Consider the following 115,343-nt stretch of genomic DNA (forward strand, 5'->3'; position numbering starts at 1 on the left):
TCGCGCTACACCTCTGAGTGGGATGGCGCCGACCAGGAGATGCTGCCGTTCCAGACCAATGCGATGGGCATCCTCAACGAGTGGCGGCCGATCCAGGACTCGGTGGGGTCGTGGGTTATTCACGGCGCGCTCTACCGCCACCCCAAGCTGAAGGTCGCGATCGTCGAGGCCGGTTCGAAGTGGATGACGCCGCTGCTGGACGGTCTGGCCGAGGTATTCCGGAAGGCCCCGGACGCTTTCCCGAGCGATCCCGTCGAGATGGTCAAGAACCGGATTCACGTCAGCCCGTTCTTCGAGGACGGCATCGACGACCTGGTCAACCTTGTCGGTGTGGACCAGGTGCTCTACGGCTCGGACTGGCCGCACCCGGAAGGGCTGGCTGAGCCGACCTTCTACGTCAACGCGTTGTCGCACCTCTCGGTCGACGACCAGGCGAAGATCATGGGCGGGAACCTGTCTCGGCTCGTCACGGTGTAGCGGCCAATCCGATGTGGCAGACCATCCCCGAGATGGTCGCCAGCGCGGCGGATCGCTTCGGCGACGCAGAAGCTGTTGTCGACGGTCCGCTGCGCTTGACTTTCGCTGAGCTTGTCGATCGGATTCGTTGCGCCGCCGGTGCTTTCGCGGACCTCGGCATCGAACAGGGCGAACGGGTGGCGGTCTGGGCGCCCAACTCCGCGGAGTGGATCGTCGCCGCGTTCGGGGTTCTCACCGCCGGCGGCGTGCTGGTGCCGGTGAACACCCGCTTCAAGCCGGACGAAGCCGGTGACATCATCACCCGAAGTCGCGCGAAAGCCGTACTGGTGCAGAAGGGCTTCCTCGACCAGGACTACATCGGCCCGGCGGGCATCCCGGTCATCGATCTGAAATCCGACTTCCTTTCCAGCGGTTCACCATTCGAGCGGCCGGTGAAAAGCGCCGACGTCTCCGACATCATCTTCACCTCAGGCACGACAGGGCGGCCCAAGGGCGCCATGATGAACCATCGCCAAACGCTGCGGATGTACGAGGAGTGGGCGACGCTGGCGGACCTGCGCCAAGGCGACCGGTATCTGATGATCAACCCGTACTTTCACACCTTCGGCCTGAAGGCGGGGCTGATCGCGTCCTTCCTGCGCGGCGCCACCATGCTGCCCCTAGCGGTGTTCGATGTTGATGCTGTCGTGAAAATCGTTGAGCGTGAACGTATCTCGATGCTGCCGGGGCCCCCGACGCTGTATCAGTCGTTGCTGGCGGTTCGGGACAAGGCCAAGCTGTCGTCGCTGCGGGCGGGTGTCACCGGGGCCGCCGACATCCCGGTCGAATTGGTTCGCCGCATCCACAGTGAGCTGCCGTTTCAGACGTTGATGACCGGTTACGGACTCACCGAAGCCGGCAACGTGACGCTGTCGCGGCCCGGCGACTCGTTCGAGGATGTGGCCAGCACCGCGGGTCTGCCCTGCGAGGACGTCGAGGTGCGGATCGCTGAGGACGGCGAGGTGCTGGTTCGCGGATATGGCGTCATGCAGGGGTACCTCGACGATGCGGAGGCCACCGCGCAGGCGATCGACCGCGACGCTTGGCTGCATACCGGAGATTTGGGCAATTTCGACAACTCCGGCCGGTTGAAGATCGTCGGGCGTAAAAAGGACATGTTCATCGTCGGCGGGTTCAACGCGTATCCGGCCGAGATCGAGGGCTTCATGCTGGAACACCCGGCGGTTGCTCAGGTCGCGGTGATCGGCGTGCCCGACGAGCGGCTCGGTCAGGTAGGAAAGGCCTTTGTGGTACTGAAAGATCCCGTGTCCGAGGCCGATCTGACAGCGTGGTGCCGCGATCGGATGGCCGGATTCAAGGCGCCACGGTCCGTCGAGTTTCTCGACCGGCTGCCGCTCAACGCCACCGGGAAGGTCATGAAGGACCAGCTTCGGTGAGCGCAATAGATGCGCATTCGCATTCGCTGGTGATCGCGTCCGACTATCGGGTGCCGGACCCAGAGCAGGTGTGGCCGTTGCTCACTCGCCGCCGGTCGGCACTTGCGGATATCGGTGCACACCACGTCCTGCTCTACACGTCGACGCATGACCCCGGCCGCGTGTTGGTGACCATCGGCGTGCGCAGCCGCGAACCGATCGTGGAACTGCTGCGCTCGCGGGTCTTCTTCGACTGGTTCGACGCCGTCGGTGTCAACGACATTCCCGCCGTCTTCGCCGGCGAGATCGTCGAACGATTCGGGTCCATCTCGCCGTCGGAGCGTACGGCACCCGGCGTTGTGGTAGCCGCGATGGCGGCGGTCGACGATGTACCCGTGCTGAAGCACGAGATCCGCAGTGCCTTACCGCGGTTCGAGGCTGCGGGCATCCGCGAGACCCGGCTGTTCCAGGCCTTCGACGACAACCACGAAGTGATGATCCTGCAGGAACTCGACGACGGGGACCGTGCGCAACAATGGATCGACCATCCCGACGCCGCCGCCCCGTGGATCGACGGAGCCGGTGTGGGTGCGTATCCGCCGGTGTTCGTCGGCACGTTCTTCGACATGATGCGGATCGACGAGTAGGCGGGCCGCGGGTGTTCGTCTGCTTGTGTAACGGGATTACCAGTCAGGTGGTGGCCGATGCCATCGCCGGCGGAGCGTCGACGACCAATCAGATCGCGGCGGCGTGTGGGGCGGGTGCGGACTGCGGCCGCTGCCGTCGCACCCTGCGCTCGTTGCTCGGCACACCGAACGACGACCGCAGCGGCGCACGCGCCTGAGCCGCGTTCAGCCGAGGTCGGCGACCAGATTGGTCAACAGATCCGGAATGTCCAGCCGCGGCACCACCGCCTCGATCAGCACCATCTGGTCCTGGTGTTCGGCCGCGGCGACGAACGCATCGTCGAGTTCGCCGTAGGTCTCGGCGCGGAAGAACAGATGCTCGGTCACGCCAAGCGCGGTGGGGATGTCGGCCCAGCTCCATCGCACGATGTCGTTGTAGGGCGCGGCCTTTCCGTGAATCATCCGCTCGATGGTGTAGCCATCGTTGTTGACCACCACCACGACCGGTGCCAGGCCTTCGCGCGAGAAGGCGCCCAGCTCCTGCACCGTCAGCTGGGCCGCGCCGTCGCCAATCAGCAGGACAGGCCGGCGGTGGCGCTCCGCCAGTCCCGCGCCGAGGGTGGCCGGCAGCGTGTATCCGATTGAGCCCCACAGTGGTTGACCGATGAACGTGACACCCTGCGGAAGCCGGTGCGTGGCCATGCCGTAGAACGAGGTCCCCTGATCCGCCAAGACGATGTTGCCGAGAGTGAGTGCCTCGCAGAATCGGTCCCACAACACGTTCTGGTTCAACAGCTCATCGCGGCCGGGCCGGTCGGGGGACACCGTGTCGGAGTCCGACACGACAGTGGCCGAGCGGATGCCACGCTCGGTGAGGATTGCGGTGAGCGCATCGAGCGCTGCTCCCATCTCCAACGGTGCGAACACCGCGGTCCCGACGGTGCTCTGCTGGACGCCGACGTCGATGGTCTTTCCCGGGTCGATGCGCTGGCTGAAAAAGCCACTGACCATGTCGGTGAAGACCACGCCCGCTGTCACGAGCACCGGGGAATCCTCGATCGCCCGGCGCACCGGTTCCGCGCTGGCGGAGCCGGCATAGATACCCAGGAATTCCGGGGCGCTCTCGTCGACCAGACTCTTGCCCCACATCAGCGTCGCATGCGGCACGACGTCGGCCGCCAACAGTGCCTCGAGCTTGTCGACGGCATTGAGCCGGTGGACCAGCAGGTCGGCCAGCACGGTCAACTGCTGGTCGCCGATGAGTTCGGCTGCGGCGGCGGTGAATAACGCGAGCGCCCGCGGGCTGGTCCCGCCGGTGTAGTGCGGCAGCGGCGCGCTCGGCGGCTCGGTCTCGAAGCGCGCCACGTCGGTGGACAACAACAGGTATCCGGGTCGGCGTTGCTCGCGTACCTCGGAAAGCACCCGGTCGATCTCCCTGGTGGCGGTGGCCGGCATGAGATTGGCTTGCGCACAGGTGATTTCCCGGCTCACCCGCAGAAAGTGCTCGAAGTCGCCGTCGCCCAGCGAGTGGTGCAGCGCCCGCCGAGTGCCCTGGGCGTCCTTCGACGGCCCGCCGACGATGTGCACCACCGGTACGTGCTCGGCGTAACTGCCCGCGATCGCGTTGGCTGCTGACAGCTCGCCGACTCCGAACGTGGTTACCACAGCTGACATTCCGCGAAGTCGGCCATATCCGTCGGCGGCGTACCCGGCGTTGAGCTCGTTGGCGTTGCCGACCCAGCGCAGCTGCGAATGGGCGACGATGTGATCCAGGAATTCCAGGTTGTAGTCGCCGGGCACACCGAACACTTCGGTGACGCCGAGCTCAGCCAGGCGGTCCAGTAGGTAGTCGCCGACAGTGTATGGCGGCTCTGAAACGGCAGCATTCACGGCGTCGAGGCTACGCGTCTGCCGTCGAAACCGCCGTCCAGTTGGGGATGCCTCGCTATCGTCCGGTCATGGCAATCAACGAAACCCGCGAAATAGTGATCGAAGCGACGCCGGAAGAAATCCTCGACGTGATCGGCGATTTTGACTCGGTCACCGAGTGGTCGCCGCCGCATCAAAGCGCCGAGGTTCTCGAAACAGACGCCGACGGTCGGCCCCTCAAAGTGAAGATGAAGGTGAAGGTCGCGGGCATCACCGACGAGCAGGTGGTGGCCTACACCTGGAGCACGAACAAGGTCAGCTGGACGCTGGTCAGCTCCGGGCAGCAGCGCGCGCAGGACGCGTCCTACACGCTGACGCCGAACGGCGACAAGACCAAGGTCGTCTTCGAACTCAGCGTCGACCCGGTGGTGCCGCTGCCCGGCTTCGTCATCAAGCGCGCTGTCAAGGGAACCATCGACACCGGGACAAAGGGTCTGCGCGATCGGGTGCTGGAACTGAAGGAAGAGAAGTAGAAAACTCAACCTCCCGCACACCGTCCGCGCCGGTCGGGCCGATGCCGCAGGCAACACCGCCGGACGAAATCGGCTGGTAATCAACCTCGTACGGTGTCGGCTTGCTAGCTTGGTCGTAGTGGCCGTACGTGCATCGCGTGAGATTGTCATCGACGCGCCGCCGGGGGTGATCCTGGAGGCGTTGGCTGACGTCGGCTCGCTGTCGTCCTGGTCGCCGGTGCACAAGCGGATCCAGGTGCTGGACTGGTATTCCGACGGTCGGCCGCATCATGTGAAGGCCACCATCAAAATCTTCGGGCTCGTCGACAACGAGCTCCTGGAATATCGCTGGGGTCCCGACTGGGTGATCTGGGATGCCGGCGACACCTTCCAGCAGCGCGGGCAGCACGTCGAATACAACCTGCAGCCGGTCGGCGTCGACCGCACACGGGTGCGCTTCGACATCACCGTCGAGCCCACCGGACCGGTGCCGGCTTTCGTCGTCCGGCGGGCGAGCGAGATCGTGCTCGACGCCGCGACCAAAGGGCTCCGCGACCAGGTGATGACCGCTTTCGGCTCAGAACAACCGCAGTAACGATCGCGTCGATCGAAACGGTGGCCCGCCGGCGGCCGATGCGCAATGGTGGATCCTCGTGCGGGTGTGGCTGAGCGGCTAGGCAGCGGCCTGCAAAGCCGTATACACGGGTTCGAGTCCCGTCACTCGCTCTACAGAAGTACCGCTCAGCTTGCTATCGAGAGCAATTCCTTGAACGCCTGCTCCATGCAGTCGGCGTAGTTCCCGGGGTCGGGCAAGGCATCGCGGTCCGCGGTGGCGCTGATCGACAAAATGCCGTTGTAGCTGGCGACGACGTGGATCAGGTTCATCCCGCCGATCAACGGTCCGAGACCGGCGGCGCGCAGCAGTTGAGCCCCGCGGAAATAGATCGGCACGGGCGGCCCCGGCACGTTGGTCACGGTCGTGTTGGCGACGTTGGGCCCGGAGAACGGCAGCACGCTCGCCGCCCTTGCCGCCACCCCGAGCAGCGAGGTCGGCACCGTCCCGATCAGCTCGATCAGCTGCGTGCGCGTTTCATGATTCGATTCCGACCGGCTGCCCGCCGTCGACTCGGCGATCGTGGCGAGCCGGACCAGCGGGTCGGTGATGTCGGTGCCCAGCGATTGCAACCGGCCGAACAACGCGTTGCCTTGGGCGGTGGTGTCGTCGGCCCCCCGCAGTGACATCGGGCATGCCGCGACCAGCGACTCATCGGGAAGTTCACCGTGGCCGTCCAGGTAGTGGCGCAGGGCGCCGCCGACATAGGCGAGCGCCACGTCGTTGACCGTCGCGCCGGGCACGCGCGCCTTGATCCGCTTGAAGTCGTCGAGGTCGTGGAACCGGGCCTCGAAAACCCGGTGCGGTGACACCGTTTGGTTGAAACGTGTCTTGGGTGGAAACGACGGCGTGCCGAGCTCGGGGATCCTGGACACTCTGTTGATCAGCTTGCCCGGCAGTCCGGCTAACCCAAGCAAAGCCTTCGGGGCGCTGGAGGCGAGCACCGTGCCGGCTCGCATCGGGTACAGCGCTGCCTTGATTGCCGTGCGCGACAGCAACTCTGCGGTCGACGGCAAAGGGGCGGCGCGCCACGGTGGGTCGGGCGCCGGGGGTCGCGGGCTGTCCGGGGCGAGGTCGTGCATCGCCGCGATCATCTGGACGCTGGCCATGCCGTCGACAGCGCAGTGGTGCAATTTCAGCGCCATCGCGAAGGAGCCCTTCGGCACTCCCGGAACGGCATTCAGTCCCTCGATGACGGTGATCTCCCACGGCGGGCGGCGCAGGTCGATCTGCCGGCCGTGCAGCCGCGCGACCTGGATGCACAGCTGCCGCCAGTCGCCAGGTTGCGGCAGGCCGATGTGGCGGACGTGGTACTCGAGGTCGAAGCTAGGATCGTCCACCCAGTATGGGCGATCGAGTCCGAACTGGGTCTCGGTCAGGCGTCGGCGAAAGACATCCGCCAGATGCAGCCGCGCGTCGAGCTCCTCGAGGATCCCCTTGAACGTGACCTTCCCGCCCGGTGCGGTCGACGGGCCGTAGATCAGCAGCAGCTGGATTTGTTGCGGTGTCGCCGGTGTCTCCGCACGCAGCAACATGTCGTCGGTCCAACTCAGTTGCTGCATTTCCCAACAGTAGGCTCCGCGATCGCGGTTGCGTTGCTAGTTTGCTTGTAGTGGCCGTACAAGCTTCGCGTGAGGTTGTCATCGATGCGCCGCCGGAGGTGATTCTGGAGGCGCTGGCCGACGTCGGCTCCGTGCCGACCTGGTCCTCGGTGCACAAGCGGGCCGAGGTCATCGATTGCTATCCCGATGGTCGGCCCCATCATGTGAAGGTCACCATCAGGGTCTCCGGCATCGTCGACACCGAGGTGCTCGAGTATCACTGGGGACCGGACTGGATGGTGTGGGATGCCCACAAAACTCTGCGGCAGCACGCGCAGCACGTCGAGTACACGATGCACCGCGAATCCGAAGACCGGACGCGGGTGCGATTCGAGATCACCCTGGAGCCGTCGGCGCCGATACCGGAGTTCCTGGTCAACCGGGCGCGCAGGAAGATCCTCTACGCCGCGACCGAGGGGTTGCGGCGCAAGGTCATAGCCGCAGTCTCCCAAGCCGGCTGATCGCCTCGTCGAGCGTGTCGTCGCGCTTGCAGAACGTGAACCGCACCAAGTGATTCCACGCGGCCCAGTCCTCGGCGGCGGGATCGCAGAATGCCGTCATCGGGATCGCGGCCACCCCGACCTGTTCGGGTAGTGCCGCGCAGAAAGCGGTGCTGTCGTCGTAGCCCAGCGGACGCGGATCGGCGCACAAAAAATAGGTGCCCGCACTGTCGAGGACGTCGAAGCCGATCTCGGTCAGCCCGCGACTGAGCCGATCGCGCCTGCCCTGCAGAGACTTTCGCAACGCCTCCACCCAGGCGTCTTCGGTGTTGAGGGCCTCGGCGACCGCCGGCTGAAACGGGGCGCCCCCGACGTAGCTCAGATACTGTTTGGCCGCCCGCACACCCTGAATGAGTTCCGCTGGCCCGCAGGCCCATCCGATCTTCCAGCCGGTGCAGTTGAACATCTTGGCCGCGCTCGAGATTGTGATGGTGCGCTCGGCCATCCCGTCGAATGCAGCAAGCGGGAGGTGCTCACGGCGGTCGAACACGAGGTGCTCGTAGACCTCGTCGGTGATGACCAGCAGGTCGGCCGCGACCGCGATCTCGGCGATCGCCGCCAGTTCGGTCGCACTCAACACGGTGCCGGTGGGGTTGTGCGGCGAGTTGAGCATCAGCGCCCGAGTGCGCGGCGTCACCGCGCGCCGCAGCGCGTCGATGTCGAGCGCGAAGCCGCGGCCGTCCGGCACCAGCGGGACCACAACCCGCCGGGCGCCCGCCATCGCCACCACCGGCGAATACGAGTCGTAGAACGGCTGGATCAAAATCACCTCGGAGCCGGGCTCGACCAGTCCGAACACCGCCGCGGCGATGGCCTCGGTGGCTCCGACGGTGACCAGTACTTCAGTTGCCGGGTCGTAGTCGACGCCGTACTTCCTCGTGCGTTGAGCGGCGACCGCCTCCCGCAGCGCGGGGATGCCGATCCCCGGTGGGTACTGGTTGACGCCGTCGGCGATGGCGTCCTGGGCGGCCTCGAGCATGGCCGCCGGCCCGTCCTCGTCGGGAAAGCCCTGGCCCAGGTTCACCGCGCCGACGCGTGCCGCCAGCGCTGACATTTCGGCAAACACCGTGCTTGCATACGGTTGCAGTCGCGACACCGTCATGGCCGTCGAGCTTATGCCGCCGCGCTGGCCGCGAGCGTGCGGCCAGCTTCACGCTGGGCGCCGAGTGTTCGTCTGGCTTCACGTTCGGCCGCGACCGGTCCTCCCAACCAACGAGTTGGCCGGGCACTTTGTTAGGGTGGCCGCTAGAGGACTAGCGTCGGCAACGACGGACCCCCAGACCCCACATTGTGAAGAGGAATCAGTCATGTCCGAAGAAGCTTTCATCTACGAGGCCATCCGCACGCCGCGCGGCAAACAGCGCAACGGCTCGCTCAACGAGGTCAAGCCCCTCGACCTGGTCGTCGGCTTGGTCGACGAGCTGCGCCGGCGCTTCCCCGACCTGGATGAGACCCTGATCAGCGACCTGATCCTCGGCGTGGTGTCGCCGGTCGGCGACCAAGGCGGCGACATCGCCCGCACCGCAGTGCTGGCCGCCGGGCTGCCCGAGACCACCGGTGGCGTGCAGCTCAACCGGTTCTGCGCGTCCGGCCTGGAGGCCGTCAACACCGCCGCGCAGAAGGTGCGCTCGGGCTGGGACGACCTGGTGCTGGCCGGTGGCGTCGAATCGATGAGCCGTGTCCCGATGGGTTCCGACGGCGGCGCCTGGGCGACCGACCCGGAGACCAACTACCGGATCGGCTTCGTGCCGCAGGGCATCGGCGCCGACCTGATCGCCACCATCGAGGGCTTCTCCCGCGAGGACGTCGACCGCTACGCGCTGCGCTCGCAAGAGAAGGCGGCCGCGGCATGGTCCGGCGGCTACTTCGCGAAGTCGGTTGTGCCGGTTCGCGACCAGAACGGTCTGCTCATCCTCGACCACGACGAGCACATGCGGCCCGACAGCGACCTGGAAGGTCTGGGCAAGCTGAAGACCGCATTCGACGGGATCGGCGAGATGGGCGGTTTCGACGACGTGGCGCTGACCAAGTACCACGCTGTCGAGAAGATCAACCACGTCCACACCGGCGGCAACAGCTCCGGGATCGTCGACGGCGCCGCCCTGGTGCTGGTCGGTAGCGAAAAGGTAGGGGTCCGCGGCCAATATGACCCCGCGGGCGCGCATTGTGGCCACCGCCACCAGCGGCTCCGACCCGGTCATCATGCTCACCGGGCCGACCCCGGCCACCAAGAAGGTGCTGGACCGCGCCGGCCTGACGGTCGACGACATCGACCTGTTCGAGCTGAACGAGGCCTTCGCCTCCGTCGTGCTGAAGTTCCAGAAGGACCTGAACATCCCGGACGAGAAGCTCAACGTCAACGGCGGCGCCATCGCGATGGGACACCCGCTGGGTGCCACCGGTGCGATGATCGCCGGAACCATGGTCGACGAGCTCGAGCGCCGCAACGCCCGTCGCGCGCTCGTCACGCTGTGCATCGGCGGCGGCATGGGTGTCGCCACCATCATTGAAAGGGTTTAAGACCATGGCAGAGAACACCATTCAGTGGGATAAGGATGCCGACGGCATCGTCACGCTGACGCTTGACGACCCCACCGGGTCGGCCAACGTGATGAACGAGCACTACGCGGAGTCGATGCACAACGCGGTGACACGTCTTGTGGCCGATAAGGATTCGGTCACCGGCGTGGTGATCACCAGCGCGAAGAAGACTTTCTTCGCCGGCGGTGACCTCAAAGGCATGATCAAGCTCGGCCCGGAGGACGCCGGGGAGGCGTTCGACATGGTCGAAGGCGTCAAGCGCGACCTGCGGGCGCTGGAAACCCTCGGCAAGCCGGTGGTGGCCGCCATCAACGGCGCCGCACTCGGCGGTGGCCTGGAGATCGCGCTGGCCTGTCACCATCGCATCGCGGCGGACATCAAGGGGCTCGTAGTCGGCTTTCCCGAGGTGACGCTGGGCCTGCTGCCCGGCGGCGGCGGGGTGACCCGCACCGTGCGGATGTTCGGCATCCAGAACGCGTTCATGAACATCCTGTCCCAGGGCACCCGGTTCAAGGCCGACAAGGCCAAGGAGACCGGCCTGGTCGACGAGCTGGTCGGCACGGTGGACGAGCTGGTGCCGAGGGCTAAGGCCTGGATCAACGAGGCCAAGGACAACCCCGACTTGTACACCCAGCCGTGGGACAAGAAGGGCTACAAGATGCCCGGCGGCACCCCGTCCAGCCCCGCGCTGGCCGGCATCCTGCCGTCGTTCCCGGCGCTGCTGAAGAAGCAGCTCAAGGGTGCGCCGATGCCCGCGCCGCGGGCCATCCTGGACGCGGCCGTCGAGGGTGCCCAGGTGGATTTCGACACCGCCAGCCGCATCGAGAGCCGCTACTTCACCCAGCTCGTCACGGGCCAGGTCGCCAAGAACATGATTCAGGCGTTCTTCCTCGACCTGCAGCACATCAACGGCGGTGGATCGCGTCCCGACGGCATCGAGCCGGTCAAGATCCACAAGATCGGCGTGCTGGGCGCGGGCATGATGGGCGCCGGCATCGCCTACGTCTCGGCCAAGGCCGGATACGAGGTGGTGCTCAAGGACGTCAGCATCGAGGCTGCCCAGAAGGGTAAGGGCTACGCGGAAAAGCTTGAGGCCAAAGCACTTCAGCGTGGCAAGACCACCCCGGAAAAATCCAGTGAAGTCCTGGACCGGATCACTCCGGCCGCGGATCCGGCCGACCTCAAGGGCGTCGACTTCGTGGTCGAGGCCGTCTTCGAGAACCAGGAGCTGAAGCACAAGGTGTTCGGCGAGATCGAGGACGTCGTCGAGCCGAACGCGCTGCTCGGGTCGAACACCTCGACGCTGCCGATCACCGGTCTGGCGACCGGTGTGAAGCGCCAGGAGGACTTCATCGGGATCCACTTCTTCTCGCCGGTCGACAAGATGCCGCTGGTCGAAATCATCAAGGGCGAGAAAACTTCTGACGAAGCGCTGGCCCGGGTGTTCGACTACACGCTGGCCATCGGAAAAACCCCGATCGTGGTCAACGACAGCCGCGGCTTCTTCACCAGTCGCGTCATCGGCACCTTCGTGAACGAGGCGCTGGCGATGCTGGGCGAGGGCGTCGAGCCCGCCAGTGTCGAGCACGCCGGTTCACAGGCCGGCTACCCGGCGCCGCCGCTGCAGCTGTCTGACGAGCTCAACCTGGAGCTGATGCACAAGATCGCTGCTGCTAGCCGTAAGGCGGTGGAAGATGTGGATGCCGTCTATGTTCCGCACCCGGCCGAGGCCGTCGTCGAGAAGATGATCGAGCTCGAGCGTCCGTCACGGTTGAAAGGTGCCGGTTTCTACGAGTACACCGACGGCAAGCGCACCCGGCTGTGGCCGGGCCTGCGCGAGACGTTCAAGTCCGGTTCGACCGAGCTGCCGCTGCAGGACATGGTCGACCGCATGCTGTTCGCCGAGGCGCTGGAAACTCAGAAGTGCCTGGACGAAGGCGTTCTCACGTCGACCGCCGACGCCAACATCGGCTCGATCATGGGCATCGGCTTCCCGCCGTACACCGGTGGCTCGGCGCAGTTCATCGTCGGCTACCAGGGTGCCCTGGGCACCGGCAAGGAAGCCTTCGTGGCGCGCGCCAAGGAGCTGGCCCAGCGTTACGGCGACCGGTTCCTGCCGCCGGCCTCGTTGACCTAAGCCAGACGACGTCGAAACCCCTGACGCTCAACAGCTTCAGGGGTTTTGGCGTTGATAGAGGTAGAACCTCGCCGGCGTCTGCGCTTCGTCGAGCTGCCGCTCGGCTCCGGTGGACAGCAGCGTCCATTCATTCGCGAATCGTCGTTGCATCTCGACGGGCTGGACCCCGCGCACGCCGAACCGTCCGCCGGGCAGGAACGCGACGATCAACAGCCGCGCGTCCGGCGCGGCCACGGCGCTGACCTCGCGGACGTAAGCGTCGCGATCGCCGTCGCTCATGTTGTGCAGGCAACCGTTGTCGACGACGAGATTGAAGTTTTTGCCCAGGCCCTCCCGGCTCAGCTTTGTGACGTCGGCGCGGACGAAGTCGACCTGCGCCTCGGTCGCGCCGACTTTGGCCCGGGCCTTCTCGAGAGCGGCTGGCACATAGTCGACACCGGTGACCGTCCAGCCGTGCTGCGCCAGGTAAATCGACGAGTCGCCGGTGCCGCAGCCGAGATCGAGAGCATTGCCTGCAGGCAAAGCTTCGACCAGGTCCTGTAGGTTTTGCGCGATCGGGTGGCCGTCCCACGGCGTGAAGCCGAATCGGTAGAACATCTTGAACAGGGTGTGCTTCGAAGACATCCCTTCACGGTATTCCTGATCCCACCCGCCACTATCTGCGGGGAAGTGGTACTCGAGATGCCCGGGGGCTCGCTATTTCAGGGCCGCGGCGATCCGTCGCCACTGCTCGCGGGGATAGCCCTGCGGGTCGCTCAGCAGCACCTGAATGCAGACGTGATTGGCCCCGGCCGAACGATGCTCGGAGACCCTGCGCAGGATGGCGTCCTCGTCGCCCCACGCGATGATCGCGTTGAACAGGCGCTCGCTCACCTGGCTCAGGTCATCCTCGGAGAAACCGGAGCGCAGCAGGTTGTTGGCGTAGTTCGGCAGCGCCAAATACGAACGCAGCCAATCGATCCCGATGGCGCGCGCCTCGTCGGCGCTGTTGGTGAGAATCACCGTCTGCTCGGGTAACAGCAGCGGCCCGTCGCCCAAAATCGCGCGGGCCGAAGCGGTGTGGTCGGGGGTGACCAGGTACGGGTGGGCCCCGGCACTGCGGCGCGCGGACAGCGACAGCATCTTCGGGCCGAGGGCGGCCAGCACCCGCCGCTGTACGGGAACCGGCTGCGGGGTCGCGTCCAACTCGTCCAGGAACGCTGCGGTCGCCGCCATCGGTTTGCGGTAGCGCCCCGGCTCGCCTGCGTCGATCAGCGGCGCGTGGCTGACGCCGATTCCCAGCAGGAAGCGGTCGCCGTGTTCAGCGGTCAGTGCGGCGAAGCTTTCCGCGACGTCACCCGCTGTATGCATCCACAGGTTCAGGATCCCGGTGGCAATAGTGGTCTGCTTGGTCGCCGCCAGCAGGTTGCCCACCGCGTCGAAGACCTGCCCGCCGACGTCGGGTATCCAGAGTGCCCGGAAGCCCAGCTCATCCAATTCCGCTGCTGCATCGGCGGATTCGGCGGCATTGCCATAGCGGAGTTGGCTACTCCAGATCCCGATACCGGTGAGGTCCATCCGGCCAGCTTACGGCGCACGCGCAGGCCGGTCTAAAGTCCGGGGTATGCGTTTTGGATTCTTCATCCCGCAGGGCTGGCGACTGGATCTGGTCGGCATCGACGTCGATAAGCAGTGGGGGGTGATGCGCGACCTGGCTGCCTACGCCGACAACAGTGCCTGGGATTCGGTGTGGGTGTACGACCACTTCCACACTGTGCCGATGCCCACAGGCGAAGCCACCCACGAGGCGTGGTCGCTGATGTCGGCCTACGCGGCGACCACATCGCGGATCAAGCTCGGCCAGATGTGCACCGCGATGAGCTATCGAAATCCTGCCTACCTCGCCAAAGTCGCTGCGACGACGGACATCATCTCCGGGGGTCGGGTGCAGATGGGCATCGGTGGCGGCTGGTACGAGCACGAGTGGCGGGCCTACGGATACGGCTTCCCGTCTGCGGGCGTGCGGTTGGGACGCCTCGACGAAGGCGTCCAGATCATGCGCCACGCCTGGCGGGAGGGAAAGGTCAGCTTCGACGGCAAGCACTATCAGGTCGACGGCGCGATCGTCGCACCCAAGCCGTTGCAGGACAACGGGATTCCGCTGTGGATTGCCGGCGGCGGCGAGCAGAAGACCCTGCGTATCGCCGCGAAGTACGCGCAGTACACCAATTTCACCGGCGAGCCGGACGGCTTCGCGCACAAGTCCGAAGTGCTCGCCGGCCACTGCCGCGACGTGGGCACCGACTTCGACGCGATTGTGCGGTCGGTCAACGTCAACGCCATCGTCGACGCGGACGACAAGGGCTTCAAAGACCGCCTACAGCGCGTCCGCGACCGCCTGGTTGGCTACGTCCCGGAGTCGGCTGCCGACGCGATGATCGGTGGCACCAGCGGACCCGACTCGGCCACCGGCACCCCGGAGCAGGTCTTCGAACGGCTGCAGAAGCTGCGCGACCTCGGCTGCGAGTACGTGATCTGCTACTTCCCCGAGGCCGCATACGACCGCTCGGGGATCGAATTGTTTGAGCGCCAAGTGATCCCGGCGCTGAGTTAGATGTCGCTGGTGACGTAGCGGATCTTCACCGGGGGAGCGGCCAGCAGGGGCGGCAGCTGCGTCACCTTGCCTTCACCGGCGCGAAACGCGCGGTAGGCGTCGTCGGCCTCGACGCTCTCCCAGATTTCGTAGATCAGCCAATGCGCCTCGTCGTCCGCGTCGACGAGCGTGTCGGTTCGCACATTGCCGTCGAAGGCCCGCGTGACTTGCAGCACGCGGCCCATCAGCTCACGCCCTGCGGCGACCTCCTCGGGCTTGAACCGGAGCTCAAGTGTCACCGTGACCGTCATCGTCATCTCCTTGTGGTCGTCACTTCGTGCTGCTGCCTCCAAGCACACCGTTGAACCTACGGTCGACCCATTTGACGAAGTCGGGCGCCTCCGGAATTTGGTCCGCGGACGCGAACAAGTCAGCGAGGCGTTGCTCGGATGCCACCACCTTGTCATCGAGCGGGACCGTCAGCCGCCGGAGTCTACTCTGGGCGAGCGCGGAGATCTTGAGGCTCAAACCCACGGCGGCGGAGTACTTCTCGGCCCACAGCTCGGGATTGTCGCGCGCCCACTGCGCAGCTCGCTGGTAGCGGACCAGCAAGTCGGACAGCGCGGCGTTACGCTGCGGATCCGTCAGCGCCTTCGCCGAAGCGCTGCCGAATTGGTAACCGTTTTCGGCCGATCCGATGCTGCGCACCTTCAGCGTCAGATTGGCCTGCGCCGTATAGGGATCCCAGATCACCCAGGCGTCACCTTGCCCGTTGGCAAAGGCCGACAGCGCGTCGGCGGGCTGCAGGAACACCAGTTTGACGTCTTTGGGCTCGAGGCCGGCGTCGGCGAGATGCTCGAGCACGTTGGCGTGCGCGGCGCTGCCCTTGGCCACCAGGATCGTCTTGCCGCGCAGATCGTGGACGGTAGCAATCGACGAGTTGGTGCGCACCAGGATCTGCTCACCGGTCTGTGCGCCATCCCAGACCGAGACGACCCGGGTCTTCGAATTGGCCGCCGCACCGAACACCGGCGGCGTGTTTCCGGTGATGGCGAAGTCGATCCGGCCCGCGTTCAACGCTTCGATCTGCGGCGGTCCGGAGGTGAAGGTCGAGAAGTCGATGCGATACGGCAGGTTGTCCAAGGCGTTGGCCGCCTGCAGCAGCGCTCGGGTGCCGCCCTTCTGGTCGCCGACCCGCAGCGTCACCCCGGACAGGCCTGATACCGGGACTTCCGCCGGCACCACGAGGCGTTGCGGTCCCAGCTCGCGCGACACACAGCCGGTGGCGGCGCCGAGCAGGACCAGCACCACGCCGACATGAAACACGAAGCGCCGCTTGGTGATCAATGTCGAACGCCGAGCTTGTCGAGCAGCTCGGAGCGGTATTCATCGTGCCGGGCAGTGCGCTCTGACGCAGTGGGACGCGGTGATTCGATGGAGAGGGAGTGTGCGACCCGGCCCTCCTCGAGCACCAGCACCCGGTCGGCCAGCTCGACCGCCTCATCCACGTCATGGGTGACCAGCAGGACGCCGAATCCGTGGTCGCGCCAGAGGTCGAGCAGCAACGCACGCATCGACAGCCGGGTGAGCGCGTCCAGCGCGCCGAACGGTTCGTCGAGCAGCAACAGCTGAGGTTCGGCCACCAGAGCCCGCGCCAGCGAAACCCGTTGCGCCTGACCGCCGGACAACGTCAGCGGCCATGCCTGGGCGTGTTCGCTGAGGCCGATCTCGGCCAGTGCCCGCTCGCCGCGTGCCCGGGCCGCATCGCGTGACAGGGCGGTGCGATTGAGTCCGTACAGCACATTGGTCAGCACGTCGCGCCAGGGAAACAGTCGCGGTTCCTGAAACGCGACCGCTGGCGCGCCGCTGACCTCACGCTGGCCAGCGTGATCGTCGGAAAGCCCTGCCAGCAGCCGTAATACGGTCGACTTGCCGCATCCGCTGCGCCCGACCAGCGCGACGATTTCGCCGGCCCGGATCTCCAGGGTGATGTCGTCGAGGATGCGCTTACCGCCGTAGAACTTATTGACGTTGCTAAGTCTGCCGACAACGGTGGTCTGCCGCTGCGACGTCACGGTCATGTGCGATACCTCAGGGCTCGATGTTCCAGGGTCCGGACAACTGCGTCGGTGATGATGCCCAGCAGCGCGTAGACGGCCAGGCAGAAGATGATGATGTCGATACGCAGGAAGTCGCGCGCGTTGTTGATCAAGTAGCCGATGCCCTTGTCGGCGTTGATCTGTTCGGCCACGATCAGCGTCAGCCAAGCGATCGCCAACGACTGCCGAAGCCCGACCAGCACCTGCGGGGCTGCGCTCGGCAGCAGGATGATACGGAGTCGTTGTAGGAGCGAAAAGCCAAGAATGTCAGCGGTTTCCAGAAGTTTGGGGTCGACCTGCCGGATGGCGGAGAAGGTATTGAGGTATAGCGGGAAGGCGACCCCGAGCGCGACGAGGTTGACCTTGGCCAACTCACCGATGCCGAACCAGAGGATGAACAGCGGAATCAACCCCAGATGCGGCAGCGCGCGCAGCATCTGAAGCGGTGGGTCGACGGTGGCCTCGATCCACGGCGAGAGCCCGACCGCGATGCCCAGGGCGACCCCGGTGACACCACCAAGCAGCAGGCCTTCGACGACACGCAGCCCGGACACCTTCAGGGCTTCGATCAGCTTCCCGTTCTGGGTCAGCTGCCAGCCGGCGTCGAAAATCAGCTGCGGCGCCGGCAGCACATCGCCGGGGATGAGCCCGGTGGCACTGAGCAATTGCCACAGCACCAGCAGCGCAACCGGTGACGACCACCGCAGAATGCTCCATCGATGGGTGTCCCAGACATTGGTGACAGCCGGCGCCATCGCGTCGGTGACGGTCATTGCGCCGACGGTGGCAGACCGGGTGACCGGACTGAAGGGTTTGACTCCAGGTGAAGGGAAAACGACGGCTGACTGACGATCGCGAGCAAATATGAGAATGCGGTTTCCGCTTTTGCGGAATGCTGTTGTACGGTTTGTTGAGCGCATTATCCCGCGGCGGCTGACGGAGGATCCCTCGATGCAGAAGGCAATCGACCCCACCATCTCTACCTGGCCCGATGAGAATCCTCAGCTGATCGGTAGCCAGTGCGGCGACTGCAGTGCCACTACATTCCCGGCACAGGATCTGTGTCCGCGGTGCAGCAAGTCGGCGATGTCGGAGACCAAGCTCCCGCGCAGCGGAACCCTGATCGCGTGGACCACCCAGGGTTTCCCACCCGGAGCTCCCTACGCCGGTCCGACCGGCGACGACTTCGTGCCGTTCGGGGTGGGCCTGGTGCAACTCGGCGACGTCATTCGTGTCGAAGGCCGGCTGACCGAGAACGATCCGGCCAAGCTGCAATTCGGCCAGTCGGTCGAGCTGACCATGATCCCGTTCACCACCGACGCTGACGGCGACGAGATCGTCACGTTCGCCTTCCAGCCGGTATAGAGGAGCCTGAAAATGACCAGTGATGTCGCCATCATCGGTGTCGGCCTGCACCCCTTCGGCCGTTTCGACAAGACCGCGATGCAGATGGGCGCCGAGGCCATCCAATCCGCATTGGCCGACGCCCGGGTGGACTGGAAAGACATCCAGTTCGGCTTCGGCGGCAGCCATGAGGTGTCCAACCCGGACGCGGTAACTCGCCTGGTCGGGCTGACCGGCATCACGTTCACCAACGTCTTCAACGCGTGCGCCACCGCGGCGAGCGCGATTCAGCAGACGGCAGACACCATCCGGCTGGGTAAGTACGACATCGGCATCGCGATCGGGCTGGACAAGCATCCGCGCGGTGCGTTCACCGACGACCCGGCGAAGTTAGCGCTGCCGCAGTGGTACGCCGAGAACGGCCAGTTCGTGACGACCAAGTTCTTCGGGATGAAGGCCAACAAGTACCTCCACGACCACAACATCTCCCAGGCCACCCTGGCCAAGGTGGCCGCGAAGAACTTCCGTAACGGCGCGATCAACCCGAATGCGTTCCGCCGCAAGCCGATGTCGGAGGAGCAAATCCTCAACTCGGCGGTGCTGAATTACCCGCTGACACAGTACATGTTTTGCGCGCCCGACGAAGGCGCCGCGGCCGTGATCATGTGTCGCGCCGACATCGCACACAAGTACACCGACAAGCCGGTCTACGTGCGCGCCACCGAGATCCGCACCCGCACCTACGGCGCCTACGAAGTGCATGCCACGTTCGCCCCGCTGGACCAGGACGTCTCGCCGACGGTCTACGCCGCCAAAGCCGCCTACGAGGCTGCGGGCATCGGGCCCGAGGACGTCGACGTCGCTCAACTTCAGGACACCGACGCCGGCAACGAAGTGATCCACATGGCTGAGACGGGCCTATGCGCCGACGGCGAGCAGGAGAAGCTGCTGGCCGACGGCGCCACCGAGATCCACGGCTCGATCCCGGTCAACACCGACGGCGGACTAATCGCCAACGGCGAACCGATCGGCGCGTCCGGCCTGCGTCAGGTGCACGAGCTGGTCCGCCAGCTGCGCGGCGAGGCGGGCGAGCGTCAGGTTCCCGGCAACCCGCGCGTCGGTCTGGCGCAGGTCTACGGGGCACCCGGTACCGCGTCGGCGACGATCCTGTCGCTCTGAGTTGGATGAAGGTCAGATCGCCGGCCCCAGCAGGTCGTCGGCGTCGCGGATGATGTAGCCGTAGCCCTGCTCGGCCAGAAAGCGCTGCCGATGCGCGGCGTAGTCCGCATCCAAGCTGTCGCGGGCCACCACGGAATAAAACACCGCGCCACCGCCGTCGGCCTTCGGCCGCAGCAGCCGGCCGAGTCGCTGCGCCTCTTCTTGTCGGGACCCGAAGGTACCTGAAACCTGAACTGCGACAGACGCTTCCGGCAGGTCGATGGAGAAGTTCGCCACCTTCGACACCACCAGGGTACTCACCTCACCGCGACGGAAAGCGTCGTACAAGGCCTCGCGCTCGGCATTCTTGGTCGATCCCTGGATCACCGGGGCGTCGAGCACCTCGCCGAGTTCCTCGAGCTGTTCCAGATAAGCGCCGATCACCAACGTCGGCTCGCCTGCGTGCCGAGCCAGAATCGATTGCACCACAGCGATTTTCGAATGGGCCGTCGAGCACAGCTTGTAGCGTTCTTCTGGCTCGGCGGTGGCGTAGATCATCCGCTCGTTGTCGGTCATCGTGACCCGCACCTCGATGCACTCCGCGGGGGCGATCCAACCCTGCGCCTCGATGTCTTTCCACGGCGCGTCGTAGCGCTTCGGGCCGATCAACGAGAACACGTCGCCCTCGCGGCCGTCCTCCCGGATCAGCGTCGCCGTGAGTCCGAGCCGCCGCCGAGACTGCAGGTCGGCAGTCATCCGGAACACCGGCGCCGGCAGCAGGTGCACCTCGTCGTAAACGATCAATCCCCAGTCCCGGCTGTCGAACAACTCGAGGTGGCGGTACTCGCCCTTGGTGCGACGGGTGATCACCTGGTAGGTCGCGATGGTGACCGGTCGAATCTCCTTGCGCTCCCCGGAGTATTCACCAATCTCCTCTTCGGTCAACGACGTTCGCGCGATCAGCTCGCGCTTCCACTGCCGGCCGGCGACGGTGTTGGTGACCAGGATCAACGTCGTCGCGCTGGCTTTCGCCATCGCGGCGGCGCCGACGAGCGTCTTGCCCGCACCACACGGCAGGACCACCACGCCCGACCCGCCCAACCAGAACGAGTCGGCCGCCATCTCCTGGTAGTCGCGCAGCTGCCAACCGTCCTGCAGCAGGCTGATCGGATGAGCCTCGCCGTCGACGTAGCCCGCGAGATCCTCGGCGGGCCAGCCGATCTTGAGCAGCATCTGCTTGACCCGCCCGCGCTCGCTGGCGTGCACGATCACGGTGTCGTCGTCGACGCGGGCGCCCAGCATCGGCGCGATCTTCTTGTGGCGCAACACTTCTTCGAGCACAGCGCGGTCGAAGCTGACCAGTGTCAGACCGTGCACCGGGCTCTTCACCAGCTGCAGCCGGCCATAGCGGGCCATCGTGTCGACGATGTCGACCAGCAACGGCTGCGGAACCGCGTACCGGGAAAAGCTGACCAGCGCGTCGACGACCTGCTCGGCGTCGTGGCCCGCGGCGCGGGCATTCCACAGCGCCAGCGGGGTGATGCGGTAGGTATGCACATGCTCGGGTGCGCGCTCGAGCTCCGCGAACGGCGCGATCGCCGCGCGCGCCGCACCGGCCAGCTCGTGGTCGACCTCCAGCAGCACAGTCTTGTCAGACTGCACAATCAACGGTCCGTCAGTCATAGAACTCCATTATCCGTACTGGGCCGACATCGCCGGCGCGCACTTACTCGGCGTCGGCGGGCATCACCGAGGTGATGCGGTGAATCGTGAAATCACGGGCGCGGCTCGAGGCCGAGTCGAACGCGATCAACTGCCCGCCGGTCACCGCGATCGGCGACACCACCCGCTGGGTGGCCACGCCCGCAACATCGACGTAACTGATCAGCACCGTGTCTTGTTCCCGGGCGGCCCGCTGCAGCAGTGACATCGCCACCGCCGGATCGATCCGCACATTGTCGAACGGCGCGGTGGTCACTTTCCGCAGCACCGCGACCACCGCGCTGAGCGTATCGCTGCTCGGGCGCGACACCGCTCGATGCGGACGATGGCGCGGCGGGGTGGGGATTCGCGCACCGCGGGTCCGGATGTCGACGATGGTGCCGGTGGCGTCCTCGGCGGCCGGGGCGAAGCCGGCGTCCTGCAAGGCCGCGAGCACTTCACCGATCGGTGCTTGCGAGATCGCCACGGTCGGTGCCAGCACGCGCAGGCCGAGGCGTTCGGCGCCGGCCGCGGCCTGGGCGAGCAGCGTCGGGTCCTCGCACCGCACGAACGACGCGGCCATGCCGATCCGCAGCTGGCCGTGCCGGCGTGCGACATCGTCGATCAGGTACGTCAATCCTTGCGGCACAGGCGTTTTGGAGTGCTTGCGAAACAGGGAGTGCAATTCTTCTGCGGTCTTGCCGATGTCGAGGGCACGTCGGATCGACGGCTCGCTGACCCGGTACACCATCGCGGTGCCCGCGGACTCGACGGTGGCTACCGTTGACATTTCCTCGGCGAGGTGACGCTCCAGCGGGCCGGGCACCACCACCGTCAGGTCGGCTTGCACTAAGAAGTGATTGATCGGCGTGGGCAGGACACGTGCCATCGCGGCGACGGCCTCCACATCCTCGGAGCCGCCGATGAACACGCGGCCGGGCGTACTGATCGCTCCGCGGCCGACCAGACCGAGGTGCTGCGCTTCGTCCAGGAGGTAGGAGATCGGCGCGGGTTGCAACCGATTGGACCAGCGGGGCCGCCGCCAGATCAGCGCCGCCGACGCGGTGCTCTTGTCGACTCCCGCGCCGGGTGGCAGCTCGGCCAGCATGCCCAGCAGTAGACGGCGATCCAGCGGCGCGGCCGTCGAGTAGAGCGAATCCGACAGCGCGGCATAAGGTTTGGCGTCCGGGCCGCGGCTCCCGATCAGCGCCGGCCTGGCCGCCAGGTCGAGCCAGGTGGTGGCCAGCAGATGCCAGCGTTCGGCGGTCGATGCGTCGCTGTACCGGTCGGCGGCCACCGTCGGCGCCCAGTACGGCGGGTCGCCGACCGCCGGCAGCGGGTCCGGGATGCCGCTGGCGATCAGTCCCGCCGCGGCGGCGAGTTCGAGGATCAGTCCCAGCCGGGTCTCGCCGACGCCGGTGATTTTGGTCAGCCGGCGAATCTCGCGCACGCCGAGGCCTCCGCTGCGCAGCTCGGAAATCGGTGCGTTGCTGAGTGTTTCGAGGAGGACGTCCAACTCGCGAAGCAGATCGATGATCGCGCCGGCGGCCGCGGCGTCGGCGTCGGCGGCAGTGGTGGTGGATACCGGCGGGTCCGGCGCTGCGAGCCGGACCGGTCCGGGTTTCTCGCCGCGCATCACCTGCCCGACGTTGCGCGGCAGGATCACGGTGTCCGCGTCGATGCGCCGGAGCAGCCCGATCGCAATCAGTTGTGGGACAGGGCGATCCGCGGGAGCACCGGGCGCCGCATCGCGAGTGCGCCCCAACGGCGAGCCCTCCAGCAGTCTGTCCAATAGCTCGCGCTGCGGGTCGTTGAGGCCGTCGATCAGTGTGGCGATGCGCTCCGGGCTCTGCGAGGCGTCTTCAAGCGTCACCTGCCCCACGTACCAGGGCAGGCCGCCGCCGGCGTCGGCGGTCACCCGCACGTCGAGGTCACCCCAGGCCAGCGCGCGTGCTTTCAGGTCGTCGAGCGCGTCGAGCACCTCGCGTTCGGGTGCCCGGTCACCGATCAGCGTGAGCAGTTTGGCGACCGGTACCGGTGCGGTGTCCGCCTGCAGCACCAGCAGTGCGTCGATCACCGCCAACCGCAGGAAGTCCAGCTCGTCGGTGGCAGCTTTCAACGACTGTCGAGCCTGGGCGCGGGCGGCCAGCGCGGCGATGCTGCCTGGCGGAGGCTGGGCAAGGTCGGGCCGAAGTTCCAGCAGACGGATCAGCCGGTCATCAGGTAACTCGGCCAGCCAGGACCCCAGCGGGATGTCCGGGGTGTGTTCTGTCATTGCTGACCAGCGTAAAGCAGTCCAGCCATCGGGCGTTGCCAGCCGACGGAGGGTAAGGCGGGCAGCACCGCGCCCGACCTGTCAGAATGGACCGCGTGGCTGACAAGAAGACGGAGAAGACCCGTTACGTCGATAACGGCTGGCCGACGACCAACCCCGACGACCATGCCGTGAGCGAACTGGCAACCGACCGGGCCGGCGCGTTGTCGCCGTTCGGCGACCTGATCTTTCCGCTGCCCGCTGACGAGCTGCCCTACGTCCATCCGGTCACCGACGTCAACCGCTAGGCGCAGGGCGGGTCACTCCGCCGTACCCCGACGCCCACCCGTCTAGGCGAGGGACTGCAGTGCCGGGTTACCGCTGACGCTCTGCGACTGAATCGCGTGGAGCAGATCCGTGAGGTAACTCGGGTCCTGCGGCATGGCGGTCCAGGACGACACAGCGTTCGCCTGGTGAATTTCCTGCGGCCCGTCGACGGGGCCATTCATGGCCACCGACTCGGCGTGCATTGGCTCAGCCGGCGGAGGGGGCTCGGGCGCGGGGTCGGCCGACGGCGGGGGTGCGTCGGGCGCAGGCGCCTCGGCGGCCGCTTCCTGGACCGGCTCGGCCGGCGGAGCGGGCTCGGGAGCAGGTTCAGCGGGCGGGGGCGCGTCGACCGCGGCCAGCTCGGCCGGCGGAGGCGGGGGTTCCGGCGCGGGCGGCGGAGGTGGGGGTTCGGCCGGCGGCGGCTCGAACGCGGCGGGTTCGGCCGGCGGCGGCTCGAACGCGGCGGGCTCGGCGGGCGGCGGGGCATCCGGGGCGGGTGCGTCGGCGAGCACGTTGCGCGGAGTGGCGCCCGAAAGGCCCCGTCCGCACACGGGCCAGGCGCCGCGGCCCTGGGTGGCCAGCACCCGCTCGGCGACGGCGATCTGCTGGTCGCGGGTGGCCCGGTTGGCCGACGTGGCGTACTCGCCGCCACCGTGGGCGGCCCAGGTGCCCTGCGAGAACTGCAGCCCGCCGTGGTAACCGTTGCCGGTGTTGATGCCCCAGTTGCCGCCCGACTCGCAGGACGCGACGCGGTCCCACTCGCTGTCGGGAGCGGCGGCTGCGTGACCGGCGAGGGCGATGCCGCCGCCGCCGATTACCGCACCGGTAAACGCTATTTTGGCGACGCCGATGGTGGACGTCGTGGGTTTACGGTGACGACCGCTCATACCCCGGTTATTCCTCTCGTAAAGCGCCTGCGAGGTCAGCTGTCGGGTTCGGGCGGAAGAGGTCGCCCGGCCTTCGTCGAGTCTGTGTAAGACCGCGTCGGCTTCACCCCAAGGAGCCGCGGGCGGCTCCTGGTCGCAATGTCGGCGGACCGTTGGGTCCCCCGCCTCCATCCATGGGTTGGCGTTGCTCGCCTATTGGATGGAGCTCGGCGCTATAGGCGAGAAGGCCTACCGCTCAGGGAGTCTCGGCGGGCCCGCGCACGACGCTAGCTGGTGTCAGCAACGGAGTCATTTCATGGCGCACGTCGCGTTTCGCGTGTCGCAACTTCGAGAAACGCCTGGAGCGGCCGTCGTTTGCGCAGGTCGAGGGCATCGCAACCGGGCCGTTGCCGCGCTGTGATCAAACCGTTATGTGACTCATTTCACAACGACCTACGGGATTAGTCCCTGGTCACGCGCCTGCGTCCGACACACCAATTTCAGGTCTACGCGGCGCGGGGACGAGCCCACGGCGCCTGGGGTGCGGAATCGATCGCCACTATTTCTTTGCCCAGCGGCAAAAGCGACACCGGGATCAGCTTGAGGTTCGCCAGAGCCAGCGGAATGCCGACGATCGTCGCCGCCATCGCCACCGCGGTCAGCAAATGTCCGATCGCGAGCCAGATTCCGCACAACAGGATCCAGATGATGTTGCCGATCAACGCACCGGTACGCACGCCGGGCTTGTCGACGATCGTCCGACCGAACGGCCACAGCGCGTACGAAGCGATCCGCAGTGACGCGAATCCGAATGGGATGGGGACGCATGGTCACGATCAGCAGGAAGCAGATCAGCGCGGCCACCACATATCCGAGGGCCAACCACAGACCACCGAAAACCAACCAGATGACATTCAGGATCAGGCGCATGGTCTCCTCCAACCGACACAGTCTAGCCAGCGTACCGAGAAACTGCCGTACTCAGGCGCCGGTGATCCCGAGTAGGATCGGTCGGCATCGCGTCCTGCGCAGGCGGGGCGCTTCGTTGTGTTCCCCCATTGAGTTGTTCGCGAGACAAGCAGGTGAGACCGGTGCCGACTGGCAAGGTGAAGTGGTACGACACGGAGAAGGGCTTCGGTTTTCTGTCTCAGGAGGACGGCGAGGACGTTTACGTCCGTTCTTCGGCGCTGCCGGCCGGCGTCGAAGGACTCAAAGCCGGACAGAAGGTCGAATTCGGCCTCGCGTCCGGACGGCGCGGACCCCAGGCGCTGAGCCTGAAACTCATCGACCCGCCGCCGACGCTCAGCAGCCGTCCCCGCCGCGAGGGTCCGGCGGAGCACAAGCACAGCCCGGACGAGTTGCACGGCATGGTCGAGGACATGATCACGCTGCTGGAGGGCACCGTGCAGCCCGAACTGCGCAAAGGCAAATACCCGGACCGCAAGATCGCCCGCAAGGTCTCCGACGTCGTCAAGGCCGTGGCCCGCGAATTGGACGCCTGAGCCTCGGGCGCTTGTACCGCGCCGTGTGACGGGGAACACTCGAACCGAAGCTCCTTGAGGAGTCGGTTTCGAGTGAGGGAAGTCCGATGGCACAGCAGGCGCAGGTCAGCGAAGAACAAGCGCGAGCCGTAGCGGAGGAATCGCGCGAAAGCGGCTGGGACAAACCATCCCTGGCCAAGGAGCTGTTTCTCGGCCGCTTTCCCCTGGACCTGATCCACCCGTTTCCCCAACCGGCCGCCGACGAGGCGGCTCGGACCGAAGAGTTTCTCGATCGGCTGCGGGAGTTCCTGGGCACCGTCGACGGCAGCGTGATCGAACGGGACGCGAAGATTCCCGACGAGTATGTGAAGGGCCTTGCCGACCTCGGATGTTTCGGCATGAAGATCCCGTCGGAATACGGCGGGCTGAACCTGTCACAGGTGGCCTACAACCGGGCGCTGATGCTGGTGTCGAGCGTGCATGCCAGCCTCGGGGCGCTGCTGTCGGCGCACCAGTCGATCGGGGTGCCCGAGCCGCTCAAGCTCGCCGGAAGCGAGGAGCAGAAGCGGAACTTCTTGCCGCGCTGCGCCGCCGGGGCGATCTCGGCCTTCCTGCTCACCGAGCCTGATGTCGGCTCCGACCCGGCCCGGCTGGCGTCGACGGCGACTCCGGTGGATGGCGGAGCGGCCTACGAATTGGACGGCGTGAAACTCTGGACGACCAACGGCGTCGTCGCAGAGCTTCTGGTGGTGATGGCCGCCGTGCCCAAGGGCGACGGGCATCGCGGCGGTATCAGCGCATTCGTCGTCGAAGCCGATTCGCCCGGCATCACGGTCGAGCGGCGCAACTCGTTCATGGGGTTACGCGGGATCGAGAACGGACTGACCAGGATGCACAAGGTCCGGGTGCCCGCCGAGAATTTGATCGGCAAGGAGGGCGACGGCCTGAAGATCGCGTTGACGACGCTGAACGCCGGCCGACTCTCCATTCCCGCGATCTGCGCGGGGTCGGCCAAATGGTCGCTGAAGATCGCCCGCGAGTGGGCCGGTGAGCGCGTCCAGTGGGGCAAGCCGGTCGGCGAGCACGGGGCCGTCGTGGAAAAGATTTCGTTCATGGCCGCGACGAGCTACGCGCTCGAATCAGTCTTGGAGTTGTCCGGGCAGATGGCCGACGAAGGCCGCAACGACATCCGGATCGAGGCGGCGCTGGCCAAACTGTGGTCGAGCGAGATGGCCTGCAAGATCGGCGACGAGCTGCTGCAGATCCGTGGCGGCCGCGGCTATGAGACCGCCGAGTCGCTGGCCGCGCGCGGCGAGCGGGCGGTGCCGGTGGAGCAGGTGGTTCGCGACTTGAGAATCAACCGCATCTTCGAGGGATCCAGCGAGATCATGCGATTGCTGATCGCCCGCGAAGCGGTCGACGCACACCTGAGTGCAGCGGGTGACCTCGCGAACGCCAAAGCCGACCTCCGCCAGAAGGCCAAGGCGGCCGTCGGCGCGAGTGGATTCTATGCGAAGTGGTTGCCGCAGTTGGTGTTCGGCGAAGGTCAACGACCCACCGCGTATCGCGAGTTCGGCGACCTCGCCACGCATCTGCGCTTCGTCGAGCGCTCGGCCCGCAAGCTGGCCCGCAACACCTTCTACGGGATGGCGCGCTGGCAGGCCGCGATGGAACAGAAGCAGGGCTTCCTCGGGCGGGTGGTCGACATCGCCGCGGAACTGTTCGCCATGGCGGCGACGTGCGTACGAGCCGAGTCCCAGCGAGTCGCCGACGCGCGTCGCGGCGAGCAGTCCTTCGAGTTGGCTGAGGCGTTCTGTCAGCAGGCCACCCTGCGGGTGGAGGCGCTGTTCGAGGCCTTGTGGACGAACACCGACGATGTCGACGCGCGAGTGGCCGCCAATGTGCTCGAGGGCCGATACACCTGGGCCGAAGAGGGGATAATCGACCAGTCCGAAGGCACCGGGCCGTGGATCGCGCACTGGGAAGCCGGTGCGTCGACCGAATCCGACCATGCCCGCCGATTCCTGACCGTGGCGCGAACCTGACGGAGGTCGACATAACTTCCTATATCGCCGAGGCCGGCGAATTCACCCGCGACACCGAGTACATCGAAACCCGGATCACCGCCGACGGCCGCGACGGCTATCCGGTGGAACCGGGCCGCTACCGGCTGATCGTCGCCCGTGCCTGCCCGTGGGCCAACCGCGCGATCATCGTCCGGCGTCTGCTCGGCCTGGAAGACGTTCTGTCGATTGGGTTTTGCGGCCCGACGCACGACAAGCGGAGCTGGACATTCGATCTCGACCCCGACGGCGTCGACCCGGTGCTGAAGATTCCCCGGCTACAGGACGCGTATTTCGCCCGCTTTCCGGACTATCCGAAAGGCATCACCGTCCCCGCCATCGTCGATGTGCCGAGCGGTGCCGTCGTCACCAACGACTTTTCCCAGATGACGTTGGACCTGTCGACCGAGTGGACGGCCTATCACCGCGACGGTGCTCCGCAGCTCTACCCCGAAGCGCTGCGCGCCGAGATCGACGAAGTCGACGAGCGGGTCTACTCCGAGATCAACAACGGCGTGTATCGCTGCGGCTTCTCCGGCTCACAGCAGGCGTACGACGCCGCCTACGACCGGTTGTTCTCCGCGCTCGACTGGGTCAGTAGCCGACTGGAGAAGCAGCGTTACCTGGTCGGCAAGACGATTACCGAAGCCGACGTGCGGCTGTTCACCACGTTGGCCCGCTTCGATCCCGTCTACCACGGCCACTTCAAGTGCAACCGAAGCAAGCTCTCCGAGATGCCGGTGTTATGGGCTTACGCACGAGACTTGTTCCAGACGCCGGGTTTTGGCGATACCACCGACTTCGTCCAGATCAAGCAGCACTACTACCTGGTTCACAAGGACATAAACCCGAGCGGCATCGTGCCGAAGGGTCCGGAGCTGGCCAACTGGCTGACACCGCACGGTAGAGAAGCGTTGGGCGGCAAGCCTTTCGGCGACGGTACACCGCCGGGGCCGACGCGCGGCGGCGAGCAGGTGCCGGCAGGTCACGGCGCGGTCTAGGCGCAGTGCGTTTCGAAGTGCGCGATCCCGGACATCCTGCTCAGACCCACTCGCAGCAGCCGACAGGAAGATCTCGCGTGAACCAGCAAGCCACTAGCAAGCCTGATCCAGAGCCCGAGGACGCCAGGAAGGTGACCGAAGATCAGCGCGAGGTCCAAGAAGAACTGGACCACCAAGGCGGCGACCCGAACGGGCCCGGTCAACAGCAGTCCCGGCACAACACCGCCGGCGAGAGCACGCGGTAGGTCAGTGCCTTCGGCGAACGTCGAGTTGTTGCGTCAAAACACGCGGCTTCACCCGTCAACTCGACGTTGGACCGGTCAGACCGGGCATCCAGCAGCGCACAGAGCGCGACGAACCCGTGCGACGACGACATCGGGCCGGTTGCGCAACAGATCGGCACTGACCCGGATGATGACCCAGCCCCGCGCCTCGAGCTCAGCCAGTCGATCGATGTCCCAGGTGCGTTGCGCTGGGTCGGTCCAATGATGCGCGCCGTCGAACTCGACGCCGACCTTGCATTCCTCCCAACCCATGTCGATCCGCGCCAGGACGCCGTTCCAGTCGCCACGCACTTCGATCTGAGTTTGCGGTCGCGGCAGCCCGCTGCCGATCAGCATCAGGCGCGTCTTGGTCTCGTAGGGCGATTCGGAGCCGCCGTCGACCATCGGTATCACCCGGCGCAATTGCGCCAAACCGCGCGCACCACGATGCCGGTCTGCCAACAGGTCGATGTCGGCGATCTTCAAGCCGGTCGCATGCATCAGCGCGTCGATCCGAATCACGGTGTTGGCAAAGTCTTTTCGACGCCCGAGGTCGAAGGCCGTCCGCGCCGGCGTTGTGATCGCAATGCCGTCTCGCACGCACACCTCGTCATCCCATAACGCGTCACTGTGCAAGAGGATGCCCGCGGTTTTATCGCGGCCACGGCGGTTGAGTTCGGCCGGCAACCACGGGTCGATCCACGCGGTCCGATGCAGGGCGGCGGCGGACAGTCCGGCCACGGTCGCGGCGCGCCCCGACCACAGCCACGCTGCGACCGCGCGCGTCACCGGAGTCAGCGGTTGTCCGCGAGGGACGTAGACGTTTCGATGGACGCTCTCAAACGTCGTCCGGAGTTCGTGAGGTGTGACAAGTCCCGCGGCCAGAGCTTCAGTGCCGCGAAATGGCCAGTCCCGGTTTTCCATGCGCACACGGTGCCTGTGGCCACCGACACGTGTGGTCCAGCGTCGACTTATTGTGCAAAACGTCGCTTTTCAGCCCAGCAAGTCGACGTTCGGCAATCGGCCGCTCAGCTCCACACCGTCCGGACCGACCACTCGGCGTGGGGAACACCCTGAACCTCGCCGGACGGGTCGACGAACACCGTCATCAACTGCACGGCGATTCCGGTCAGGCGCCCGTGTTGGGGATCGACGGTGGGGATGGTGACTGCCAGCCGGCTGCCCGGTCGGTAGAACGTCGTCGTGGGAATGGCGGAATCCTCGTACACCGTCAGCAGCCACCAGGGTGCCTGGCCGATCGACGTCGGCACCGAAAGCTGCACGGGCGCATGCGAATTGACCTTCAACTCGCCCTCGGTCTTCGCATTCTGGCAGTCGGTGAGGTCGAGCACGCTGCAGTACCGGTACGGACCCACCCGGGTCGAATGGCCGTCTGAATACGCACTGATCTGTGGACGCAGCGGCCCCTGCTCGCGCGCCAGCGCCCACGCGCCGACCCCGGCGCCCGCCGCGAGAACCGCAACGATCACGAGCAGCGCAAGTTTTCGAGCCGACATCACGGTCGCGGAACCGCCATGCTGCGACGCTCGCTGTGCTCGCCCTCCTGCTCGACCATCACCGGTCGGTTACCGCCGAGGCCAGGGATCAGCGAGTCGCCGTGGAAGCTGACCACCGTCTGGGCCAGGCCGAGAATCAGCACCGAGGCAACGACGCTGAAACCGATCCACAGGTCGGTGTAGAGCAGCACGCCCATCGCACCGCCGAGCACCCACGCGAGTTGCAGCGTCGACTCCGAACGCCCGAACGCTGACGCGCGGGACTCTTCGGGCAGGTCGTCCTGCAACGAAGCGTCCAGCGCCGCCTTCGCGATGGCGCTCGAACCCGACGTCACCAACGTCGCGATCACAGCCATCGTCTGGGTACCGGCCACCGCGGCCGCCAGCGCGATACCGGTGACCGCCAGCGCGCACCGCAGCACGAGCACCGCGGGTCGGCCCAGCCGCAGCCGGGCGCTGGCGAAGTTGCCGCCGAAGTTGCCGATCGCGGCGGCCGCGCCGATCATGCCGAGCATCGCCAGCTGCCGCCAGCCGTTGGCGTGGTGGGCCTTGGCGACGAATGCCGGATACAGGAACAGGAATCCCACCATCACCTTGATCGTGCAATTGCCACACAGCGCGGTGATGATGTTGCGGCCCAACGGTTGTCGTAGTGCTCCACTGGCCCGGCGGACCTCATCGGGCCAACTCCGCCGCCGCGTGCCCTGTCGGTAGCTCAGCGTGGCGGGAACTTCGCCAGTGGTCACCTCGACCCAGCGTGGGATGTGCATGGACAGCGCGGCGCCCGCGACGGTGACCGCGACAACGACGAACAGGGCGCCCGGCACTCCGAACAGACGGTCGCAGCCGTACTCGATTCCAGCGGCGATGCCGCCACCGACGATGGTGCCGCCCAGCAGTCCGAACATGGTCAGCCGGGAATTCACCCGGACCAGGTCGATGCTCGGCGGCATCACCCGCGGCGTGACCGCACTTCGCAGCACGCTGAACGATTTCGACAGCACCATCATCATCAGCGCACACGGATACAGCACCCAGGACTGATAGCCGCCGGTTGCGGCGTCGTAATTGCCGATCAGCACCACCGCCAGCGCGGTGCGCAGCGCGAACGAAGCCGCCAGTGCGACTCGGCGGCCGTGCTGCAGCCGGTCGAGCGCCGGACCGATCAGCGGCGCGATCACCGCGAACGGCGCGATGGTGATCAGCAGATACAGCGCAACGCGGTCCTTGCTCTCCCCGGTGGCCGCGGCGAAGAACAGTGTGTTGGCCAGCGCGACGGCCATTGCGGCGTCGGTGGCGAAGTTGGCCACCACCGGCCAGGTCAGCGCCGTGAGCCCGGATTTGTCCGCGCCGTCGGCGGTGGCCGCGCGCTGCACCAGGTCATACATCCGGGAACCCATTTCGCGGCTGCGCTGGGCGGCGGCCCGGGTGACCGTCACCCGCTCCCCGGCTGCGGCGGCGCGCGGCGCTTGAGTCCGGCGCTGGGGTTCGCCGTCGCGGTTCAGCGGGGGCAGGTACCGGTTGGAGCTGGGTATCGGGGGCCGTTGTGAGCGGCGGTGATCCGGCTCGTCGGTGGGGTAGTTGGCCATGCCCGGATGCTCGGCAGCCGGCCCGCTGCGACCACGCCGACCGGGTGCCGAGCCGCGGCTCGTATCCCGGTGATCACCGCGCCGTCCAGCCATACATCGATTCTCACCCATGCGGCCTGTGCTAGGGCGCAGGCGACCGGTGTGGCCATGCGTTGCATCTGTGCGGCAGAATCAGAGGCCCATGGAAACAACGGACGAAATGACCGGTTCGACGACCACGGAGTGGTCGCCTGAGTTGGCGACGGTTCTGACCGACGCGACCGGGCTCGCGCGCGGCGCCATCGTCGAGGGCAGCGGTGACGACACCGTGGGCGACTACCTCGGCGCTGCCTACGAAGACCCGGTCAGCGCCACCCATCGTTTCAAGGCCAACCTGCCCGGCTACCACGGCTGGCAGTGGGCGGTCGTGGTGGCCAGCTACCCAGGCGCCGACCATGCAACGGTCAGCGAGGTGGTGCTGGTTCCCGGGCCGGAGTCACTACTGGCACCGGAGTGGTTGCCCTGGGATCAGCGCGTCCAGCCCGGCGACCTGAGCCCCGGCGACCTGCTTGCGCCGTCGTCGGACGACCCGCGCCTGGTGCCCGGTTACCTGTCTTCCGGTGACCCGCAGGTCGACGAGACGGCTGCGGAGATCGGGCTGGGCCGCCGCCAGGTGATGAGCGCCTGGGGTCGCACCGAGGCGGCGCAACGCTGGCACGACGGCGAGCATGGCCCGCGCGCGCAGATGGCGCAGTCCACCAAACGGATCTGCCGCGATTGCGGTTTTTTCCTGCCATTGGCCGGTTCGCTCGGCGTGATGTTCGGGGTGTGCGGCAACGAGTTGTCGGCCGACGGTCATATCGTCGACATCGAATACGGCTGTGGCGCGCATTCCGACACGCCTGCTCCCGCGGGCAGCGGTTCGCCGATGTACGACCCCTTCGATGACGGTGTGCTCGACGTCAGCGAAAAATCCGCCGAGGTATTGGTCGACGTACCCGCCGCCGAGGAGCCCGCCACTGAGGTACCCCTCGAGGAGCCAGGCGAGGAACCCGCCGCCGAGGCGCCTACCGACGAGCCGGCGGTGCCCAGCTAACCGTTTTCGGCCGCGGCTTTGATCTTGGCCAGCGAGGCGTTCATTCCCTCGACGAGCTCGCGCTCGAAGCTGTCGGTTCCGCCCATGAGCGTGTTGACGGCCATATCGGAGATCGGCTTGACGCCGTTCTCGGCATGCCGGCTCTCGATCACCCGGGTGCCGCCGGGGATCGGCTGCAGCTCGTAGCTCCAGACGGTGTTGTTCAAGTTGACCCGGAACGCCAGCTTCTGGTCCGGCACCAACTCCAGGACGGTCGACGTCGTCGGCCAGACCAACAGGTTGCGACGGTTGAGGTTGAACGTCCGGCTGCCGGGACGGACTGCGCCCAGGGGTCGCATCCACCGGCACTGCGGACTCCACTGTGGCATCCGGCGGAAATCGCTGATCAACGCCCACACCGTCGTTGCGGGTGCGTCGATGTCGATCTGGGCTTGCAATAGCGGCGCTGCCATGGCCCGAACCTCCTAGCTCGTGGGCGTCGTGGTGAGCCCGGTTTGGGCACCGCGCGCGCCCCGGCGGGCAGCCGCGCGCTGCCACAGGAAAATGGACGTGCCCAGGACGCCGACCGCCAGCCCGGCCAGCGTCATCGGTCGCCAGGTAGTCAGGGCCGGCACGAGGAATGCGGCTACCGCGGCGATCAGCCAGGCCAGCGCGCCGATCGCGATGATCGGCCACGGATCCAGCAACACAGCAGGTAGCGGTGGCGGCTCGATGGTCTTGCCAGGCTCGTCAGACATCGAGATCAACTTATCCTGTGAAACCCCGTCTGGGTGATTCGATGTTGACGCTGGAGCGTTCTGTCGTAACGTTCGCGTGTGATCGATCGCGATAGCCGACTGGCCAGCGACCTGTCGTTGGCGGTGATGCGACTCTCCCGCCAGCTGCGGTTCCGCCGGCCGCAGTCCCCGGTGTCGCTGTCGCAACTCTCGGCCCTGGCGACGTTGGCGAACTTCGGCCCGATGACCCCGGGCGCCTTGGCGATCAGGGAGCGGGTTCGCCCGCCGTCGATGACCCGGGTGATCGCTTCATTGGCCGAGCTCGGATTCGTGGACCGCGTTGCGCACCCCGACGATGGCCGGCAGGTGCTGGTGTCGGTGTCCGCCGCCGGCTCCGAGTTGATGGAAGCCGAGCGCCGGGCGAGTCAGGAGTGGCTCACGCAACGACTGGAGACGCTGGGAGGTTCCGAGCGTGACACGCTGCGGGTGGCCGCCGACTTGATGCTTGCCTTGGTCGACGAAAGCCCTTGAGCACGAACGATTCTGTGGTCGTCTGCGACATCGACGATCCCGAAGACGCGCGGCTGGACAACTTCCGCGACCTCAACAGCATCGATCGGCGTCCCGATCTGCCCAGCGGCAAAGGCCTGGTGATCGCCGAAGGCGTGCTGGTCGTGCAGCGGATGCTGGCCTCGTCGTTCACGCCCCTGGCCTTTCTCGGCACCGACCGCAGACTCACCGAACTCAAAGCGGACTTGAACGGCAATTCAGCTCCGTACTACCGGGTTTCGGCCGAGGTCATGGCCGAAGCAATCGGCTTTCATCTCAACCGCGGCGTGCTCGCCGCGGCGCGTCGCGAACCCGAGCGGACCGTCGCCGACGTGGTCGAGGGCGCCACAACCGTTGCGGTGCTCGAGGGCGTCAACGATCACGAGAATCTAGGCGCCATCTTCCGTAACGCGGCCGGGCTGGACGTCGACGCCGTGGTGTTCGGCGGCGGCTGCGCCGACCCGTTGTACCGGCGCGCGGTGCGTGTCTCCATGGGCCATGCCCTGCTGGTGCCATTCGCCCGGGCCGGCGACTGGCCGGCTGAGCTCAACACGTTGCAGCAGAGCGGTTTTCGGTTGCTGGCGATGACCCCCGGCGCTAATGCGAAAACGTTGCCGCAGGCGATGGCCGACGTGCACGGCGAGCGGGTCGCCATTCTGGTCGGCGCAGAGGGGCCAGGCCTGAGCTATGCCGCGATGAAGGCGAGCGATCTACGAGTGCGGATCCCGATGTCACGCGGCACCGATTCGCTCAACGTCGCGACCGCCGCGGCGCTGGCGTTCTACGAGCGGGCTAGAGCTAGGCTCGACTGATGGCCGACGAATCCACGCCCTGGGCAACGGGTTTGACCGTTGCGGGATTCGTCGCCGCGGTGTCTGCGGTTGCCGTGGTCGTGCTGAGTTTGGGCCTGATCCGGGTGCATCCGCTGCTCGCCGTCGGGCTGAATGTCGTTGCGGCCGGGGGGCTGGCGCCCACGCTGTGGGGCTGGCGACGCACGCCGGTGCTGCGCTGGCTGGTGCTCGGCGGCGGAGTGGGTGTGGCGGGCGCTTGGTTGGCCCTGGTGGTGATGGCGCTCTAGCGCTGCCCGCTGGAGCGGACGCCCAGCAGCACGTCTTCCCATGCCGGCACCGCCGGCTTGCCGCGACGGGCGCGGGGCTGCTCGGCCTTGGGCTCGGGGCCTTCCGGGACGCCGGGCGCGACGACCGGGACGGCAGTGCGTGCTCCGGCAGGTGCCTCCGGTTCGTCGAAATCGAGCTGGGCCAACGGCGCGACCGGTCGCAGTAGCGGGCGGTCGAAGTTGGGATCGATCAGCTCACTGGCCGCGTCATCGACCGCGGTGACGGTTCCGCCGTGCGAACCGGGGCAGAACCGGAAGTGCGCGAGGTTGTCGGAGCGACCGGCCTTCCAGCCGAGCTGAACGGTCCAGCGGCCGTCTTCGTTGCGCCATGCGTCCCAGGTGACGCTGTCCGGGTTCAGGCCACGCGCTACCAGCGACGAGGTGACGCTCTCCAGCAGCGTCAGCACCGCCGGGCCGTCCCCGAGAACGGGATGGGCGGCGGTTGCCAGCTCGGCTGCGCGCGACCGCTCCAAGAGCACCGGGTGGGCGAACCGCTCGACCCGCTCGATGTCTACGCCGGCGGCCGTCGCGAGCTGCTCGACGGATGCTCCGGCGCGGATGCGGGCCTGAATCTCCCTGGGACTCAACATGTTGGTGACCTCGATGTCGATGTGGGTCTGATTCACCCGGGCTCCGTCGCCGCGCACGGCCGCGCGCAATCGGTCGTCGACGCGGATCTTGTACATGTCTGCGGGGTCGTCGCCCTCGCAGATGAGGTGTTTGCCGTCGAGATCGAGTCCGACGATCTTGAGTTCCCGCATGGTGTCTCCTCGCAGGTTCCTCGCAGACCAGCGCGCCAGGCCTGTCACGGCGCACTGTAACTCAGGCGGCGGCCGCGACCCCGGTGGACACGCGGTAACACCTGGGCTTTTTCCCGGGGGACGCTAAATTCGCGCGACGACCCAGTCGATGCAATCGGTCAGCGCGCTGACGTCGTCCGGCTCGACGGCCGGGAACATCGCGACCCGCAACTGATTGCGCCCGAGTTTGCGGTACGGCTCGACATCGACGATGCCGTTGGCGCGCAGCACCTTAGCGACCGCCGCGGCGTCGACATCGTCGTTGAAGTCGATGGTGCCGACCACCTGGGAACGTAGCTTGGGGTCTGCGACGAACGGCGTGGTGAACGCCCGGTCGGCCGCCCAGCTGTACAGCCGGCCCGAGGAGTCGGCGGTCCGCTTGACCGCCCAGTCCAGCCCGCCGTTGCGGTTGAGCCAGTCGATCTGCTCGGCCAGCAACACCAGCGTCGCGATGGCCGGGGTGTTGTACGTCTGGTTCTTGAGGCTGTTCTCCACGGCGATCGGCAGCGACAAGAAGTCGGGCACCCAGCGGTTCGACGCCGCGATCGCCTCGATCCGGCCGAGCGCAGCCGGGCTCAAAATCGCCAGCCACAGGCCACCGTCGGCAGCGAAGTTCTTCTGCGGCGCGAAGTAGTAGGCGTCGGTGTCGGCGATATCGACCGGGAGTCCGCCGGCGCCCGAGGTGGCGTCGATGACGACCAGCGCATCGCCGGCGTCGCGCGGCCGGACCACGGGCACCGCAACACCCGTCGAGGTCTCGTTGTGCGCCCAGGCGATGACGTCGACAGACGGGTCACCCTGCGGATCGGGCGCGCTGCCGGGATCGGCCTTGATGATGATCGGGTCCCCGATGAAGGGGTTCTTGGCCACCGAGGACGCGAACTTGGAGCTGAACTCGCCGTAGCTCAGGTGCAGCGACCGCTTGTCGATCAACCCGAACGCCGCGGCGTCCCAGAACGCCGTCGCGCCGCCGTTGCCTAGGATCACCTCGTAGCCGTCGGGCACCGAGAAGAATTCCTGCAGCCCGGTGCGTACGCGGCCGACCAGGTCCTTGACCGGCGCTTGACGGTGCGACGTACCGAAAAGCGCGGCGGCGCTGGTGGAAAGGGCCTGCAGCTGTTCGGGCCGGACCTTGGAGGGGCCGGATCCGAATCGTCCGTCGCCGGGTTTGATGTTGTCGGGGATCGTGAGCTGGTCAGCCATGTTCACCAGGTTAGTGACCTCGCCGAGACCTCCACTCAGCCGGTCGGACATCGGCCTGAGATGTGATTGGGGTCACAGTGCACACCTGTTCACGGATGAAGCACAGTGGTCATTCGGGGTCTAGTAAGTTCCCGATACCTTGGGTACTGTGTTGGACATTGCACGACCAAATGTAAACCTCGTTGGGGAGGCCCGGGCATGGCTCAGACTGACACCACTGAAAAGCGGGCACGGACCAAGATCATCCGCCGCTGGCGTCGCAACATGGACGTCCAGGACGACCTCGAGTACGTGGAGATGCTGAACACACTGTCCGAGGGGTCGGTGCGTCGCAACTTCAATCCCTACACCGACATCGACTGGAAGTCACCGGAGTTCGCGGTCGTCGACAACGACCCGCGCTGGATCCTTCCGAAGACCGACCCGCTGGGCCGGCACTCCTGGTATCAGTCGCAGCCCCGGGACCGTCAGATCGAGATCGGCATGTGGCGTCAGGCCAACGTGGCCAAGGTCGGTCTGCACTTCGAGTCGATCCTGATCCGTGGCCTGATGGAATACGCGTTCTGGGTGCCCAACGGGTCGCCGGAATACCGGTACTGCCTGCACGAGGCGGTCGAAGAGTGCAACCACACCATGATGTTCCAGGAGATGGTCAACCACATCGGTCGCGACGTTCCCGGAATGCCGCGACTGCTCAAGTGGATCCAGCCTTATATCCCACTGGTCGCCGGTCCGCTGCCGATCCCGTTCTGGTTCGGCATCCTTGCCGGCGAAGAGCCGATCGATCACACCCAGAAGAACGTGCTGCGTGAGGGTAAAGAATTGCACCCGATCATGGAGCGGGTGATGGCGATCCACGTGGCCGAGGAGGCCCGCCACATCTCGTTCGCCCACGAGTACCTGCGCAAGCGCGTACCGGACCTGCCGCGCCGCAAGCGTTTCTGGCTCTCGCTATACGTGCCGCTTACCATGCGTGTCTTGTGTTCGGCGATCGTGGTGCCGCCCAAGGCTTTCTGGAAAGAGTTCGACATCCCGCGCCAAGTGCGCAAAGAGGTGTTCTTCTCCTCACCGGAATCACGCCAGATGCTGCGCGACATGTTCGGTGACGTCCGGATGCTGTGCCGCGACACGGGTTTGATGAACCCGCTGGCCCGGCTGATCTGGAAGATCTGCAAGATCGACGGCAAGCCGTCGCGCTACCGCAGCGAGCCGCAGCGCGAGCACCTGACGGTTGCTGCGTAAATCAGATGCCGCACGTCATCACCCAGTCGTGCTGTAGCGACGGGTCCTGTGTTTACGCCTGCCCGGTGAACTGTATCCATCCATCGCCGGACGAGCCGGAATTCGCTTCCGCTGAAATGCTGTACATCGATCCGGTGGCGTGTGTGGACTGTGGTGCGTGCGTCAGCGCGTGCCCGGTGGGAGCGATTGCCCCTGACTCTCGGTTGACGACGGAGCAGTTGCCGTTCATCGCACTCAACGCTAGTTTCTATCCGGATCGCCCGGCCGGCGAGAAGCTGCCGCCGACCTCCAAACTGGCGCCGGTGATCCCCGCACCGGAAGTGCACGGCAAGCACAGCGGTCCGTTGACCGTGGCGATCGTAGGATCCGGCCCGGCCGCCATGTATGCCGCCGACGAACTACTGACCCAGCAGGGCGTGCGGGTCAACGTCTTTGAAAAGCTGCCCACCCCTTATGGATTGGTGCGCGCCGGGGTGGCACCTGACCATCAGACCACCAAGCGCGTCACCAAGCTCTTCGACCAGATCGCGCGCCGTCGCGAATTCCGGTTCTTCCTCAACGTCGAGGTCGGCGACCAGCTCAGCCACGACGACGTTCTGGCACATCATCACGCCGTCATCTACGCGGTCGGCGCGCCCAACGACCGCCGGCTGGACATCGAGGGAATGGATATGCCCGGCACCGGTACCGCCACCGAGTTTGTGGCGTGGATCAACGGGCATCCCGATTTCGTCGATCTGCCAGTCGATCTCAGCCACGAGCGGGTGATCGTTGTCGGGAACGGCAACGTTGCGCTGGACGTCGCCCGCGTAGTGACCTCCGATACGGACGAGCTGGCTCACACCGACATCTCCGACCATGCGCTGGCCGCTCTTCGTGAGTCGCGGGTGCGCGAGGTCGTCATCGCCGCCCGGCGCGGGCCCGAGCACTCGGCGTTCACGTTGCCCGAGCTGATCGGGCTGACCACCACGGCGGAAGTCGTTCTCGCCGAGGCTGATCGGGAAGCGGTGCTGCGCAACCTCGCCACCGTCACCGACACCGTGACGAGACAGAAGCTGGAAGTTCTGAGCCATCTCGGTGACGCATCCGTCCCCGTGGGCCCGGCGTCTTGGCCGCGGATCCGGCTGGCCTACAACCTGACGCCGCACCGGGTGCTGGGACGGCAGCACACCAGCGGGATGGAATTCGGGGTTACCGGCACCGACGACGTGCAGACCATCGATGCCGGCCTCGTGCTGACGTCAATCGGCTACCACGGCAAGGCAATCAAAGACCTGCCGTTCGATGATGAGGCGGGTGTGGTGCCCAACGACGGCGGCCGCGTCATGCACGCCGACGCCGACAGGCCAGTGGATGGCGCCTACGTCGCGGGGTGGATCAAGCGCGGGCCCACCGGGTTCATCGGCACCAACAAATCCTGCGCGGCACAGACCGTGCAGCGTCTGGTCGACGACTACAACGCCGGCCTGTTGCGCGACCCGATCGGCAAACCGGCGGCGCTGGACAAGCTAGTGCGGCAGCGTCAGCCCAAGGTTGTCGACGCCAACGGCTGGCGCGCCATCGACGCCGCCGAGATGGCGCGAGGCGAGCTCGCCGACCGGCCGCGCAACAAGTTCACCTCGATCGCCGAGATGCTCGATGCCGCGTCGTCGGCGCCGACGCCGTCGCTGCGGCACCGGGTGGTCGACCGGCTGCGGGAACTGGCCGACCTCGCTTAATACGGCGCTGAAACGTGCGGCACGCCGCCGGAGAAGCGCGAAAACTCGCGTCGCCGGTCACAGAATCGCCGCGTGCAGGGTGCTTGCGATCCAGGCCTCAAACCTCTGCAGTGTGTAGCCGGCGTCGGACACCATCAGGTCGTAGGCGGCTGGACTGGCAATTGCCCAGGCGGTGTCAACCGCGTCTTCTCGCCGAAGTCGCATCGCCTCGTCGGGAATCGTCGCCAGCAGGGCCGTCATCGTCGCTTTGCGCAGGGTCTGGAGTTGGTGCCATTCCTGGGCGATGGCGGGATCGACCGCCGCGCCATCGCGGTAGGCCCGCCACGCCAGTGCTGAACGCCGGGCAACGCCACAGAACAATGCCGCGATCTGACTAAGGGTTCCCGCCGGGGTGTCGGGGCGCAGCTGGGAGGCGAAGTGATCTCCCGAGGGCGATGCCCCCGGCGCCAGCGTGGCGTCCAGGTAGGCACGTAGCAGCGCACGTTTGCTACCCCAGGCCAGGTACAGCGTTTGCACGGTGACCCCGGCGCCCGCGGCGATCCGACTTACCGTCGCCGCGACGTACCCGACGGCTTCGAACTCATCGGCGGCTGCGGCCAGAAGCAACCGGCGAGTTTCCGCTCGAGAGGCCGCACCGGCCTCGCGCAACCGAGTGGTGTTGCGTGGCGGCGTGCTGTCCATACGCGAGAGTCTATCCCAGCACATTTGAGTGCTACTCTAACGTTATTGAGCGCCACTCAAATAACAACGTCTGGGAGGTTCGCAATGGACTCGTATCCGATCTACGACCGCCCGTGGCGGCGGCCCGGCGCGGCCCGCTATTCCGCAGCGCGGATCCGCGGGATCCGTCGGCCGCCGGTGCATGTGTCTCCGCCGCCCCCCGATGTGGTGACCGACCACGATGTCGCGGTGCCGGTCCGCGACGGGGTCGTGTTGCGCGCTAACGTCTACCGTCCGTCCGGTGAGGGACCGTTTCCCGTCATTCTCTCGGCCCATCCATATGGCAAGGACGACGTGCCCAAACGCAAGTGGGGACGGTGGAGCTTCAGCCCGCAGTACCGCATCATGCGGCAGCCCAGTCCCGTCGAGTTCTCCGCTCTGACCACCTGGGAAGCACCCGATCCGGTCTGGTGGTTGAGCCACGGCTACGCGGTGATCAATGCCGACGTACGTGGTGCTGGCACCTCAGAAGGTGTGGGCGCGTTGATGTCTGACCAAGAAGGCCAAGACGTCTACGACATCATCGAGTGGGCTGCCCGGCAGCCCTGGTCCAACGGCAACGTCGGCATGCTCGGGGTTTCCTATCTGGCGATGTCGCAGTTCAAGGCGGCCGCGCTGCACCCGCCGAGCCTCAAGGCGATCTGCCCATGGGAAGGAATGACCGACGCCTATCGGGATCTGTTCAACCCGGGAGGCATCGTCGAAAACGGCTTTTCCCGCATCTGGCAGACGGCGGTCAAGCGCGCGATGAGGACCAACGAGGACATCGGCGCGCAGCGCAAGACCCACCCCCTGCGGGATGACTGGTGGCAATCGTTGGTGCCGGATCTTTCCAAGATCGAGGTGCCGATGCTTGTCTGCGGGAGCTTCTCGGACAACAACTTGCACAGCCGTGGATCCTTCCGGGCATTCGAAAAGGTCGGTTCCACAGACAAATTCGTTTACACCCACCGCGGCGGCAAATGGGCGACCTTCTACGGCGACGACGCGTTGCAGGCCCAACTTCGCTTCTTCGACCGGTACGTCAAAGGCCGCGACGTGCCCAAGCCGCCAGTGGTCCGCCTCGAGATCCGCGAGCGGCGCGACGTGATCGCCGAGATCCGTTCCGAACATGAATGGCCCCTGCGGCGCACCGACTGGCGCGATCTCTACCTCTCCGACAACGGAGTCCTTGTGACTACGCCGGCGCCCGTCGATGCTTCCGTGACTTTCCGCACCCGGCGTCACGCCGCGGCGTTCTCCTTCCCGGTCGACGGTGATCTCGAGCTGACGGGCCCGATGAGCCTGAGTCTATGGCTGTCGGTCGACGGCGCCGACGACGTCGGATTGTTCGTCGGTGTCGAGAAATGGGTTGCCAAACAATGGATTTCGTTCGAGGGGTCATACGGTTACGGTCGAGACCGCGTCACGATGGGCTGGCAACGTGCATCCCTGCGGGAACTCGATCCAGAGCGGTCCACCATCAATGAGCCGGTGCACACCTTCGCTACGCCTCAACCGCTCGCGCCCGGAGAGATCGTCCCCGTCCACTTGGCGTTAGGCCCCTCTGCCACCGCGTTCCACAGCGGCGAGCACGTCCGCCTCACCGTCGCAGGCCGACCGCTCGCCCCACGCAACCCGCTTTATGGCGCCTTCCCGGCCTCATACGTCCCGACACCACGCGCGCGATGCACCTTGCACTGGGGACCCGACCGACCCGCACGACTCCGCGTCCCGGTAATCCCGCGCTAACCGCGACCAGCGCGGCACCGGCCGTCAGGTGAAGCCGATTGTGTGCCACCGACTCCGCGTGGTATCAGGCCGTATGAACGCCGTCCCAGCCCTCGACGGACTCGGGGCTCCGCGGCGCCGGGCCGACGTAGATGGCCGCCGGGCGGACCAGCTTGCCCAGCCGCTTCTGCTCGAGGATGTGCGCACACCATCCGGCGGTGCGGCCGCAGGTGAACATGGCCGGCATCATCCGGGCCGGCACCTGGGCGAAGTCCAGGATCACCGCCGCCCAGAACTCGACATTGGTTTCGATGGCCCGATCCGGCCGCCGCTCGCGCAGCTCCGCCAGGGCAGCCTGCTCGACGGCCGCCGCCACCTCATAGCGTGGTGCGCCGAGTCGCTCGGCGGTCGCTCGCAGGACGCGGGCCCGCGGGTCTTCGGCGCGGTACACCCGGTGCCCGAAGCCCATCAGCTTCTCGCGGCGGTCCAGGATTCCCTTGACCAGGCCGCGCGCGTCACCGGTGCGTTCGACCTCTTCGAGCATCGGCAGCACGCGAGCCGGCGCACCGCCGTGCAGCGGACCGCTCATCGCACCGACGGCCCCCGACAACGACGCGGCGACGTCGGCGCCGGTCGAGGCGATCACACGCGCGGTGAACGTCGACGCGTTCATGCCGTGCTCGGCGGCCGACACCCAGTAGGCGTCGACGGCCTCGACGTGCTTGGGGTCCGGCTCGCCCTGCCACCGCGTCATGAAACGCGCTGTGACGGTTGAGCATTCGTCGACAACGCGCTGCGGAACGGCGGGCTGGTAGATGCCGCGGGCCGACTGCGCGACGTAGGACAGCGCCATCACCGATGAGCGGGCCAACTGATCGCGGGCGGTGGCTTCGTCGATGTCGAGTAGCGGCTGGAAACCCCAGATCGGGGCCAGCATCGCCAGGCCGGCCTGCACGTCGACCCGCACATCGCCGCTGTGGATCGGCAGCGGAAACGGCTCGGCGGGCGGCAGTCCGTCGCCGAATTTTCCGTCCACCAGCAAAGCCCAGACATCGCCGAATGTGACGTGCTGCCTGACCAGGTCTTCGATGTCAACACCGCGGTAGCGCAGGGCGCCGCCGTCTTTGTCGGGCTCGGCGATCTCGGTGGTGAATGCCACCACGCCTTCGAGTCCGGCAACGAAATTCTCCGGGATCTTGTCCGAGATGACAGTCATGGCCAAATTCTCCCACGCGGTCGCGGGCCGGTTGCTACCGGTCGGTAACCTGCGTGGGGACGCTGCCTGGGGTTTAGGGGAATCGCTCTCAGCATCCGGTGCTGGCTCGTAACGTGCGACGCGCCTCATGAAGGCGCGTCGGCGACAATCGGGTGATCCTCCGACGAAAAGCGTTGCGCGGCAGGGTATGGATGTTGTCGAAGTCTACGACGCAATCGCTAGGAACATGATCCTGGTCGACTGTCAGCCCCAGTTCGGAGACCAGCCACCATCCCGGGTGAGGACCATAAACGGTCGGTCGCCGCCAGGGGTCGCGGCAAACCACAGTTCACCCCTTCGCATCGGCACAGTCGCGCCACTCTTTGGCCAGGCCCCAATCGGCGATGTTGGCCAGCGACGTTTCTTCTGGGCTCAGCGGCTGTTCGGCGTAGGCGGGGACGTCGTGGTCCGCAGCGAGCTCGGCCAGATGCCGCCGTAGCGCGTCCCGCAACACTTCCGACCGATCCACTCCCAGTCGTTGCGCCCAATGCGCGGCCGCGGCAACATCCGCATCGTCCGCCCGGAACTCAGCACTGTCATACACGCGCGGTACGTCGCCAGACGTCCCCGCCGCGTTCCCGACTTGGCTCACATTGGCCCGCACTGTCACGGGCGTGCTGTTGAGGAGTTGGCGTCGCGGGTGTGCGCCGGTGTCCACGACGCGGTATGCAGCGGGGCATAGTTAACGAGTTACTGAATGCCGCAACGTGTTTGGGCATCGATACATTGGCCGTGCTGACCGGCCCGGCCAACCACGCTAGTTGTTGGTCGGTGGTGGTTGGGGTTGGAAGGGGTCATACCACCACCAGTCGGCGCGCTCGCCGGTAGGTCCCGGGCAGGGCGCCACCTTGGGTGGGGGTTGGGTTGGTGGGCGCGCCAGCGATCCCGGGCTCAATGGTCGGTCGGCGTTGTCGGTGACGATGAGCGCGTCTGCGGGTCCGGTGATGGTGATGACCCCGCGATGGTGCAACCGGTGATGATAAGGGCATAGCAGCACCAGGTTGGCCAACTCGGTCGGGCCGCCGTCTTCCCAGTGCCGGAGATGATGGGCGTGCAGACCACGGGTGGCATCACAGCCAGGAACCGCGCACATACGGTCGCGATACTCCAGTGCGCGGCGCAGCCGCCGGTTGATCAGCCGGGTCGCCCGGCCGGCCCCGATGACCTGGCCGTGTCGTTCGAACCAGACTTCACACGTGGCATCACAGGTCAGGTAGCGGCGTTCGGCCTCGGGCAGCAGCGGACCCAGATGCAGTGCCGCAGAGCGCTGCTCAACGTCGAGGTGCACCACCACGGTGGTGCGCTGCCCGTGTGGGCGGCGGGTGGCCTCGGCGTCCCAGCCAGCCTCGACCAGGCGCATAAACGCCTCGGCGGCGCCCGGCAACGGCGGCCGCTGATCGGGGGCGCCCGCGCCATCGCCGTGATCGTGCTTCCACTCGGCGATCAGCGCATCACGATGAGAGGCCAAGGCGGCGTCGAACTTCGCGGCGTCATGGTGGCCAAGGGTGATCCGATAGCAGCTGCCCCGCTCGGTGCTGGTCGTGGTGATCGAGCGCTCGGGCTCTGGCCGAGGTTCGGGTTCGGGTCGCGGTTCTAGCTTGACCGCGGTGCGCAGCTGATTGACCGTGGCGCAGGCCGCCAGCTGCGCATAGTGCTCATCAGACCCCGCACCGGCCCGCGCCGCAATGACCCCGACCTGATCCAGCGACAACCGGCCCTCCCGCATCCCGGCCGTGCAGCGGGGAAACTCCGGCAGCCGGCCCGCGACAGTCGTGATCGTATGAGCGTTTCCCGAGGACCAGCCCAGCTTCCAGGCCACCAACGCCGCCACCGACCGCGCACCCGTAGCCCCGCACAGCTCGTCACGATCCAGCTCGGCGACGATCTCCACGATCCGCCCATCAATCGCGTTGCGCTGGCCCGCCAACTCCGCCAACTCCTCGAACAACACCTCAACACGCTGCGCAGGGCTCACCGCCAAAGCGTCAGTGGATGTGATCGAAGACATGACGCCATCATGGCAGCCACTACCGACAAATCCCGGCCACCCGATTTCAGCAGCTGAACGCGGGTAGCGTTGGCGCGATGGCGGGACCAGACAACGAGCACCTGGCGGCAATGCGTAAGGAGTACGGCTCCAAGGAGCGTGACGGCAGCCCGGACCTCGGCGTCGACTGGCTCGATGACGGGTGGCTTGCGTTGTTGCGCAGATGGATTGGCGAGGCACAAGACGGTGGCGTCGCCGAACCCAACGCGATGGTGTTGGCCACCGTAGAGTCGGGACGGCCGGTCAGCCGGTCGGTGCTGTGCAAGGGCGTCGACGACGACGGCATCGTCTTCTTCTCGAACTACGACTCGGCCAAGGGCGAACAACTGGCACAGACGCCGTACGCCTCGGCGACCTTTCCGTGGTACCTGCTGAACCGGCAGTTCCACATCCGCGGACCGGTCACCAAGGTCGATCCGCACGCCACCGAGAACTACTGGAACAACCGGCCACGCGGCTCGCAGTTGGGCGCGTGGGCGTCACATCAGTCCGCGCCCATTGCGTCGCGCGCCGCGCTGGTCGATCAGTTGGCTGAGGTGACGGACCGCTTCGCCGACCACGAGCAGGTGCCGGTACCGCCGAACTGGGGTGGCTACCGCATCGCACCCGACGAGGTGGAATTCTGGCAAGGTCGAGAAGACCGGCTGCACAACCGAATTCGGGTGGTGGGCGGACGTATCGAGCGTTTGCAACCCTGAATCCCGACCGAACAGTGCCGGTCGGTGTGGCACCGCTTGTGCTACCTCGGGGCGATGAACGCAATCGGAGTCCGAGAACTACGGCAGCACGCATCGCGATACCTCGCACGCGTTGAAGCCGGCGTCACCAATAATGGACGGCTCGTGGCTCCACTCGTCCCTTTGCACGCTGGGGAACGTTCTCGCCAGCTTGCGCTCTCTCGACGCGATCACCTTCCCGGCGGCAGCCCTGATCAAGCGCGAACTGACCGCGTTCTCACTTACGACCACCGCCTATTGGACGGCTGCCGCGACGTTGGTCTCGCCACAGCGTCACCCGGGGTCGTTCGCGGAAAGGACGGACGATTTCTTTTCACATACGTCACTTTGAGCAACGTCCGGTAGTTCGTCCGGCGACAGCGTAGACAGTGTCTGGAAGTCCTCAGACTCTTTAGGAAAGGAGTCCGCGTGCCGGACCATTCGATAGGTCGCCTTCACATCACCAGCGCTGTTGCCATCGCAGGTGCCGGCCTGATCACCGTGGCGCCCCTGCACCCACCCACCGATGTGCAGGTGCGCGCGATACAGCTCACCAGCGTTGACAACGCGGATTCTTCGCTCGGTGACGGCACCGCGTTGATCGTTGGCGGCAGCGGCTATCCGACACCGGGTCAAGGCTATGCGGACGCCTACGATGCGCTGTACCTGCACAATTTTCCCGGCACTTTGCAGTCCCTGACCACGCCTGAGTCGCTGTACCCGTTCACGCTCCCGTTCAGTGAGACACTCGACGCGTCGGCGGCTCAAGGGGCGCAGGACATCGTCAAGGCGGTCGACCATCTCATCGCCGCCGGCGGGGTCGACGCCGCCGATCCCGTCGTGGTCACCGGTTATTCTCAGGGTGCGCTGGACGACTCGCTGGCGATGTCGCTGCTCACTAAACAACTCGTGCCCAGCGACGACGTTCACTTCGTGTCGCTGGGTGATCCCAGCGCCCCCAACGGCGGCTTGCTGGAACGTTTCGATCTGCCGGCCGGTACGAATCCGGAGGCCCCGAGCCTGGGTCTGACGTTCAGCGGCGCAACGCCGTCCGATCTTTACCCGACTGACATCTACACCTACGAGTACGACGGCTTCGCCGACTTCCCGAAGTACCCGATCAACATCGTGTCCGACCTCAACGCCTACCTGGGCATTCTTTTCAACCACGTCGGGTATTTGGGCCTTACACCCGAGCAGGTCACACCGGTAGCCGACGGCGGCGACGCGATCCAACTGCCGACCTCAGCGGCCGACACCTTGACCGACTACTACCTGATCCCATCGGATAGCCTGCCGCTGCTGGACCCGCTGCGGTTGGTGCCCTTCGTCGGCAATCCGCTGGCCGACCTGCTGCAGCCGGACCTGAAGGTGCTGGTGAACCTCGGCTACGGCAGCATCGACAACGGTTTTTCGCCGGGCTACGCCGATGTGCCCACCACCTTGGGGTTCCTCCCGCCTCAAAGCGTCCTGGACCAGGTGCCCCAGGCCCTGATGAACGGCCTGCAGCAAGGACTACAAGACGCTTACAGAGACTTGACAACTTCCAGTAACTACCAGCTGGTCTCGCCAGAGACGACTGCAGCTGTCGGGCCGCTGCTGGGGACGATAACAGCCGGCGGGGATCTCAATGACCCGAGCGATCTCCCCAACTTGATCTCCGCGGAACTGAACGGTATCGAGAACTGGTTCACGCAGGGTGTCACCGAGTTGTCGTCGACCCACACTGGTATTCCGCTCATAGATATGGCCAGCACGGTCTTGTTCACCCTTCCTCAGATCGCCGAGAACATCTTCGAGACGGAGATGGCGGCCGGCGACCCCCTCGACGCGATCGGTGATCCCATCGCCCTCACCGTGGGGATCGCCCCGCTCGTACTGATCGGAGCGATCTTCTAGAGGTAAGGAGTTCGTGTGCAGGATCGTTGCGCGACGGGGACACTCGTTGAACGACCTATGCATCACCAGGTGAGCACGCCGACATCGGCATGCGCGCACTTTCCGCGGAGGTCGTGAATTCACCTCTCGACGGCGCCGCAGATTCAGGCCATGGCGTTGACAGCGATGCGCGCGTAGTCCCGGTCCGCATCAACCGAACTGCCTGATTTCCTCGAACCGGGCGAGCGCGACATCGAGGTCGCTCTCGTCGAAGAGCTCAGAACGGTTTACTCGATCGCCTTCGACAGTCAGAAGTTGAATCATCCGCCACTCGGCTTCGAAGCCTTCCCGCGAAGTCCCGCGCAGTTCACGGGTTACGACGGCTCCGACGCTGCTGAGTCGATGCACGGCTTCGATGTGGATGCTGAGGTCTGGGGTCATCTTCCACACTTCGCGGATTAATGCGGATTGATCACGCGCGTCGGCGGTTATCAGTCGGCGGTGATCGATGGTGACCCAATCCGTCGCGGGTATTTCGTGCCGGTTGAACGCGGCGTTGAACCGCGTGACAACCGACCACGTGTGCGAGTGCGCGGCCGTCTCCCCCGCGAGGTAGCGAGCGTCGAGTTCCTCGAAGGCCGCGTCTAGGTCGTCGAGTTCAAATGAGACATTTGCCAGGTACCGCTCATCGGTGTTGATCTCCGCGACGTCGAGTACGTCCGAGAGAAAAGCCTCGGACCCTTGATCGCGGCCCGAAAAAGTGGTGCGCGTAAGGACGAGGCGCTCGCCGCGGGTCGCAATGACGGTCATCTTGAGGTTCGTGATCCAGAGGTTGGCGATAGCGCGCAAATCCGTAATTTGCGCATCGCGACCGTGTCGGACGCCCGCGCCCACGACACGACGACGATCGTCACTGGAGTAGTCGTCGTCAAGTAGCTCCGCCATGCCCTCCCAGTCGCGTGCCGCGAAGCGAGTCAGGAAGCGCTCTCCCACTTGGCTCGCCGCGTTTTCCAAGCGCGGCGCCTCCGGCTGTAGTTCATCAAAGCGCGCGATCGCGGCGTCGAGATCCTGCTCGTCGAAAAGCTCGCCGTGCTTGACCAAGCCGCCTCCGATCGTCAAAAGTAGAATCATCCGCCACTCCGCGTCGAAACCCTCTCGCGACGACCCGTTAGCCGAGTGGATGATGACAGCTCCCGCCTCGCTCAACCGAGGCACGGCCTCGATGTACATCTTGATGTCCGGGGTGAGATCCCACCCTGCGCGCAAGTACGCGGTCAGACCATCGCCTGCAAACGTTGTGTGCGCCCTGTGGTCAACGGTCGCCCAATCCGATGTCTTCGGCGGTAGCTCGTGCCTGTTGAGAGTGGCGTAGGCATTCGTAATGAACGTCCACACGTCCGAGTACGCCGCCGCCTCGCCGGCGAGGTATCGCGCGTCAAGCTCAGCGAAGGCGGCATCGAAGTCCTCGGGGTCGAACAGGAACCGTGCCACGATCTGGTCGTCAGCGTCGATCTCGACGACACTGAAGAATTCGACCTGGAACGCATCAGGCCGATCCTGGCCCGAGACACACGTACGACAGAGGTCGAGACGATCGCCGCGGGTCGCAATGACGGTCGACGAAATATTCGAAAGTCCCACTTCGATAACGCCACCCATATCTGCGATGGCGGCATCACGACCGTGTACGACCCCAGAGTTCACGACCCGACGGCGATCGTCGATTGCGATGTCGTCGGCCAGAATCTCCGATAGCGCGTTCCAGTCATGGGCCGCAACGGATGCCGTGAGGCGCGCGTGCGCTCGGCTTGCCGCGTTTTCCAGTCGCGGCGCCTGGGTTTGTAGTTCGTCGAAGTGGGCGAGCGCGTGGTCAAGGTCTGCCTCGTCGAACAGCTCGAATCGGCAGACCAGGTCGCCGTCAAATGCGAAAAGGCCGATCTCGCGCCACTCTGCGTCGAATCCCTCCTGCGAGGTTCCGATCATTACCTCTGTAACGACCGCCCCACGGTTGCTCAGCCGATGCACAGCTTCGATGTGACCCTTGAGGCTCGGGGCGACGTCATAAGTAGCACGTAAGAACGGAATCACGTCGCCGGGCGTGAACGCTCTGCCTCGCCGATGATCGGTGGTGACCAAGTCCTTCGTCACCGGCGGTAATTCGTGGCGGTTCCACGCGGCTTGGACCTGCGTCATGGCCGACCACGTGGGTGCGTACGCAGCCGCCTCGCCGGCGAGGTATCGAGCGTCAAGCTCAGCGATGGCAGCGTCGATGTCGTTGGTGTCGAACGCTACAAAAGCTGTGATCCGATTGTCGGTGTCGATCTCGACGAGCTGTAGGAAGTCGACGTGAAACGGGTCGGGTTCCCCAGGGCCGCGCGAGTATCGGGCACGGGCGAGGACGAGCCGCCCTCCGCGGGTGGCTATGGCATCCGATGTCGCATGCGTGACCTCGACGTCGGCGACTGCCCGCAAGTCCTCGATCAATGCGTCCTGACCGGTTCTGATGCCGCCGCCCACGAAAGGACGACGATCGTCGCTGTAGAGGTCGGCGGTCAGCATGTCCGCGATCGCGTCCCAGTCACTGGTGGCGAAATGAGCTTGGAACCGTTCGTAGACTTGGCTTGCCGCGTTTTCGAGTCGCGGCGTCTGCGGCTGTAGTTCATCAAAGCGCGCGATCGCGGCGTCGAGGTCTGATTCGTCGAAGATTTCGAAGCGGCTGAGTAGGTCGCCGTCGACGGTGAAGACGTCGATCATTTGCCACTCGGCGTCGAAGCCCTCCCGCGAGGTTCCCTTCGCCGTGTGGGTGACGACCGCCCCGAGAGCGGTAAGCCGATGAACGGCCTCAACGTAGAGGACGTTGTCGACCATGTCCTCCAGTCCGGCACGGACGTACGCAAGTAGGTCGCCAGGCGAGATCGCTGCAAACTGCCGATGGTCGATATCGACAAAATTGCTTGCTGTACGCGGCATTTCGTGTCTGCTCAGCGCCGCACATGCCTGCGTGATGGCTGACCAACTTTCTGGGTGCGCAGCCGCTTCGCCGGCGAGGTAACGGGCATCGAGCTCTGCGACGGCGGCGGCGATGTCGTCCAGATCGAACGCGACGGCCGCTACGGCCCGGCCCTCCGCATTGATTTCGCCGACGACCAGTATCTCGACGACGGACGTCTCTAGCCCTTGATCGCAGATTGAGTATCGGTACCGGCTGAGGGCGAGGTGCTCGCCGCGGGTCGCGATGACCGTTGGCGTTATATCTACGACGCCGACGTCGGCGCTCGCTCGCGCGTTCGCGATCTCGCTATCGCGACCGTGAACGCCGCCGCCCACCACGGGACGACGATCGTCCGCCTGAAAGTCGTCGGCCAGCATTTCCGCCATCGCGCCCCAGTCGCGGGCCACCTGTTTTTCTAGATAGCGATCGGACATGCGGCTGGCCCGGTTTTCCAGTCGCGGCGCCTGCGGCTGTAATTCATCAAAGCGGGTCAGCGCGGCGTCGAGGTCCGTCTCGTCGAAGAGCTCGAATCGGGAGACCAGGTCGCCTTCAAATGCGAAAAGGGCGACCTCGCGCCACTCGAAAGCGAAGCCCTCCTGCGAGGTCCCAGCAACTACTTCTGTGACGACCACCCCACGGCTGCCCAGCCGGTGCACTGCTTCGAGGTGCCCCTTGACGTTCGGGGCGACGTCATACGTAGCACCTATGTATGCGGTTACGTCACCCGGCGCGAACGCTATTCCCGAACGGTGGTCGATGTTCACACAGTCCGCCGTCGTCGCGGGGACTTCGTGTCGGTTGTACACGGCTTGGACCTTCGTAATGGCCGTCCATATGTGCGCGTGGGAGGCCGCCTTGCCGGCGAGGTATCGAGCATCCAACTCTGTGAAGGCGGCGTCGACGTCGTCAGCATCGAACAGAACGCGTGCCACAATCTGGTTTTCGGCGTTGATTTCAAGGACGCACAGCGTCTCAGACGCTTCTGAATCGGACCAGCCGCCCCAGACAAGGAGACGACCGAGGAAGAGGCGCCCCCCTCGGACCGCGATCACGGTTGACGTCGCGCTCCTGACTCCGATGGCGGCGAGCGCCCGCACGTTCGCGATCTCGGCTTCTCGGCCGTGCCTGACCCCGGCGTTCACGACGTGACGACGATCCTCAATGCAAACGTCATCAGACAGAATTTCCGCGTAGGCGTCCCAGTCGCGCGCCGCGAAGTAGGTCAAGAAGCGTTGCTCCACTTGACTTGCCGCGTTTTCCAGTCGCGGCGCCTGCGGCTGTAATTCATCAAAGCGGGCGAGTGCGGCGTCGAGGTCCGCCTCGTCGAACAGCTCACACCGGCTGAGGAGGTCGCCGTCGAATGTGACAAGGCAGATCTCGCGCCACTCGGCGTCGAATCCCTGCGCGGAGGTTCCAGTCGCCACCACTGTGCTGACCACTCCGGCGATAGTCAGCCGATGCACAGTCTCGGTGTGCAGCTTGGCGTCGGGGATGAGGCTCCACGAGGCACGCAGGAAAGGCTTCAATCCGCCTTGCTCATACGCTCTGCCGCGCCGATGATCGATATTCACCCAGTCCTCTGTGTTTGGGAAAAACTTGTGGCGGTTCCACGCGGCCTGGGCCTGCATCACCAACGACCACGTGTGCGCGTGAGCCGCCGCCTCTCCGGCGAGGTACCGGGCATCGAGTTCCGCGAAGGCGGCGTCGAAGTCTTCTGGGTCGAACGCCACGCGTGCGACGATCTGGTTTTCGGCGTTGATCTCAGAGACGGATAGCACTGTGGAACCCCCCCAGCCGTCAAAGACCGAGTAGGAGCCAAGGGAGAGGCGCTCGCCGCGGATCGCAATAACGTTTGACGTAAAGCGCGTGACTCCAACGTCGGCGATCGAGCGCATGCTTGCGATCTCGGCGTCTCGGCCGCGCCTGATCCCGGCATTCACGACCTGACGACGATCATCCATGCAAACGTCATCAGACAGTATTTCCGCATAGGTGGCCCAGTCGCGAGCAGCGAAGTAGGTCAAGAAGCGTTGCTCCACTTGGCTTGCCGCGTTCTCCAACCGCCGCGTATGCGAGTGTAATTCGTCAAACCGAGCGAGCGCGGCGTCGAGGTCTGCCTCGTCGAATAGCTCGCACCGGTCGACCATGTCGCCGTCAGACGTAAAAAGGCTGACCTCTCGCCACTCAGCGTCGAAGCCCTCACGCGAGGTCCCGTACGCCGCGTGAGTGACGACCGCGCCGAGATCACTCAGCCGATGCACGGCCTCGACGTATGGATGGACGTCTTGGTCGAGATCCCACCCGGCATGAAGGTATTCGATCAGGTCACCGGGCGCGAACGATGCCCCGCGGCGATGGTCGATATTTTTGAAGTTCGGTGGCGTGGAGGGAATTTCACGTCGGTTGAGCGACGCATAGCCTGCGGTTATCACCGACCATGTACGCGCGTTGGCGGCCGCTTCGCCGGCGAGGTACCGGGCGTCGAGTTCCTTTAAGGCGGCGTCCATGTCGTCGGCGTCGAACACGAATGCCGCCGCGGCCCGCTCGTCGTCGTCGATTTCGACGATGCCGAGCATCTCGGCGCCAACCTCGCCGGGCAGCAGGCCGCGGTTGACGGAACGGATACGAGAGAGGGCAAGACGTTCACCGCGGGTCGCAATGACGCTCGAAGATACGGTTTCTGCGCCGACCTCGACGGCGGCTCGGTTGTCCGCGATGTGCGTATCTCGGCCGCGTCGAGTCCCTGCGTTCACGATTCGACGGCGATCGTCCACGACAATGTTTACTGCCAGTAGCTCCGCCATCGCGGGCCAGTCCCGGGCGGAGAAGCACGCGAAGTATCGCTCGGCTATTCGGCCAGCGGCGTTTTCAACCCGTGGCAGCTGCGGTCGCAGTTCGTCGAAGCGGGCGAGCGCGGCGTCGAGATCCGCCTCGTCGAAAAGTTCGCAGCGGTTGAGCAGATCGCCGTCGAACGTGAAAATCGCATTCTCCCGCCATTCGGCCTCGAAGCCGTGTTGCGAAGTCCCATGCGCCGCCTGGCTGATGACGGCCCCGCGGTGGGTCAGGCAATGCACCGCCTCGACGTAGACATTGATGTCCGGTGCGTCGTCCCACAAGTCGCGGATGTAGTTGGTCATGTCGCCAGTTGCGAACGCTGCTCCGCGTCGGTGGTCGATGTTGGCCCAGTCCGGGGTCAGCTCAGGGAATTCGTGTCGGTTGATCGCGGCGAACGCGCGCGCGATCAGGGACCAGGTGTTCGGGTGGGCAGATGCTTCGCCGGCGATGTATCGGGCATCGAGTTCTTTGATGGCGGCCTCGAAATCTTCGACGTCGAACGCGACGCGTGCCGCGATCCGCTCGTCGGCGTCGATCTCGATGATGTCTAGGACCTCGGTAGCGAACTCCTCGGGCCGCTGGTCGCGGCCCCACGAGCAGACGCGGCTGAGGGCGAGGTGCGATCCCCGGGTCGCAATAACCTCTGCCGTGAAGTTCTTGACGCCGAGCTCGGCGAGTGCCGAGATTTCGACGATGACGGCATCCCGACCGTCTCGTATCCCGCCGCCCACGACTCGCCGGCGATCGTCGGTAGAAACGTCTTCTGCCAATATCTCGGCAATCGCGTTCCAATTGCGAGCCGCAAAGCACGCCTGAATGCGCTCGTACACCCGCGTCGCTAGGTTTTCCAGCCGCGGCGCCCGCGGTTGCAGTTCTTCGAATCGAGCGAGCGCGGCGTCGAGGTCTGCCTCGTCGAATAGCTCACACCGGCTGATCAGGTCGCCGGTGAACGTTAGAAGTGCGATCAGCCGCCACTCGGCGTCAAAGCCCTCGCGTGACGTCCCGGCTGCGGTATGGGTGACGACCGCGCCGACGTTGTTCAACCGGTGCACGGCCTCGACTGAGCGGGTGATGTTTGGTGCGACCTCCCACGTAGCGCGGATACTCTCGGCCATGTCACCAGATGCAACCGTGGTAGCTCGGCGGTGGTCGACGTTCACCCAGTCAGGCGCGGCAAGGATTTCGTGTCGATTAAGCGCTGCGTAGAAGCCCGCGACTGCCGACCAAGTCTGCGCCTGAGCGGAAGCTTCACCGGCGAGGTATCGAGCGTCGAGCTCGGCGATGGCGGCCTCGAAGTCGTCGGGGTCGAAGGTGACGAGCGCGATGAACCGCTTGTGGGCGTCGATCTCGACGATATTGAGGACATCGGTGCGGAACGCATCGGGTCGCTCGTCGCGGCCCGAGGCGCGCGAACGACTCAGCATAAGGTCCCTGCCGCGGGTCGCAATGGGGTCGAAAGTAATGCGCTTGACACCGATCTCGGCGAGTGCCGCCATCTCGGCGATCACGGCATCGGGCCCCGCTCGGAGTCCCGCGCCCACCACCTGCCGGCGATCGTCGTGAAAAGCGTTGTTGCCCAGTGTTTCGGCCATGGCGTCCCAGTCGCGGTCCGCAAAGCACGCATGCAGGCGCTCGTAGATCTGGCTTGCCGCGTTGTGCAGCCGCCGCGCCTGTGGATGCAGTTCTTCGAATCGAGCGAGCGCGGCGTCGAGGTCTGCCTCGTCGAAAAGCTCGCCGCGGTTGATCGAGTCGCCTTCGAATGTGGCCAGGATGACTTCCCGCCATTCGGCGTCGAAGCCCTCTTTCGAGGTTCCTCTCACCACATGGGTGAAGACGGAACCGACGTTATTCAGCCGATGAACGGCCTCAACGTAGCCCCGGACATTCGGCGCGAGGTCCCACGTGGCGTGCATGTATGCGGTCAATTCACCGGGTGCGAACGCTCTCGCTCGTCGGTGATCGATGCTCACGCAGTCCGGTGTCAGTTGGAGTTGTTGCCTGTTCGTTGCAGCGTACGTCCGTGCCATGACCGACCACGTGCGCGCGTGGGCGGCAGCTTCACCGGCGAGGTATCGGGCATCAAGCTCGGCGATGGCGGCCTCGAAGTCGTCGCCGTCGAACAGAACGGAAGCCTTGATACGCTCGTCCGCGTCGATCTCGACCACGTTCAGTAAATCGGCGCCGAATTCCGCGTAACCCTCAGTCCGGTCACAGCTTAGGAGGAGGCGCTCGCCACGGATGGCGATGATTTCTGAGGTGATGGTCTTGATGAACTCGACGAGTCCGTAATTTTCGGCCATCACCGCGTCCCGACCTTGTCGGATGCCGGCATTCACTACCCGACGGTGATCGTCGGTGGAGACGTCGGCCGCCAGGATCTCTGTTATCGCGTCCCAGTTGCGCGCCGCGAGGCACGTTTGCCAGCGCTCGTAGACTTGGCTCGCCGCGTTTCCCAGTCGCCGCGCCGGCTGGCTGAGCTGTTCGAACTTTGCGAGCGCGGCGTCGAGGTCTGCCTCGTCGAAGACTTCGCAGCGGTTGATCCGGTCGCCGTCGATGGTCAAGACGTCGATCGCCCGCCACTCGGCTTCGAAGCCCTCCCGCGACGTCGCATGCCCCGCATGGGAGACGACCGCTCCGAAAGTCGTGAGCTGATGGACTATCTCGATGTGGACCTTGAGGTCTGGGGTGAGGTCCCACATCGCGCGGAGGGACTCGGTCATGGTGCTGGACGCGAACGGCGTAGCTCGCCGGTGGTCGATGGTTACCCAGTCCGCCGCCGGAAGTTCGTGCCGGTCGAACGCGGCGTAGGCCGCCACGACGAGCGACCAGGTTTGTGCATAGGCGGCTGCTTCGCCGGCGAGGTAGCGGACGTCGAGTTCGGTGATGGCAGCGTCGAGGTCGTCTGCGTCGAACACGACGACCGCCGCCATCCGCTCGTCGGCGTCGATCTCGACGACCACGAGCATCTCGATGCGGAACGCGTCGGTCTCTTGGTCACGTCCCGAGAATTCGTAATGGCTTAGGACGAGGCGCTGTTCGCGTGTCGCAATGACCTTTGACGTCACATTCTCGGATCCGACAGCGGCGTATGCATGCACGGTGAGTTCGGCATCTCGACCCTGCAGGTTCCCCGCGTTGACGACTCGACGCCGATCTTCAACGGAAAAGCCCTCGGACAGCATTCCAGCCATTACGTCCCAGTCGCGGGCGGCGAAGCACGCCTGAAAGCGCTTATCCACTTGGCTTGCCGTGTTTTCCAGGTGCGGTGCCGGTCGGCTGAGCTGTTCGAACTTTGCGAGTGCGGCGCCGAGGTCTGTCTCATCGAACAGCTCGCAACGGTTGATCAGGTCGCCATCGACCGTCATGATGTCGATCGTCCGCCACTCAGCCTCGAAGCCCTCCCGCGAGGTCAACTGCGCGGCATGGTTGATGACAGCTCCGAGGTTGGTCAGCCGGTGCACGACCTCGACATAGGGTCTGACGTCTTGGTTGACTTCCCAGCCCGCACGCAGGTATTGCATCAGCTCACCGGCCGCAAAAGCTGCCCCCTTGCGGTGATCGATGTCGACGAACTCCGTTGTGGTTGAGGGTAGCTCGCGCCGTTTCAGCGCAGCGAAGACACCGCTGATGGCAGACCAGGTGCGCGCGTGGGGTGCGGCTTCGCCTGCGAGGTATCGGGCTTCGAGCTCGGCGAACGCAGCGTCGAAATGGTCGAGATCCCACGCGACGACCACCGTGATCCGCTGGTCGGCGTCGACTTCGACTAGCTGCAGGAGATCGGCGTAGAAAGCTTCTGGTTCTTCACGGCCACGCGAGAATCGGGCGATGGTAAGGGCGAGGCGTTCGCCACGGATCGCAACAATGTCTGTCGTCGCGTGCGTGACCCCGAGGTCGGCGACGGCCCGCAAAGTTTCGATCGCGGCGTCTCCGCTGTGCAGGCCGGCATTCACCCCCCGACGACGGTCGTCGCTGCAAGAGTCGTCGGCCAACATGGCGGGCATGGCAGTCCAGTCGCGGGCTGCGAAGTACGCGAGGAAGCGCTCGTACACTTGGCTTGCCGCGTTTTCCAATCGCCGTGCTGGTCGGCTGAGCTGTTCGAAGCGCGCGAGCGCGGCGTCGACGTCGACCTCGTCGAACACCTCGCAGCGGCTGACCAAGTCGCCATCTAGCGCCAGAAGGCTGGTGACCCGCCACTCGGCGTGGAAACCCTCTCGCGAGGTCTCATTCGCCACATGGGTGATGACCGCTCCGAGGTTGTCGAGCCGATGTACCGCCTCGATAAAGTTGCTCAGGTCAGACGTGACGTTCCACGCGGCGTCGAGTAACGCAGGCATTTCGCCGGGTGCGATCGATGTCCCTCGCCGGTGGTCGATGTTCACCCAATCTGGTGTCCTCTCAGGCAGTTCGCACCGATTGAGCGTGGCAAAGCCCTGCGTGATCACCGACCATGTGTGCGCGTACGCGCCTGCTTCGCCGGCGATATAACGGGATTCGAGCTCCGCAATCGCGGCGTCGAAGTCTTCAAGGTCGAAGATGACGACTGCCCCGATCCGCCCGTCGGCGTTGATCTCGACAATGTTTAGGAGATCAACGTCGAACGGCTGAGGGTGGTTGTCGCTGTGCGAATATCGGGTACGAGCTAGGACGAGGCGTTCTCCGCGGGTTGCAATAGGGTCTGACGCGGCGTGCGTGACACCGAGGTCGGCGGCCCATCGGAAACTCTCGATCGACGCGTCCCGGCCCCGTAGCAGGCCTGCATTCACCACCCGACGGCGATCGTCGGTGGAGATGTCATCCGCGATTATTTCCGCTATTGCGTCCCAGTCGCGGGCCGCGAAATAAGCGTGGCTGCGCTCATTCGCCCGGCTTGCGGAGTTTTCCAGCCGGCGTGCCGGTTGGCTGAGCTCGTCGAACCTCGCGATCGCGGCGTCGAGGTCTGCCTCGTCGAATAGCTCGGAGCGGCTGAACGTTTCGCCTTCCACCGCCAGCACGTGGACATCCCGCCACTCGGCGTCGAAGCCCTCTTGTGAGATCCCATGCGCTACATGGCTGACGACCGCTCCGATCTTGCTGAGCCGATGCACCGCCCCGATGTAGATCTTGGTGTCAGGCGAGTCGTCCCATGCGGCTTGGATGTAGGCTGTCATGTCGCCGGGGGCGAAAGCTGCTCCGCGACGGTGGTCAATGCTCACCCAATCTGGCGTAGTCGCGAGAAGTTCGCGCCGGTTGAAACCGGCATAACCAGCTGCGACGACGGACCACGTGTGCGCGTAGGCGGCGGCTTCGCCGGCGAGGTATCGGGCGTCGAGTTCTGCGATGGCGGCATCGAAGTCGTCGAGGTCGAAAATGACGATCGCTGCGATTTGATTGTGAGAGTTGATTTCGAGGATGCCCAGCGCATCCGACAGGAATTCCTCGGACCCGCGATCGTGGCCCGCGGTGCGTGTGAGGATGAGGCGCTCCCCACGGGCCGCGATGATGACGGACGTTATGTACATGAATCCGGCGTCGGCGGTCGCCCGCAGGTTTGCGATCTCGGCATCTCGACCGTGTCGGGTCCCTGCGTTTACGACCGGCCGGCGATCGTCGACCGAGATATCGTCGGCCAATAGCTTCGCGAGCGCATCCCAGTCGCGTGCTGCAAAGTGCGCTGAGTAGCGCTCGATCGCTTGGCTTGCTGCGTTTTCCAGCCGCGGTGCCGGTCGGTTGAGTTCGTCGAACGTCGCGATCGCGGCGTCGAGGTCATCCTCGTCGAAGAGTTCGCAGCGGCTGAGTAGGTCGCCTTCGGTCGTGATGAGGAAGACTTCCCGCCACTCGGCGTCGAAGCCCTCTTGCGAGCTTCCATGCGTCACATGAGTGACGACCGCTCCGAGATCATTCAGTCGATGCACAGCTTCGACGTAGGTACTGCCGTCTTGTGCAAGATCCCAGGTGGCACGGATATATGCGATTAGGTCACCGGGCGCGAACCTTGTCCCCTGGCGGTGGTCGATGCTCGCGAAGCCCGGCGTCGTGGGCGCCATCTCGCGCCGGTTGAGCGCGGCGTAACTACCCGCCACGACCGACCACGTGCGTGCGTGGGCTGCCGCTTCGCCGGCGAGGTACCGCGCGTCGAGCTCGGCGATGGCGGCCGGGAAGTCCTCAAGGTCGAACGTGACCAGTGCAACCATCCGCTCGTCGGCGTCGATTTCGACGATCTGGAACGCCTCATCGTCGAACGCATCGCTCGTCCTGCCCCTAGTACGACACAACGTGAGGCGCGTCCCGCGGGTCCCAATGGCCACTGATGTGACGTCCATTGCTCCGATCTCGGCGATCGACCGCCATGAGGCCATCGTGGCATCCCGACCGCGACGGCCTCCGGCACCCAAGACCCGACGACGATCGTCCATCAAACTGTCATCGGCGAGCATCGCCGCCATCGCGTGCCAGTCGCACGCTGCGAGGTACGTGTGGAGGCGTCTGTACACGCGAATTGCCGCGTTCTCGAGTGGCGCTCGGGATGGTTCCTCAAGCCGGGCGTGCAGGGCGTCGAGTTCGGCGAGCGCGGCGTCGACGTCTTCGATGTCGTATGAAACTTCCAGCTCGATGCGACCCTCCTCGTCGAGGCCGACTAGCTGGACCATGTCGTCCTGCGGCGCTCCCGGGCTGGTATCAGCCGTGCCAACTTTGAGTCGCATGACGGCGAGACGCTCCCCGCGCACCGCGACGCCCTCGGGGTGGTATCGCACCATGCCCGAGCGCAGAAAACGTCGCATCCCATCTGGCCACTCGCCAGATGGGAGGGTGGTCCGCGGAAAACCGACGATCTTTCGGTGACTCTCGATAGAAACGTACGGGGCGAACAGCTGCACCACTTCGTCCCAGGCCTCACGATGGACAGCAGCGACCAACTTTTTGCCCATCTGTACGCAGGCGTTGATCGGCTCGACGCTCGGCGCTTCGAGTGGCGCAGGGGCAGAGGGGATGTCGGGCTCGTCGAGCATGCCCCGCGCCTTATCAGCCAGCGCCGCAGCCCCTTTCCGCTCATACAGCTCCGCTGCGTGCTCGCCGGCTGCTCGCGCTCCAGCGGCGTCGCCGGCCGCGCCTAACACCCTTGCCAGCGTCAGACAGGCATCGCCGTGATCGACCAACCCGTCGGTCCGCTCGGCCAGCGCCACCGCCGCGTCGGCGACCCGTCGAGCCTCCCCGTGATCGCCGCTGCGCGAGAGCAACTGCGCCCGAAGGGTGCGCCAGGCGATCGATGCCTTCAGCGCGTGGCCCGCCAGTCGCTCACTCTCGGCGCATAATTCGCCGGCATCGTCATCCCGATTGAGTGCCAGACACGCGCGACCGAGTAAAGCAGCGGTCTCGGCGGTATCCGCGTCCAGGCCCATCCGGCGAAATCCGTTGCAGGCCTGACGCAGATGCGACTCGGCAGCGGCCGGATCGCCCAAAACGAGCTCCACGATTCCGGCGAACTGCTCGACCTCCAAAAGCGCGTGGCGCAGACCGAGTTCGGTGACCGTCCTTCGGGCCGAGTCGATCATCCGTCGGGCTGCCGCATCGCGGCCGCGGAATGCCTCCAACACGGCCTGGCACCGCGTCGACGTCGCTTCGACCGCCGGCGAGTCGGTAGTGATCCGCAGCAGCCGCACCACGTCAAGGCATCGTCCGCCCGCGCGCGGAACCGGGTTCGGCCCCCACAACGCCGCAAGCGGGGCGCCGGCCAGCACCGCATTCACCCGCCGGTGATCACGCGCACGCCGTGCCGCCGTGAGAGCGTCGTCCAAGGCGACTTCGCAGTCGCCGATTCGCCCGAGCCGCGCGAGGCAGGTGGCACGGACGGTGTGTGCCTTGGCTTCCCCTGCAGCATCGTCTATTTCGGCCAATTTCCGGGCAGCGCCACCCAACGCGGCTTCCACGTCGTCCAACCGCTCGGGATGAACCAATACCGAGAGCTGGCCGTCGAAGCATGTCGCCCACGCCGATAAGCGAGCGGAATCAATTGTCGCCCGCTGCAATTGGGTGACCGCACCTGCTGCCGAAGCCACATCACCCGCGGCGAGCAGCGCCTCGCAGCGCGCGACGAGTAGGTCGGCGTTCTGGTCGTCACGGTCGGGCAGCTCGTCGTCGATCTCGTCCAGCGCGTGCAGGGCGTGGTCGTAGAGTTCGGCGGCACCTTCGTAGGCGAGCCGGGCCATGGCTTGGTCTGCCGCACGCCGGCAATATTCGACGGCCTTGGCCGCGTTTCCCGCCCACGCACATTCGAAATAGTGGTGGGCCAGTTCAGCGAGCAGCTCGTCGTCGGCGCCGGGCCGGTCCTCCAGCGTCGTGGCGATGCGCTGGTGCAACCGCATCCGCCGCATCGACGGCAGTTCGGCAAGCAGTGACTGTCGGACGATCGCATGGTTGAACCGATAGCTACCACCGGGCTCTTCGATGACGATCCCGGCTTTGGACGCTTCGTCGAACGCGTCGACCAGGTCGTCCCCGACCACGCGCTCGACCAGGTCCAGGGCGAACCGGCTGCCGACGACCGCGGCCGCCGCAAGGGCCTTGTTGGTCTCGACCGGCAGCCGAGATAGTCTGCGGCTCACGGCTTCTCGCACGCCCTGCGGCAGGGTGCTCGGGTCCCACACGCCGCCGCTCTCGTCGACATGGCGCAGCGCCTCGATGAGAAAGAACGGGTTGCCGCCGGTGACAGAGGCCAACGCGTGACCGAGCTCTTCGTCGTCGTAGCCGGCTTCGGCGACGTACGCGCTGACGTCGTCCTCATCGAGGCCGCCGAGACTGATGCGGTTGGCGGTGCCAGAAACGTCGCTGCGATGCAGATCGGCCAGCATCGCCGCCAGCGGATGGGACCGGTCGAGATCAGTGCTGCGGTAGGTGCCGACGATCTGCACACGCGCGCGGTCGCCGAAACGCAGCACATGTCGCAACAGAAGCAGCGTTGGCTTAGCCGCCCAGTGCAGGTCGTCGAGTACCAGGACAACCGGCGCCGCGGCGGAAGCCAGTTCCAAGAGTGCGACGACGGCGTCGAACAGTGCATAGCGCTCGGTGTCCGGGTCGGCGCGCGTCGGCGCGGCCAGATCGGGCACTTCGTCGACGAGGCCAGGAACGAGCGGGAGCAAGGCTTCGACGCCGCGCAGTCCGCGTAACCGACGCATGCCGACACATGGCACCAACGAACGCAGGGCTTCCGCGAAGGGTTGATAGGGCGCACCGAGGTCCTCGTCGCAACGGCCGTAGAGCACGACGGCGCCCTGGTCGTAGGCCTGCCGGGACCACTCGCCGGCCAGGCGCGTCTTGCCGACACCCGGTTCGCCCGCGATCAGGGCGGCGCACGCACCACCGCCAAGCGAGGTCTGCCAGGCAGACAAAAGCCGCTCGAGCTCGCTTCCGCGCCCGACGAAAGGCCCGCTACCGATCAGAACCGGAGGGATTGCGGGCCGATCCATCGGCGGCACATCGGGTGTCGGCGGTTGGGCATCTTCCGCAGCGGTCTCCAGCCGGAGCTCGAAGACATGCTCCGGGCGGGCGAGGTTGCGCAGTTCGCGCAAACCCAGGTCGGCGAGGACAACGTCGTCGGGCAGTGCATCGACGACGAGTTCCGCCGTCGCACCAGAGCACAATATTTGACCGCCTGCAGCCAGCGATTTCAGGCGGGCAGCGCGGTTGACCGCCCGACCGAAGTAGTCGCCGTCGCGGAGCTCGACTTCGCCGGTGTGCAGTGCAATTCGGATACGTATCGGCTCGCGGAGCTTCCAGTGCTCCCGGGTGATTGCGTCTTGTAGCTCCATCGCGGCCGCGGCCGCCGCCGACGGCCGCTCGAAGACGGAGAACGTGGCATCGCCCTCGCCGCGGGTCTTGATCAGCCGCCCTCCCCGCGACGTGACCACTTGTTCCGCGAGTTCGTCGTGTCGGGCAAGGGCCACTGCCATAGCTTTCGCGTCCGCTTCCCAGGCGGCGGTCGATCCCTCGATGTCTGTGAGTAAAAAGGTCACTGCGCGCATCACCGACGGATGTTGCTGTGCTACAACAACATCGAGCGAGGCATCTTGTGCGACGATGGCGGCCTCGAGTCGTCGGAGTTCCGACCCGGGATCGATGCCCAACTCGTCGGCCAGCATTGTCCGTGCCCGTTGGTAGGCGCCAAGAGCGTCCCCTTGCCGGCCGGCGCGGTAGAGGGCGAGCATGAGCTGGCCCCATCGCCTCTCGCGCAGCGGCGCGTCGGCCACCGCCGCCTCGAGCTCGCCGATGATCTCCGCGGCACGGGCCGTCGCGAGCAGTGCATCGGCTCGATCCTCAACCAGCGCGGCGTGACCCTCGATCCATCGTGTCTTTTCGGATGCTCCCCGCCTGCTGTCGGGCAATTCCGGGATACCCCGCCAGAGGGCGAGCGCTTCTTCGAAGCGAGCCACCGCTTGGCTCGCGTCGCCGGTCGCTGCGGCGTCGCGTGCGAGTCGGGCGGCTGATTTATAGCGCGACGCATCTACCTCGCTCTCGGCGATGGCCCAGCCCGTACCTTGCGTCAGCACGAAGCCGTCGCCCAGGGCGCGGCGCAGCGCGGAAATGTGAGTTTGCAGGGCTTTGGCGGCGGTGCGTGGCGGATCCTCACCCCAGAGCAATTCGACGAGCACGTCGGCCGAGAGGACCGAGCCCTGGTGTAGCCCGAGCATCGTGAGGAGGGCGCGAGGTTTGGCACCCGGGATCGCGACGGGTGCTCCGCCGTGTCGGACCTGCAGAGGTCCCAAAACCCCCAGTTCCACGGCTTGAAGATTAGTCACATTCCTGATCGTCCGGGTGGGTATTCAACACCAGGTCAAGATCGAGTAAAGGCCGACGAGCGGGCCCGTTTTCGCCAGGGCGAGCCCCAACTTCGGCAGACCCGACCCCGGGCAGGCGCGCCGCCCCGATAGCGACTACCTTCACCTGTAGCAAGCTTGTAGGGCCAGATCAGCCGAGACCGCAAAGGGGTTCCCGTGGCCGCAACCGACGATTCCGCCACTCTGCAATACCCGGGTGGTGAGTTGGACCTGGAAATCGTCCACGCCACCGAAGGGGCCGACGGCATCGCGCTCGGCCCGCTGTTATCCAAGACCGGTTACACGACCTTCGACAACGGCTTCGTCAACACGGCGTCCACCAAGAGCGCCATCACCTACATCGACGGCGACGCCGGCATCCTGCGCTACCGCGGCTACCCGATCGAGCAGCTCGCCGAGAAGTCGACCTTCATCGAGGTCAGCTATCTGCTGATCAACGGCGAACTGCCGACCGCCGAGCAGCTGGCGGAGTTCACCGAGCAGATCCAGCGGCACACCATGCTGCACGAGGACCTGAAGCGGTTCTATGACGGCTTCCCCCGCAACGCCCACCCGATGCCGGTGCTGTCCAGTGTGGTCAACGCGCTGAGCGCCTACTACCCGGATTCGCTCGACCCGGCCGACACCCAAGAAATCGACCTGTCGACCATCCGGCTGCTGGCCAAGTTGCCGACGATCGCCGCCTACGCCTACAAGAAGTCGGTGGGTCAGCCGTTCCTCTACCCGGACAACAGTCTGAACCTGGTGGAGAACTTCCTGCGAATGACGTTCGGCCTGCCGGCCGAACCCTACGAGCCCGACCCCGAGATCGTCCGGGCGCTCGACCTGTTGTTCATCCTGCACGCCGACCACGAGCAGAACTGTTCGACGTCGACGGTCCGGCTGGTCGGCTCGTCGCAGGCCAACCTGTTCACCTCGATCTCCGGCGGCATCAACGCGCTCTGGGGTCCGCTGCACGGCGGCGCGAACCAAGCCGTTCTGGAGATGCTCGAGCAGATCCGGGACAGCGGCGACGACGTCAGCGAGTTCGTCCGCAAGGTCAAGAATAAAGAAGAAGGCGTCAAGCTGATGGGCTTCGGCCATCGCGTCTACAAGAACTACGACCCGCGGGCCCGCATCGTCAAGGAACAGGCCGACAAGATCCTGGGCAAGCTGGGCGGCGACGACGCTCTACTGAACATCGCCAAGGAACTCGAAGAAGCTGCGCTGACCGACGACTACTTCATCGAGCGAAAGCTGTACCCGAACGTCGACTTCTACACCGGGCTGATCTACCGGGCGCTGGGATTCCCGACCCGGATGTTCACCGTGCTGTTCGCGCTCGGCCGGCTGCCCGGCTGGATCGCGCACTGGCGCGAGATGAACGGCGAGCCCAGCAAGATCGGTCGCCCACGCCAGATCTACACCGGCTACACCGAGCGCAACTACGCCGCTATCGACGGCCGGAAGTAGCGATCGCGAGCGCGGCGTAGCCGGGCGAAGCGGGTCGCTACCATCTAGCGAGTAGCGCTCTACCGGGATTGCAAAACCGCCATCGCGGCGTTGTGACCTGCGATACCCGAGACCGCTCCGCCGCGGCGCGCACCTGAGCCGCACAGCAGTATCCGTTCGCGCGCGGTGGCCACCCCCCACCGCCGCGCCGGGGTGTCCAACGCGTCGTCGGCTTCGGCGAACGGCCAGCTCAGTCCGCCGTGGAAGATGTTGCCGCCGGTCATGCCCAGCCGCTGTTCCAAATCCAGGGTGGTCGTCGTCTCGATGCAGGGCCGTCCGTTCGAATCGACCAGCATGACGTCTTGAATCGGTTCGGCCAGAACGGAATTCAGCGATCCGAGGACGGCGTCGGTGAGCTCGTCCCGCTCGAACATTTGGTGCGGGGTGTGCAGACCGAAAACCGTCAACGTGGCCGCGCCCGATTCGCGCAGCGCCGGCGACAGGATGCTGGGGTCAGTCAGCGAATGGCAGTAGATCTCGCACGGAAGCGGTTCCGGCAGAACATGTTTGGCGGCCCGGTCGTACGCCACGTCCAGCTGCGTCCAGGTCTCGTTGACATGAAACGTGCCGCCGAAAGCCTGCTCGGGTGTGACGTTGTCGTCGCGCAGTCGCGGCAATCGCCGCAGCACCATGTTGACTTTGACCTGAGCCCCCGGCGCGGACCCCGGTGCGGGATCGCCCAGTAGGCCGGCCAGTGTCGTCGGCGTGACGCCGGACAACACGAACCGGCCGCGCACCACATGGTCGTCGTCGCGCCGGCGGTAACGCACCGCGCCGCTGTCATCGATTTGGTAAACCTCTGCACCGGTGACGATTTCAGCGCCGTGCCCGGTTGCGGCAGCGGACAGCGCCGCGCTCACCGCGCCCATCCCGCCGACCGGCACGAGCCAGTCGCCAACCCCGCCGCCGAGCAGGTGATACAAAAAGCAGACGTTCTGCTGCAGCGACGGATCGTCGAGTCGGGCGAAGGTCCCGATCAGCGCGTCGGTGGCGACCACACCACGAACCAGGTCGTGGCTCAGCGTGGCTGTGATCGCCGCGCCGATCGGCTCGTCGACCATGGCCCGCCAGGCCGCATCCGCCTCGGCGTCCCCGCTGACGACCGCGGCGCGGGCCAGCGCGCGGGTGCGCAGCGGCTCCAACACCGTCGGCCACAGTCGCTCGGTGACCAACCGGCAACGCCGATAGAACTCGGCGAAGGCCTGTTCGTCGCGCTGGGCGCCGACCGCGTCGAACGTGGAGTGGCGGCCCACCAGCAGGCCGGTGCGCCCGGCCGTCATCGGGTCGGGGGTGTACGACGAATAGGGCCGCGGCGCAAGTCGCACCGTCGCGCCGAGGTCGTCGAGGATGCGCGGCGGCAGCAGGCTCACCAGATACGCGTACCGAGACAGTTGAGCCCCGACGCCGTCGAATACCTGCGCGGACACCGCCGCACCGCCGACGTGGGACAGCCGTTCCAGCAGTTGCACCCGCAACCCGGCGCGGGCCAGATAGGCGGCGGCGACCAGACCGTTGTGGCCGCCGCCCACGATGACCGCGTCGACGTCACGCGAAGGCATCCTCAGCCCAGGTAGCCCTCGACCTCGTCGGCCGGCCGCACCGCGGCGTCGCTCGGGTCGCCACCCGTCTCACGCAGGGCTCGCCGCTGCCGCAGCAGATCCCAGCACTGGTCGAGTTGGATCTCCAGGTGGCGCAGCCGCTGGTGTTCCTCGGACTCGCTGATCTCGCCGTGTTGGAGTTGGTCGCGCAGCGCCTTCTCCTCGGCGACGAGCTCGTTGATCCGGGACAGCGCGTCCTTGTCGGTTGTCACGGGTCAAGTGTGCCCGACCGGGGTCGACTAGGGTCGCTTGCGTGTCAAGCAAACCTGAGATTCAGTTTCCCGACGGCCCCGCGCCGGCTCAACTCGTGGTCGAAGACCTCACGGTCGGCGATGGACCCGAAGCTGTGCCGGGCGGCACCGTCGAGGTGCACTACGTCGGGGTCGACTATGACTCCGGCGAGGAGTTCGACAGCTCGTGGGGCCGTGGCCAATCCATCTCGTTCCCGCTGCAGGGCCTCATTCAGGGCTGGCAGGACGGCATTCCGGGGATGAAGGTCGGCGGCAGGCGTCAGCTGACCATTCCGCCGGAGCAGGCCTACGGGCCGGCCGGCTCGGGGCATCAGCTGTCGGGCAAAACGCTGATCTTCGTCATCGATCTGCTCAGCACCCGCTGAGCGACTCGTCGAGCGTGAACCTCCCGACACGACACGCCGGGCGGCCGTCGTGATTTTCACGCTCGGCGCCTGAAGAGGGAGCGGATCAGCTCGGCGGAGGCAACTGCAACAGCAGGCGTGCACCGCCGAGCGGGCTTTCTTCCAGCGACGCCAGCCCGCCGTGCAGGTGCGCCTGCTGAGCCACCAATGCCAGGCCGAGTCCGGAGCCCGAGTGCGACGCGGTCGAGCCGCGGGAGAACCGCTCGAAGACGACGTCGCGCTCTGCTTCGGGCAGACCGCTGCCGTTGTCGTCGACGCAGATCTCGACGCCGGCCCGCGAGCTGACCGCGGACAGCTGCACGCTGGTAGCGCCGCCGTGCTTGACGGCGTTGGCGATCGCGTTGTCCACCGCGAGCCGAAGCCCGGCGGGCAGCCCGACGATGATGCAGGTCGGCGACGGCGCCAGCGACACGTCGAGCTCGGGGTAGATGCGCATGGCCTCGTGCGCCGCGCGGTCGAGCAACTCGGTGATGTCGACGGGCACGTGGTCCTCGGACGTCGACAGCTCTCCTTGGGCCAGCCGTTCGAGCGCGGAAAGCGTTGCCTCGATTCGTGTTTGGGTTCGGATCACGTCGCTGAGGACTTCTTTGCGCTGCTCGTCGGGAAGGTCGAGGGTGGCCAGCACCTCGAGGTTGGTGCGCATCGCGGTCAGCGGTGTGCGCAGCTCATGCGAGGACACCGCGGCGAAGTCGCGCGCCGACGCCAAGGCTTCCATCGTCCGGTTCTGCTCGTCCCAGATTCGTTGCAGCATGCCCCGAAGGGCTTCGGCGATCTCGACGGCCTCGCTCGCCCCGCGGACTTTGATCTGCGGGCTTTCGTCGCCGGCGTCGATCGCCCGGGTCTGCTGAGCCAGCCGTTTGAACGGCCGAACCGCGAAAGTGGCCAGCACCCAGGCGAATACGGCCGCCGCGCCGATCGAGAACAGACAGATCAAGATCACCCGGCGATGCAGATTGTTGGTGTCGGCGATGGTGGCGTCATAGGTGGCGCCGACCTCCACCAACATCGGGTGCGGCTCCGGGATGTTCACCGTGCGCACCCGGTAACGCACCCCGTTGATGTAGGTGTCGGCGTAGCCGGCCGGCAACTGGGGCAGCGTCACGGTGGTGTTCGACGTGACCGCGCCGTTGACGTGGCGCACCGTGATGACCGCGTCCTGATCATTGGGGGACTTGGGGATCTGGCCGAGCCCGCGGGGCAGGAACGGGATCGCGAAACCGGCGGCCTCGTCGAGACGGCGGTCCAGCCGTTCCTTGCGGTCGTTGGTGATGCCGAACCAGACGACGACGCCGACGATCAGCACCGGGATGGCCGCGCCGATGACGGTGGCGACGACCACGCGGGCGCGCAGCGACGGCGTGCGGGTCAAGATTCTCGACAGAAAATTCATTTCAGTCCCGTCACTGCATGCGCAGAACGAATCCCACGCCGCGGACGGTGTGCAGCAGCCGCGGGCCACCACCGGCCTCGAGCTTGCGGCGCAGGTATCCGATGAATACGTCGACGACGTTGGTGTCGGCGGCGAAGTCGTAGCCCCACACCAATTCCAGCAGCTGTGCGCGCGACAACACCGCGGTCTTGTGCTCGGCCAGCACGGCCAGCAGGTCGAATTCACGCTTGGTCAGGTCGACGTCGACGCCGTTGACCCGGGCGCGGCGGCCCGGGATGTCGACCTCCAGCGGTCCCACGGCGATGGTCTCCGACGACGACGTCGCGGTAGACCCGCGGCGGCGCAGCAATGCCCGCACCCGCGCCACCAACTCGGCCAGCACGAACGGCTTGACCAGATAGTCGTCGGCGCCGGCTTCCAGCCCGGCCACCCGGTCGTCGACGGAGCTGCGCGCGGACAGCACACACACCGGCACGTCGTTGTCCATCGCCCGCAGCGCGGTCACCACGCTCACGCCGTCGAGCACCGGCATGTTGATGTCCAGCACGATTGCGTCCGGCCGGTTTTCGGTGGCGCTGCGCAGCGCCTCGGCACCGTCGACCGCGGTCGCCACCTCGAAGCCGGACAACCGCAGTCCGCGTTCCAGTGAGGCGAGCACGTCGGAGTCGTCGTCGACAACCAAAACCCGAGGCGAAGTCCCACCAACGTCCATGTCGCCCATGATGCCTGATTACTGCCGGTAGCAGTGGGAACAGCCCCCCGGGGCGGGCCCGGCGCGGCGTTTCAGCGATAACGCCGTAACTTCGGGCTAAGCGAGCCCGATGTTGCGGTAGCGCCGCAGCCGGGCCGCGATCCGGTCGGTGTCGGGCACGCCGCGCAGCGCGTCCAGTTCGACGGCGATCGCGGCGGAGAGCCGCGCCGAGAATTCCACCGGCTCGTCGGCCGCGTCGGGATGCTCGGGCACGACGGCGTCGACGATGCCGGAGGCCAGCAAGTCGACCGAGCGAACGCCTTGTGCGGCCGACAGTTCGGGAGCGTGGTCAGTGTCGCGGAACACGATCGCGCTGGCGCCCTCCGGCGGGAGCGGGGCCAGCCAGCCGTGCAACGCGGCCAGCACCCGGTCGGCGGGCACCATCGCCAGTGCCGGGCCGCCGCTGCCCTGTCCGAGCAGCACCGACACCGTCGGCGTGTCCAGGGTGACCAGCTCGGCCAGACAGTGGGCGATCTCACCGGCCAGCCCGCCCTGCTCGGCCTCGGCCGACAGCGCCGGGCCGGCCGTGTCGATCACAAGCACCAGCGGCAGCCGAAGGCCGGCGGCCAGCGCCATGCCGCGGCGGGCCTCGCGCAGCGCCGCGGGCCCGACCAGTCCACCGATCACCCGTCGCTGGCCGAGCAGCACCGCGGGCTGTCCGTCGAATCTGGCCAGCGCCAGCAGCATCGTCGCGGCGTCGCCCTGCCCGGTACCCGACAGCAACACCTGGTCGGTGCAGCCGTGCCGCAGCAGGTACTGCACGCCGGGCCGGTCCGGTCGCCGCGACGCCAGCACCGAATCCCACGCCGGGATGTCGGGCAGCGGTTCCGCGACCGCCGGCGACGATGCAGAGCGAAGCGATGAGGAGGAGCGGCGCAACGTTTCAGCGCGTTGCGGCGCCGGGCCCGCGTCGTCGGCGACGACGGTCAGGGCCCGGTCGAGGATGCCGCGCAGCTCATCCAGCGGCACGACCGCGTCGATCACCCCGTGCCGTTCCAGGTTCTCGGCGGTCTGGACGCCGACCGGAAACGGTTCGCCGTAGAGCTGCTCGTAGACCCGCGGACCCAGGAAGCCGATCAGCGCGCCCGGCTGGGCGATGGTGATGTGGCCCAACGAGCCCCATGACGCGAACACCCCGCCGGTGGTCGGGTGGCGGAGGTAGACGAGGTAGGGCAGGTGGGCCTGCTTGTGCAGGGTGACCGCAGCCGCGATCTTGACCATCTGCAGGAATGCGACGGTGCCCTCCTGCATCCGGGTACCGCCGGAACTCGGCGACGCCAGCAGCGGCAGCCGCTCGGCGGTGGCGCGCTGGATCGCAACGGTGATCCGCTCGGCCGCGGCAACCCCGATCGAGCCGGCCAGGAAGTCGAACTCGCAGACCACCACGGCCACCCGGCGCCCGAACACCCGGCCCTCACCGGTCAGCACCGACTCGTCGTAACCGCTGGTGGCCCGGGCCTCGGCCAGCTCGCGGGCATAGGACTCACTCGTCGGGATCGCCAGCGGCTCGGTGTCCCAGCTGACGAACGATCCCTCGTCGAGCACGGCGTCGCGCAGTTGTTCGGTCCCGATCCGACTCACAGAGGCGAGGCTAATGATCAGCCTTGCGCGAGATCCAGGATGACGCCGGTGTCGTCGACGTAGCGGTCCCACAGGACCAGCAGCTCGGCCAGCTTGTCGGGGTGCGTGGCGGCGAGGTCGTCGATCTCGCCGGGGTCGGCCGACAGGTCGTAAAGCTGCCAGTCGCCCGGGCCGTACGGCTCGGGCAGGTGCAACGCCTTCCAGTTGCCCTGCCGAATCGCGTAGCGCCCGAACAACTCCCAGCCGGTGGCGGTGACGTCGTCGTGCACCGACTCGGCGTCGCCCGACAGATACCGCAGCAGCGACCGGCCGCGAACGGGGGCCACCTGGCGTCCTTGGTATTCGGCGCCGGGGTGCGCGACGCCGGCGAGTTCGAGGAAGGTCGGGGCGATGTCCATCACCGTGCTGAACGCGGAGCCGATCTCGTGCTGACGGTCGAAGCCCGGCCAGGTGATGAAACCGACGACGCGGATGCCACCTTCGGTGGTGAAGGCCTTGTGCAGTCGGGACGGCGCGGTGGCGGCCTGCGCCCAGCGCGGGCCATACCAGATGAACGAGTTGGGGGCACCGGCGTTGTCGAGGCTGTTGTCCCAGTTCTTTTCGATCTCGGCGGCGATCGCGCCGCCCAGGATCGGCAACGACTCGAGGATTGCTCCCTCGGCGCCGTTGTCGGACAGGAAGACCACGACCGTGTTGTCCAGCTCGCCGGTCTCGGCGAGGTAGTCGATCACCTTGCCGATGTTGTGGTCCATCCGGTCGACCATGGCGGCGTAGACCTCCATGCTGCGGGCGGACAGGGCTTTTTGGTCGGCGGTGAGGTCGGACCATTCGGGTTCGCCGTCGGGAACGACGGGGTGCGCGGCGACGTCGGGCGGGCACAGCCCGAGCCGCTTGAGCGCGTCCAGCCGTTTTTCGCGCAGCGCGTCGGGTCCGTCGTCGTAGCGGCCGCGGTATTTCGCGATGGTCTCCTCGGGCGCCTGAAGTGGCCAGTGCGGCGCCTGAAACGGCAGATAGGCGAAGAACGGCCGGTCATCCTGTGCGGCGCGCTCCCGGAAATAGCGCAGCAGGGTGTCTGCGTAGAAGTCCGAGGAGTAGAAGTCATCGGGCACGGTGACGAATTGGTCGTCCTCGGTGTACCGCGACATCAACGGGATGAAGTCGCCCGGGGGATTGCTGTAATGGCTTGCGCCGCCCGGCAATAACGCAAACGACCGGTCGAATCCGCGGGACCACGGCGACGTCTCGATGGTGTTGCCCAGATGCCACTTGCCCGCCATCAACGTCAGGTAACCGTCGTCGTGTAGCAGCTCGGGCAGCGCGACCACGCGGTCGTTGAGGTGTCCCTCGTAGCCGGGCTGTCCGCGGAACTGGGGAGCAACCTCGAGCATGGTGCCGATGCCGGCGATGTGGTGATCGGTTCCCGTCAACAGCATCGACCGGGTCGGTGAGCAGGCCGGCGCAGAATGAAAATCTGTCAGCCGGATCCCCGCATTGGCCAGCTGGTCCAGGTCGGGGGTCTCGATCTCGCTGCCGAAGGCGCCGATGTCGGAGAATCCGAGGTCGTCGGCCACGATCACCAGGAAGTTGGGCCTTGTCACGGGGAAGCATCCTGTCAGGTGTTCACCCGGATGGGAATGTTCCGGCCACCGCCGATTCGATACCGCTCGCCGAGACCAATAGGCTTGGCTCCATGATTGGTGTCACCCGCGTTGGAGACGTCTTGACCATTGAGTTGCAGCGTCCCGAGCGCCGCAACGCGCTCAACTCGCAACTCGTCGAGGAATTGCGCGAGGCCATCGAGAAGGCCGCGGCCGACGAAGTCCACGCCATCGTGCTCACCGGGCAGGGCACCGTGTTCTGCGCCGGCGCCGACCTGAGCGGCGACGCGTTCGCCGCCGACTACCCCGACCGGTTGATCGCGCTCAACCTGGCGATCGACGCGGTGCCGGTGCCGGTGATTGCGGCGATCAACGGCCCGGCCATCGGCGCGGGTCTGCAACTGGCCATGATCGCTGACTTGCGGGTGGTGGCACCCGAGGCGTTCTTCCAGTTCCCGACGTCGAAATACGGTTTGGCGCTGGACAATTGGAGTATTCGCCGGTTGTCGTCGCTGGCCGGTTACGGACGTGCCCGGGCCATGCTGCTGACCGCCGAGAAGCTGACCGCCCAGGACGCTCTCATCAGCGGGATGGCCAACCGGATCGGGACGCTGGCCGATGCGCAGGCCTGGGCCGCCGAGATCGCCGGGCTGGCCCCCTTGGCGCTGCAGCACGCCAAACGGGTGCTCAACGACGACGGCGCCTACGAAGACCAGTGGCCGGCGCACAAGGAGCTGTTCGATAAGGCGTGGGGTAGCCAGGACGTGATCGAAGCGCAGGTGGCACGGGTCGAGAAGCGGCCGCCGAAATTCCAGGGGGCCTGATCGGATGCTGCGTAGTGCGCTGCGACTGGCAGCGGGCACGGCCTCGCTCGCGACAGGCGGGTGGGTACTGCGAGCGCTGCACGGCACGCCGGCCGCGCTCGGGGCTCAACCCGCCGACATTCGCGGGGTCGCCGAACGTTCACCGCACTACCGCGACGGCGTCTTCGTCAACCTCGAGCCGGCCTCGCTGAACATCGGCGCCGATCAAGGGCGATCGTTGCTGTGGGAGATCCTCACCGGCCTCGAGGCCGCTCGGCCTTCGGCGGAGATCCCCGTGGAGACCCCCGGGCCGCGCACCTTCGATGCTCCCGCCGGCCAGATCGCGGTCAGCTGGTTCGGTCACTCGACCGCGCTGCTGGAAATCGACGGATACCGCGTCCTGACCGATCCGGTGTGGAGCGAGCGCTGCTCGCCGTCGGACGTCGTCGGCCCCGCCCGCATGCACCCGCCACCGGTGCCACTCGAGTCGCTGCCGGCGCTGGACGCGATCGTGATCAGCCACGACCACTACGACCACCTCGACATCGACACGATCATCGGGTTGGCCCGAAGCCAGTGGGCGCCGTTCGTCGTTCCGCTCGGTGTCGGATCGCATCTGCGCGAGTGGGGCATCCCCGACGAACGCATCATCGAACTCGACTGGAACGAGCAGACGAAAATCGATGAGCTCACGCTGATCTGCACACCGGCCCGGCACTTCTCCGGCCGCTTCCTGAACCGCTTCAACACCCTGTGGGCGTCGTGGGCGATCATTGGTCCCGCGCACCGGGCATACTTCGGCGGCGACACCGGCTACACGAAGAGCTTCGCCGAGATCGGCACCGAGCACGGACCTTTCGACGTGACGCTGCTACCCGTCGGGGCCTACAACAGGGTGGCGCGGGACGTTCACATGAATCCCGAAGAGGCCGTGCAGGCGCACTTGGACGTACACGGCGGTCTGCTGGTGCCGATCCACTGGTGCACATTCCGGCTGGCGCCCCACCCGTGGGCCGAGCCGATCGAGCGGCTGCTGACCGCCGCCGATGCCGCCGAGGTCTCGGTAGCGGTGCCCAAACCGGGCGGGCGTGTCGATCCCACGACCGCAACGGAATTCGAGCCGTGGTGGCGGCTGGAGACAGCCGGCACGAACGACGACAAGTAGCGACCACCCATGGCGAAGCTTTCTGTTTCCATCGATGTACCACTGCCGCCTGAACAGGCTTGGGCGGACGCGTCCAACCTCTCCCGCTACAAGGAGTGGCTGACCATCCACCGGGTGTGGCGCAGCAAGCTGCCCGAGCAGTTGGCGAAGGGCACGATGATCGAATCGATCGTCGAAGTCAAGGGCATGCCGAACCGCCTCACCTGGACGATCGTGAACTACAAGCCGCCGGAGGCCATGACTCTCGACGGCAACGGCGTCGGTGGTGTCAAGGTCAAGCTGATCGCCAAAGTCAAGCCGAAGGGCGATGACTCGGTGGTCAGCCTCGACCTCCACTTGGGCGGGCCCGCGTTGTTCGGGCCGATTGGCATGATCGTCGCCGGCGCGTTGAAAAGCGATATCCGCGAGTCGTTGCGGAATTTCGTCACGGTTTTCGCACCGGCCTGAGCAGGATTCGAGGCGTCGCGGGGTCGTCGCTGGACGGCAAGCGGCTACTGTCGCGGTATGTCTCGACTGCGCCCGGGCTGGATGGTCGCGCTGTTCGCCGCGATGGTGGCGATGAGTGTCTGGTTACCGTGGTTGACCACGGGCAGGCCCGGCAGCGGATGGGCCACCGCGATCGGAGGCAGCATCGACGGGCTGCACGTGCAGCAGCGGTTCGGGACGGTTCAGTTGATCGTGTTGTTGTCCTCGGCGCTGCTGGTGGCCGGCGCGGTCGTCGGCAGAGGCTTGTCGGCAAGGCCGGCATCTGTTGCCGCGCTGGTGATCTCGCTGGGCGTGATCGCGCTGATGGTGCGGTACTACTCGGTCAACGTCAAGCCGCCGGTGTCAGCGGCCTGCGGTCTGTACCTCGGTGGCGTGGCCGCAGCCGCCGCGCTGTTGTGCTCGGTCTGGGCGCTGGCGGCCTCGCTGCGCCGCTAGTCGACGCTGACCTCTGCGCCCTTCAGCGGCCGGTCGCACTGGTCGCAGGTCAGTTGCCCGACGAACGGCTTGCTACAGCCGAGATGGGTGAGGGTGACAGCGGGGCCCTCCGGTGCGTGAAACCAGTGCTGCCCGCATTGCAGGGCGGCGATGATGACGGGAAAGAATGCCCGCCCTTTCTCGGTGAGCTGATAGTCGGCGCACAACACGCCGTTGGCGCAGAAGGTCTGCAACCGGCCGGACAGCAGCGACGGGGGCGCACCCAGCTGAGTCTGGAAATCCGAGAAGCGGCTGGTGCCCAGAAAGGCGCACACCAACAATGCTGCGGCCCAACGATTTCCGAACACGCTCATCGTCTCGGGGAACAGTCCGGCCTGACCGCGCCTGCCGTCGGCGCTCGACCGGCGACGAGTCGACCCCGCAGGTACCGAGCGTGCCCACGATCCGCTCGGACCCCAGCGGGCCGCAACCTGCTTCTCAGTGACCGTTTCATCACATGCCCGGCAGATCAGTGTCGGGGCGAAGGCGCTGCCGCATCGGGTGTGCCGCATGCCCGGCAGCCGGTCGACATGATCGGGCACCCACCGCCGTTCCCACTCCCAGATCGACAGCAGCACCGGCCAGAACGCTCGTCCGCGTTGGGTGATCAGGTATTCGGCCCGCACCGGGCGGGTCTGGTACGCCGCGCGAACCAGAAGGTCGTTGGCGGTCAAGGCCCGCAATCGGTTGGTCAGCACGGTATTCGAGATCGGCAGCCGCGACATGAAATCGCCGTAGCGGGTCGCTCCCAGCAACGCCTGTTGGATGATCAGCAACGTCCACTCGTCACCGAGCAGACCCAGGATGCGACCGACCGCGTTGGTGCCGCCGGGGCTCAGCGGCGTCGGCTCAGCCTTCACAGGTCGATTGCGCCCGCGGGGGAGTCGACGTCATGCCAGCGGCGCAACTGTGCACCTGCGGCCCAGGTGGCGTGGGTGCCGCTGGAAACCCGTTCGGGCAGAGCCAGTTTGCACACCGGTCCGTCGCTGAAGCGGGCGGCGTCGAAGATCACGCAGTAGGAGGCATCGGCGTCCATGTCGGTGGTCAGCGTGATCAGGTATCCGTCGTCTTCGCTGGTGGAATTCGGTCGCGGGGCCATCGCGGCTTCGCTGCCGTACACCCCGTCGGCGAACTGATAGCGCTGTTCGCCTCCGGTGCGCAGGTCGTGCTTGACCAGACCGTCGAACAGGAACCAGCCCGGCTTGCCGGTGGCGGCGTAGGCGTACCGGTACTCGGCCGCGGCGTAATCAGGGTTGATCGTGCCGAATTCGGTGATGGACTCCGACAGCTGCTCTTCTTTGACCTCGCCGGTGACCAGGTTGAATCGCCACCGGTGCAATCGAGCTTGCAGGCGATCCAGCGCCAGGAAGCGAAACAGCTTGTCCCACTTGTCTCCGCCCGTGTCGATCGGCTGCGGCGCGCCCTCATAGAAGCCGTCGAGCACGATCTCGTCGCCGTCCTCGTAGGCGTTGGTGAAGTGCAGCACGAACGTCGGGTCGGCCTCGAACCAGCGGATGTCGCTGCTGGCGCCACGGCGCGGCACCACCGCGAAGCGCGACGGCATATCGGGGTAGAAGCGCGGCAGGTGCACGTCGTGCTCGAGCAGGCTTGGATCCCAGAACAGCGGGAAATCGTTGAGGATCACATAGTTTTCGGTAAAGGCCATATCGTGGGGCAGCCTGGGCCCAGGCAGTGGAATGTCGATGTAGTGCGAGAGCTGGTTGCTCTCGTCGACGACGCCGTAGTGCATGTGCGGGGCCTGCTTGCTGTAGTTGAAGAACAGCAGCTCGCCCGATTTCGGGTCGACCTTCGGGTGCGCCGAAACACCCGAATCGACTGGGAAGTGACCATTCCAGGACTCCTTGCCCAAGGTGTCGCCCGAGAACGGGTCGACGCGATAGAGATCGCCGCACTGGTAGAAGCTGGTCAGCGCGATGCCGCGGTGAACGATGACATCGGTGCTCGACGCGTCCTTCATCCGGGTACGGGCGCCGCAACCCCCGTCGCGCTTGGCCAGCTGCACCGGTTCGGCCAGGCCCGGCCACAGCGGCTCGCCTGCCTCGTTTTCGGCCAGGAAGCCATCGGTGCGGACAAAGCGGTTGCGGTAGAACGCTTTTCCATCTCGAAATCCGACAATGTGCACCATGCCGTCACCGTCGAACGGGTGATAGGTCTTCAGCGCCGGGTGTAACGGGTTCTCGGTGTTACGCAGATAGACACCGTCGAGGTCGCGAGGAATTTCGCCCTCGACAACGACCAGGTCGTCGGCGTCCCACTCGCTGGTCTGCGGTCGCCAGGGCCCGGTTCGGTAGGGATGGTCGTCGTCTTCGGGCAGGGTCGACAGGTACTTGCCGACGACCTCGACGTCCATTAGCTTGCCTCGTTGACGACAAAGCTGACCGTAGTCGCGGTGCTGCCGCCGAAGTTCAGCGTGCCAAAGGTTTTCGCGCCCTCAATCTGATAGTCGCCGGCCGCGCCGCTGACCTGTTTGGCCGCGTCGACGAGCATGCGCACCCCCGATGCGCCGACCGGATGGCCGCCGCCGATCAATCCGCCGCTGGGGTTGATCGGCAGCCGTCCACCGATTTCGATCTCGCCGTTTTCGATGGCTTTCCACGACTCGCCCGGCCCGGTCAGTCCGATGTGGTCGATCGCCAAATACTCACTGGGAGTGAAGCAGTCGTGCACCTCGATCCCATGCAGGTCGTCCAGGTTGGCCTGCGCGCGGCGCAACGCATCCAGCACCGCCGCGCGCACATGCGGCATGACGTAGGGGGCCAAGTCTCCGGTGGCCGCTCGTCGCAGCTTCTGCTGCAGGCCGAGCCCGACGGTGCGATGCCCCCAGCCCGCGATGCGCGCGATCGGCCGCGCAGTGGGATGCTCGCGCAGGTAGTTGTCGCTGACCAGCACGACTCCCGCGCCGCCGTCGGTCATCTGGCTGCAGTCGAACCGGCGCAGCCGGCCCTCGATGAGCGGGTTGGTCGCGCCGTCGTCACCGATCGGATTGGGCACGGTCCATTCCCTGGTCTGAGCGTTGGGGTTTCGGCGCGCGTTGCCGAAGTTGACCTGTGCGATGGCCCGTAGGTGGGTCTCGTCGATGCCGTAGCGGCGGTCGTACTCGTCGGCGACCGTGGCGAACATCGACGGCCAGAGGAACTTCGCGTCGGCGCCCTCGTGCCCGGTCCAGGCCGCTGCGCCCAGGTGGCGGGCCGCGGTGTCACCGGGCACCGTCTTCTCCAACTCGACGCCGAGAACCAAAGCGGTGTCGTAGTTTCCCGCGCGCAGATCGGCCATCGCGGCCAGCGCGGCAATGCTGCCCGACGCGCAAGCGGCCTCATGCCGCGACGCCGGGGTGTTCCAAAGCCCGTCGCACACGGTCGCGGGCATCGCTCCGAGGTGGCCCTGTTCGGCGAACATCTCACCGAAGGCATTGGCGACGTGCACGACGCCGATGTCCGCGGCGTCGATCTTGGCCGCGGTAAGTGTGGCGTCCACGATCTCGCGGGTCAGATCCGCGAAATCGAGCCCTTCTTTGGTGAGGTTTCGGGCGAAGTCGCTTTGAAAGCCGCCGAGAATCCAGACGTCGGTGTCCATAACCAGCACGCTACTACAACTAAAAGAGTCACAGTCCGCCCCAACCGTCATAGAAGCGGTCTCGCCAGCTCTCGGCTGAACCGGAGAGACCTAAGCGTGCGCGCTGGTCGACCAGCGCGCTCACCTCCCTATGCGCATTGCCGTAGATGGCCCGGGACAAACCTGTTTCCGCAGAACCGGACTATTTGTCTTCGCGTTCGACCGACCGGGCGGGGTTCGAGCTCCATTCCGACCATGAACCAGGGAAAAGGGCGACGTGATGTCCCGCCGCGGTGAGCGCCGCGACCGTGATGGCGGCTGTCACGCCGGATCCGCAATACGCGCCGATCCGGCGATCGTCGACGTCGCGTTCGGCGAGCAGGCGGGCGATTGCGTCGGGCGCCACGAAGGTGCCGTCGCTGTTGAGAACTGCTCCGCTGGGCAGGTTTTTGGCGCCGGGGATATGTCCGGCAACAAGGTCGATCGGCTCGACGTCACCGCGGTAACGTTCCGGCGCGCGGGCGTCGAGCAGGTCGAAATCCTCGACCGTGTCGGCGGTCAGTGTCGGCAGGGCTCCGTTGTACAGGTCGTCATGCAGCACGGCCGCATTGCCAGGAGGCGGCGCCACCGAGTCGGTGTCCACGTCGTTGCCGGCGGCGCGCCACGCGGCCAGGCCGCCGTCGAGGATGCGCACGTCGGCGATACCCGCGGCGCTCAGCACCCACCACGCTCGCGCCGACCCGGCTCGATTCCAGTCGTCGTAGACGACGGTGGGCACCCCCGCGCGGACACCCCAACGCCGCGCCGCGACCTCGAGGCTGCGCCCGGACGGCAGCGGGTGCCTCCCCCGCCCGGCGACGGAGTGATCGCTGAGTTCGTCATCGAGGGAGACGTAGACCGCGCCGGGTAGGTGTCCTTGCAGATACGTCGGACGACCGTCGGGCTCGTCGAGCCGCCAGCGCACATCGAGGATTGTCACGGGCTTGCCGGCATCGAGAAGATCGGCCAATTCCGCGGCGGTGATCAGCACGCTTATGGCTTGAATCCCAGATCGTGCAAGGCGTCGATGCAGCCACCGAGCCAGTCGGCCTTGTTCGCCGGTGCCGAACCCCCACCCATCTCCACTTGGCAGGCCAGCGTGGCGGTGTAGCCGCTATTCATCTCGCTCGCGAGATACGCGTGGTTCTGCGGGGTCGCGAAGTAGTCGTGCTCGGTCTTGTAGCCGTCCTTGTAGGACGGGCTGTTGACGTTGGCCGACGGCGGGTTGTTCGCCGGGCCGTGCGGGCAGCCGGCAGCGGGGCATTGTGGATCCGCGCGTACCGGCGCGGCCAGGCCGAGGGCGGCTATCGCAACAGCCGCCGCGGTGAGAATGGAGCGGTCGAACACATCGCGCATCATGTCACGAGTGGCTGCGGCCCAACGGCGAAACGGCACAAGCAAACCCAACCTGACAGCGTCAATCCCGGTCGTAATGGCAGACCGCTTCGAGCATCAATCCGCACGGATCCAGCCAGAAGGTTGCGAAGTACGGCGGGGGGTATTGCGGGAAAAACTGAGGTTCATGCAAGACCTCACATCCGAGCCGGACCGCCAATCCGTGCACGTCATGCACGGTCGACCTCGATCTGACCATGAACGCCAGATGCTGCAACCCGACACGTTTTCGCGAATAGGCGCCCGCTTCGCTTGCCGAGTAAAAAAAGAGGTAGGTCCCCGGCTTGCCGCCGGCGGGGCAAAAGGCGAATTGATCACGATCGTCGACGAACTGCTCGTAACCCACGAGCGGCATCAGCGCGCCGTAGTAAGTCTTCGCTGCTTCTAGATCTTCGACGTTGACCCCAAGGTGTCCGAGCGCCATTCCATCCCTCCGTCTTTCCGGCCGACGCAATCGAGGCTAACGATCGAGGGAATTACTGTCGGTGAACTCGCCAGCCTGATCGCTGTCAGATTGAAACTGCCGCGCCCAGCAGGCCGAAGTTGACGTCTGAGTGCCCCCGGCATGAGTGCCCCCGGCAGGATTCGAAACTGTTAGTGGGTGGGGTGCTGGTGGGTGGGTTGACCTGGGTGTAAGCCGGCAGCTTGGCCGGCGACGCCGGACCGCAATCGTCGCAGGTTGCGCTCGATCGTGGGTTGCCATTGTGTGAGAGTCGACCGCGTCAGGTGTCTGGCCAGCTCGCGGTGCAGTTTCCAAGAGCGGCGTTCGGAACGTGTCAGCTTGGGAGTGACTGGTTGACGGGTGATTTTGGTACGGCAACCATGTGACTTTAGTGAGCACGGCAAGACACAGCAGTACAGTCTTGTTGTCACGTTGGTTGCACGGAAGGACCCCAGGATGCCTCGTAAGACCCGCCGTAAACGCCGCCGCTTCGGCCGACTCCGTCACCTACCGTCCGGGCGCTGGCAAGCCGCCTACGTCGGCCCGGACGCCAAGCTCCACAAGGCCCCGCACACGTTCGCGTCCGACGTGGCCGCGGAGTCCTGGCTGTCCGACGAGCGCCACAAGATCGACCTGGGCACGTGGGGTGCGGTCGAGCGCAGCGACGGCATCACGCTTCGGGCCTACACCGACAGGTGGATCGGGCAGCGACAGCTGCGGCCGCGGACTCGCCAGCACTACGAGTCGATGCTCAAGCGGCTGATCGTGCCCGAGCTGGGCGATGCGGTCATGGTGACGCTGACGCCGGCCACGATCCGCCAGTGGCACACCGCGCTGGGCACCGACCGGCCAACCCAGACAGCGCACGCCTACGCGCTGCTGCACGCGATCTGCGCGACCGCCGTCCAGGACGAGGTGCTCGACGCCAACCCGTGCCGTATCCGGGCAGCGATGCAGACCAAGCGCAAGCGCAGCATCGACATGATCAGCCCGGTCGAGGTCGAGCGGCTGGCCACCGAGATGCCCGCCCAGCTCGCGTGCAGCGTGACGTTGGCCGCGTGGTGTGGTCTGCGTTGGGGTGAGACATCGGAGTTGCGTCGCGCCGACGTGAGCGCCGACGCCAGCGTGCTGTCTGTTCGGCGCGCGGTCACCTACCGCAGCGGCCAGTTCACGGTGGGCGAGCCGAAGACAGCTGCCGGTGTCCGTGACGTCGCAGTCCCGCCGCATATCCGGCCAATCATTCTGGGGCACTTGAAGAAGCACGTCGGGCGTGCGGGTGACTCGCTGCTGTTCTGTGACGACGACGGCACCCATCTCCGGGCCGACCTGTACCGCACACCGTGGGAGAAGGCCCGCGCCGAGATCGGCAAACCCACGCTCCGGGTCCACGATCTGCGACACGTCGGTGCCGTACTCGCGGCCCAATCCGGTGCTACCACAGCGGAACTCATGCATCGGCTCGGACACACCACACCGCAGATGGCGCTCAGATACCAGCACGTAGCGGAAGGTCGAGACGCCGAGATCGCCGAGCGGATGTCCAAACGCGCTGGCGCGTAACAACATACGTCTAACAGGGTAACTACAATTACCCTGTTAACACGCAGCAAATCCGGGTGTTTGGCCGATCCTGGTTGGCCGAGTTTTACTCACCACATGACCAAACAACGCGCAGAGGGGCTGTTGCCACCGCTGCTAACCGTTCAACAGGTTGCCGAGGCAACCGGGTTCCACGACAGAACAATTCGGCGGTACGTCTACACCGGCATCTTGCCGGCGGTCCGGTTCGGGCCACGGTGCATCCGCATCAAGCGCGAGGACGTGCTCAAACTGATGACGCCGCACACGCCACAGGGGGCACACAATGTCCCCCAAGCACGCTGAGCGGGAAGGCCGTTTGGAAGGGTCGGCCTTCCCACCACCAGCGACTCACAACACAATCGGCAACCAACCAGAAGCCGATGCTGGCAATTCTAGCCGCCGCAACGGACATCGTGGACCCAGCGCCACACCGGGCGATTTTTCCAAGCTGCTGTGGATGGACGCGGTGCGGCGCGAACTACGTATCCCTCACGCGCAACGTCTGGTCATTTGCCACATCGGCGGGACCGCGAATCGGCAAGGGGAACAAGCCTGGCGGGCCAACGGTGACGTTGCCGCCGAGCTGGGTGTGTCGGTCGACACGGTGACGCGAGCGCGAAACGCGGCTGTCCGCTACAAGCTCATGGTGGAAACCAAGCCCGCCCCGCGTGGTGCCGGCAACACCAAGACGGCCGAATACCGGTTGGTAATGCCTCCTGGAAATACCTGCACCAGTGCGGGTATTAATGGGCAAGCGCCGCTTGGAAATACCGGCACCAGTGCCCCTATTTGGTGGGAAGAAATACCCGCAGCGGAGCGGAAAAATACCCGCAAAACCACCCCAGAATTACCCGCACCGGTGCGGAACCCTTCGGGTATTACTTCGGGTATTACTTCGGGTGACGCGCGCGCGCGCGAGCGAACCGATCAGCCGCGCAACGGGTCACCCACGCCAACGCCCCTAAATGAAATCTCCCTAGAACCACCAAAACGAGCCTGTCCGCTATACCCGCATTCCGACCCGTGCCGTACGTGCGCTGTCGACAAGGAGGCTTACAAAGCCTGGATCACGGACAGCCGAAACCTGTTGCGCGACCTGGACGGCGAATACGACCGGGCAGCGCCGGAGCGCCAACGCGAGATCAAGGCCGAACGCAAGCCCCGGATCGCCGTTTTCCAACGCATCGGGGAACCATGGAAATGACCACCACCACACCGGACAGCGGCGAAATCTCGTGAGCGCCCGCAACAGCAGTGGTTTCGGGGCCTACGCGCAAAAGGCCTGTGAGTGCCGCCCACGCTTTCTGTGCAGCTTTTGCCGCGCGGCCCGCGACGGACACCCCAAAAAGACACCGAAAACGCGGCAGCGGCGCGCTGAGTGGCGGGAAACGTGTTCAGTGGACGGTTGCGGAGCCAAGGTATACGCGCGGAACTGGTGCAAGATCCACTACGACCGGAACAGGCGCAACGGCCACCTGGAGCTGATGCCCACCCGACAGCCGGTGGTCAACTACAACTCGGCACACGCCCGGATTCGCCGGGACAAGGGGCCAGCCAGCGCCCACCCGTGCGTGGACTGCGGAGCGCCGGCCACACAGTGGGCGTATGACGGCTTGGACCCCAACGAGCTAACCGACACTACGCCAAGCGAATTGGGGCTGCGGTACAGCCTGAGCGTGGACCACTACCAGGCCAAATGCGCCCCGTGCCATGTCCGCATGGATCGCGCCCACCGTGTTTTTGAGAGTTGGAATTACCCACCCACAGAGAAGGGCAAGGCAGATGAGTGATTCCCCGTTCGGTGACGAGTTTGATCGCGAGTGGGCCGACGACAACGAGATTGCCAACTTGATCCGGCACCTGGACCGGCATCACGCGGACCTGGAGGCCCAGGTGTGGCACGACGACACGGTGGGTTGCATCTGGTTCGGTGACCGGCCGGGGTGGATGGATCAACGGGTGGCACGGCTGTACGAGGACCCGCCGAAATGACTTGCTGCACGCGGCTGTCGGTGAAGTGGTCTACGGTGGGTGCTGCGTGTTCGTAGAGGTCCCCAGGAGGGGACAGCGCCAGTGGATCAAGGTCCCACCAGCACGTTTCGTAGTAACCCGCTCTACGCGGCGCGAGGCCGCCCTGAGCGATTCGTTTTACCTCTCGGTATGTCGGTAGTTGGTGGCCGCGCGCGCAGCCTGTCCCTCAATGTCGGGGCAGGTTTGCGCGGCACCTCCGATGACACCCCCGATGACACCCCCCAAATTCGCCACAGCCCTGGCTAATCCAGATAGGACACAAAGATGACGACGATGAGCCTTGACCTTTCCGGGGTCGACCGCGAGCAGGCGCTCGCGAGGATGGACGAAATCCAGGCCCGCATGGAGCAGATCGGTGCCAAGCCGCGAGCGAGTCGCACCGAGGATGTGGAGTGGGGTCACCTGGGTGACGAGTTCGATGCCTCGGCCCGCCACATTGACAAGCTGGACCGGTGCGCGGTGATTGCGAGCGCTGCACGGGAGGGCAGCGCGACGTTGCGTCTGGATCGTGGTGGTGTCGACCCGTACGGCGATCGGGACGCCCAGCGCCCGCACAGCCCCCAACGCGATCCGGCGATGCGGCAGCTGGAGCGAAGCGTCAAGGCCGGTTTGCCGGCGCGCAGCGCCGAGGTCGTGGAACGCCTGCTGGACAGCGGCACCGACGTCGAGCGGTCGTGGCTGTCGCGTTGGGTGACCGACACCGGCTCCGACGCCTACCGTTCTGCGTTCGCCAAGCTGGTGATGTTCGGGGAATCGCGCGCCGCGCTGGAATGGACTGCCGGGGAGCGGGAAGCCTACGATCGGGTAAGCCGCCTCAAAGGCGAGCAGCGCGCCATGTCACTCACGGACAGCGCGGGCGGTTTCCTGGTGCCCTACGAACTCGACCCGACCATCAACATTGTGAGCGCCGGAACCGTCAACCCGCTGCTGGATATCGCCAACGTCAAGGTTGTGACCACCGACATTTGGCATGGCGTGTCGAGTGCGGGCGTCCAGGCGTCCTGGGACGCTGAGGCCAGCGAGGTCTCGGATGATTCCCCGGCGCTGGGTGAGCCGGCAATCCCCAATTACAAGCTGCAGGCGTTTGTGCCGTTCTCGGTCGAGCTGCAGGGAGACGCGGTTGCCCTTGTCACGGAGATTGGCAAACTGCTCAGTGATGGTGCGCTGCAGCTGTTGAACACGTCGCTGACCACCGGATCGGGTACGGGTGAACCCACGGGCATCATCACGGCGCTCACGGGTGGCTCCAGCGTGGTCAACACGGGTACGGGCGGAACCCTTGCCGCAGCTGATGTTTACGCGTTGCAGAACAGCCTGGGACCCCGTTTCCAGGCCAATGGCCGCTGGGTGGGCAACCTGGCGGTGCTGAATGCGTTGCGGCAGGAGGAGACCACCAACGGTGCGCTCAAATTCCCGTCGCTGCAGTCGGACACGCCGACCCTGTTGGGTCGCCCGGTGCATGAGCTGTCGGTGATGGACAACACCATCACGGCGGGTAAGCACCTGCTGGTCTACGGCGATTTCTCCAACGGCTACGTGATCACCCAGCGTGTGGGGTCGTCGGTGGAGCTGGTGCCGCACCTGTTTGGCCCCAACCGGCGTCCCACCGGCCAGCGGGGCATGCTGCTGTGGGCCAGGTACGGCGCGGACTCCATCAACGATGCCGCGTTCCGGATGCTCCAGGCCTAGCAACGACTTCCGCGCGGTGCTTGTGGTCACTCGCCTGTGCGGAGTCCGTGAGATCGGGTGGCGTTGCAAGGAACTTCGCCGCCCCTCACGGGCAGTAACCCTGCGTGGGCCGGGATTTATCCAGGACCGGGTTGACCGGCCCACGCAGGGGCACAAAGACTTCCGTGGACGGGAACGACGTTGCGGCACGTAAAACAGAGGGCTCGCGTGCCGCAACACCAGGGCACAGGGTTCCCGTCCACGGAACCCCACAGACCCCCGTGGCCGGGGGCGCATGGTGGGCCCCTTCCGTGGTTCCCCCCGGTCACGGGTTTCCACACAACTTGAAAGCTGGTGAGCGGCAATGGCTGTCGTGATGCGGGTTGGCGCACAGCTGGCCGTGAACTACCAAAGTAACTTTCAGCCTTGGCCGCGATCAGATCGACGCAGGCTCGCAAGTGTCGTCGGCGAAGACACGTACGGTCGCTGTCGCCGGGGTGGTTAGCCAGCTCGGCGCGGCATCGGACCACCTGTGGGCGTAGCGCGTTACCTGCACCTGCCATGTCAGCACAACAATCGGCCTGCCAGCGGCTACCTCCTGGTCGGCGGCAGCCTCTACCCGCGCCTGCTCGTCAGTATGTTGTAGCCCCTTTTCCTCGTGCAGGTACGGTCGCGGAGCTTCTCGCAGCTCTTGCTGCAGCGTCGTGAGCCGTTCCTTGAGGAACTTCGTCATCCGATCCTTGACGATCAGTTCGCGATAGGTGCCCTCGGGTAGCTGATACCTGTCCTCCGCCGGACTGCGCGCCTCAGCCACGATTGCGCTCTAGATTCAGCATCGACCCATGTTGTTGCCAGAAACGGGCGCAGTATGGCTGCGGTGTCGGCGGTGGTGGTTGGCAGGTTGGGTCCGATGAGTCCGGCGCGCAGCCTGCTGGGGGTGGCTCCGGGTCCGCGTAAGCCGTTGCGGGCGAAGCGATCAACGCCGCCGCCAGCATTGTCGTGACGGAGAGCTTGGTCCAGTTCATCCGCGGTTGCTCAAGGGACGTAACCCCGATAGCGTGTCGCTTCCCGAAAGAGCACGTCCATCTCGGCGATGGCGCTGTCGTGGGTGATCAGCCAGTGCCCGCCCTGATCAACCAGCACGATGGGCCTGCCGTTGGTGCTTTGGCGAGGGCTTCCCCCTGTCGCCAGGGTGGCACCGGCCAGGTTGTTGGGTGCGGGTTGGATGTCCGTCACGATAAAAGGCAGAGGCAATATCCGTCCGCGCGCGTTCATCCGGTTCAGATGATCGTCGATTGTTCCGGCTTCGTCGGGGCTGAATCCCGGCGTGACGATGTCGGTCTTGTTCGCGGCAGGCTTGCTCGGGTCGGTTAGCTCGGCCATGACAGCGACCACCTCATCGACGGTGGGAACGGGTCCGCCGCAGGGGTCTTGGCCGGGGTCTCCGCAATCCGCACGCGCAGTTGCGGGCGCAGCCAGTGATGCGGCGAGCAGCAGCGCAGCAGCAGCGATCTTCATGGCTGCGGCGATGGAGGATCGGCCGGCGGCGGAGCGGCACCAGGTGGCGGGGGTAATACCCTCTTGAACCCACCCCGGTTCTCGCATCCTGGTGGGATCACCGTATCCGGGTTGATGCGGTAAAGCTGTGCAGCTTTATTGCACTCACCAATCCCAGTCGCCTGGACACGGGGTTGGGTTGAAACCCACCACGGTTCGACGAGATGGCCCGGCAGCGCGGGACCGACGATCAGCGCAGCGGGCACGGCTACACCCGCTAAGGATGCGGCGCGCAGCATCGCCCTGGCGACGACCCTCATGCGGGGACACGCATAACTAAAGGGCGAAGTCGCGTCGGTAGCAACAGTGCTGAAAAGGTGGTGGCGGCGGGGGTGCGTCTCCCGTTGGAGGGGCATCGCCGGGTGGTGCTGGCGCGTCGCCAGGGGGTGGCGGAACCGGTGGATCGGGCGGCGAAGGCGGGTCGTCAGCCGGGTAGATAATCCGTATCGGCGCATCCGCCGCGTACGCGGGCGCCGTCACGCCAACGAGTGATGCAGTGAGCAGCATCGCAACGACAGCGACCTTCATGCGCAGAATCTAGCGTTGTTTGCTGACAACAATCTGTGTGTCCGCTCCCAGCGCGTGCGTGTATGCCCTGTTGTAGGCACCGCGAGCGGGCATGATCGAACGGGGCGCGGTATCCAAATCTGAAGGGGCGGGACTTGATGTTCGAGCAGCACGCGCGCTGGCTTGAGGAGCTGCAGGCATACGCCCGACGGGAGGAAGCAGTCACCTGCCGCGCGGGTTACATGCCGCTGACCGCTATCGCGCAGGAGATTGCGATCGCGAGCGCCGACGCCCGTGTGCATGACCATCAGCAGGTTTACAACTGGGATTCGATGGCCGCCGACCTGTCGGACAGTCTTAACTGGATCGGACCGGAACTCCTGGCGCTCGTCGACATTCCGGCGCGGGCAGTCCAGCAGGCGATCACTAACGGCGTGCTGATGCCACGGCCTAACAGTCGACCGTCGATAGATGACTCAAAGCGCTCCGACGTCGCCACTTTGACCGCCGTACTCGCAGCGACACTGGACCAAGACGACGTGCTCGTCGCGGCTTGGCGAGATCTGGTTGCAGGATGCCGCGACCTCAACCACGTCCTGTACCCGAGCGAACGGATCGCGTTCCTGCGTGACACACTGGTCGGCCTGAGCGAGTACCGCAGGCAAGATCGCCGGTATTTCAGCCCTATCTCTACTGCCGTTCAGGTCCTGATCGGCAGCGAAGGCAGCGTGCGGCAGGCGCAGGCGATGGTCGGTGACCCCGTCGCCACAGCACCGTACACCCCACAAGCGAAGGCCATTCTGACCGACGCCGAGCTGGAAAGCCTTGCGGCGCGCTGCATCCTTGAGCGGCCTCCGGTCAGCGACTACGTGGTCTGGTTTCGTCTCAGCGAGGGCTACTTCGTCGAGATTGATCCCTGCGTGACCAACGGCGACATCACCTTCTACGAAGCCCAGGGGCTTGCCCAGCTGTTGATTCGCCCAGATCAAGCGCGGAAAATGCTTGATGTCGTGCCCGAAGAACTGCTCACGAACGAGATCCGCGATCTCCAATTATCAAGGGACGTAAGCGAAACCAACGGATTCGAATACCTCGCGGGCCTCGTATACGCCCGCGTCACGGTTCACGATGTCGAACACCACCGGGCCGTCGATACGGCCAGGATGCACCTGGACGCGGTGCTGGCGGTGGTCGGTCACCACGAGCGCATGTGGAAGGTCCTAGGTGGCTTCTTGTTCTTTGACCTGTCGCCCGGGTCGTGGAACCCGATCGGAGCACGATGGGGGGCGTTGAAGGAGCCGCTGCCCGAACCTGTCTTCTACCAGAACGACCACTTCGCAACCGATTTGGCCCGGTTCGCCGCCGACGGCCACCTGATCACCGCCGAAACCGCCCACCAGCTGCGGCCGGCGCTGCGTCTCTCGTCGACCCTGGACGACACTCCGCGGGCTGACTCGGAAGCGATTGTGATGGCGGCGGTTCGGGCCATCGAACACTGCAACGCGTGGACAGCGCCCACCAGGAGCCTCAAGTGGTACCGCTTCATAGATGACTATCTGACCGATGTGTACACGCTCAGATCGTTCGCCAAGCGGGTTGTAGTCGACGTTTTTGAGGCGGCGCAGCAGTACCCCGACCACACGCCGGGGGCAACACCTCCGCCAGAACTCGGCGCGATACAGCAGGACATCATCCTTGACGGTGGATGGGGCACGCGCATTGACAGCCCGAAAACGATCGCTCACGTCGCCAGGCTAAGAGGTATTTACGCCAATCACTGGTTGGTGCGCCGTCTCGCTGAGAGTGGCGACATTTTGTCCTCGCCCGCGGCACTCAGCGCCGCCTTTGACACTGAACGACACCGCGTCGCTGCGCGGGTCAGGCGGCTTACCAGATCCAGAAACGCCGCTGTCCACGGCGGCCCATTGTCGGAGGCGGCGTGTAGCACCATCACTGACTGCGCCCTGGCTCTTGCGCAGGAGGCATTGAATACCGCGATCTGGGCCATCGTGACCGGACGGCAACCCGACGCCTACGCGATAAGCCGCCGCGACGAGCACCGCCAGCGAATCCATAACCTGACCAGCGGCGGCGATCTGGCAAATTTGTTCAAACTCACCCCGTAGCCCGGCGGAAACCGAACGCCTGGACCATCATCCGACAACCCGCATCCACTGACCTGCGAAAACCCCTGCTGCAGCCGAAAATAATGTTCGGTTTTTTCGGGGGGGTATGTAGCCACTGGGTGGGGAGTGTTTTGGCGACTCCTTTTCGCGCGAGGGACCTACCCCCCTGTCTGGGTGGTTGTTGCTGGGGTTGTGCCGCTCGCTGCCGCGCTGTCGCGTAGACCGTGGTGGGCTGACCGTGGTGCGGGTGACCTCGGTGGCGTGACCGTGGTGGCGTGACCAGGGCGTTTGGTGCCCGATATTTCACGCAGCTTGCACGGTGTTGTGTTTGCACTGGTCAGGTTGTGCCCCCGGCAGGATTCGAACCTGCGACACCGGCTTTAGGAGAGCCGTGCTCTATCCCCTGAGCTACGGGGGCTGAAATCATCGTTCAACCTAGTCGCTCGTCAGCATAAACGGGTCATTCGTTGAGTCAGAGGCTGTGGCGGCGATATCGCCGCAAGCGGTGAATGTTGGCCAGCGTCGCCGGCCCGGTGCAGGGTTGCAACGCCGCATCGAGGCGAGCGCGCACCTCTTCGGTGTCGAGGTGCATCCCGATCGCGACCAGAAAATTGGCGGTCGCTCCGCGCGGTGCGTTCGCGATGTGAATCGTCGGGCCGACGAGGTTGACCGCGAGGGTGGACGTTGCACGCCCGTATTGCATCTTGACGAACCCTTTGAGCCGGTACACCCCCGCGGGCGGATCCTCGAGCAGGTCGATCAGAGCGCCCGGGTCGAGGTCGCCGTCAGAAGTCACCGTGACCGAATCGGCGTGCACATGGTCGTGGTCATCGTGAGCTACCCCGGTGTCGTCGACGAGCAGTTCGCGCAGCGAGAGCTGTCCCGGCTCATCGCCCGAACCCCCGACGTCGTAGAGCAGCCGGGAGTCGATCTGCCCACCGACCGCGCCGACGACGCTTGCCCGTGAATTCTGTTCGCGCACGCGTTGTTCTACCCGCTCGACCATGGCGGCGCGCTCGCCGCTGGGGAGTTGGTCGAGCTTGTTGACGACGACGAGAGATGCCGCCCGGTAGCGCGCGGGCAGCACCTGACCGTTATCGACGATGTCGAAATGTGTTACGGCATCGACGACGTCGACGACTCCGCCGTACCGTAGGCCTGCTACCCGGCTGAAGCCGATGATGCGGGCGACGATCAGCGGATCGGCCAGACCGCTGGCCTCGACGATCACCGCATCGAGATTGAGCCGCGGGTCGGCGAGCTTGGCGAGCGCGACGTCGATGGCGCCGTCATCAGGCATACAGCAGATGCAACCACCGGCAATCGACACTGGCTCGTCGACCTGCCCGGCCACCAGCATGGCATCGACGTTGAGCTCGCCGAAATCGTTGATGATCACGCCGATCCGCGCGCCCGGACTGCGAAGCACGTAATTGAGCAGCGTCGTTTTGCCGGCGCCGAGGTAGCCGGTCAGGCAAACGACGGGGATTGCCGTCGCCAGGGGCCTAGACCCAGACCAGGAGCCGGGGGCTGCCCGGCGTTTCCCGCGGGAAGGCAATCGGCGCGTCGATGCCGTCGAGGGTGAGCCAGATCGCCGTCGCGTCCGCGGAGATGGCGACGATCGTGCCGATGGCGTACTGGCTGTCGTCGTCCCACTTCACCGTGGCGTACTGGCCGAGGTGTTGCACCGCAAGGTCTTTGGGTGCGACCTCGGTGGGGTCCGGCGGTAGTTCCGCCACCGCGGCGTCTAGCTCGTCGGCGACCGGTGCGGGCCCGGCGTCGTCGGCCCAGGCGTTCTCGTCGCCGAAGTACTCGCCGTCGTCACCGGCTTGCTTGAGTCGTCCGAGCGCAGGCGGCGCCTCTGTGCTGTCTTCCTCCTCGACCCACAGCCGCCAGCCCGGTGGCGGCGCCGGCCAAGCCGGGTCCGGAGACCAGTCCGCGTGCGGCACCCAGCCCTTGGGAGGCTTTGGCCAGTTCGGGGGCGGGTTGTAACGCATCAATCCACCATACGGAATGCCGCGGTCAACGGAGCTCGGCGATCACCTTTGCGATCGTGTCGACGTGATTCTCTTGGAAGGTGAACGATGTCAGCCCGTATTTCTCGCGGTAGCCGCGCAGGGTGTCGGCGATGTTGCGTGGAGATCCGGCCAGCACCGACGGCAAGGCCAGCAACTCCTCGTCGGACAGGTCGACGAACCTGCGGGTGAGCGCCAGGTCAGGCTTCCCGGAGCTATCCGACGGCACCGCGGTGATCGCGAGGTTCAACTCGAGATCGGCGAACCGGTCGCCGGCCGCATTGCGGACGAACTCGATGCGTTCGGCGAGCGGGTCGGCTGCGTCGCCGGAGCTGGCGCCGGTCAACCCAATGATGTCGGCCTGCTGGGCGGCGATCGTCAGCAACCGATTTCCGTTGCCGGCGATCAGGATTGGCACCGTCGGCAGGTGCTTCTTGAGGTAGGTGGTGACGTGCTCGAGGTAGTCGACGCGTTGCCGCGCGGTCGGGTAGGGGAGCTCGGCTGCCTCGAATTCCTCGCGCACGTAGCCGGCGCCGAGGCCGAGGTCAAGGCGCCCGTCGCTGAGCCCGTCGAGTTCGGCGGCGTCACGGGCCAGAAGTGCGGGCTTGTAGAACCCGGCATTGAGCACATAGGTGCCCAGCCGGACGGTCGACGTTGCGGACGCGATCGCTGTCAGCGCGGGAAACGGCGCCGGTGCACCGAGGTGGTCGGGCAGATGCAGCGCGTCGAACCCGCTGTCCTCCAGATGCTTTACCTTGTCCTGCAACGCAGTACGGGACTTGACCGCATGAATGCCCACCGAGAAACGAAAAGCCCGTTCGGCCATTGGCCACCTCCGATTGTGTAGTTATCTGGACGGCAATATCCATGCACGAGCGGCCGCTGCCAGGCCTTGGACCAGCGCAGCGGTCACCGGTGACAAGCCGTCAGCCCCGGGCTCAGGCTGTTTCGCCCAGCTCCTCCGCGGTCCGTACCGGACCCCATCGTCGCCGGGCAGGAGACTGCGTGGGCTGATCCCCCTGACCCGGGTCGGCAGTTCTAATTGTGTTCCACCATAACGGGTTTGGTTCACCGGATTTTTGGGATGCTGCCCGCGAAGCTCGAGTGGAATGTTGTCGAGGTCGGTGATGACGTGATAGCCGGGCAGCTCGAGATGCTCGTCGACGTGGGCGGCCAACACGCGGTTGCGCCCACCGGCCAGCAGCTGGGTGGGCCGGCCGATCCGCCCGTAACCGTGCAGGGACACCGTCACATCGACGTGGTCGAGGAACTCCGCGAGACGCGTCGACTCGGCCGCCAGGAAATGCGCCGACGACAAGTGATGCGGATACCGGTCGGGATGCCGAACCAGATACACCGACGCGCCCGCCGCGTCGGCGGCCCGCTCGGCGATCACGTCGGTCATCTCCTCCAGGCCGCCGCCGTGGATGGCCAGGAAGCCGAACCGCGACCGCAACTGGCTGACCTCGACCACACCAGGCTCGGCGAGGAGTGCCGAAAGCGACTGCGGTGCAGGCGTTGTGGGCCGCGAGCGTGGCCGCGGCCAGCGTGACGGATCCCATCGCCGGAGGAAGTCGATCCAACTCGGCGGCAATCCGTGATGCTCCGCGCCGTCGATGATGCGTTCCAGATAGCCGGGTCGCGGCGGGCCTGGATTCACCCGGTGGTCGATGTAGACCCACGCGTCCGAGGGTCCGACGTCGGTGTGCACGGTCATCTGACTACGGCTGTAGTGCGCGGGCACGCTCTCGGCTCGGTCGAGGTGGGCCAGATCGCGCTCGGACACATCCCAGACGACGCCGTGCACCTGCGTCCCGTCGAATGGTTCGACGGTCGCCACCCCGCGCTGGTTGATCAGCCAATCGTGGTCGGCGAGCACCGCGCGGCGGGGGTTGCCCGCATCGGGGCAGCGCTGCGCCATCTGTCGCACGCACAGGTTGGACCCGTACGCGAAGTAGGAATGACGGCGCCGCTGCGTCACGCGATCGATGTTAGCCGAGCGAAGTATTTGACCTTGATCGGCCAACCTTTCTAACGACTCCTGAGCGCCCGGTTAATTCCACGCGTCGAAGCACTGATGCGCCGCGCGGGGTGCAAGGATTGTCGGATGAGCGGCGTGAAAGACGGCGGCATCCGGGACCGGGACACGATCAAGCGTGAATTGCGGCTACTGGCCAGCGTTCGCGATGCCTGCCGCGAGCGCGGCAGGGAGATGCCCTCGGTCACCCAGATGGACGCCCTGCTCGACGAACTCATCGCGCTGGGAGGCCGCGGAAAACACCGGCGGGAGAACGAGAACGCCGACGCCAGGCCTAGCCTTTGGCGCTGATCGTCAGGAAGATCAGCACCACGTTCAGCAGACTGATCATGGTGCCGATCACCCAGCCGACCGCGGTGGTGACGCGGTGGTTGGTGTCGGCTCCCATCAGCGCGCGATTGCTGGTCAGTCGAACCAGCGGCAGCAGGGCGAACGGAATGCCGAACGACAGAACAACCTGCGACAGCACTAACGTGCGCGTCGGATTGAAACCCAACGCCAGAATCAACAGTGCGGGCGCCAGGGTCGCCAGCCGGCGCCACACCATCGGGATCGACCGGTGCAGCAAGCCCTGCATGATCATCGCTCCGGCGTAGGCACCCACCGACGCCGACGCCAACCCCGACGCCAGCAGGCCGATCGCGAAAAGCGTGGCAATCAACGGGCTCACCGTGTCGTGCACGGCCGCGTAGGCCACTTCGATCGAGCTGATGTCGCCGCGGCCGCGCATGTTCAGCGCGGCGACCAACAGCATCGCGACGTTCACCGCGCCCGCGACCACCATCGCCAGCCCGACATCCAGGCGGGTGATCCGCAGCAGTCGACGGCGGTGCGGCCCCGCGTCGGGATGGCCGTGCCGGTCGCGGGCCAGACCCGAATGCAGGTACACCGCGTGCGGCATCACCGTCGCGCCCAGGATGGCCGCGGCCAGCAGCACACTTTCCTTGCCGAGGAATCGAGGCACGAGACCGCCGAGCACGTCGCCGGGCGGCGGGGTCGAGACGAAGAAGCTCGCGGTGAAACCGATCGCGATGACCAGCAGCAGTCCGGTGATGACGCGCTCGAAGATCTGCTGGCCGCGCTGGTCCTGAATGCGCAGCAGGAGCAGCGACACCGCCCCGGTGATAGCGCCGCCGAGCAGCAGCGGCAGCCTGAACAGGATGTGCAGCGCGATCGCCCCGCCGATCACCTCGGCCACGTCGGTGGCCATCGCGACGACCTCAGCTTGCAGCCAAAATGCCAGCCGGGTGGGGCGATTCAGCTTGGCGCCGATCGACTCGGGCAGCGAGCGTCCGGTGACCAAGCCGAGCTTTGCCGACAGGTATTGCACGAGGCCGGCCATCACGTTCGCCAGGACGATGACCCACAGCAACGCGAAGCCGAACTGCGAGCCGGCGCTGATGTTCGCCGCGACGTTGCCCGGGTCGACGTATGCAATCGCAGCGACGAAGGCGGGGCCGAGCAGATACCACCCGGTCTTGAACCGGGCACGGGTGTCCTGGGCCACCTAACTCACTTTCAGGGTACGAAGTAGAAAGTTAGGTTAACCGAAACCGCTAGTCCACTGAATATAGGCCGCGACCGGTGATCAGCGGCAGGTCCAGCGTGGTCCGTATTCCGGCTGGGGCTTCGACGACGGCAGGGATGGCGTTGACCACCCGCATCGCGGTCGCTACCAGGCCGGCGTGGTTGTGGTCTCCGTTGGGGCTGCTGAGGCAGACATCGACGGTGTAGGACGGTTCGCCGGTGATTTCGATCCGATAGCACCCACCGGGCTGCGCCGGTTGCGGCCAGTCCGGGCACAGGTCGTCGCGCAACCGAGTGACGTGCTCCAGTACGACGGCGGGATGGCCGTCGATGAGACCCTGCACCTCGAAACGCAGCGCCGCGGCACTGCCCTTGGGGATGTGTCCGGACGCGATGTCGAAATCCTCCGGCGCCGGAATCCGTTCCTGGCGTTCGGTGATCGAGTCGAGTTCGATGCCGAGCCCGGCGGCGAGTTGGCGCACCACCGATCCCCACGCCAGGCTCAGTACGCCCGGTTGCAGCAGCATCGGGATCTCGTCGAGCGGCTTACCGAATCCCATCACGTCGAACATGACCGTCGCGCTGTCGTAGGTGGCGTAGTCGACGATCTCCATGCAGCGGATCTGCTGAACGCTCTGGCAGGTTCCGGCCAGCGCCAGTGGAATCAGGTCGTTGGCGAATCCGGGATCGATGCCGTTGACGAACAGGCTTGAATTACCCTCTCGTGCAGCATCTTCGATCGGCTTGAGCATGTTGTCCGGCAGCACCTGCCACGGGTACTGCAGGAAGACGGCGCTGCTGCCGACGACGTTGACGCCGGCGGCCAGGATGCGCCGGTAGTCCTCGAGTGCGTCGGGCAGCCGGTTGTCGGCCATCGCGGTGTAGACCGCGCACTGCGGCCCGGTGGCCAGTACGGCGTCCAGGTCCGTCGTGGCTTTCACCCCGGTCGAAACATCAAGGCCGGCAAGCTCTCCGGCGTCCTTACCGGCTTTGGAATCCGACGACACCCAGACTCCGGTGAGCTCGTAGGCCGGGTTGGTGATCAGCGCCCGCAGCGCGTGGACGCCAACATTGCCGGTGCCGATCGCGGCGACTTTGATGGCCATGCTCACAGGTCCGGGATCGGTAGGTCGAGGTTGGGAAAGGTGATGCCGCCGTCCACCTCGATCACCTTGCCGGTCAGGTAGGCACCGGCGGGTGATGCCAAATACACAGCAGCGGCGGCGATTTCGTCGGGCTGGCCCAGACGGCGCATCGGGGTCGCTTGCTCCATCGGCTCGCGCAGCTGGTCGTTGGAGGCGACGATGTCGAGCGCGGACGTGGCGATCGAGCCCGGCGCGATGGCGTTGACCCGGACCCGCGGGCACAGGTCGAGCGCGGCTAGCCGGGTGTAGTGCGCCAGTGCGGCTTTGGCGGTTCCGTAGGCGGCGAAGCCGCGGCCGGCCACCCGTCCCATCGTGGAGGTGATGTTGATGATGCTCCCCTCCCCGGAGTGCTCCAACATCAGCGGCACTGCGGCGATGGTCAGCGCGTGGGCGGTGGCGACGTTGAAGGTGAACGCGCTCTTGAGGTCCTTCGTCGACGTGGTCAGCAGCCCGTTGGGCATGGTGCCGCCGACGTTGTTGACGACGATGTCCAGTCGCCCGAACGCCTCCACGGCGTGGGCGGCCAGCTCGGCGGTGACCTCGGGCTGAGCCAGGTCGCCGGTGACGATGTGGGCGCGCCGGCCGGCGGCACGGACCTTTTCGGCGACGGCCTCTAGTTCGGATTGGGTGCGGGAGGCGATGACGACGTCGGCGCCGACCTCGGCGAACGCCAGCGCGATGGCTGCGCCAAGACCGCGGCCGCCACCGGTGACGACGGCGACTTGGTTGTCGAGTCGGAATTTGTCCAGGATCACGGGCGTCACCGTAACAAGGCACCGGCAGCCACGGAACCCTATTTCTGAAACACGTTCTAGTTTTTTGTGGCGAGGCGGCCGTTGAGCATCTGACTAACGGCGAACCCTACTTATTTCCAGAAAGCGTTCATGGGTGGGGCGTACATGTCGTTGTCGGTGAGCGGGAGCAGCGTCGTTGGGGTAGCACGCAAGGAGTCTTCGATGGTGGCCATCAGGCTGTACTCGTTGTAGTAGGCGTCGGTGGTGAAGGGGCCGGATTCCATCCCGTTAGCGCCAGACTCGGCGCCCCCATTCGGGATGATGATCATCGGAACGTTGTTGCCTTCGTTACCGAAGCCCAGTGACAGGTTGTTGTTGTCCTCGTCGAACGTGACGATGATCGCATCATGCTGCGCCGGGTTAGTCCACGTCGGCGAGCTTTCAATGGCGGACACCTCTTGCCGGACGAACTGGTCGGCGGCAGGGACGTTGTACTGATGGTCGGTGAACTGCGTGGTAATGAACTGGGCAAGGCCTGAAGGAGTATCGACGGGGCCTTCCCCGTTGTTGGCTTCGTTGGCGGCGATCCAGGTGAATTCCGGGAAGGTGTTTGGGTTCTTGAGGTTGTCGGACAAGTCCGTCAGTGGGAGCAGGTGTTGCTGCAGGTACGTCTGAGAGTTGTCGGCGACGTAGTTGAATTGGGCAAACGGCAGTTCGTTGACGTCGTAGTCGCCTGATGACACGAGGTCACCCGGGGTGGGCATGCTCTGCTCATAGCCGGCCCACGATATGCCCGCCTGATCCATTTCTTGCATGAGGTTGGGCGCGTCGATGCCGGCCGAGGTGGGGTTGTAGTCGATGCCGAAGTCCGATCCGCCCATGATCCGGATGTAGTTGGGGTCGCTGGGGTGGCCCAGCGCGTAGTAGTTGTCCGCATATCCGTTGTGGCTGATCAGGTCGTTGATGTACGGCGCGTTGGCGCTGCCGACGATGTCGTTGGCGCCCTTGTTCTCCATGTAGATCAAGAACACGTGGTCCAGGTGGCCTACCTCGGACGTCGGTGGGGTGAGCGGCGCCGGGGTGAGGCTTGGAACGCCGACGGTGAACGACTCGTTGTCGGCGTAGGCGCCATTGTAGTGGCCGAGGAACGTGTCTTGGTCGTTGAAGGTCGTGGTCACCTCCGCGGAGGTGGTGCCCACCGGGACCGTCCCGGAAATGTCGCGGTCCTCAAACCCGGTGAAACCCAGGCGATCCCATACCGTGACCGGGTTGAGCGAGTCGGTGCCCAAAACGTTCCCCTGGGCGTCGAGGAAGGTGACCTGCGTGGAGGCGTCGGACGGGTCCCATCCTTGGCCGCCGAGATCTGCACTCAGGTTGAACGGCGTTCCGGCTGCGCCGGTGAGGTCGACGGTTTGGCTGATGGTGGACGTGGCCACGGGTCCGCCGCCGGCGAAATTGTCCCCGGCCCCCGGGGGTGCGTTCTGGGGAAAGTCGAAGAACTTCGGGAACGGAGATGACAGTCCCAACGGATAACCGCCCTGGGTGCCGTAGGCGATCACGGTCGGGGTGCCGGACTCCGTCCAGCCCGGAATCGTCACCCCGCTGTAGCCCGACCCGGACGGGTCGGCCGTTTCGAAGCTGGGGTTCACCAGCAAGTTCTCACTCATCAGCTGCGCAGGAGCGCCCACGTCACCGAAGATCAACCCGCCACCTTGACCATCAGCGCCGTCACAGATCAACCCACACGCGCTGCTGCTGGGATCGACCAGGTTGAACCAACTATTGATCAGGGTGTCAAACTGCTGACCAAAGCTGCTGTTAATCCAATCCTGTTCTAGCCCTTGCAAGGCACCAGCTGAGCTGGCCGCCGTCGACTCCGCGGCACCCAAGCTCAGACTGCCCAGCTCGGGAACCGCCGCCGAACTGGCGGCCAGATCGCCCAACGACGGGGTGATCGCATTGAGGATCTGGTCGATGACCACGTCGAACTCATCGGCCGCGGCTTTCGGTGGACTGGCCAACGCCCCCAGTCCCAAAGTCGCAAACATACTGATCGCGCCAGTCACCCCGACCGCACGCCGACGGCGGTGGGTCATCGCTGTGCGCGAGTGTGGACTGTGCTTGCGGGCGCGTCGATGAGCCATCGCTGCTTCTTCCTAGACAGGGGCGCGGGTCTCAGGTTCGCTTAAGGTAAGCCTCCGGCCAACTTTCAGCGGGATTTTGAGAAAAATTTTCCAGGCAAACCCTTGCCACCTCGCTTGGCGGCGTCAATGCTGCTCAATGGCCATCAGACTTTCCTGGTCCAGGGAGAGCAGGCGGTCAGCGGCTACCGAGCGAACCCACGCGCGCCAGGTTCAACGTGATTGCTCATCGCACCGCGCTGATCACCGACGAGGAAGCGCTGGCCGAGGTCGACGCGCAGGTGGCGTTGCGGGTTTCATGGCCGGGGTGGACGAGCTCATACCTCCGCAGGTGATCGCAGAGCTGGCCAGGTCGGCGACGTTGCGGCCGTTGATTTTTCCGGTGGCCCGCGAACCGCGCTACACGCCGTCGGCGAAGCTCGCCGAGTTTGTGCGGTGCCGGGACCTGACGTGCCGCGCGCCCGGGTGCGATGTGCCGGCGGCTCGGTGCGACGTCGACAGACCACTCCGTACGGCGACGGCGGCCTGACGCATGCGTCCAATTTGAAGGCGCTGTGTCGAAAGCACCACTTGCTCAAAACGTTCTGGCGCTGGCGTGATCAACAGTTGCCCGACGGCGCGGGAAATCTTCTGAGATACCCCCTCAATAAGTGTCTCTGTGCAGGGCATCACCGCGTTTACCGTTCAGAAAGACGGCTGATCGCCGGGCTACCGTTGAAGTTGCCGTTTCTGCGGCATCGACGGTTCACTTCGCTTTAGCGTCATGTCATGACAACAGCCGACCAAGTCGACGAAGCATCATCCATCCCCACGTCCCGCAAAGTCTTTTGCGTCATCTACGGCGTTATCGCCGTCGCCGCGCTGATTGCGACGTGGAGCCAGAACACCGCGTATCTCCATGCCGGACTAACGCGTTTCTTCACCGACTTCCTGGCCGGTGTCAAAGTGACGCCCGCGTCGCGGTCCATCGCCTGCGACATCCTGTTCTTTTTTCTCGCCGCAGCGATATTCATGGTGATCGAGGCTCGCAAGTGCGGCGTCCGCTTCGTTTGGGCCTACGTCCTCGTAGGGCTCTACATCGACATCAGCGTCGCGTTTCCACTTTTCCTGATTGCCCGCGAATTGCGGTTAGGCACATCGGATGCGCAGCGGTTGCATGTGGTCGACGCGATCCTGCTTACCCTGCTCGCCGTTGGTTTCGTGGGCCTGTCTGTCTCGGTCGACGTGGGGTGAGGCTTGAAGGGTTCTTGAGCCAGTCGATGTCATCACCTTTTGAAGGCCTTGTGGGGCTGCATGAGAAGCAACTCGCTGATGGCACAGTGATCTGGACGCTGCCCTCGGGTCATATTTATGTGACCAGCCCGGGCAGCGCGATGCTGTTTCCGGCGCTCACCGTGCCCACCGGCGATCTGCCCGAGGCCTCGCCGACGCCCGACATCCGTTGCGGTGAGCGCACGGCCATGATGCCGACCCGGCGGCGCACCCGGAAGCAAGACCGATCGCAGCGAATTACCGCTGAGCGCAACAAAAATCGAAACGACCGGCTGACCCGGCAACGCGCTTCGACCATGCCCGCGCATCATCGGATGAACCGCCGCCGTTCTGACGAAAAGTCAATGTTCCACGCGGAGGGCCGATCCCATTGAATAGCGGCGTGACCTAGACTAATTTCCGTCGCGGAGGCGGTTGCGACGGTATCTTTCCCATTCATGCCGCTGCGTTACGTCGACCCGCACAAAAAGCACAACCGCTGGTACACCGTGATAAACAACTTTGGGCGTTCGCGGCCGGGACAGTTTTTAGCGCACCACTTCTTCCCCCGTGTCGACCCGTGGTTGTACCGGGCAACGGGGGGACGTTGGCCATCGATCCTCGGCGGGGTTTCTACTGCACCGCTGACGAGCACCGGCGCAAAGTCGGGTCAATCGCGAGTGCATCAAATCACTTACTTCCACGATGGACCCGATCCCATCGTGACGGCCTCAAACTACGGCGGACCGAAACACCCGCAGTGGTATCACAACCTCAAGGCGCATCCTGAATGCAAACTGGGCGACGAGGAGTTTCTAGCAACTGAGGATCACCGACCCTGACGACTATGCGCGTGTCTACGGGCTTGCGGAGCAGGTCTACGCCGGCTGGAGCGACTATCGCCAGAAGACAGACCCGATTGGCCGCCGCATACCCGTTTTTCGGCTCAAACCGCGCTAGCGGCGACGTCGGACGGACCCCGCCGTTCTGATCACATCAGCGGCGGGTTGGGGTTCAGCCAACTCATCGAGGTGTCGCCGTGTCCCTTGTACTGGGGGCAGTAGGCCGCTACGGCCACACCGATGAAGAAGCTGGATTGGCTGAAGTTGAGATCGGTGTCTCCTACCAACTTCATCGCCAAAGCGCTTGTCTTGTAGTGCTTGTCGAGCCCGTCGCACACCATGTGGGCTTCGGCGAGCGTCGTGTCGCGATCGGTGAGCTGGATGTTGCGCTTGGCCAGGGCCGCTAGCACCGCATCATCCGTGGAATCGGCCGAGGCCGGCACTGCGCAGAATACCGTGACGGCTGACAAAGCCACCGCCCAGCGGATACATCGGACTTCCATGGAATAACGCTACTGGAGATCACGCGACTTCGCGCGGCGAGCGCGGTCCGGTTTGGGGTTATCGCCAGCTGCACCCTGTGGAGGTGGGTAACGCGCTCTCTAGCTCTTGGCGGCAGCCTTCTTGGCCGGCGTCTTTTTCGCTGCTGTTTTCTTGGCGGCTGTCGTCTTTGCCAGAGTCTTCTTGGCAGTGGCCTTCTTGGCCGGGGTCTTCTTTGCAGGCGCCTTATCGCCGCCGGAGCGCGCCTTCACGCTGGCCTCCAATTTGGCCAGCAGATCCGACACGTCCTCGGTTTCGTCGAGTTCCTTGGGCTGCTCCTCGGTGGTAAAGGCCTCACCGCCTTCGAGCTTGGCCTGCACCAACTCCTGCAACTGCTCCTGATAATCGTCGTGGTAGCGGTCGGGTTGGAATTCGTCGGCCATCGACTCGACCACCTGGCCGGCCATCTTGAGTTCAGCCGGCTTGACCTCGACCTTCTTGTCCAGCACCGGGAAGTCGGGATCGCGGATCTCGTCGGGCCACAGCAAAGTGTGGATCACCATGACCTCGCGCTTGCTGAAGTCCTTGACGCGCAACGCCGCAAGCCGGGTCTTGTTGCGCAGCGCGAAATGCACGATCGCCACCCGGTCGGTCTCGGCCAACGTCTTCGCCAGCAGCACATAGGATTTCGTCGACTTGCCATCCGGCTCGAGGAAGTAGCTGCGGTCGAACATCATCGGGTCGAGCTCGCTGGCCGGAACGAACTCCAGCACCTCGATTTCACGGCTGCGCTCCTCGGGTAGCGTCGCGATGTCGTCGTCGGTGATGATCACCGTCTGGCCGTCGTCGGATTCGTAAGCCCGGGCGATATCGCGAAACTCGACGACTTCGCCGTCGGCCTCGCACACCCGCTTGTACCGGATGCGGCCATTGTCCTTGGCGTGCACCTGATGGAACTTGATGTCGTGGTCCTGGGTCGCGGTGTACACCTTGACCGGGACGTTGACCAGCCCAAACGAGATCGAGCCCTTCCAGATCGAACGCATGCTGCCAGTATGCCCATAGTGCTGGGCGGATACGCCTCTATCGCCGCTGTGCCGCGGCGTTCAGCGCGTCCCGATCCGGCAGGTCGGCGCCCGCGCGACTGACGGTGACCGCAGCGACGGCGCTGCCCGCCTCCAGTGCGGCCGTCAAGGCCTCGAGATCGAGCCCCGCAAGTTCGGCCCGTCGCTCGGCGCCCAACAGCCCCTGTGACCACAGCGCGTCGAGCACGCCGACCATGAAAGAGTCGCCGGCACCAACGGTGTCGACCACCTGTGTTGACCGGGCCGGCACCCGCACCACCCCGGCAGCGCAAATAGCTTCGGCGCCCCGGTCGGCCATCGTCACCGCCACGATTGCGGGACCCATCGACTGCCAGGTCTGCGCGATGTCTTCGGGCTTACGGTCCGGGTCGAGCCAGCGCAGGTCCTCCTCGCTGACCTTCACAATGTCGCTGCGCTCGACGAGGCGCTCGATCCGGGTGCGGGCCAGTTCGCGATCGGCGATCAGCGACGGCCGCACGTTCGGATCGAAACTGACGGTCGACGACACGCGGTAGGCGTCTACGAGCGCGGCGACGGCCAAACACCCCGGGTCGTGAACCGCGGCAATGGATCCGGTGTGCACGAAAAGCGGCGGCGCCACCGGCGGCGTTCCGGACAGCTGCCAGTCCAGATCGAATTCATACTTCGCCGAACCACTTTCGTCCACGGCCAAACGTGCCGTCGTCGTTCGGTCCGCGCTTTCGCTGCCCGAGACAAGCTTCGCTCCGGATGCGTGGACGTACTCCGCGATGCGCTTGCCATAGTGGTCGTCACCGATGTGAGTGAGAAAATCGACGTCGCGGCCCAGTCGGGCCAGGCCGACAGCGACGTTCAGCGGACTACCGCCGACGTGCTCGCCGACGACCCGGTGGCCGTCCCGGACGATGTCGATGAGTGCTTCGCCGATCACCAGTCCGCGGCTCATTGAACCAATGCGTCCAGTGTGGCGCGAGCACCCTTGCTGTGCAAGGAATCCAGCGCCCAGCGGTACGCCTCGACGAAACGGTGCTGATGCGCCAAATCGCCGAACACCGCGGTGATCTCGATGAACGCATTCGGATTCTCGTGCTGCGACCGGGCTATCGGGATGAGTGAATCTGCCAACTGGTCGAGCACCTCGTACGGCTCGCCCCACTCGTCGACGCCCTCGGCGTAGCGGGCCCAGCTGGCCACTGCCGCGGACGCCATCTGGACCGGCCCGTCGTTGGTCAGGTTGTCGGTGATGACGGGAAACAACCACTTCGGGATGCGGTCGGATGAGTAGGCGCATATCCGCGCCACGGTGTCGCGCACCGCCGGGTTGGCGAACCGCTCGATCAGCGTGCGGGCGAACTGATGCAGGTCGATGCCCGGCACCGGCGGCAGAGTCGGAATCGCTTCGTCCTCCAGATAGGACAACAAGTACTTGGCGAACAACGGATCCTGCGCCGCGTCGTGGACGAACTCGAAGCCGCACAGGTGAGCGAAGTAGCACAGGCACTGGTGTCCCGCGTTGAGCATCCGTAGCTTCATCAACTCGTACGGGCGGACGTCGTCGACCACCAGCACGCCCGCCTTCTCCAACGGCGGCCGGCCGTCGGCGAAGTCGTCTTCGATCACCCAAGCGCTGAACGGCTCGGCCACCACCGGCCACCTGTCGTCGACGCCGAAGTCGCGGCGCACCTCGGCGGCCATCTCCAAAGTCGTTGCGGGAGTAATCCGGTCGACCATCGAGTTCGGGAATCTGGCGTACTCGCCCACCCATCCCGCCAACTCCGGATCTGTCCGCTCGGCGCTGGCCAGCACGGTGCGTTTCGCGACTTCGCCGTTGTTCTCGATGTTGTCGCAGGAGGCGATGGTCGGCGCGGGGATTCCGTTCTTGCGCCGACGGGCCAGCGCCTCGGTGATCAACGTGAACGCCGGTCCGTCGGGATCGCGGTAGCCACCTTCGGTGATGGTCAGCGAAATGATCCGGGTGGATTCCGCGGCCAGCACCTCAAGCGCCGACTCCGGATCGTCTGGGGCATAACGGTAATCGATGATCGACCCGATTACCTGGGCATCCCGGGTGCCATCGGGATTCTCCAGGATCAGCGTGTACAGCCCGTCCTGACCGTCGAGGACGTCGCGCATCGTCCAGTCCGCGGGCATCACGCCGACTCCGCAGATGCCCCACTCCTCTGCCAGCCCTTGCTGCAGCAACTGGTTGATGTAGGCAGCCTGGTGAGCGCGGTGAAAGTGGCCGGCGCCGATGTGCGCGATACCGACGCTGACCTTGCTGCGATCATATTTGGGGGCATCAATCGGCAGGTGTGGCAGTGCTGCATTGTCCAGGGCTATTGCGTCAGGCACGATCTCACAACTCCTTCCGGGGTGGCGATGCCTAGCCGAGCGCGGAACCTCCACTCGTCACAGCGGCCAGAATCAGGGAATCGGCGAGGGCGCGCCACGAGTCGGTGACGGCGACAGCGCCCGCGTCGAGCAATTCGCGTGTGCGGTCTTGCCGTTCATCGGCAGGAACGAACATCACGTTACCGACAGCGTAGTAGCCCGCGGCGACGGCGGAGGTCACGCCGGGCACCGAGTCTTCGACGGCCAGCCCGTGCGAGCCCTCGACCCCCAGCACCCGACCGGCGTGCAGGTACACCGCGGGGTCCGGCTTGCTGGTCGGCACCGGCAACGAGTCTTCCGCGCTGAAGCGCACCGCCTCGGGGACGAGCGGGTCGAGGCCGGCGGCGGTGAAGGATGCCTTCAGACGAGCAAGGGCGCTGGAACTGACCGCGGCCATCGCGAACCGAGGTGCCAGATCCTGCAGCGGCCCAAGCACGTTGGGGTCCGGCTTCAGGGTCACGGCTAGGTGCGCGGTGACCTGCTCGCGCTCTCGGCGCACCCACGTCTCGAGTTCGTCGGCGGTCAGCGCGCGACCATCGGCGATGTCATTGCCCGACGCCATCTGCGCGTCGGGACGACCGTCGGCCAGCGCCTTCTCGAACGGAATTCCGCTCAGCACGGCCAGATCGGTCGCGGTGCTGCGAAAGTTCTTGCCCACGGCCTTCTTCCGCAACTCGTCGCCGCTGAGCGGCGAGTTGACGCCGAACCTGGCCAGGAACTGCGTGGTGACCTCGGCCGAGGCGTCGAACGCCGGCGACTCAGACGGGAAAAGGTTGTCGTCGGCGTCTAACAGCAGTGTCGTGATCGACGCGGGGTCGAACGGGCGCACGAACGCCAGGGGCTGGCTCATCATGACACCAGCTCCTCGAGGTCGTCCTGCAGCGATCGGCGCAGGGTGGACTCCACTCCGTTTTCGTCGATGGCAGTGATCATCGCGCGCAGACGGTCCACGAATCCAGGAATCAGCCGAAGTTCGGCGAAGATCTCATGCCGCAGCAGCGCGTCAGGGTTGTTGCCGTCCATCGTCGCCAACTTGATCAGCAGGTCTTTCTCCGGGTCGTCGACCTCGATCGCGCAACCCTTGAGGTCGGTGCCCCGCAGGTAGCGGATCCACCCGGCCAAGGCAAGCATCAGCAGCGTGTGCGGACGGTCCTGCTCGATCGCCTCATGCAGCGACGGCAGCAGAAACGACGCAATCTTCTCCGATCCGCGGCGCGCCAGACGCGACAGCTGGTCGCTCATCAGGGGATTGCTCAGCCGCACCAGCAGCGACTCACGGTACTCGGGGGTGTTCATCCCAGGCACCGCCGGCAGCAGCGGCTGAACCTCATCGCGCATCAACTGCTCGACGTAGTCGTAGATGATCTCGTTGCCCATCGCTTCGTCGGTGCGACGATAGCCGGCCAGCGTGGCCAGACACGACATCGAGATGTGAGTTCCGTTGAGCAGACGGGTTTTCACCAGCTTGTGGTCGTCCACGCTGGCGACGAACTGAGCGCCGACCTCGTCCAGCGGCGGGCGGCCGTCGCAGAAGCTGTCCTCGATGACCCACTGGCTGTACGGCTCGGTGAGCACCGGCCACTGGTCGGCGATCCCGAAGGTTTTCCGGACGAATTCGACTTCGGACTCCGACGTCTGCGGGGTGATCCGGTCGACCATGGTCGACGGGAACGCGACATAGGTGTCGATCCAGCGGGCGAGCCCGGGATCCTTGAGGGCGGCAAACGAGACCAGTGCGGTACGCGCCGCCGCGGTGTTGTCGGGAATGTTGTCGCAGCAGAGCACCGTGAATGGCGGGGTTCCCGCCCGGCGACGCATCTCCAGCGCGTCGGTCAGGTACCCCCACGCGGTGACGTAGCTGCCCGATGACTGGGTGAGGTCGGCCCGGACGTCGGGATTGCTCGCGTCGAACTCGCGGGTGACCGGGTCCAGGAAGTAGCCGTTGCCGGTGATGGTCAGGCTGACCACCCGGGTGTGGGGGTCTGCCAACGCGGCACGAACTGCCGCGCCGTCGTTGGGTGCGTAGTGGACCGAGCCGATCGAGCCGACCACGCGGGCCGTCTCGCCCTGTTGGCCGCGCTCCACGACGGTGTACAGCCCGTCCTGGGCCGTCAGCACGTCCTTCACCTCGCTGGAGCGCAGGCTGATGCCGGTGACTCCCCACTGGTTCGAGACACCCGAGTTGGCCAGGTCGTCGAAGTACACGGCCTGGTGGGCCCGGTGGAAGTTGCCGGCGCCGATGTGGACGATGCCGCGTTGCAGCGCGGAGCGGTCGTATGTCGGCACGTCGATGTGCTGCGACTGAGAGTGCAGTTCGAGAGTGTCGTTACACAGCGGTACTCCGGCGCTTGGCCGCCAGGGTATTACTTTTCGCATGCACCCCTTATGTGTCCAGGTCGCGGGCACTCAAACGTTTTAGTGTGTCAAGTCACGGTGTCCTGCGTCACTAGCTCGTCATCGCCCCGTCATAAGAGGTGGTGAGAGGGGGTAAGTCGCGGCGTAAGTTGGCACCATGGCGCCGCGGGTGAAGCTGACCAACGCTGAAAAGATCCTGTACCCGGCGACCGGCACCGCCAAGTCCGAAATATTCGAGTACTACACCGATATCGCGGAGGTGATGGTCCCGCACATTGCCGGCCGCGCGGCCACCCGAAAGCGCTGGCCCAACGGCGTCGAACAGTCGTCGTTCTTCGAAAAGCAGCTGGCCGCTTCGGCGCCGGAATGGCTGGCGCGCGGGAGCATTTCGCACCGATCCGGGACAACGACGTATCCGATCATCGACAGCGTCGACGGTTTGGCCTGGATCGCCCAGCAAGCGGCGCTGGAAGTGCATGTGCCGCAATGGCGCTTCGCCGCCGAGTGGACGCGTCAAGGCGAAGAGCTCAAGCCGGGCCCAGCCACCCGGTTGGTGTTCGATCTCGACCCCGGCGAGGGCGTCACGATGGCGCAACTCGCCGAGGTGGCTCGCGCAGTGCGCGATCTGATCGCCGACATCGGGCTGACCACGTTCCCGCTCACCAGCGGCAGCAAAGGGATGCACCTCTACAGCCCGCTGGACAAGCCGGTGAGCAGCCGCGGTGCGGTCGTACTGGCCAAAAGGGTTGCCCAGCAACTGGAAACGGCGATGCCCAAGCTGGTCACGTCGACAATGACCAAGAGCGTGCGGGCCGGCAAGGTGTTCATGGACTGGAGCCAGAACAGCGGCTCGAAGACCACCATCGCGCCGTATTCACTGCGGGGCCGCGAACATCCGACCGTCGCCGCGCCGCGCACCTGGGACGAACTCGACGACACCGAGCTGCGTCAACTGCGCTACGACGAAGTGCTCGAGCGCGTCGAACGCGACGGGGATCTGCTGGCGGCGCTGGATGCCGACGTGCGCACGCCTGACCGGTTGACCACGTACCGCAGCATGCGCGACGCCGCCAAGACCCCGGAGCCGGTCCCTACATCCAAACCAGCTGTGAGGCAGGGCAATACATTTGTGATCCAGGAGCACCATGCCCGTCGGCTGCACTACGACTTCCGCCTCGAACGCGACGGCGTGCTGGTGTCGTGGGCGGTGCCGAAGAATCTGCCGGAGACCACCGCGGTCAATCACCTGGCGGTCCAAACCGAAGACCATCCGCTGGAGTACGGGGGTTTCGAGGGCACGATTCCGAAAGGGGAGTACGGCGGCGGCAAGGTGGTCATCTGGGATTCGGGCACCTACGACACCGAGAAGTTCCACGACACCGGAGAAAAGGGCGAAGTCATCGTGACCCTGCAGGGCCAACGAATTTCGGGCCGCTACGCGCTGATCCAGACCGACGGCAAGCAGTGGCTGGCGCACCGAATGAAAGACCAGCACGTCTTCGACTTCGACGGGCTGGCACCGATGCTGGCCACCCACGGCTCGGTGGCGAAGCTCAAGGCCACTCAGTGGGCCTTCGAAGCCAAGTGGGACGGTTATCGACTGCTGGTCGACGCCGACCACGGCGAGATACGCTTGCGATCGCGCAGCGGGCGCGACCTGACCGGGGAGTTTCCGCAACTTCGTTCACTGGCAACCGATCTCGCCGATCATCATGCCGTGCTCGATGGCGAGGTCGTCGCGCTCGATGCGTCTGGCGTGCCCCGATTCTCCGAGATGCAGAACCGGGCACGTGCCACCCGCATCGAGTTTCGTGCCTTCGACCTGCTGTATCTCGACGGGCGATCGTTGCTGCGGGCGAAGTATCGTGACCGGCGAAAGTTGTTGGAAACACTGGCTTCTGCCGGTGGTCTGAGCGTGCCCGACCTGCTGTCGGGCGACGGCGCCGAGGCGCTGGAGTACTCGCGCACACATCAGTGGGAAGGCGTGATCGCCAAGAAGCGTGATTCCACGTACCAGCCGGGGCGCCGTTCGACGTCGTGGGTCAAGGACAAGTACTGGAACACCCAGGAAGTCGTCATCGGCGGTTGGCGTGCCGGTGAGGGCGGGCGCAGCAGCGGGATCGGTTCGTTGCTGATGGGTATCCCGGCCGACCACGGGTTGCGGTTCGTCGGTCGCGTCGGTACCGGGTTCACCGATCGCGATCTGGCCAGTCTGAAGAAGACGCTCCAACCGTTACACACCGATGAGTCACCTTTCAATGCAAGGCTTTCCACTCAAGACGCCAAGGGTGTGACCTTCGTGCGGCCGACGTTGGTCGGCGAGGTCCGCTACAGCGAGTGGACGTCGGATGACCGGCTGCGCCAACCCAGTTGGCGTGGGCTGCGGCCTGACAAAGAAACCGGTCAGGTGGTCCGGGAGTAGTCGGCGCCGATCGCCTCTTCCATTCCCCGCGTTGCCAATTCGTCAGCCAACTCGTTGTCGGCGACTCCCGAGTGTCCCTTCACCCAGAACCACTCGACCCGGTGTCCGGCGCAGGCCAGCTGAAGTCGTTGCCAGAGATCGACATTCTTCACCGGCTGCTTGGCCGCCGTCTTCCAGCCGTTGCGCTCCCAGCCGAGCACCCATTTGGTGATGCCGTTCCGGACGTAGGTGCTGTCGGTGTAGAGGTGCACGGTCACGGGCCTGGTGAGTGCCTCCAGAGCCATGATCGGCGCGGTCAACTCCATGCGGTTGTTGCTGGTTTCCCCGGACTCGCCACCACACATCTCGCGGATGTGCTCACCGTGGCGCAGCACCGCCCCCCAACCGCCGGGCCCGGGGTTGGGCCGGCAACCGCCGTCGGTATGGATGACGACGGGGCGGTCGGCTGGATCGGTCACGTGCCGAGAATAGGCGCTGAGATCATCGCCGACCGGACCGACATTCCGAGATCGTGGTGCCGCAGAGTGGTGATCCGGCGGCCCGGCTGCACCGCGTCCTTGATCGGTGCCGTGCGGTCGCCGAAGAAGGCAGCGGTGGCGTCGATGTCCGCGACTTCATAGGTGATCCCCCACAGCGTCGACGGTCCTTCGCTCGCGGTGTCCGGCGATCCGACCACCTCGACGATCACGTCTCCGAACCGGACGAAGATCTGGCGGATCGGGCGTCCGCCGAGCTGGGCGTCGCGCTCCCGACGGGGTTCGACTCCGATCGCGGCCAGCGCGTCGACGGTCCGGCCCAGGTCGGGCGAGAACAGCACGACGTGGTCGATGTCGGTGACGCCGTTCGGGTGCAGGGCCGGCATCGGTACGACCCCATCGGACCTCGTCGTGGGGATGCCGTCGAGGTCACCCGCCGCGCCATCCGGCAGTCCACGCAACGACCACCCGACGATGCCGGTGTCGCGGGCGTGTCCGGTGAGCCGAATGTCGACGCCGCCGACGCGGCAGACGTCATCGGAGTCCACGCTGAACCCGGCTCGCCTCCAGGCGTCCGCGGGGTCGGCGACCTCGATTTCGGCGACGGTGATGGTCATAGTCGAATACGGTATCCCGATGCGATGGCTGACCTTTCGCGACGACAACGGCCAACGAACCGGGGTGCTGTCCGGCGATGCGATCCACCCGCTGCAACCAGGCGCGACGCTGCTCGAGTTGATCGGGCGTGGTGCCGGTGCGCTGGCCGAAGCGGGAAAGCACGCGCTGCGCTCGGAGCCGGTGCCGCTCGCGCAGGTGACGCTGATGGCGCCGATCCTGCGGCCGCCGTCGATCCGGGACAGCCTGTGTTTTCTCGACCACATGCGCAACTGTCAGGCGGCCATGGGCGGCGGGCGGGTGCTCAAAGACACCTGGTACCGCATCCCGGCGTTCTACTTCGCCTGTCCCAGCACCGTTCTCGGTCCTTACGATGATGCGCCGATGGCCCCCGGAAGTGTCTGGCAGGACTTCGAATTGGAAGTGGCAGCGGTGGTCGGGACCGCGGGCCAAGACCTGACGGTCGAGGAAGCCGAACAGGCGATCGTCGGCTACATGATCTTCAACGACTGGTCCGCGCGCGACCTGCAGCAACTGGAAGGCCAACTGGCGATCGGCCAGGCCAAGGGCAAGGACAGCGGGGTCACGCTGGGCCCGTACCTGGTCACACCCGACGAGCTCGAGCCATATCGCCGCGACGGCAAGCTGAGCCTCGACGTGACCGCCCTGGTCAACGACGAGGAGATCGGCTCCGGGTCGACGGCCCAGATGGACTGGAGCTTCGCCGAAGTCATCTCCTATGCGTCGCGCGGCGTGAGCCTCACCCCGGGAGACGTTTTCGGCTCGGGCACGGTGCCGACCTGCACGCTCGTCGAGCACCTCGATCCGACCGCGCCGGAGTCCTTCCGCGGCTGGCTGCACGACGGCGACACCGTGACGCTACGGGTGGAGGGGCTGGGTGAGACACGGCAGACAGTGCGGAAAACCGCTGCGCCGCAACCACTGTCACCAAGGCCGAACCCGGATGCCAGGCCTGCGGCCCCACGGGTCAACCCCGCGCCGGCGAGAATTCCGTACACCCGTGGGCTG

The 115,343-nt window shown here is 65.7% G+C and carries 96 protein-coding genes, 2 tRNA genes, 6 pseudogenes and 1 riboswitch (2 of these 105 running past the window's edge); of the genes and pseudogenes, 47 read left to right on the forward strand and 57 right to left on the reverse strand.

Annotated features, from left to right (window positions below):
- The 4 genes in view from ACQY5A_RS12560 to ACQY5A_RS12575 are tightly spaced (at most 11 nt apart) and all read left to right on the forward strand, a layout consistent with a single transcriptional unit that may run on beyond the window.
- Positions 1–477, forward strand: partial view of an amidohydrolase family protein gene (locus tag ACQY5A_RS12560; RefSeq protein WP_428340690.1) — the final stretch only. It extends 714 nt beyond the left edge of the window; the window shows 477 of its 1,191 coding nt (coding positions 715–1,191); its start codon lies off the left edge, out of view; the stop codon is at positions 475–477.
- 11 nt (positions 478–488) lie between these two features.
- Positions 489–1,913 (forward strand): FadD3 family acyl-CoA ligase, encoded by a 1,425-nt coding sequence (locus ACQY5A_RS12565; RefSeq protein WP_428340691.1) that lies wholly within the window; start codon positions 489–491, stop codon positions 1,911–1,913.
- 5 nt (positions 1,914–1,918) lie between these two features.
- Positions 1,919–2,539: a fatty-acid--CoA ligase gene (locus ACQY5A_RS12570; protein WP_428341494.1), complete on the forward strand. Its 621-nt coding sequence runs from the start codon at positions 1,919–1,921 to the stop codon at positions 2,537–2,539.
- 11 nt (positions 2,540–2,550) lie between these two features.
- Complete coding sequence (locus ACQY5A_RS12575; protein ID WP_428340692.1) at positions 2,551–2,736, forward strand: (2Fe-2S)-binding protein; 186 nt, start codon at positions 2,551–2,553, stop codon at positions 2,734–2,736.
- A gap of 7 nt (positions 2,737–2,743) precedes the next feature.
- Here ACQY5A_RS12575 and ACQY5A_RS12580 read toward each other — a convergent pair whose 3' ends face one another.
- Complete coding sequence (locus tag ACQY5A_RS12580; RefSeq protein ID WP_428340693.1) at positions 2,744–4,408, reverse strand: alpha-keto acid decarboxylase family protein; 1,665 nt, start codon at positions 4,406–4,408, stop codon at positions 2,744–2,746.
- Between the two features lie 68 nt (positions 4,409–4,476).
- On the opposite strand from ACQY5A_RS12580, the gene ACQY5A_RS12585 reads away from it, so the two are divergent.
- From ACQY5A_RS12585 to ACQY5A_RS12595, 3 genes are all read left to right on the forward strand, one after another.
- Positions 4,477–4,920, forward strand: a complete 444-nt coding sequence (locus ACQY5A_RS12585; protein ID WP_428340694.1) for an SRPBCC family protein — start codon at positions 4,477–4,479, stop codon at positions 4,918–4,920.
- A gap of 118 nt (positions 4,921–5,038) precedes the next feature.
- The gene (locus ACQY5A_RS12590; RefSeq protein WP_428340695.1) at positions 5,039–5,494 is read left to right on the forward strand and encodes an SRPBCC family protein; all 456 of its coding nucleotides are present in this window, start codon (positions 5,039–5,041) and stop codon (positions 5,492–5,494) included.
- 60 nt (positions 5,495–5,554) lie between these two features.
- Positions 5,555–5,625, forward strand: a tRNA-Cys gene (locus ACQY5A_RS12595).
- Between the two features lie 15 nt (positions 5,626–5,640).
- Here the strand turns inward: ACQY5A_RS12595 and ACQY5A_RS12600 are convergent.
- A complete protein-coding gene (locus ACQY5A_RS12600) occupies positions 5,641–7,074 on the reverse strand; it encodes a wax ester/triacylglycerol synthase family O-acyltransferase (protein WP_428340696.1) in 1,434 nt (477 codons plus the stop codon).
- 50 nt (positions 7,075–7,124) lie between these two features.
- Between ACQY5A_RS12600 and ACQY5A_RS12605 the strand changes: the two genes are divergently transcribed.
- Complete coding sequence (locus ACQY5A_RS12605; protein WP_428340697.1) at positions 7,125–7,574, forward strand: SRPBCC family protein; 450 nt, start codon at positions 7,125–7,127, stop codon at positions 7,572–7,574.
- Here ACQY5A_RS12605 and ACQY5A_RS12610 read toward each other — a convergent pair.
- Positions 7,546–8,715, reverse strand: coding sequence for a pyridoxal phosphate-dependent aminotransferase (locus ACQY5A_RS12610; RefSeq protein ID WP_428340698.1), 1,170 nt, complete (start codon positions 8,713–8,715; stop codon positions 7,546–7,548). The genes ACQY5A_RS12605 and ACQY5A_RS12610 overlap by 29 nt on opposite strands.
- A gap of 205 nt (positions 8,716–8,920) precedes the next feature.
- On the opposite strand from ACQY5A_RS12610, the pseudogene ACQY5A_RS12615 reads away from it, so the two are divergent.
- Positions 8,921–10,133: pseudogene (locus ACQY5A_RS12615) on the forward strand (acetyl-CoA C-acetyltransferase).
- A 4-nt stretch (positions 10,134–10,137) separates the two neighbouring features.
- On the forward strand, positions 10,138–12,291 hold the full coding sequence (locus tag ACQY5A_RS12620; protein ID WP_428340699.1) for a 3-hydroxyacyl-CoA dehydrogenase NAD-binding domain-containing protein: 2,154 nt from the start codon (positions 10,138–10,140) through the stop codon (positions 12,289–12,291).
- 36 nt (positions 12,292–12,327) lie between these two features.
- Here the strand turns inward: ACQY5A_RS12620 and ACQY5A_RS12625 are convergent, their stop codons facing one another.
- Both ACQY5A_RS12625 and ACQY5A_RS12630 read right to left on the reverse strand, forming a co-directional pair.
- Positions 12,328–12,915: a class I SAM-dependent methyltransferase gene (locus ACQY5A_RS12625; protein WP_428340700.1), complete on the reverse strand. Its 588-nt coding sequence runs from the start codon at positions 12,913–12,915 to the stop codon at positions 12,328–12,330.
- Between the two features lie 72 nt (positions 12,916–12,987).
- A complete protein-coding gene (locus ACQY5A_RS12630) occupies positions 12,988–13,848 on the reverse strand; it encodes an LLM class F420-dependent oxidoreductase (RefSeq protein WP_428340701.1) in 861 nt (286 codons plus the stop codon).
- Positions 13,849–13,894: 46 nt separating this feature from the next.
- On the opposite strand from ACQY5A_RS12630, the gene ACQY5A_RS12635 reads away from it, so the two are divergent.
- Complete coding sequence (locus ACQY5A_RS12635; RefSeq protein WP_428340702.1) at positions 13,895–14,884, forward strand: LLM class F420-dependent oxidoreductase; 990 nt, start codon at positions 13,895–13,897, stop codon at positions 14,882–14,884.
- Here the strand turns inward: ACQY5A_RS12635 and ACQY5A_RS12640 are convergent.
- Genes ACQY5A_RS12640 through ACQY5A_RS12655 form a run of 4 tightly spaced genes read right to left on the reverse strand, consistent with a single transcriptional unit; the run spans position 14,881 to position 17,735 of the window.
- Positions 14,881–15,174: a putative quinol monooxygenase gene (locus ACQY5A_RS12640; RefSeq protein ID WP_428340703.1), complete on the reverse strand. Its 294-nt coding sequence runs from the start codon at positions 15,172–15,174 to the stop codon at positions 14,881–14,883. The two genes, ACQY5A_RS12635 and ACQY5A_RS12640, sit on opposite strands and share 4 nt — an antisense overlap.
- A gap of 19 nt (positions 15,175–15,193) precedes the next feature.
- The gene (locus ACQY5A_RS12645; protein WP_428340704.1) at positions 15,194–16,174 is read right to left on the reverse strand and encodes an ABC transporter substrate-binding protein; all 981 of its coding nucleotides are present in this window, start codon (positions 16,172–16,174) and stop codon (positions 15,194–15,196) included.
- A 32-nt stretch (positions 16,175–16,206) separates the two neighbouring features.
- Entirely contained in the window at positions 16,207–16,944 is a 738-nt protein-coding gene (locus ACQY5A_RS12650; protein WP_428340705.1) for an ABC transporter ATP-binding protein, read from the reverse strand.
- Complete coding sequence (locus ACQY5A_RS12655) at positions 16,941–17,735, reverse strand: ABC transporter permease (protein WP_428340706.1); 795 nt, start codon at positions 17,733–17,735, stop codon at positions 16,941–16,943. The genes ACQY5A_RS12650 and ACQY5A_RS12655 overlap by 4 nt, the downstream gene beginning before the upstream one ends.
- Before the next feature lie 178 nt (positions 17,736–17,913).
- On the opposite strand from ACQY5A_RS12655, the gene ACQY5A_RS12660 reads away from it, so the two are divergent.
- Together ACQY5A_RS12660 and ACQY5A_RS12665 are read left to right on the forward strand one after the other, a co-directional pair.
- Entirely contained in the window at positions 17,914–18,327 is a 414-nt protein-coding gene (locus ACQY5A_RS12660; protein WP_428340707.1) for a Zn-ribbon domain-containing OB-fold protein, read from the forward strand.
- Positions 18,328–18,339: 12 nt separating this feature from the next.
- Complete coding sequence (locus ACQY5A_RS12665) at positions 18,340–19,485, forward strand: thiolase family protein (RefSeq protein WP_428340708.1); 1,146 nt, start codon at positions 18,340–18,342, stop codon at positions 19,483–19,485.
- A gap of 12 nt (positions 19,486–19,497) precedes the next feature.
- Here ACQY5A_RS12665 and ACQY5A_RS12670 read toward each other — a convergent pair whose 3' ends face one another.
- Positions 19,498–21,147 (reverse strand): DNA repair helicase XPB, encoded by a 1,650-nt coding sequence (locus tag ACQY5A_RS12670; protein WP_428340709.1) that lies wholly within the window; start codon positions 21,145–21,147, stop codon positions 19,498–19,500.
- Between the two features lie 43 nt (positions 21,148–21,190).
- Entirely contained in the window at positions 21,191–23,440 is a 2,250-nt protein-coding gene (locus tag ACQY5A_RS12675; protein WP_428340710.1) for a helicase-associated domain-containing protein, read from the reverse strand.
- Positions 23,441–23,526: 86 nt separating this feature from the next.
- On the opposite strand from ACQY5A_RS12675, the gene ACQY5A_RS12680 reads away from it, so the two are divergent.
- Positions 23,527–23,727, forward strand: coding sequence for a hypothetical protein (locus tag ACQY5A_RS12680; protein WP_428340711.1), 201 nt, complete (start codon positions 23,527–23,529; stop codon positions 23,725–23,727).
- Between the two features lie 42 nt (positions 23,728–23,769).
- Here ACQY5A_RS12680 and ACQY5A_RS12685 read toward each other — a convergent pair whose 3' ends face one another.
- On the reverse strand, positions 23,770–24,633 hold the full coding sequence (locus ACQY5A_RS12685; RefSeq protein ID WP_428340712.1) for a transglycosylase family protein: 864 nt from the start codon (positions 24,631–24,633) through the stop codon (positions 23,770–23,772).
- 8 nt (positions 24,634–24,641) lie between these two features.
- A riboswitch (cyclic di-AMP (ydaO/yuaA leader) is annotated at positions 24,642–24,827 on the reverse strand.
- 291 nt (positions 24,828–25,118) lie between these two features.
- Positions 25,119–25,542: pseudogene (locus ACQY5A_RS12690) on the reverse strand (YccF domain-containing protein).
- A gap of 161 nt (positions 25,543–25,703) precedes the next feature.
- On the opposite strand from ACQY5A_RS12690, the gene ACQY5A_RS12695 reads away from it, so the two are divergent.
- From ACQY5A_RS12695 to ACQY5A_RS12710, 4 genes are all read left to right on the forward strand, one after another.
- The gene (locus ACQY5A_RS12695; RefSeq protein WP_428340713.1) at positions 25,704–26,114 is read left to right on the forward strand and encodes a cold-shock protein; all 411 of its coding nucleotides are present in this window, start codon (positions 25,704–25,706) and stop codon (positions 26,112–26,114) included.
- Between the two features lie 86 nt (positions 26,115–26,200).
- The gene (locus ACQY5A_RS12700; protein WP_428340714.1) at positions 26,201–28,138 is read left to right on the forward strand and encodes an acyl-CoA dehydrogenase family protein; all 1,938 of its coding nucleotides are present in this window, start codon (positions 26,201–26,203) and stop codon (positions 28,136–28,138) included.
- An 11-nt stretch (positions 28,139–28,149) separates the two neighbouring features.
- Entirely contained in the window at positions 28,150–29,157 is a 1,008-nt protein-coding gene (locus ACQY5A_RS12705; RefSeq protein WP_428341495.1) for a glutathione S-transferase family protein, read from the forward strand.
- 77 nt (positions 29,158–29,234) lie between these two features.
- The gene (locus ACQY5A_RS12710; RefSeq protein ID WP_428340715.1) at positions 29,235–29,402 is read left to right on the forward strand and encodes a hypothetical protein; all 168 of its coding nucleotides are present in this window, start codon (positions 29,235–29,237) and stop codon (positions 29,400–29,402) included.
- A gap of 75 nt (positions 29,403–29,477) precedes the next feature.
- On the opposite strand, the gene ACQY5A_RS12715 is transcribed toward ACQY5A_RS12710, so the two are convergent.
- The 3 genes from ACQY5A_RS12715 to ACQY5A_RS12725 form a co-directional block, all read right to left on the reverse strand.
- Entirely contained in the window at positions 29,478–30,344 is an 867-nt protein-coding gene (locus ACQY5A_RS12715) for a DUF559 domain-containing protein (RefSeq protein ID WP_428340716.1), read from the reverse strand.
- 104 nt (positions 30,345–30,448) lie between these two features.
- Complete coding sequence (locus ACQY5A_RS12720) at positions 30,449–30,937, reverse strand: DUF2771 domain-containing protein (protein ID WP_428340717.1); 489 nt, start codon at positions 30,935–30,937, stop codon at positions 30,449–30,451.
- On the reverse strand, positions 30,937–32,619 hold the full coding sequence (locus ACQY5A_RS12725) for an MFS transporter (RefSeq protein WP_428340718.1): 1,683 nt from the start codon (positions 32,617–32,619) through the stop codon (positions 30,937–30,939). The genes ACQY5A_RS12720 and ACQY5A_RS12725 overlap by 1 nt, the downstream gene beginning before the upstream one ends.
- Positions 32,620–32,707: 88 nt before the next feature.
- On the opposite strand from ACQY5A_RS12725, the gene ACQY5A_RS12730 reads away from it, so the two are divergent.
- Complete coding sequence (locus tag ACQY5A_RS12730; protein WP_428340719.1) at positions 32,708–33,601, forward strand: DUF3027 domain-containing protein; 894 nt, start codon at positions 32,708–32,710, stop codon at positions 33,599–33,601.
- Here ACQY5A_RS12730 and ACQY5A_RS12735 read toward each other — a convergent pair.
- Complete coding sequence (locus ACQY5A_RS12735; RefSeq protein ID WP_428340720.1) at positions 33,598–34,053, reverse strand: SRPBCC family protein; 456 nt, start codon at positions 34,051–34,053, stop codon at positions 33,598–33,600. The genes ACQY5A_RS12730 and ACQY5A_RS12735 overlap by 4 nt on opposite strands.
- Positions 34,054–34,065: 12 nt before the next feature.
- On the reverse strand, positions 34,066–34,338 hold the full coding sequence (locus ACQY5A_RS12740; protein ID WP_428340721.1) for a DUF2530 domain-containing protein: 273 nt from the start codon (positions 34,336–34,338) through the stop codon (positions 34,066–34,068).
- 78 nt (positions 34,339–34,416) lie between these two features.
- On the opposite strand from ACQY5A_RS12740, the gene ACQY5A_RS12745 reads away from it, so the two are divergent.
- The 3 genes from ACQY5A_RS12745 to ACQY5A_RS12755 are packed head-to-tail and all read left to right on the forward strand — an operon-like array spanning position 34,417 to position 35,944.
- On the forward strand, positions 34,417–34,848 hold the full coding sequence (locus ACQY5A_RS12745) for a MarR family winged helix-turn-helix transcriptional regulator (protein ID WP_428340722.1): 432 nt from the start codon (positions 34,417–34,419) through the stop codon (positions 34,846–34,848).
- Positions 34,845–35,678, forward strand: a complete 834-nt coding sequence (locus ACQY5A_RS12750) for a TrmH family RNA methyltransferase (RefSeq protein WP_428340723.1) — start codon at positions 34,845–34,847, stop codon at positions 35,676–35,678. The genes ACQY5A_RS12745 and ACQY5A_RS12750 overlap by 4 nt, the downstream gene beginning before the upstream one ends.
- Positions 35,678–35,944 carry a DUF2537 domain-containing protein gene (locus ACQY5A_RS12755; protein WP_428340724.1) on the forward strand — a complete coding sequence of 89 codons (267 nt, stop codon included), beginning with the start codon at positions 35,678–35,680 and terminating at the stop codon, positions 35,942–35,944. The genes ACQY5A_RS12750 and ACQY5A_RS12755 overlap by 1 nt, the downstream gene beginning before the upstream one ends.
- Here ACQY5A_RS12755 and sepH read toward each other — a convergent pair.
- Together sepH and serC are read right to left on the reverse strand one after the other, a co-directional pair.
- The gene (gene sepH, locus ACQY5A_RS12760; RefSeq protein ID WP_428340725.1) at positions 35,941–36,744 is read right to left on the reverse strand and encodes a septation protein SepH; all 804 of its coding nucleotides are present in this window, start codon (positions 36,742–36,744) and stop codon (positions 35,941–35,943) included. The two genes, ACQY5A_RS12755 and sepH, sit on opposite strands and share 4 nt — an antisense overlap.
- 123 nt (positions 36,745–36,867) lie before the next feature.
- Complete coding sequence (serC, locus tag ACQY5A_RS12765) at positions 36,868–37,986, reverse strand: phosphoserine transaminase (RefSeq protein ID WP_428340726.1); 1,119 nt, start codon at positions 37,984–37,986, stop codon at positions 36,868–36,870.
- A gap of 198 nt (positions 37,987–38,184) precedes the next feature.
- Here serC and ACQY5A_RS12770 point away from each other — a divergent pair, with 198 nt between their 5' ends.
- Complete coding sequence (locus tag ACQY5A_RS12770) at positions 38,185–39,228, forward strand: AurF N-oxygenase family protein (protein ID WP_428340727.1); 1,044 nt, start codon at positions 38,185–38,187, stop codon at positions 39,226–39,228.
- A 5-nt stretch (positions 39,229–39,233) separates the two neighbouring features.
- Positions 39,234–40,946, forward strand: a complete 1,713-nt coding sequence (locus ACQY5A_RS12775) for an FAD-dependent oxidoreductase (RefSeq protein ID WP_428340728.1) — start codon at positions 39,234–39,236, stop codon at positions 40,944–40,946.
- Between the two features lie 57 nt (positions 40,947–41,003).
- On the opposite strand, the gene ACQY5A_RS12780 is transcribed toward ACQY5A_RS12775, so the two are convergent.
- Positions 41,004–41,627 (reverse strand): TetR/AcrR family transcriptional regulator, encoded by a 624-nt coding sequence (locus ACQY5A_RS12780; protein ID WP_428340729.1) that lies wholly within the window; start codon positions 41,625–41,627, stop codon positions 41,004–41,006.
- Between the two features lie 84 nt (positions 41,628–41,711).
- Here ACQY5A_RS12780 and ACQY5A_RS12785 point away from each other — a divergent pair, with 84 nt between their 5' ends.
- Positions 41,712–43,397, forward strand: a complete 1,686-nt coding sequence (locus ACQY5A_RS12785; protein ID WP_428340730.1) for a CocE/NonD family hydrolase — start codon at positions 41,712–41,714, stop codon at positions 43,395–43,397.
- A gap of 64 nt (positions 43,398–43,461) precedes the next feature.
- On the opposite strand, the gene ACQY5A_RS12790 is transcribed toward ACQY5A_RS12785, so the two are convergent.
- The 4 genes and pseudogenes from ACQY5A_RS12790 to ACQY5A_RS12805 all read right to left on the reverse strand — a co-directional run bounded on the left by ACQY5A_RS12790 (position 43,462) and on the right by ACQY5A_RS12805 (position 46,639).
- Positions 43,462–44,592: a citrate synthase 2 gene (locus ACQY5A_RS12790; protein ID WP_428340731.1), complete on the reverse strand. Its 1,131-nt coding sequence runs from the start codon at positions 44,590–44,592 to the stop codon at positions 43,462–43,464.
- A gap of 88 nt (positions 44,593–44,680) precedes the next feature.
- A pseudogene (locus ACQY5A_RS12795) lies at positions 44,681–44,934 on the reverse strand (type II toxin-antitoxin system PemK/MazF family toxin).
- A complete protein-coding gene (locus ACQY5A_RS12800) occupies positions 44,921–45,175 on the reverse strand; it encodes a ribbon-helix-helix protein, CopG family (protein WP_428340732.1) in 255 nt (84 codons plus the stop codon). The pseudogene ACQY5A_RS12795 and the gene ACQY5A_RS12800 overlap by 14 nt, the downstream one beginning before the upstream one ends.
- Positions 45,176–45,388: 213 nt before the next feature.
- Positions 45,389–46,639 (reverse strand): HNH endonuclease signature motif containing protein, encoded by a 1,251-nt coding sequence (locus ACQY5A_RS12805; RefSeq protein ID WP_428340733.1) that lies wholly within the window; start codon positions 46,637–46,639, stop codon positions 45,389–45,391.
- A 77-nt stretch (positions 46,640–46,716) separates the two neighbouring features.
- On the opposite strand from ACQY5A_RS12805, the gene pdxH reads away from it, so the two are divergent.
- The 3 genes and pseudogenes from pdxH to ACQY5A_RS12820 all read left to right on the forward strand — a co-directional run bounded on the left by pdxH (position 46,717) and on the right by ACQY5A_RS12820 (position 49,293).
- On the forward strand, positions 46,717–47,376 hold the full coding sequence (pdxH, locus tag ACQY5A_RS12810; RefSeq protein WP_428340734.1) for a pyridoxamine 5'-phosphate oxidase: 660 nt from the start codon (positions 46,717–46,719) through the stop codon (positions 47,374–47,376).
- Positions 47,377–47,560: 184 nt separating this feature from the next.
- A pseudogene (locus ACQY5A_RS12815) lies at positions 47,561–47,760 on the forward strand (hypothetical protein); the annotation flags it as partial.
- Between the two features lie 63 nt (positions 47,761–47,823).
- Complete coding sequence (locus ACQY5A_RS12820; protein WP_428340735.1) at positions 47,824–49,293, forward strand: PE-PPE domain-containing protein; 1,470 nt, start codon at positions 47,824–47,826, stop codon at positions 49,291–49,293.
- Positions 49,294–49,482: 189 nt separating this feature from the next.
- Here ACQY5A_RS12820 and ACQY5A_RS12825 read toward each other — a convergent pair whose 3' ends face one another.
- Positions 49,483–65,850, reverse strand: coding sequence for a BTAD domain-containing putative transcriptional regulator (locus ACQY5A_RS12825; protein ID WP_428341496.1), 16,368 nt, complete (start codon positions 65,848–65,850; stop codon positions 49,483–49,485).
- Between the two features lie 213 nt (positions 65,851–66,063).
- Between ACQY5A_RS12825 and ACQY5A_RS12830 the strand changes: the two genes are divergently transcribed.
- Positions 66,064–67,359: a citrate synthase gene (locus ACQY5A_RS12830; RefSeq protein ID WP_428340736.1), complete on the forward strand. Its 1,296-nt coding sequence runs from the start codon at positions 66,064–66,066 to the stop codon at positions 67,357–67,359.
- 59 nt (positions 67,360–67,418) lie between these two features.
- On the opposite strand, the gene ACQY5A_RS12835 is transcribed toward ACQY5A_RS12830, so the two are convergent.
- A complete protein-coding gene (locus ACQY5A_RS12835; protein ID WP_428340737.1) occupies positions 67,419–68,957 on the reverse strand; it encodes a phytoene desaturase family protein in 1,539 nt (512 codons plus the stop codon).
- 2 nt (positions 68,958–68,959) lie between these two features.
- A complete protein-coding gene (locus ACQY5A_RS12840) occupies positions 68,960–69,208 on the reverse strand; it encodes a DUF2630 family protein (RefSeq protein WP_428340738.1) in 249 nt (82 codons plus the stop codon).
- Positions 69,209–69,249: 41 nt separating this feature from the next.
- Here ACQY5A_RS12840 and ACQY5A_RS12845 point away from each other — a divergent pair, with 41 nt between their 5' ends.
- Positions 69,250–69,612, forward strand: coding sequence for an FKBP-type peptidyl-prolyl cis-trans isomerase (locus ACQY5A_RS12845; protein WP_428340739.1), 363 nt, complete (start codon positions 69,250–69,252; stop codon positions 69,610–69,612).
- An 85-nt stretch (positions 69,613–69,697) separates the two neighbouring features.
- Here the strand turns inward: ACQY5A_RS12845 and ACQY5A_RS12850 are convergent, their stop codons facing one another.
- The 4 genes from ACQY5A_RS12850 to ACQY5A_RS12865 form a co-directional block, all read right to left on the reverse strand.
- Positions 69,698–71,041 carry a HAMP domain-containing sensor histidine kinase gene (locus tag ACQY5A_RS12850; protein ID WP_428340740.1) on the reverse strand — a complete coding sequence of 448 codons (1,344 nt, stop codon included), beginning with the start codon at positions 71,039–71,041 and terminating at the stop codon, positions 69,698–69,700.
- A gap of 10 nt (positions 71,042–71,051) precedes the next feature.
- Positions 71,052–71,762, reverse strand: coding sequence for a two-component system response regulator PrrA (gene prrA, locus ACQY5A_RS12855; RefSeq protein WP_428340741.1), 711 nt, complete (start codon positions 71,760–71,762; stop codon positions 71,052–71,054).
- Positions 71,763–71,849: 87 nt separating this feature from the next.
- A complete protein-coding gene (locus tag ACQY5A_RS12860) occupies positions 71,850–73,373 on the reverse strand; it encodes a carboxyl transferase domain-containing protein (RefSeq protein WP_428340742.1) in 1,524 nt (507 codons plus the stop codon).
- A 17-nt stretch (positions 73,374–73,390) separates the two neighbouring features.
- Positions 73,391–74,971, reverse strand: coding sequence for an arylsulfatase (locus tag ACQY5A_RS12865; protein ID WP_428340743.1), 1,581 nt, complete (start codon positions 74,969–74,971; stop codon positions 73,391–73,393).
- Positions 74,972–75,063: 92 nt separating this feature from the next.
- On the opposite strand from ACQY5A_RS12865, the gene ACQY5A_RS12870 reads away from it, so the two are divergent.
- From ACQY5A_RS12870 to ACQY5A_RS12885, 4 genes are read left to right on the forward strand one after another with little or no spacing between them, the layout of a single operon-like run.
- Entirely contained in the window at positions 75,064–75,795 is a 732-nt protein-coding gene (locus tag ACQY5A_RS12870) for an enoyl-CoA hydratase (protein WP_428340744.1), read from the forward strand.
- 4 nt (positions 75,796–75,799) lie between these two features.
- Positions 75,800–76,939: an MBL fold metallo-hydrolase gene (locus tag ACQY5A_RS12875; protein WP_428340745.1), complete on the forward strand. Its 1,140-nt coding sequence runs from the start codon at positions 75,800–75,802 to the stop codon at positions 76,937–76,939.
- Between the two features lie 9 nt (positions 76,940–76,948).
- Positions 76,949–77,386 (forward strand): type II toxin-antitoxin system Rv0910 family toxin, encoded by a 438-nt coding sequence (locus ACQY5A_RS12880; RefSeq protein ID WP_428340746.1) that lies wholly within the window; start codon positions 76,949–76,951, stop codon positions 77,384–77,386.
- A gap of 57 nt (positions 77,387–77,443) precedes the next feature.
- Positions 77,444–77,860, forward strand: coding sequence for a hypothetical protein (locus ACQY5A_RS12885; protein WP_428340747.1), 417 nt, complete (start codon positions 77,444–77,446; stop codon positions 77,858–77,860).
- Here ACQY5A_RS12885 and ACQY5A_RS12890 read toward each other — a convergent pair.
- From ACQY5A_RS12890 to ACQY5A_RS12915, 6 genes are all read right to left on the reverse strand, one after another.
- Positions 77,857–78,759 carry a winged helix-turn-helix transcriptional regulator gene (locus ACQY5A_RS12890; protein WP_428340748.1) on the reverse strand — a complete coding sequence of 301 codons (903 nt, stop codon included), beginning with the start codon at positions 78,757–78,759 and terminating at the stop codon, positions 77,857–77,859. The genes ACQY5A_RS12885 and ACQY5A_RS12890 overlap by 4 nt on opposite strands.
- Positions 78,756–80,270 carry a carotenoid oxygenase family protein gene (locus ACQY5A_RS12895; protein WP_428340749.1) on the reverse strand — a complete coding sequence of 505 codons (1,515 nt, stop codon included), beginning with the start codon at positions 80,268–80,270 and terminating at the stop codon, positions 78,756–78,758. Before ACQY5A_RS12895 ends, ACQY5A_RS12890 begins: the two co-directional genes overlap by 4 nt.
- Positions 80,270–81,493 carry an acetyl-CoA acetyltransferase gene (locus ACQY5A_RS12900; RefSeq protein WP_428340750.1) on the reverse strand — a complete coding sequence of 408 codons (1,224 nt, stop codon included), beginning with the start codon at positions 81,491–81,493 and terminating at the stop codon, positions 80,270–80,272. The genes ACQY5A_RS12895 and ACQY5A_RS12900 overlap by 1 nt, the downstream gene beginning before the upstream one ends.
- A 181-nt stretch (positions 81,494–81,674) precedes the next feature.
- Positions 81,675–82,502, reverse strand: coding sequence for a sulfurtransferase (locus tag ACQY5A_RS12905; RefSeq protein WP_428340751.1), 828 nt, complete (start codon positions 82,500–82,502; stop codon positions 81,675–81,677).
- Positions 82,503–82,504: 2 nt separating this feature from the next.
- Complete coding sequence (locus ACQY5A_RS12910) at positions 82,505–82,918, reverse strand: hypothetical protein (protein WP_428340752.1); 414 nt, start codon at positions 82,916–82,918, stop codon at positions 82,505–82,507.
- A gap of 10 nt (positions 82,919–82,928) precedes the next feature.
- Complete coding sequence (locus tag ACQY5A_RS12915) at positions 82,929–83,330, reverse strand: VOC family protein (protein ID WP_428340753.1); 402 nt, start codon at positions 83,328–83,330, stop codon at positions 82,929–82,931.
- A 474-nt stretch (positions 83,331–83,804) separates the two neighbouring features.
- Between ACQY5A_RS12915 and ACQY5A_RS12920 the strand changes: the two genes are divergently transcribed.
- The 5 genes from ACQY5A_RS12920 to ACQY5A_RS12940 all read left to right on the forward strand — a co-directional run bounded on the left by ACQY5A_RS12920 (position 83,805) and on the right by ACQY5A_RS12940 (position 88,649).
- Complete coding sequence (locus tag ACQY5A_RS12920; RefSeq protein WP_428340754.1) at positions 83,805–84,908, forward strand: tyrosine-type recombinase/integrase; 1,104 nt, start codon at positions 83,805–83,807, stop codon at positions 84,906–84,908.
- A 96-nt stretch (positions 84,909–85,004) separates the two neighbouring features.
- On the forward strand, positions 85,005–85,232 hold the full coding sequence (locus ACQY5A_RS12925; protein ID WP_428340755.1) for a helix-turn-helix domain-containing protein: 228 nt from the start codon (positions 85,005–85,007) through the stop codon (positions 85,230–85,232).
- A 154-nt stretch (positions 85,233–85,386) separates the two neighbouring features.
- Positions 85,387–86,133 carry a helix-turn-helix domain-containing protein gene (locus ACQY5A_RS12930; protein WP_428340756.1) on the forward strand — a complete coding sequence of 249 codons (747 nt, stop codon included), beginning with the start codon at positions 85,387–85,389 and terminating at the stop codon, positions 86,131–86,133.
- A 578-nt stretch (positions 86,134–86,711) separates the two neighbouring features.
- Entirely contained in the window at positions 86,712–86,921 is a 210-nt protein-coding gene (locus tag ACQY5A_RS12935; protein WP_428340757.1) for a hypothetical protein, read from the forward strand.
- Between the two features lie 312 nt (positions 86,922–87,233).
- Positions 87,234–88,649 carry a phage major capsid protein gene (locus tag ACQY5A_RS12940; protein ID WP_428340758.1) on the forward strand — a complete coding sequence of 472 codons (1,416 nt, stop codon included), beginning with the start codon at positions 87,234–87,236 and terminating at the stop codon, positions 88,647–88,649.
- A 415-nt stretch (positions 88,650–89,064) separates the two neighbouring features.
- On the opposite strand, the gene ACQY5A_RS12945 is transcribed toward ACQY5A_RS12940, so the two are convergent.
- Both ACQY5A_RS12945 and ACQY5A_RS12950 read right to left on the reverse strand, forming a co-directional pair.
- Entirely contained in the window at positions 89,065–89,442 is a 378-nt protein-coding gene (locus ACQY5A_RS12945; RefSeq protein ID WP_428340759.1) for a hypothetical protein, read from the reverse strand.
- A 221-nt stretch (positions 89,443–89,663) separates the two neighbouring features.
- Entirely contained in the window at positions 89,664–90,011 is a 348-nt protein-coding gene (locus ACQY5A_RS12950; RefSeq protein WP_428340760.1) for a hypothetical protein, read from the reverse strand.
- 839 nt (positions 90,012–90,850) lie between these two features.
- Between ACQY5A_RS12950 and ACQY5A_RS12955 the strand changes: the two genes are divergently transcribed.
- Positions 90,851–92,818: a hypothetical protein gene (locus ACQY5A_RS12955; RefSeq protein WP_428340761.1), complete on the forward strand. Its 1,968-nt coding sequence runs from the start codon at positions 90,851–90,853 to the stop codon at positions 92,816–92,818.
- Between the two features lie 345 nt (positions 92,819–93,163).
- On the opposite strand, the gene ACQY5A_RS12960 is transcribed toward ACQY5A_RS12955, so the two are convergent.
- From ACQY5A_RS12960 to ACQY5A_RS12980, 5 genes are all read right to left on the reverse strand, one after another.
- Positions 93,164–93,236: transfer RNA gene (locus tag ACQY5A_RS12960), tRNA-Arg, on the reverse strand.
- A gap of 54 nt (positions 93,237–93,290) precedes the next feature.
- Positions 93,291–94,319, reverse strand: coding sequence for a CobW family GTP-binding protein (locus ACQY5A_RS12965; protein WP_428341497.1), 1,029 nt, complete (start codon positions 94,317–94,319; stop codon positions 93,291–93,293).
- Between the two features lie 4 nt (positions 94,320–94,323).
- Entirely contained in the window at positions 94,324–94,815 is a 492-nt protein-coding gene (locus tag ACQY5A_RS12970) for a hypothetical protein (protein WP_428340762.1), read from the reverse strand.
- A 25-nt stretch (positions 94,816–94,840) separates the two neighbouring features.
- Positions 94,841–95,659, reverse strand: a complete 819-nt coding sequence (locus ACQY5A_RS12975; RefSeq protein ID WP_428340763.1) for an LLM class F420-dependent oxidoreductase — start codon at positions 95,657–95,659, stop codon at positions 94,841–94,843.
- A gap of 21 nt (positions 95,660–95,680) precedes the next feature.
- Positions 95,681–96,814: a poly-gamma-glutamate hydrolase family protein gene (locus ACQY5A_RS12980; protein WP_428340764.1), complete on the reverse strand. Its 1,134-nt coding sequence runs from the start codon at positions 96,812–96,814 to the stop codon at positions 95,681–95,683.
- Positions 96,815–96,940: 126 nt separating this feature from the next.
- Here ACQY5A_RS12980 and ACQY5A_RS12985 point away from each other — a divergent pair, with 126 nt between their 5' ends.
- Positions 96,941–97,162 (forward strand): hypothetical protein, encoded by a 222-nt coding sequence (locus ACQY5A_RS12985; RefSeq protein WP_428340765.1) that lies wholly within the window; start codon positions 96,941–96,943, stop codon positions 97,160–97,162.
- On the opposite strand, the gene ACQY5A_RS12990 is transcribed toward ACQY5A_RS12985, so the two are convergent.
- From ACQY5A_RS12990 to ACQY5A_RS13005, 4 genes are all read right to left on the reverse strand, one after another.
- Complete coding sequence (locus ACQY5A_RS12990) at positions 97,146–98,378, reverse strand: Nramp family divalent metal transporter (protein WP_428340766.1); 1,233 nt, start codon at positions 98,376–98,378, stop codon at positions 97,146–97,148. The two genes, ACQY5A_RS12985 and ACQY5A_RS12990, sit on opposite strands and share 17 nt — an antisense overlap.
- A 49-nt stretch (positions 98,379–98,427) precedes the next feature.
- On the reverse strand, positions 98,428–99,504 hold the full coding sequence (locus tag ACQY5A_RS12995) for an NAD(P)H-dependent amine dehydrogenase family protein (RefSeq protein ID WP_428340767.1): 1,077 nt from the start codon (positions 99,502–99,504) through the stop codon (positions 98,428–98,430).
- A 2-nt stretch (positions 99,505–99,506) separates the two neighbouring features.
- A complete protein-coding gene (locus tag ACQY5A_RS13000) occupies positions 99,507–100,298 on the reverse strand; it encodes an SDR family oxidoreductase (protein WP_428340768.1) in 792 nt (263 codons plus the stop codon).
- A gap of 110 nt (positions 100,299–100,408) precedes the next feature.
- The gene (locus ACQY5A_RS13005; protein WP_428340769.1) at positions 100,409–102,325 is read right to left on the reverse strand and encodes an alkaline phosphatase family protein; all 1,917 of its coding nucleotides are present in this window, start codon (positions 102,323–102,325) and stop codon (positions 100,409–100,411) included.
- A gap of 403 nt (positions 102,326–102,728) precedes the next feature.
- Here ACQY5A_RS13005 and ACQY5A_RS13010 point away from each other — a divergent pair.
- The 4 genes and pseudogenes from ACQY5A_RS13010 to ACQY5A_RS13025 form a co-directional block, all read left to right on the forward strand.
- Positions 102,729–103,036 (forward strand): annotated as a pseudogene (locus tag ACQY5A_RS13010) (DUF222 domain-containing protein); the annotation flags it as partial.
- A 150-nt stretch (positions 103,037–103,186) separates the two neighbouring features.
- The gene (locus ACQY5A_RS13015; RefSeq protein ID WP_428340770.1) at positions 103,187–103,651 is read left to right on the forward strand and encodes a DUF2834 domain-containing protein; all 465 of its coding nucleotides are present in this window, start codon (positions 103,187–103,189) and stop codon (positions 103,649–103,651) included.
- Between the two features lie 14 nt (positions 103,652–103,665).
- Positions 103,666–104,064 (forward strand): hypothetical protein, encoded by a 399-nt coding sequence (locus tag ACQY5A_RS13020; RefSeq protein ID WP_428340771.1) that lies wholly within the window; start codon positions 103,666–103,668, stop codon positions 104,062–104,064.
- 63 nt (positions 104,065–104,127) lie between these two features.
- Positions 104,128–104,629 (forward strand): annotated as a pseudogene (locus ACQY5A_RS13025) (nitroreductase/quinone reductase family protein).
- 31 nt (positions 104,630–104,660) lie between these two features.
- Here ACQY5A_RS13025 and ACQY5A_RS13030 read toward each other — a convergent pair.
- The 6 genes from ACQY5A_RS13030 to ACQY5A_RS13055 form a co-directional block, all read right to left on the reverse strand.
- Positions 104,661–105,014 carry a DUF732 domain-containing protein gene (locus tag ACQY5A_RS13030; protein WP_428340772.1) on the reverse strand — a complete coding sequence of 118 codons (354 nt, stop codon included), beginning with the start codon at positions 105,012–105,014 and terminating at the stop codon, positions 104,661–104,663.
- Between the two features lie 99 nt (positions 105,015–105,113).
- Positions 105,114–106,037 carry a Ku protein gene (locus ACQY5A_RS13035; RefSeq protein WP_428340773.1) on the reverse strand — a complete coding sequence of 308 codons (924 nt, stop codon included), beginning with the start codon at positions 106,035–106,037 and terminating at the stop codon, positions 105,114–105,116.
- 37 nt (positions 106,038–106,074) lie between these two features.
- Entirely contained in the window at positions 106,075–107,001 is a 927-nt protein-coding gene (locus ACQY5A_RS13040; protein ID WP_428340774.1) for a carbohydrate kinase family protein, read from the reverse strand.
- Entirely contained in the window at positions 106,998–108,410 is a 1,413-nt protein-coding gene (locus ACQY5A_RS13045) for a mannitol dehydrogenase family protein (protein WP_428341498.1), read from the reverse strand. Before ACQY5A_RS13045 ends, ACQY5A_RS13040 begins: the two co-directional genes overlap by 4 nt.
- Positions 108,411–108,438: 28 nt before the next feature.
- Positions 108,439–109,296: an HAD family hydrolase gene (locus ACQY5A_RS13050; RefSeq protein ID WP_428341499.1), complete on the reverse strand. Its 858-nt coding sequence runs from the start codon at positions 109,294–109,296 to the stop codon at positions 108,439–108,441.
- Entirely contained in the window at positions 109,296–110,822 is a 1,527-nt protein-coding gene (locus tag ACQY5A_RS13055) for a mannitol dehydrogenase family protein (protein ID WP_428340775.1), read from the reverse strand. Before ACQY5A_RS13055 ends, ACQY5A_RS13050 begins: the two co-directional genes overlap by 1 nt.
- A gap of 136 nt (positions 110,823–110,958) precedes the next feature.
- Between ACQY5A_RS13055 and ACQY5A_RS13060 the strand changes: the two genes are divergently transcribed.
- A complete protein-coding gene (locus ACQY5A_RS13060; RefSeq protein ID WP_428340776.1) occupies positions 110,959–113,223 on the forward strand; it encodes an ATP-dependent DNA ligase in 2,265 nt (754 codons plus the stop codon).
- Here the strand turns inward: ACQY5A_RS13060 and rnhA are convergent.
- Positions 113,205–113,681 (reverse strand): ribonuclease HI, encoded by a 477-nt coding sequence (gene rnhA, locus ACQY5A_RS13065; protein WP_428340777.1) that lies wholly within the window; start codon positions 113,679–113,681, stop codon positions 113,205–113,207. The genes ACQY5A_RS13060 and rnhA overlap by 19 nt on opposite strands.
- Positions 113,678–114,316, reverse strand: a complete 639-nt coding sequence (locus ACQY5A_RS13070) for a glyoxalase (RefSeq protein ID WP_428340778.1) — start codon at positions 114,314–114,316, stop codon at positions 113,678–113,680. Before ACQY5A_RS13070 ends, rnhA begins: the two co-directional genes overlap by 4 nt.
- A 19-nt stretch (positions 114,317–114,335) precedes the next feature.
- Here ACQY5A_RS13070 and ACQY5A_RS13075 point away from each other — a divergent pair, with 19 nt between their 5' ends.
- A protein-coding gene (locus tag ACQY5A_RS13075; protein ID WP_428340779.1) for a fumarylacetoacetate hydrolase family protein crosses the window boundary here: on the forward strand, positions 114,336–115,343 show its 5' portion. The gene runs 924 nt beyond the window's last position; 1,008 of the gene's 1,932 nt are visible here — the first part of the coding sequence; it begins with the start codon at positions 114,336–114,338; the stop codon falls past the right edge of the window.

This window comes from Mycobacterium sp. (assembly GCF_965277065.1).
Taxonomy (GTDB): Bacteria; Actinomycetota; Actinomycetes; order Mycobacteriales; family Mycobacteriaceae; genus Mycobacterium.

What these genes read in the sequence shown, in the direction of transcription:
- ACQY5A_RS12565 (WP_428340691.1), top strand. Translation starts at nt 489, where the DNA reads ATGTGGCAGACCATCCCCGAGATGGTCGCCAGCGCGGCGGATCGCTTC.
- ACQY5A_RS12585 (WP_428340694.1), top strand. Translation starts at nt 4,477, where the DNA reads ATGGCAATCAACGAAACCCGCGAAATAGTGATCGAAGCGACGCCGGAA.
- ACQY5A_RS12600 (WP_428340696.1), bottom strand. Translation starts at nt 7,074, where the DNA reads ATGCAGCAACTGAGTTGGACCGACGACATGTTGCTGCGTGCGGAGACA.
- ACQY5A_RS12610 (WP_428340698.1), bottom strand. Translation starts at nt 8,715, where the DNA reads ATGACGGTGTCGCGACTGCAACCGTATGCAAGCACGGTGTTTGCCGAA.
- ACQY5A_RS12620 (WP_428340699.1), top strand. Translation starts at nt 10,138, where the DNA reads ATGGCAGAGAACACCATTCAGTGGGATAAGGATGCCGACGGCATCGTC.
- ACQY5A_RS12625 (WP_428340700.1), bottom strand. Translation starts at nt 12,915, where the DNA reads ATGTCTTCGAAGCACACCCTGTTCAAGATGTTCTACCGATTCGGCTTC.
- ACQY5A_RS12630 (WP_428340701.1), bottom strand. Translation starts at nt 13,848, where the DNA reads ATGGACCTCACCGGTATCGGGATCTGGAGTAGCCAACTCCGCTATGGC.
- ACQY5A_RS12635 (WP_428340702.1), top strand. Translation starts at nt 13,895, where the DNA reads ATGCGTTTTGGATTCTTCATCCCGCAGGGCTGGCGACTGGATCTGGTC.
- ACQY5A_RS12640 (WP_428340703.1), bottom strand. Translation starts at nt 15,174, where the DNA reads ATGACGGTCACGGTGACACTTGAGCTCCGGTTCAAGCCCGAGGAGGTC.
- ACQY5A_RS12650 (WP_428340705.1), bottom strand. Translation starts at nt 16,944, where the DNA reads ATGACCGTGACGTCGCAGCGGCAGACCACCGTTGTCGGCAGACTTAGC.
- ACQY5A_RS12655 (WP_428340706.1), bottom strand. Translation starts at nt 17,735, where the DNA reads ATGACCGTCACCGACGCGATGGCGCCGGCTGTCACCAATGTCTGGGAC.
- ACQY5A_RS12660 (WP_428340707.1), top strand. Translation starts at nt 17,914, where the DNA reads ATGCAGAAGGCAATCGACCCCACCATCTCTACCTGGCCCGATGAGAAT.
- ACQY5A_RS12665 (WP_428340708.1), top strand. Translation starts at nt 18,340, where the DNA reads ATGACCAGTGATGTCGCCATCATCGGTGTCGGCCTGCACCCCTTCGGC.
- ACQY5A_RS12670 (WP_428340709.1), bottom strand. Translation starts at nt 21,147, where the DNA reads ATGACTGACGGACCGTTGATTGTGCAGTCTGACAAGACTGTGCTGCTG.
- ACQY5A_RS12675 (WP_428340710.1), bottom strand. Translation starts at nt 23,440, where the DNA reads ATGACAGAACACACCCCGGACATCCCGCTGGGGTCCTGGCTGGCCGAG.
- ACQY5A_RS12680 (WP_428340711.1), top strand. Translation starts at nt 23,527, where the DNA reads ATGGACCGCGTGGCTGACAAGAAGACGGAGAAGACCCGTTACGTCGAT.
- ACQY5A_RS12685 (WP_428340712.1), bottom strand. Translation starts at nt 24,633, where the DNA reads ATGAGCGGTCGTCACCGTAAACCCACGACGTCCACCATCGGCGTCGCC.
- ACQY5A_RS12700 (WP_428340714.1), top strand. Translation starts at nt 26,201, where the DNA reads ATGGCACAGCAGGCGCAGGTCAGCGAAGAACAAGCGCGAGCCGTAGCG.
- ACQY5A_RS12715 (WP_428340716.1), bottom strand. Translation starts at nt 30,344, where the DNA reads ATGGAAAACCGGGACTGGCCATTTCGCGGCACTGAAGCTCTGGCCGCG.
- ACQY5A_RS12720 (WP_428340717.1), bottom strand. Translation starts at nt 30,937, where the DNA reads ATGTCGGCTCGAAAACTTGCGCTGCTCGTGATCGTTGCGGTTCTCGCG.
- ACQY5A_RS12725 (WP_428340718.1), bottom strand. Translation starts at nt 32,619, where the DNA reads ATGGCTGGACGGCGCGGTGATCACCGGGATACGAGCCGCGGCTCGGCA.
- ACQY5A_RS12730 (WP_428340719.1), top strand. Translation starts at nt 32,708, where the DNA reads ATGGAAACAACGGACGAAATGACCGGTTCGACGACCACGGAGTGGTCG.
- ACQY5A_RS12735 (WP_428340720.1), bottom strand. Translation starts at nt 34,053, where the DNA reads ATGGCAGCGCCGCTATTGCAAGCCCAGATCGACATCGACGCACCCGCA.
- ACQY5A_RS12740 (WP_428340721.1), bottom strand. Translation starts at nt 34,338, where the DNA reads ATGTCTGACGAGCCTGGCAAGACCATCGAGCCGCCACCGCTACCTGCT.
- ACQY5A_RS12755 (WP_428340724.1), top strand. Translation starts at nt 35,678, where the DNA reads ATGGCCGACGAATCCACGCCCTGGGCAACGGGTTTGACCGTTGCGGGA.
- sepH (WP_428340725.1), bottom strand. Translation starts at nt 36,744, where the DNA reads ATGCGGGAACTCAAGATCGTCGGACTCGATCTCGACGGCAAACACCTC.
- serC (WP_428340726.1), bottom strand. Translation starts at nt 37,986, where the DNA reads ATGGCTGACCAGCTCACGATCCCCGACAACATCAAACCCGGCGACGGA.
- ACQY5A_RS12770 (WP_428340727.1), top strand. Translation starts at nt 38,185, where the DNA reads ATGGCTCAGACTGACACCACTGAAAAGCGGGCACGGACCAAGATCATC.
- ACQY5A_RS12775 (WP_428340728.1), top strand. Translation starts at nt 39,234, where the DNA reads ATGCCGCACGTCATCACCCAGTCGTGCTGTAGCGACGGGTCCTGTGTT.
- ACQY5A_RS12780 (WP_428340729.1), bottom strand. Translation starts at nt 41,627, where the DNA reads ATGGACAGCACGCCGCCACGCAACACCACTCGGTTGCGCGAGGCCGGT.
- ACQY5A_RS12785 (WP_428340730.1), top strand. Translation starts at nt 41,712, where the DNA reads ATGGACTCGTATCCGATCTACGACCGCCCGTGGCGGCGGCCCGGCGCG.
- ACQY5A_RS12790 (WP_428340731.1), bottom strand. Translation starts at nt 44,592, where the DNA reads ATGACTGTCATCTCGGACAAGATCCCGGAGAATTTCGTTGCCGGACTC.
- ACQY5A_RS12805 (WP_428340733.1), bottom strand. Translation starts at nt 46,639, where the DNA reads ATGTCTTCGATCACATCCACTGACGCTTTGGCGGTGAGCCCTGCGCAG.
- pdxH (WP_428340734.1), top strand. Translation starts at nt 46,717, where the DNA reads ATGGCGGGACCAGACAACGAGCACCTGGCGGCAATGCGTAAGGAGTAC.
- ACQY5A_RS12835 (WP_428340737.1), bottom strand. Translation starts at nt 68,957, where the DNA reads ATGCCTTCGCGTGACGTCGACGCGGTCATCGTGGGCGGCGGCCACAAC.
- ACQY5A_RS12850 (WP_428340740.1), bottom strand. Translation starts at nt 71,041, where the DNA reads ATGAATTTTCTGTCGAGAATCTTGACCCGCACGCCGTCGCTGCGCGCC.
- prrA (WP_428340741.1), bottom strand. Translation starts at nt 71,762, where the DNA reads ATGGGCGACATGGACGTTGGTGGGACTTCGCCTCGGGTTTTGGTTGTC.
- ACQY5A_RS12870 (WP_428340744.1), top strand. Translation starts at nt 75,064, where the DNA reads ATGATTGGTGTCACCCGCGTTGGAGACGTCTTGACCATTGAGTTGCAG.
- ACQY5A_RS12875 (WP_428340745.1), top strand. Translation starts at nt 75,800, where the DNA reads ATGCTGCGTAGTGCGCTGCGACTGGCAGCGGGCACGGCCTCGCTCGCG.
- ACQY5A_RS12880 (WP_428340746.1), top strand. Translation starts at nt 76,949, where the DNA reads ATGGCGAAGCTTTCTGTTTCCATCGATGTACCACTGCCGCCTGAACAG.
- ACQY5A_RS12885 (WP_428340747.1), top strand. Translation starts at nt 77,444, where the DNA reads ATGTCTCGACTGCGCCCGGGCTGGATGGTCGCGCTGTTCGCCGCGATG.
- ACQY5A_RS12895 (WP_428340749.1), bottom strand. Translation starts at nt 80,270, where the DNA reads ATGGACGTCGAGGTCGTCGGCAAGTACCTGTCGACCCTGCCCGAAGAC.
- ACQY5A_RS12900 (WP_428340750.1), bottom strand. Translation starts at nt 81,493, where the DNA reads ATGGACACCGACGTCTGGATTCTCGGCGGCTTTCAAAGCGACTTCGCC.
- ACQY5A_RS12915 (WP_428340753.1), bottom strand. Translation starts at nt 83,330, where the DNA reads ATGGCGCTCGGACACCTTGGGGTCAACGTCGAAGATCTAGAAGCAGCG.
- ACQY5A_RS12920 (WP_428340754.1), top strand. Translation starts at nt 83,805, where the DNA reads ATGCCTCGTAAGACCCGCCGTAAACGCCGCCGCTTCGGCCGACTCCGT.
- ACQY5A_RS12925 (WP_428340755.1), top strand. Translation starts at nt 85,005, where the DNA reads ATGACCAAACAACGCGCAGAGGGGCTGTTGCCACCGCTGCTAACCGTT.
- ACQY5A_RS12930 (WP_428340756.1), top strand. Translation starts at nt 85,387, where the DNA reads ATGGACGCGGTGCGGCGCGAACTACGTATCCCTCACGCGCAACGTCTG.
- ACQY5A_RS12935 (WP_428340757.1), top strand. Translation starts at nt 86,712, where the DNA reads ATGAGTGATTCCCCGTTCGGTGACGAGTTTGATCGCGAGTGGGCCGAC.
- ACQY5A_RS12940 (WP_428340758.1), top strand. Translation starts at nt 87,234, where the DNA reads ATGAGCCTTGACCTTTCCGGGGTCGACCGCGAGCAGGCGCTCGCGAGG.
- ACQY5A_RS12950 (WP_428340760.1), bottom strand. Translation starts at nt 90,011, where the DNA reads ATGGCCGAGCTAACCGACCCGAGCAAGCCTGCCGCGAACAAGACCGAC.
- ACQY5A_RS12955 (WP_428340761.1), top strand. Translation starts at nt 90,851, where the DNA reads ATGTTCGAGCAGCACGCGCGCTGGCTTGAGGAGCTGCAGGCATACGCC.
- ACQY5A_RS12970 (WP_428340762.1), bottom strand. Translation starts at nt 94,815, where the DNA reads ATGCGTTACAACCCGCCCCCGAACTGGCCAAAGCCTCCCAAGGGCTGG.
- ACQY5A_RS12975 (WP_428340763.1), bottom strand. Translation starts at nt 95,659, where the DNA reads ATGGCCGAACGGGCTTTTCGTTTCTCGGTGGGCATTCATGCGGTCAAG.
- ACQY5A_RS12985 (WP_428340765.1), top strand. Translation starts at nt 96,941, where the DNA reads ATGAGCGGCGTGAAAGACGGCGGCATCCGGGACCGGGACACGATCAAG.
- ACQY5A_RS12995 (WP_428340767.1), bottom strand. Translation starts at nt 99,504, where the DNA reads ATGGCCATCAAAGTCGCCGCGATCGGCACCGGCAATGTTGGCGTCCAC.
- ACQY5A_RS13005 (WP_428340769.1), bottom strand. Translation starts at nt 102,325, where the DNA reads ATGTTTGCGACTTTGGGACTGGGGGCGTTGGCCAGTCCACCGAAAGCC.
- ACQY5A_RS13015 (WP_428340770.1), top strand. Translation starts at nt 103,187, where the DNA reads ATGACAACAGCCGACCAAGTCGACGAAGCATCATCCATCCCCACGTCC.
- ACQY5A_RS13030 (WP_428340772.1), bottom strand. Translation starts at nt 105,014, where the DNA reads ATGGAAGTCCGATGTATCCGCTGGGCGGTGGCTTTGTCAGCCGTCACG.
- ACQY5A_RS13035 (WP_428340773.1), bottom strand. Translation starts at nt 106,037, where the DNA reads ATGCGTTCGATCTGGAAGGGCTCGATCTCGTTTGGGCTGGTCAACGTC.
- ACQY5A_RS13040 (WP_428340774.1), bottom strand. Translation starts at nt 107,001, where the DNA reads ATGAGCCGCGGACTGGTGATCGGCGAAGCACTCATCGACATCGTCCGG.
- ACQY5A_RS13050 (WP_428341499.1), bottom strand. Translation starts at nt 109,296, where the DNA reads ATGAGCCAGCCCCTGGCGTTCGTGCGCCCGTTCGACCCCGCGTCGATC.
- ACQY5A_RS13055 (WP_428340775.1), bottom strand. Translation starts at nt 110,822, where the DNA reads ATGCGAAAAGTAATACCCTGGCGGCCAAGCGCCGGAGTACCGCTGTGT.
- ACQY5A_RS13060 (WP_428340776.1), top strand. Translation starts at nt 110,959, where the DNA reads ATGGCGCCGCGGGTGAAGCTGACCAACGCTGAAAAGATCCTGTACCCG.
- ACQY5A_RS13070 (WP_428340778.1), bottom strand. Translation starts at nt 114,316, where the DNA reads ATGACCATCACCGTCGCCGAAATCGAGGTCGCCGACCCCGCGGACGCC.